This is a genomic window from Actinosynnema sp. NPDC023794, assembly GCF_040639675.1.
Lineage (GTDB): Bacteria > Actinomycetota > Actinomycetes > Mycobacteriales > Pseudonocardiaceae > Actinosynnema > Actinosynnema luteola.
In genome coordinates this window covers 1-94,999 of the sequence record NZ_JBFAFR010000033.1, presented here as the reverse complement: position 1 = coordinate 94,999, position 94,999 = coordinate 1, and the positions used below count along the sequence as shown (strand labels likewise).

89 protein-coding genes, 4 tRNA genes and 3 pseudogenes are annotated in these 94,999 nt (G+C 69.9%); 51 read left to right on the top strand and 45 right to left on the bottom strand.

Annotated elements, in window-relative coordinates; genetic code table 11:
* From AB0H12_RS38455 to AB0H12_RS38375, 17 genes and pseudogenes are all read left to right on the top strand, one after another.
* A partial coding sequence (locus tag AB0H12_RS38455; RefSeq protein WP_499629809.1) for an integrase core domain-containing protein occupies positions 1-652 on the top strand: 652 nt, incomplete at its 5' end.
* Positions 653-711: 59 nt separating this feature from the next.
* A complete protein-coding gene (locus AB0H12_RS38450; protein ID WP_499629807.1) occupies positions 712-1,605 on the top strand; it encodes a transposase in 894 nt (297 codons plus the stop codon).
* Positions 1,606-1,633: 28 nt separating this feature from the next.
* Positions 1,634-1,828: pseudogene (locus AB0H12_RS38445) on the top strand (IS3 family transposase); the annotation flags it as partial.
* Positions 1,829-1,977: 149 nt separating this feature from the next.
* Positions 1,978-2,367: a membrane protein insertion efficiency factor YidD gene (yidD, locus tag AB0H12_RS38440; RefSeq protein ID WP_499629805.1), complete on the top strand. Its 390-nt coding sequence runs from the start codon at positions 1,978-1,980 to the stop codon at positions 2,365-2,367.
* A 25-nt stretch (positions 2,368-2,392) separates the two neighbouring features.
* A complete protein-coding gene (locus tag AB0H12_RS38435) occupies positions 2,393-2,839 on the top strand; it encodes a hypothetical protein (RefSeq protein WP_499629803.1) in 447 nt (148 codons plus the stop codon).
* 1 nt (position 2,840) lies between these two features.
* On the top strand, positions 2,841-3,983 hold the full coding sequence (locus tag AB0H12_RS38430; RefSeq protein ID WP_499629801.1) for a phosphotransferase: 1,143 nt from the start codon (positions 2,841-2,843) through the stop codon (positions 3,981-3,983).
* A gap of 74 nt (positions 3,984-4,057) precedes the next feature.
* Positions 4,058-6,256: a lanthionine synthetase LanC family protein gene (locus tag AB0H12_RS38425; protein ID WP_499629799.1), complete on the top strand. Its 2,199-nt coding sequence runs from the start codon at positions 4,058-4,060 to the stop codon at positions 6,254-6,256.
* A gap of 11 nt (positions 6,257-6,267) precedes the next feature.
* A complete protein-coding gene (locus AB0H12_RS38420; protein WP_499629797.1) occupies positions 6,268-8,238 on the top strand; it encodes a hypothetical protein in 1,971 nt (656 codons plus the stop codon).
* Between the two features lie 20 nt (positions 8,239-8,258).
* The gene (locus AB0H12_RS38415; RefSeq protein WP_499629795.1) at positions 8,259-9,404 is read left to right on the top strand and encodes a hypothetical protein; all 1,146 of its coding nucleotides are present in this window, start codon (positions 8,259-8,261) and stop codon (positions 9,402-9,404) included.
* Positions 9,401-10,369, top strand: coding sequence for a polyprenyl synthetase family protein (locus tag AB0H12_RS38410; protein ID WP_499629793.1), 969 nt, complete (start codon positions 9,401-9,403; stop codon positions 10,367-10,369). The genes AB0H12_RS38415 and AB0H12_RS38410 overlap by 4 nt, the downstream gene beginning before the upstream one ends.
* On the top strand, positions 10,359-12,236 hold the full coding sequence (locus AB0H12_RS38405) for a geranylgeranyl reductase family protein (protein WP_499629791.1): 1,878 nt from the start codon (positions 10,359-10,361) through the stop codon (positions 12,234-12,236). The genes AB0H12_RS38410 and AB0H12_RS38405 overlap by 11 nt, the downstream gene beginning before the upstream one ends.
* 374 nt (positions 12,237-12,610) lie before the next feature.
* Positions 12,611-12,922 carry a hypothetical protein gene (locus tag AB0H12_RS38400; protein ID WP_499629789.1) on the top strand — a complete coding sequence of 104 codons (312 nt, stop codon included), beginning with the start codon at positions 12,611-12,613 and terminating at the stop codon, positions 12,920-12,922.
* 126 nt (positions 12,923-13,048) lie between these two features.
* The gene (locus AB0H12_RS38395) at positions 13,049-14,002 is read left to right on the top strand and encodes an integrase core domain-containing protein (protein WP_499629787.1); all 954 of its coding nucleotides are present in this window, start codon (positions 13,049-13,051) and stop codon (positions 14,000-14,002) included.
* Between the two features lie 258 nt (positions 14,003-14,260).
* Positions 14,261-14,731: a hypothetical protein gene (locus AB0H12_RS38390; protein WP_499629785.1), complete on the top strand. Its 471-nt coding sequence runs from the start codon at positions 14,261-14,263 to the stop codon at positions 14,729-14,731.
* Positions 14,728-15,936: a hypothetical protein gene (locus AB0H12_RS38385; RefSeq protein ID WP_499629783.1), complete on the top strand. Its 1,209-nt coding sequence runs from the start codon at positions 14,728-14,730 to the stop codon at positions 15,934-15,936. The genes AB0H12_RS38390 and AB0H12_RS38385 overlap by 4 nt, the downstream gene beginning before the upstream one ends.
* A 2-nt stretch (positions 15,937-15,938) precedes the next feature.
* Positions 15,939-16,361, top strand: coding sequence for a hypothetical protein (locus AB0H12_RS38380; protein ID WP_499629781.1), 423 nt, complete (start codon positions 15,939-15,941; stop codon positions 16,359-16,361).
* A 259-nt stretch (positions 16,362-16,620) separates the two neighbouring features.
* Positions 16,621-16,977: an integrase core domain-containing protein gene (locus AB0H12_RS38375; RefSeq protein ID WP_499629780.1), complete on the top strand. Its 357-nt coding sequence runs from the start codon at positions 16,621-16,623 to the stop codon at positions 16,975-16,977.
* Between the two features lie 31 nt (positions 16,978-17,008).
* Here the strand turns inward: AB0H12_RS38375 and AB0H12_RS38370 are convergent, their stop codons facing one another.
* From AB0H12_RS38370 to AB0H12_RS38345, 6 genes are all read right to left on the bottom strand, one after another.
* Entirely contained in the window at positions 17,009-17,527 is a 519-nt protein-coding gene (locus tag AB0H12_RS38370) for an IS3 family transposase (protein WP_499629778.1), read from the bottom strand.
* On the bottom strand, positions 17,524-17,823 hold the full coding sequence (locus tag AB0H12_RS38365; RefSeq protein WP_499629776.1) for a transposase: 300 nt from the start codon (positions 17,821-17,823) through the stop codon (positions 17,524-17,526). The genes AB0H12_RS38370 and AB0H12_RS38365 overlap by 4 nt, the downstream gene beginning before the upstream one ends.
* Positions 17,824-17,900: 77 nt before the next feature.
* Positions 17,901-20,504 (bottom strand): tetratricopeptide repeat protein, encoded by a 2,604-nt coding sequence (locus tag AB0H12_RS38360; protein ID WP_499629811.1) that lies wholly within the window; start codon positions 20,502-20,504, stop codon positions 17,901-17,903.
* A gap of 608 nt (positions 20,505-21,112) precedes the next feature.
* Entirely contained in the window at positions 21,113-21,931 is an 819-nt protein-coding gene (locus tag AB0H12_RS38355; protein WP_499629774.1) for a reverse transcriptase domain-containing protein, read from the bottom strand.
* A 486-nt stretch (positions 21,932-22,417) separates the two neighbouring features.
* Entirely contained in the window at positions 22,418-23,143 is a 726-nt protein-coding gene (locus AB0H12_RS38350; protein WP_499629772.1) for an IS3 family transposase, read from the bottom strand.
* On the bottom strand, positions 23,140-23,391 hold the full coding sequence (locus AB0H12_RS38345; protein ID WP_499629770.1) for a transposase: 252 nt from the start codon (positions 23,389-23,391) through the stop codon (positions 23,140-23,142). Before AB0H12_RS38345 ends, AB0H12_RS38350 begins: the two co-directional genes overlap by 4 nt.
* A gap of 754 nt (positions 23,392-24,145) precedes the next feature.
* On the opposite strand from AB0H12_RS38345, the gene AB0H12_RS38340 reads away from it, so the two are divergent.
* The 4 genes from AB0H12_RS38340 to AB0H12_RS38325 all read left to right on the top strand — a co-directional run bounded on the left by AB0H12_RS38340 (position 24,146) and on the right by AB0H12_RS38325 (position 33,001).
* On the top strand, positions 24,146-29,344 hold the full coding sequence (locus AB0H12_RS38340; RefSeq protein ID WP_499629768.1) for an ATP-binding protein: 5,199 nt from the start codon (positions 24,146-24,148) through the stop codon (positions 29,342-29,344).
* Positions 29,341-30,504 carry a hypothetical protein gene (locus AB0H12_RS38335; protein WP_499629766.1) on the top strand — a complete coding sequence of 388 codons (1,164 nt, stop codon included), beginning with the start codon at positions 29,341-29,343 and terminating at the stop codon, positions 30,502-30,504. The genes AB0H12_RS38340 and AB0H12_RS38335 overlap by 4 nt, the downstream gene beginning before the upstream one ends.
* A 924-nt stretch (positions 30,505-31,428) precedes the next feature.
* Positions 31,429-31,788 (top strand): helix-turn-helix domain-containing protein, encoded by a 360-nt coding sequence (locus tag AB0H12_RS38330; RefSeq protein WP_499629764.1) that lies wholly within the window; start codon positions 31,429-31,431, stop codon positions 31,786-31,788.
* A 97-nt stretch (positions 31,789-31,885) separates the two neighbouring features.
* Positions 31,886-33,001 (top strand): tyrosine-type recombinase/integrase, encoded by a 1,116-nt coding sequence (locus AB0H12_RS38325; RefSeq protein WP_499629762.1) that lies wholly within the window; start codon positions 31,886-31,888, stop codon positions 32,999-33,001.
* Positions 33,002-33,118: 117 nt separating this feature from the next.
* Here AB0H12_RS38325 and AB0H12_RS38320 read toward each other — a convergent pair.
* The 4 genes from AB0H12_RS38320 to AB0H12_RS38305 form a co-directional block, all read right to left on the bottom strand.
* A tRNA-Val gene (locus tag AB0H12_RS38320) sits at positions 33,119-33,190 on the bottom strand.
* Positions 33,191-33,239: 49 nt separating this feature from the next.
* A complete protein-coding gene (locus AB0H12_RS38315; RefSeq protein ID WP_499629760.1) occupies positions 33,240-33,668 on the bottom strand; it encodes a TIGR02611 family protein in 429 nt (142 codons plus the stop codon).
* A gap of 25 nt (positions 33,669-33,693) precedes the next feature.
* Positions 33,694-34,482 carry an anti-sigma factor gene (locus AB0H12_RS38310; protein ID WP_499629758.1) on the bottom strand — a complete coding sequence of 263 codons (789 nt, stop codon included), beginning with the start codon at positions 34,480-34,482 and terminating at the stop codon, positions 33,694-33,696.
* Complete coding sequence (locus AB0H12_RS38305; RefSeq protein ID WP_499629756.1) at positions 34,479-35,072, bottom strand: RNA polymerase sigma factor; 594 nt, start codon at positions 35,070-35,072, stop codon at positions 34,479-34,481. The genes AB0H12_RS38310 and AB0H12_RS38305 overlap by 4 nt, the downstream gene beginning before the upstream one ends.
* A gap of 295 nt (positions 35,073-35,367) precedes the next feature.
* On the opposite strand from AB0H12_RS38305, the gene AB0H12_RS38300 reads away from it, so the two are divergent.
* The 4 genes from AB0H12_RS38300 to AB0H12_RS38285 all read left to right on the top strand — a co-directional run bounded on the left by AB0H12_RS38300 (position 35,368) and on the right by AB0H12_RS38285 (position 36,217).
* Positions 35,368-35,793 (top strand): SsgA family sporulation/cell division regulator, encoded by a 426-nt coding sequence (locus tag AB0H12_RS38300; RefSeq protein WP_073893954.1) that lies wholly within the window; start codon positions 35,368-35,370, stop codon positions 35,791-35,793.
* A 145-nt stretch (positions 35,794-35,938) separates the two neighbouring features.
* Positions 35,939-36,011 (top strand) — tRNA-Gly (locus AB0H12_RS38295).
* A gap of 58 nt (positions 36,012-36,069) precedes the next feature.
* Positions 36,070-36,141 (top strand) — tRNA-Cys (locus AB0H12_RS38290).
* Position 36,142: 1 nt separating this feature from the next.
* Positions 36,143-36,217, top strand: a tRNA-Val gene (locus AB0H12_RS38285).
* A gap of 14 nt (positions 36,218-36,231) precedes the next feature.
* Here AB0H12_RS38285 and AB0H12_RS38280 read toward each other — a convergent pair.
* The 13 genes and pseudogenes from AB0H12_RS38280 to AB0H12_RS38220 form a co-directional block, all read right to left on the bottom strand.
* A complete protein-coding gene (locus AB0H12_RS38280; RefSeq protein ID WP_499629754.1) occupies positions 36,232-37,446 on the bottom strand; it encodes a tyrosine-type recombinase/integrase in 1,215 nt (404 codons plus the stop codon).
* Positions 37,447-38,134: 688 nt separating this feature from the next.
* On the bottom strand, positions 38,135-39,376 hold the full coding sequence (locus AB0H12_RS38275; protein WP_499629752.1) for an acetyl-CoA hydrolase/transferase family protein: 1,242 nt from the start codon (positions 39,374-39,376) through the stop codon (positions 38,135-38,137).
* Positions 39,377-39,751: 375 nt separating this feature from the next.
* Positions 39,752-40,762, bottom strand: a complete 1,011-nt coding sequence (locus AB0H12_RS38270; RefSeq protein ID WP_499629750.1) for a zinc-dependent alcohol dehydrogenase — start codon at positions 40,760-40,762, stop codon at positions 39,752-39,754.
* Positions 40,763-40,896: 134 nt separating this feature from the next.
* Positions 40,897-43,584 (bottom strand): pyruvate, phosphate dikinase, encoded by a 2,688-nt coding sequence (gene ppdK / locus AB0H12_RS38265; protein ID WP_499629748.1) that lies wholly within the window; start codon positions 43,582-43,584, stop codon positions 40,897-40,899.
* A 318-nt stretch (positions 43,585-43,902) separates the two neighbouring features.
* Positions 43,903-45,300, bottom strand: a complete 1,398-nt coding sequence (locus AB0H12_RS38260; protein ID WP_499629746.1) for an MBL fold metallo-hydrolase RNA specificity domain-containing protein — start codon at positions 45,298-45,300, stop codon at positions 43,903-43,905.
* Positions 45,301-45,398: 98 nt separating this feature from the next.
* Positions 45,399-45,617 carry a hypothetical protein gene (locus AB0H12_RS38255; RefSeq protein ID WP_499629744.1) on the bottom strand — a complete coding sequence of 73 codons (219 nt, stop codon included), beginning with the start codon at positions 45,615-45,617 and terminating at the stop codon, positions 45,399-45,401.
* A gap of 309 nt (positions 45,618-45,926) precedes the next feature.
* Positions 45,927-46,174 (bottom strand): annotated as a pseudogene (locus tag AB0H12_RS38250) (hypothetical protein); the annotation flags it as partial.
* Positions 46,175-46,252: 78 nt separating this feature from the next.
* Positions 46,253-47,104 carry a universal stress protein gene (locus tag AB0H12_RS38245; protein WP_499629742.1) on the bottom strand — a complete coding sequence of 284 codons (852 nt, stop codon included), beginning with the start codon at positions 47,102-47,104 and terminating at the stop codon, positions 46,253-46,255.
* Positions 47,101-49,641: a cation-translocating P-type ATPase gene (locus AB0H12_RS38240; protein ID WP_499629740.1), complete on the bottom strand. Its 2,541-nt coding sequence runs from the start codon at positions 49,639-49,641 to the stop codon at positions 47,101-47,103. Before AB0H12_RS38240 ends, AB0H12_RS38245 begins: the two co-directional genes overlap by 4 nt.
* Positions 49,638-50,318 (bottom strand): CBS domain-containing protein, encoded by a 681-nt coding sequence (locus tag AB0H12_RS38235; RefSeq protein WP_499629738.1) that lies wholly within the window; start codon positions 50,316-50,318, stop codon positions 49,638-49,640. Before AB0H12_RS38235 ends, AB0H12_RS38240 begins: the two co-directional genes overlap by 4 nt.
* Positions 50,311-51,684, bottom strand: a complete 1,374-nt coding sequence (locus AB0H12_RS38230) for a DUF4389 domain-containing protein (RefSeq protein WP_499629736.1) — start codon at positions 51,682-51,684, stop codon at positions 50,311-50,313. The genes AB0H12_RS38235 and AB0H12_RS38230 overlap by 8 nt, the downstream gene beginning before the upstream one ends.
* Entirely contained in the window at positions 51,681-52,127 is a 447-nt protein-coding gene (locus AB0H12_RS38225; RefSeq protein WP_499629734.1) for a hypothetical protein, read from the bottom strand. Before AB0H12_RS38225 ends, AB0H12_RS38230 begins: the two co-directional genes overlap by 4 nt.
* Before the next feature lie 457 nt (positions 52,128-52,584).
* Positions 52,585-53,169 (bottom strand): CBS domain-containing protein, encoded by a 585-nt coding sequence (locus AB0H12_RS38220; protein WP_499629732.1) that lies wholly within the window; start codon positions 53,167-53,169, stop codon positions 52,585-52,587.
* A 200-nt stretch (positions 53,170-53,369) separates the two neighbouring features.
* On the opposite strand from AB0H12_RS38220, the gene AB0H12_RS38215 reads away from it, so the two are divergent.
* The 3 genes from AB0H12_RS38215 to AB0H12_RS38205 all read left to right on the top strand — a co-directional run bounded on the left by AB0H12_RS38215 (position 53,370) and on the right by AB0H12_RS38205 (position 54,815).
* Positions 53,370-53,861: a Gmad2 immunoglobulin-like domain-containing protein gene (locus AB0H12_RS38215; RefSeq protein ID WP_499629730.1), complete on the top strand. Its 492-nt coding sequence runs from the start codon at positions 53,370-53,372 to the stop codon at positions 53,859-53,861.
* Between the two features lie 165 nt (positions 53,862-54,026).
* Entirely contained in the window at positions 54,027-54,197 is a 171-nt protein-coding gene (locus tag AB0H12_RS38210) for a hypothetical protein (RefSeq protein WP_499629729.1), read from the top strand.
* Positions 54,198-54,443: 246 nt separating this feature from the next.
* Complete coding sequence (locus tag AB0H12_RS38205) at positions 54,444-54,815, top strand: hypothetical protein (protein WP_499629728.1); 372 nt, start codon at positions 54,444-54,446, stop codon at positions 54,813-54,815.
* 64 nt (positions 54,816-54,879) lie between these two features.
* Here the strand turns inward: AB0H12_RS38205 and AB0H12_RS38200 are convergent, their stop codons facing one another.
* The 3 genes from AB0H12_RS38200 to AB0H12_RS38190 form a co-directional block, all read right to left on the bottom strand.
* Positions 54,880-55,452 (bottom strand): Rv1733c family protein, encoded by a 573-nt coding sequence (locus AB0H12_RS38200; RefSeq protein ID WP_499629726.1) that lies wholly within the window; start codon positions 55,450-55,452, stop codon positions 54,880-54,882.
* A gap of 214 nt (positions 55,453-55,666) precedes the next feature.
* Complete coding sequence (locus AB0H12_RS38195) at positions 55,667-57,427, bottom strand: hypothetical protein (RefSeq protein WP_499629724.1); 1,761 nt, start codon at positions 57,425-57,427, stop codon at positions 55,667-55,669.
* A gap of 150 nt (positions 57,428-57,577) precedes the next feature.
* Positions 57,578-58,159, bottom strand: a complete 582-nt coding sequence (locus AB0H12_RS38190) for a CBS domain-containing protein (protein WP_499629722.1) — start codon at positions 58,157-58,159, stop codon at positions 57,578-57,580.
* Between the two features lie 195 nt (positions 58,160-58,354).
* Between AB0H12_RS38190 and AB0H12_RS38185 the strand changes: the two genes are divergently transcribed.
* From AB0H12_RS38185 to AB0H12_RS38165, 5 genes and pseudogenes are all read left to right on the top strand, one after another.
* Positions 58,355-59,350, top strand: coding sequence for an Acg family FMN-binding oxidoreductase (locus AB0H12_RS38185; protein ID WP_499629720.1), 996 nt, complete (start codon positions 58,355-58,357; stop codon positions 59,348-59,350).
* Between the two features lie 359 nt (positions 59,351-59,709).
* Positions 59,710-59,865 (top strand): hypothetical protein, encoded by a 156-nt coding sequence (locus AB0H12_RS38180; RefSeq protein WP_499629718.1) that lies wholly within the window; start codon positions 59,710-59,712, stop codon positions 59,863-59,865.
* 179 nt (positions 59,866-60,044) lie between these two features.
* Positions 60,045-61,046 (top strand): type I glyceraldehyde-3-phosphate dehydrogenase, encoded by a 1,002-nt coding sequence (gap, locus tag AB0H12_RS38175; protein ID WP_499629716.1) that lies wholly within the window; start codon positions 60,045-60,047, stop codon positions 61,044-61,046.
* A 112-nt stretch (positions 61,047-61,158) separates the two neighbouring features.
* Entirely contained in the window at positions 61,159-61,650 is a 492-nt protein-coding gene (locus tag AB0H12_RS38170; RefSeq protein ID WP_499629714.1) for a universal stress protein, read from the top strand.
* Positions 61,598-61,774: pseudogene (locus AB0H12_RS38165) on the top strand (ATP-binding cassette domain-containing protein); the annotation flags it as partial. The gene AB0H12_RS38170 and the pseudogene AB0H12_RS38165, both read left to right, overlap by 53 nt.
* Positions 61,775-61,826: 52 nt before the next feature.
* On the opposite strand, the gene AB0H12_RS38160 reads toward AB0H12_RS38165, so the two are convergent.
* Positions 61,827-62,828: a hypothetical protein gene (locus tag AB0H12_RS38160; RefSeq protein WP_499629813.1), complete on the bottom strand. Its 1,002-nt coding sequence runs from the start codon at positions 62,826-62,828 to the stop codon at positions 61,827-61,829.
* An 87-nt stretch (positions 62,829-62,915) separates the two neighbouring features.
* Complete coding sequence (locus AB0H12_RS38155) at positions 62,916-63,287, bottom strand: PLD nuclease N-terminal domain-containing protein (protein ID WP_499629712.1); 372 nt, start codon at positions 63,285-63,287, stop codon at positions 62,916-62,918.
* 146 nt (positions 63,288-63,433) lie between these two features.
* Here AB0H12_RS38155 and AB0H12_RS38150 point away from each other — a divergent pair, with 146 nt between their 5' ends.
* From AB0H12_RS38150 to AB0H12_RS38130, 5 genes are read left to right on the top strand one after another with little or no spacing between them, the layout of a single operon-like run.
* Entirely contained in the window at positions 63,434-63,655 is a 222-nt protein-coding gene (locus AB0H12_RS38150) for an SHOCT domain-containing protein (protein ID WP_499629710.1), read from the top strand.
* 33 nt (positions 63,656-63,688) lie between these two features.
* Positions 63,689-64,279, top strand: coding sequence for a hypothetical protein (locus tag AB0H12_RS38145; RefSeq protein ID WP_499629708.1), 591 nt, complete (start codon positions 63,689-63,691; stop codon positions 64,277-64,279).
* The gene (locus tag AB0H12_RS38140) at positions 64,276-65,175 is read left to right on the top strand and encodes an ABC transporter ATP-binding protein (protein ID WP_499629706.1); all 900 of its coding nucleotides are present in this window, start codon (positions 64,276-64,278) and stop codon (positions 65,173-65,175) included. Before AB0H12_RS38145 ends, AB0H12_RS38140 begins: the two co-directional genes overlap by 4 nt.
* Positions 65,165-65,965, top strand: coding sequence for an ABC transporter permease subunit (locus tag AB0H12_RS38135; protein ID WP_499629704.1), 801 nt, complete (start codon positions 65,165-65,167; stop codon positions 65,963-65,965). Before AB0H12_RS38140 ends, AB0H12_RS38135 begins: the two co-directional genes overlap by 11 nt.
* A gap of 30 nt (positions 65,966-65,995) precedes the next feature.
* Positions 65,996-66,661 carry a LiaF transmembrane domain-containing protein gene (locus tag AB0H12_RS38130; protein ID WP_499629702.1) on the top strand — a complete coding sequence of 222 codons (666 nt, stop codon included), beginning with the start codon at positions 65,996-65,998 and terminating at the stop codon, positions 66,659-66,661.
* A 48-nt stretch (positions 66,662-66,709) separates the two neighbouring features.
* Here the strand turns inward: AB0H12_RS38130 and AB0H12_RS38125 are convergent, their stop codons facing one another.
* The 4 genes from AB0H12_RS38125 to AB0H12_RS38110 all read right to left on the bottom strand — a co-directional run bounded on the left by AB0H12_RS38125 (position 66,710) and on the right by AB0H12_RS38110 (position 70,314).
* Complete coding sequence (locus AB0H12_RS38125; protein ID WP_499629700.1) at positions 66,710-66,898, bottom strand: hypothetical protein; 189 nt, start codon at positions 66,896-66,898, stop codon at positions 66,710-66,712.
* Between the two features lie 133 nt (positions 66,899-67,031).
* Positions 67,032-67,385: a hypothetical protein gene (locus AB0H12_RS38120; protein ID WP_499629698.1), complete on the bottom strand. Its 354-nt coding sequence runs from the start codon at positions 67,383-67,385 to the stop codon at positions 67,032-67,034.
* Between the two features lie 51 nt (positions 67,386-67,436).
* Entirely contained in the window at positions 67,437-69,758 is a 2,322-nt protein-coding gene (locus tag AB0H12_RS38115) for a heavy metal translocating P-type ATPase (RefSeq protein WP_499629696.1), read from the bottom strand.
* A gap of 4 nt (positions 69,759-69,762) precedes the next feature.
* A complete protein-coding gene (locus AB0H12_RS38110) occupies positions 69,763-70,314 on the bottom strand; it encodes a DUF6069 family protein (protein ID WP_499629694.1) in 552 nt (183 codons plus the stop codon).
* A 250-nt stretch (positions 70,315-70,564) separates the two neighbouring features.
* On the opposite strand from AB0H12_RS38110, the gene AB0H12_RS38105 reads away from it, so the two are divergent.
* From AB0H12_RS38105 to AB0H12_RS38080, 6 genes are all read left to right on the top strand, one after another.
* Entirely contained in the window at positions 70,565-70,786 is a 222-nt protein-coding gene (locus AB0H12_RS38105; RefSeq protein WP_499629692.1) for a DUF7455 domain-containing protein, read from the top strand.
* Positions 70,787-70,797: 11 nt separating this feature from the next.
* Positions 70,798-71,067, top strand: a complete 270-nt coding sequence (locus tag AB0H12_RS38100; protein WP_499629690.1) for a DUF1876 domain-containing protein — start codon at positions 70,798-70,800, stop codon at positions 71,065-71,067.
* A gap of 19 nt (positions 71,068-71,086) precedes the next feature.
* Positions 71,087-71,350 carry a DUF4342 domain-containing protein gene (locus AB0H12_RS38095; protein ID WP_499629689.1) on the top strand — a complete coding sequence of 88 codons (264 nt, stop codon included), beginning with the start codon at positions 71,087-71,089 and terminating at the stop codon, positions 71,348-71,350.
* A 32-nt stretch (positions 71,351-71,382) separates the two neighbouring features.
* Positions 71,383-71,829, top strand: coding sequence for a hypothetical protein (locus AB0H12_RS38090; RefSeq protein ID WP_499629687.1), 447 nt, complete (start codon positions 71,383-71,385; stop codon positions 71,827-71,829).
* Positions 71,830-71,947: 118 nt separating this feature from the next.
* Positions 71,948-72,538 (top strand): hypothetical protein, encoded by a 591-nt coding sequence (locus tag AB0H12_RS38085; protein ID WP_499629685.1) that lies wholly within the window; start codon positions 71,948-71,950, stop codon positions 72,536-72,538.
* Positions 72,539-72,786: 248 nt separating this feature from the next.
* Entirely contained in the window at positions 72,787-73,551 is a 765-nt protein-coding gene (locus AB0H12_RS38080) for a DUF6544 family protein (RefSeq protein WP_499629683.1), read from the top strand.
* Here the strand turns inward: AB0H12_RS38080 and AB0H12_RS38075 are convergent.
* Together AB0H12_RS38075 and AB0H12_RS38070 are read right to left on the bottom strand one after the other, a co-directional pair.
* A complete protein-coding gene (locus AB0H12_RS38075) occupies positions 73,503-73,706 on the bottom strand; it encodes a CBS domain-containing protein (RefSeq protein WP_499629682.1) in 204 nt (67 codons plus the stop codon). The genes AB0H12_RS38080 and AB0H12_RS38075 overlap by 49 nt on opposite strands.
* 233 nt (positions 73,707-73,939) lie before the next feature.
* Complete coding sequence (locus tag AB0H12_RS38070) at positions 73,940-74,452, bottom strand: flavodoxin family protein (RefSeq protein WP_499629681.1); 513 nt, start codon at positions 74,450-74,452, stop codon at positions 73,940-73,942.
* 155 nt (positions 74,453-74,607) lie between these two features.
* Between AB0H12_RS38070 and AB0H12_RS38065 the strand changes: the two genes are divergently transcribed.
* Genes AB0H12_RS38065 through pflA form a run of 3 tightly spaced genes read left to right on the top strand, consistent with a single transcriptional unit; the run spans position 74,608 to position 78,613 of the window.
* Positions 74,608-75,645 (top strand): zinc-dependent alcohol dehydrogenase family protein, encoded by a 1,038-nt coding sequence (locus AB0H12_RS38065; protein ID WP_499629680.1) that lies wholly within the window; start codon positions 74,608-74,610, stop codon positions 75,643-75,645.
* Entirely contained in the window at positions 75,642-77,888 is a 2,247-nt protein-coding gene (gene pflB, locus AB0H12_RS38060; RefSeq protein WP_499629679.1) for a formate C-acetyltransferase, read from the top strand. Before AB0H12_RS38065 ends, pflB begins: the two co-directional genes overlap by 4 nt.
* The gene (gene pflA / locus AB0H12_RS38055) at positions 77,888-78,613 is read left to right on the top strand and encodes a pyruvate formate-lyase-activating protein (protein ID WP_499629678.1); all 726 of its coding nucleotides are present in this window, start codon (positions 77,888-77,890) and stop codon (positions 78,611-78,613) included. Before pflB ends, pflA begins: the two co-directional genes overlap by 1 nt.
* Before the next feature lie 10 nt (positions 78,614-78,623).
* Here the strand turns inward: pflA and AB0H12_RS38050 are convergent, their stop codons facing one another.
* The 3 genes from AB0H12_RS38050 to AB0H12_RS38040 are packed head-to-tail and all read right to left on the bottom strand — an operon-like array spanning position 78,624 to position 83,445.
* Positions 78,624-79,952 carry an AlbA family DNA-binding domain-containing protein gene (locus tag AB0H12_RS38050; protein ID WP_499629677.1) on the bottom strand — a complete coding sequence of 443 codons (1,329 nt, stop codon included), beginning with the start codon at positions 79,950-79,952 and terminating at the stop codon, positions 78,624-78,626.
* 50 nt (positions 79,953-80,002) lie between these two features.
* Positions 80,003-81,076, bottom strand: coding sequence for an acetate/propionate family kinase (locus tag AB0H12_RS38045; RefSeq protein WP_499629676.1), 1,074 nt, complete (start codon positions 81,074-81,076; stop codon positions 80,003-80,005).
* Positions 81,076-83,445, bottom strand: coding sequence for a phosphoketolase family protein (locus tag AB0H12_RS38040; RefSeq protein ID WP_499629675.1), 2,370 nt, complete (start codon positions 83,443-83,445; stop codon positions 81,076-81,078). The genes AB0H12_RS38045 and AB0H12_RS38040 overlap by 1 nt, the downstream gene beginning before the upstream one ends.
* Positions 83,446-83,582: 137 nt before the next feature.
* Here AB0H12_RS38040 and AB0H12_RS38035 point away from each other — a divergent pair, with 137 nt between their 5' ends.
* Entirely contained in the window at positions 83,583-83,879 is a 297-nt protein-coding gene (locus tag AB0H12_RS38035) for an HPF/RaiA family ribosome-associated protein (RefSeq protein ID WP_499629674.1), read from the top strand.
* 43 nt (positions 83,880-83,922) lie between these two features.
* On the opposite strand, the gene AB0H12_RS38030 is transcribed toward AB0H12_RS38035, so the two are convergent.
* Entirely contained in the window at positions 83,923-84,543 is a 621-nt protein-coding gene (locus tag AB0H12_RS38030; RefSeq protein WP_499629673.1) for a CGNR zinc finger domain-containing protein, read from the bottom strand.
* Between the two features lie 138 nt (positions 84,544-84,681).
* Here AB0H12_RS38030 and AB0H12_RS38025 point away from each other — a divergent pair, with 138 nt between their 5' ends.
* A complete protein-coding gene (locus AB0H12_RS38025; RefSeq protein WP_499629672.1) occupies positions 84,682-85,641 on the top strand; it encodes a pyridoxamine 5'-phosphate oxidase family protein in 960 nt (319 codons plus the stop codon).
* A complete protein-coding gene (locus AB0H12_RS38020; protein ID WP_499629671.1) occupies positions 85,638-86,075 on the top strand; it encodes a DUF1348 family protein in 438 nt (145 codons plus the stop codon). The genes AB0H12_RS38025 and AB0H12_RS38020 overlap by 4 nt, the downstream gene beginning before the upstream one ends.
* 14 nt (positions 86,076-86,089) lie before the next feature.
* On the opposite strand, the gene AB0H12_RS38015 is transcribed toward AB0H12_RS38020, so the two are convergent.
* From AB0H12_RS38015 to AB0H12_RS37990, 6 genes are read right to left on the bottom strand one after another with little or no spacing between them, the layout of a single operon-like run.
* On the bottom strand, positions 86,090-88,615 hold the full coding sequence (locus tag AB0H12_RS38015; RefSeq protein WP_499629670.1) for a cation-translocating P-type ATPase: 2,526 nt from the start codon (positions 88,613-88,615) through the stop codon (positions 86,090-86,092).
* On the bottom strand, positions 88,596-89,219 hold the full coding sequence (locus tag AB0H12_RS38010; RefSeq protein ID WP_499629669.1) for a CBS domain-containing protein: 624 nt from the start codon (positions 89,217-89,219) through the stop codon (positions 88,596-88,598). The genes AB0H12_RS38015 and AB0H12_RS38010 overlap by 20 nt, the downstream gene beginning before the upstream one ends.
* Positions 89,216-89,689, bottom strand: a complete 474-nt coding sequence (locus AB0H12_RS38005; protein ID WP_499629668.1) for a universal stress protein — start codon at positions 89,687-89,689, stop codon at positions 89,216-89,218. Before AB0H12_RS38005 ends, AB0H12_RS38010 begins: the two co-directional genes overlap by 4 nt.
* On the bottom strand, positions 89,686-90,108 hold the full coding sequence (locus AB0H12_RS38000) for an OsmC family protein (RefSeq protein ID WP_499629667.1): 423 nt from the start codon (positions 90,106-90,108) through the stop codon (positions 89,686-89,688). Before AB0H12_RS38000 ends, AB0H12_RS38005 begins: the two co-directional genes overlap by 4 nt.
* On the bottom strand, positions 90,105-92,732 hold the full coding sequence (locus AB0H12_RS37995) for a bifunctional acetate--CoA ligase family protein/GNAT family N-acetyltransferase (RefSeq protein ID WP_499629666.1): 2,628 nt from the start codon (positions 92,730-92,732) through the stop codon (positions 90,105-90,107). Before AB0H12_RS37995 ends, AB0H12_RS38000 begins: the two co-directional genes overlap by 4 nt.
* Positions 92,729-93,205: a universal stress protein gene (locus AB0H12_RS37990; RefSeq protein ID WP_499629665.1), complete on the bottom strand. Its 477-nt coding sequence runs from the start codon at positions 93,203-93,205 to the stop codon at positions 92,729-92,731. Before AB0H12_RS37990 ends, AB0H12_RS37995 begins: the two co-directional genes overlap by 4 nt.
* A 208-nt stretch (positions 93,206-93,413) precedes the next feature.
* Between AB0H12_RS37990 and AB0H12_RS37985 the strand changes: the two genes are divergently transcribed.
* On the top strand, positions 93,414-93,848 hold the full coding sequence (locus AB0H12_RS37985) for a universal stress protein (RefSeq protein ID WP_499629663.1): 435 nt from the start codon (positions 93,414-93,416) through the stop codon (positions 93,846-93,848).
* An 87-nt stretch (positions 93,849-93,935) separates the two neighbouring features.
* Here the strand turns inward: AB0H12_RS37985 and AB0H12_RS37980 are convergent, their stop codons facing one another.
* A complete protein-coding gene (locus AB0H12_RS37980; protein ID WP_499629661.1) occupies positions 93,936-94,811 on the bottom strand; it encodes a universal stress protein in 876 nt (291 codons plus the stop codon).
* Positions 94,812-94,999 lie beyond the last annotated feature (188 nt).

The following is a 94,999-nucleotide window of genomic DNA, read 5'->3' as shown; positions in this document are numbered from 1 at the left end:
GTGGCAGATCCTCCGGGACGCCGGGGTCGACCCGGCGCCCGAGCGCACCACGACGACCTGGTCGGCCTTCCTCCGCTCACAGGCCGAAGCGCTACTGGCCTGCGACTTCTTCGAGGCTTCCACCCTGAACGGTGCCCGCCTGTACGTGCTCGCGGTCATCGAACACGCCAACCGCCGGATCCGCGTCCTGGGCGCCACCGCGCACCCGACCGCCTCCTGGGTCACCCAAGCCGCCAGAAACCTCGTCATGGACCTCGAAGACGAAGGTCGACACGCGCGCTTCCTGATCCGCGACCATGACGGCAAGTTCCCCGCCCTGTTCGACTCCGTCCTCGCCGACGCGGGCGTCCGGGTCGTCCTCAGCGGAATCCGCATCCCGCGCATGAACGCCATCATGGAACGCTGGATCCACAGCTGCCGACGCGAACTCCTCGACCGCACCCTCATCTGGAACCAGCAGCACCTGCTCCACGCGCTACGCGAGTACGAGCACTTCTACAACACCCACCGACCCCACCAAGGCATCGCCAACGCCCGACCACTACAACCACTGCCACAGTCAGCCCTCGATCAGGCGACCCTCCCCCGCCTCGACATCCGCCGTCGGCAACGACTGGGCGGAATCCTCAACGAGTACCACCACGCCGCCTGACCTGCACGGACGACATTTTCGGCAGGCACAGGGCCGCCGGCCTCGGCGCCAAGCAGCTCGTGTTCGGCATCGAGGGCACCGGCTCCTACGGCGCCGGCCTGACCTCCGCCGTCCGACGCCGCGGCCTGGGCGCGGTCGAGGTCCTGCGCACCGACCGACGCGACCGGCGGCTGCGCGGCAAGAGCGACACCATCGACGCCGAGAACGCCGCCCGCGCCGTACTCAACAACACCGCCACCGCCGTGCCCAAGACCAACGACGGCACGGTCGAGATGATCCGCCAGATCAAGGTCGCCAAGGACGTTGCGGTCAAAGCCCGCACCTCGGCCATGATCACCCTCAAAGCCGTGCTCGTCACCGCCGACCCCGAACTGCGCGAGCAACTGCAACCCTTGACGAAGATAGCACTGATCCAGCGCTGCGCCGGCCTGCGCCCCGGCACGGTCGACACCGTCACCGCCGCGACCAAACACACCCTGCGCGCCATCGCCCGCCGATGGCAGCACCTCGACGCCGAAATCAAGGCACACGAGGCACTTCTCGCCCAGCTCACCGGGCAACTGGTGCCCCAGTTGGTCGACGCGTTCGGCATCGGAGCCGACACCGCCTCCGAGATGCTCATCGTCGCCGGCGACAACATCGACCGCGTCCGCTCCGAGCCGGCCTGGGCCCGGTTGTGCGGTGTCGCACCGATCCCGGCGTCTTCGGGCATGACCAACCGCCACCGACTCAACCGCGGCGGGCACCGGCAGGCCAACGCAGCCCTCTACCGCGCGGTCATCGTCCGCATGCGCTTCCACCAACCCACCATTGCCTACGTCGCCCGACGAACCACCGAAGGCAAGACCAAAGCCGAGATCATCCGCTGCCTCAAACGCCTGCTGGCCAGGGAAATCTGGGCGCTGCTACGACCGCTGCGCACCCTGGCCACCAGCACCGCACAGGCCGCTTGACAACTATAGGAGCGTCAACGCCGTATCCGAGTCGTTCTTCGCCACCATCAAGACCGAACTGCTCGACCGACAGCCCTGGCCCACCAGGACCAGAGCGCACAAAGCGATCTTCGAATACATCGAGGGCTGGCTCAACACCCGCCGCCTGCATTCGAGCTTCGGCTACCTCAGCCCCGCCGCCTACGAAGCAACCTGCCATCACCCGGCGGAACGGGTAGCCTGACCACACCTTATCGACCCTGTCCGTCAGAACGGGTCAACCCCACGTGTCACTCAGTCAGGTGGAATGCCTGGACAATCCGACGCCACCGTAAGAGCGTTGGTAGTGCTCACCCGCGCATTGATCACGAAGACCGAGGTCGCCTGGGGGTCATGATGAGCGCAGATCCGAAGACTGGACCGGTCGTGCAGCCGAAGTCGGGTCGTTTGTGGACCGCGCTTGCGAGCGTCGTGGCGTATGCCGCGATCCGGATAGTCATTAGGGTTGCGCCCAAGCCGAAATCCAGTCGGGCGCGTTCGAGCATGCACCCGCATCGAGCCGGCCGAGCTGTGATCACCTGGTTCGACTCGGCCTATCAGATGTCTCTTCTTCGTGACCGCCTGAAGAGCAAGGGAAATGTCTGTGTCTACCTGCCCACCTGCACGGAATACGCGAAACGGGCAGTGCTCAGATACGGCATCTTCCGGGGTCTGATGCTCACCGGCGATCGGTTCCGGCGCTGCGCCGAAGGCGGCAGCGGTAGCTACGTCGACTTCCCGTGAGGTCGATCTCCTCGAGGAGGTACAAATGTCCAGACCGGCAGACTTCGGTCCTGGTGAGTTCAGCCAGCGCGTGGCCCGCGCCGCGGCGGACACCGACGCGAGGATGCTGCGGGGCTTCGCGCTCGGCCGCAGTCCCGCCGAGGACAAGTGGCGGCTCTACCTCAACGCGGACCTCACGCACTTCGTAGAGTTCAGTCCCGAGGATGCGGTGCACGCCGAGGAGGCCAAGCCCGGCCGCACGCTGGTCTGGGTCCAGCGGCAGGCACGGATCACCGAAACCACCTCGCGCACACTCCCGATCGAGTTCCTGCAGGGCCAGGTGCGCAACGGCTTCTTGCGCGGGGTGGCGGGGCTGACTGGCGTGACCGCGCTCGCCGCGGAGGGCTGCCCGTGCTCCGGCTGCGCGCACTGCACCACGTCGTGCTCGTCGCTGCCCGGCGGCGATTCGGTCGGCCTGTCCTGCGGGTGCTGACGTGGCCACCGCTGTCGACGTCGCCGTCCAGGTCGGTGCCACGCGCACCTCGCCGGAACAGGCGCCGACCGGCACACTCGACCCGACCGGAGCGCTCGATCTGCTGCGTTCGCTGGGGCTCGTGACGGTCGCCGACGTCGTCGGCGGGCTTGTCGTGACCGACGTGTCTCGCCGCAACCACAACTACCGGGTCGTCACGACCGGCGGCCCGGCGTTCCTGATCAAGCAGGCGGGCGACGCGGACAAGGTGCGCACGCTCGCGAACGAGGCGCAGACCTACGCGGTGCTCGCGCAGCGCGGGCCCGCGGCGGTCCGCGCACGGCTGCCCCGTGTCGTCCGGTACCTGCCGGAGCCGTCCGTGCTGGTGTTGGGCATACACCCCAACACGGAGAGCCTGGCGACCTACCACCGCCGCGCTCGCCGGTTTCCGCCCGGCGTGGCGTCGACGCTCGGCCACAGCCTCGCGGCGCTGCACGCTGTCCGTGACGTCGAAGCGCATGCGCTGATGCCCGTCGTCGACGGACTGCCGCTGGTGTTCTCGTTCGACTGCCCGGATGTCACCGTCTACTACGGCGCGAGCGCGGCAACGCTGCAGCTGTTCACCGCAGTGCACGGCACCGGCGACTTCGCGGAGCTCCTCGGCCGGTTGCGTGCCGAGTGGCGGCCGGACTGCCTGGTGCACGCCGACGTGCGGCTGGACAACTGCGTTGTGCGCCCGGACATGCCCACCCGCGTGGGCAAGGAGCTGTGCCTCATCGACTGGGAGATGGCGATGTGGGGCGATCCCGCCTGGGACGTCGCCACGGTGCTCTCCGAGTACCTGTCGCTGTGGCTGGACCACGCGCCCGTGAGCGAGGCGACGCCGCCCGAGCGGTTCCTCGAGCACGGCCTGTTCACGCTCGAGCGGTGGCAACCGTTCGTTCGCCGGTTCTGGGCGGCGTACGCGTCCGGCGCTCCCGCGGCCGACGCGCTGTGGCGGCGCGCGGTCCGGTTCGCGGCGGCGCGCCTGGTGCAGACCGCGTACGAGAGCACGCAATACCTCCCTGACCTGCCAGGGCAGGTGGTGCTCAAACTGCAGCTGGCGCACAATATCCTCACCGATCCGGTCGCGGCGGGCCGCACGCTCTTCGGGATCGCGACATGAACGGGCGGGCGAGCGAGTCGAGGTCGGAGGACGCGCGGGAACACGTCACCGCCGCGGTCGCCGCCACCGCAATCGTGGGCGACCACGGGTTTGCCTGGTTCGGCAAGCGACCTCCTCGGCTGCCGAGGAAACTGGTGCGCTCGCTCGATCCCGACGTGCGGCGCGGCTACCTCACGCAGGCGCTCGCCGAGCACCTGTACGCGTACTTCTACATCAAGGGCCACGCCTCTCCGATGCACTGGGAGGCCCTGGCGGCCGGCGGCGGCTCGGCCGCGTTCGTCGCGGGGCTGCGCCGGTCCAACGCGGGCACGGGCAGCTGGGAGGCGGGCTGGCGGCGCCGCCCGGGGCCCGCGGCTGGGAGCGCGCTGGCGGAGCTGCGCCTGGAGCGCGCAGGTCTGCGCGTCAGCTTGCTCGACGAGCGGCTCGTGCAGCGGTACACGGAGGACGCGCACGCGCTCCGGATGCCCAAGGAGTTGCTCGGCCGTTCTCCCGGCCACTACCTCGCGTTGTCCGATGAGCCCGTCCCACCGGCGTCGCCCGTGGTGCGCGTCTACTGGAACTGCACACCCCGGGCAGCGCTCAGCCTCGTAGCAGAGTTGACCTCGAGCCTCAACGGCGACGGAATCCCCTACCAGCTCAAGGTGCTCGACGACCCCGCCGCGTTCGACCGCTGTGACGCGGTGGTGCTCTACCTCCCTGCGGACGCGTTCCTGGCGGCGCACCCGCTGTTGGACCGGGCGCACCGCCTGCTCGCGGATGACCGGCGCGCGCGGGTCCCGGTTTTCACCAAGCAACTCGGCGCGGGCGTTGGGCTCGCGGAGGACACCGACAACGGCCGCTCGTTCGGTATGCACCGCTGCCGGCTGCTCGCCGACGGGCTGGTCGAGGCGTCCGCCGAGGGCCGACGGACGCTGTTGGCGCGGCTGACGTTCGTCGACGAGTACCTGGCGGAACAGGGGGTCTTGCTCGACACGTCCTACCTGCGGCCGGGGTCGGTCGACGACTACCCCGGCTTCGACTGCGGGCCCTCGGCACGGCCAGCGCGAGCACCTGTCGCGGGCCCAGCCAATGACGACCTGCTCGACGTGGCCCGCCGCCTCGGCGATCGGCTCGTCGCCGACGCGTTCCGGGATGGAGAGGTCTGCACCTGGCTCGGTTCGGTCGTGCCCGCCGGCGACGGCCGGGTGCTCGCCACCCTCGGTCCGGCGCTCTACGAGGGCCTGGCCGGCGTCGCGCTCGTGCTCGCCCAACTGGCGGAACCCAACTGCGTAGACGCCGCGCGGGCCGCACTGCGCCAGGCGGCCCGCCACCGCGAGGACATCGCGCCGGAACGCCGCCTCGGACTGTTCGACGGCTGGACCGGGCTGGCTCTCGTACAGGGCTACGTCGCGTGCCAGCTCGACGAACCGGTTCTACGTGCGGAGGCGTGCACGACCGCACACGAGGCCCTCTCGCAGCCCTGTACCGAGCACGATCTGATCAGCGGCGCCGCGGGGGGCGTGCTGACGGCAGTCGCGCTCGTCAGACTCACGGGGGACCGGACACTGCTCGACGACGCGGTCCGTCTGGGGGACCTGCTCGTCGAGCACGCGACACCTGCGGGGGACGGGTTGTCCTGGAGCACGATCAACCGCAAGGGCGAGTACCACCTCACCGGGCTCTCGCACGGCACCGCGGGCATCGCGCTCGCCCTGCTCGAGCTGGCCGAGGCGACGGGCGACACCCGCTACCTCGTCACCGCCGAAGGCGGCTTTCGTCACGAACGTTCGTGGTTCGACCCGGCTGTCGGCAACTGGCCGGACCTGCGCGAGACCCGGGCGACCCGCGGCGCCGGCAGTGGCGCGCTGGCGTACTCCACCTATTGGTGCCACGGTGCGCCCGGGATCGCGATCTCGCGGGTGCGCGCCTGGCAGCTCACGAACGACGCGCTGTACCGCGACGAGGCGCTCACCGCGCTCGCGACGACGCGCGCGTTCGTGCGCGAGACGTCCACGCTTGCCGACCAGTCCCTGTGCCATGGCGTGCTCGGCAACGCGGTCGTGCTGTCTTTCGCCGGCCGGGCCCTGGGAGACCGGCCGAGCGAGTGGGCGGCGCGTGAGGCGGTCGCGCGGGCCGTCGCCGCCCACGGTGGCGGCCGGTGGCCGCTTGGCACCCCAGCCGAGAGCCCAGGGCTGATGCTCGGAACCGCCGGGATCGCCCACGCGCTCCTGTGGCTACGCGACCCCACCGAACCCATGGTGCTGCTGCCTGGGCTGTTGTCGACCTGTCTCTGAGGGGAGAAACCGTGCCCGGCATCGCCACCCACTTCACCGTGCTCGACCTCACACTGGAGCGGCTCACCGCGTCGGGCGACCCCCAGCTGACGGCAATCGCGGACGCGATCAATGCCGAGCCCGCGTACGCGAACCTGGGCGTGATCGGACCGGCGATCGCCGACTTCATGCCGAACGGCCGCGTCGAGGGGGACATCTCCGCCGACCCGAATCCGTACGCCTTCGTGTGGAAGCAGATCTTCGGCCTCCTCGGCGGCGATGAGTCCCGGTTCCCGGGCAGCGGTCTGGGACTGCATGCCGTGCTGGTGCGGATGCGGCGCATCCTCGACGAGCTCAGCGCGGTTGCCGAGGCTGAGGACTGCGACCGGCTGGAGGACATCCGGGACGGCAACGTCCCTGGCGTCAGCCTGGCCGACATCGAGACGACCGCGAAGGACTTCGCGAAGATCATCAACGTCCTCGACCCCACCAGCAGTCCGCTCATCGCGGAGATCGCCTCGACCATCACCGGCCGGCTCAAGCCCGCCGTCACCACCGCAGCACCTGCCGACCCGGTACCGCCTGCCGAGGCGTGGCACGCGCGCGACTTCCTGCACTGGCGCCGCACGGGCGCGTTCATCGACGCACTGCTGGACCAGGCGAACACCAGCGGCGACAACCGGCTGCTGGCCTACGCATACGGCTATCTCATCGGCTACTCGGCCAACGTGTGCGGGAGCCCCTTCGTCAACTCCTGCGTCGGCGGACCGCACCGGACGCAGTGGTGGCGGCGCCGGTTTACCAACAACTTCATCGACACGTGGGTGCACGGTCGCTACGCGCAGAGCCCGCGACCCGACCCCGACGACGCACCGACCCCGCCGTACCAGCAGTGGCCGTCGCTGTGCTCGGCCAACCTCCAGCAGCGCATCGAGTTGCAGCCCATGGATCCGGGCGCGCTCCTGGTCGACGTCAAGCAGAACCGCGACCTGCCATCCGGGGTACTGCCCGATGACTTCGCCCAGTCCTGGCTCGCTGCCTTCGAGGCCGCGCACCCCGCGCCCCGGCCACCCGGCCTGGCGGCCGAGCAACTCAATGGCGCGTACCAGATGACGTGGCTCATGCTGTGGTTCCAGACCAGTGGCGAGATTGTCGGTTGCAACTTCGCCGCCCCGATGGCACCGCCGGACGACTGCGGCGCGGCGCCGGGAGAGCTCGACCCATTCGTGCCGGCGCCCGGTGGCGGGCCGAGCCTGCCACCGGCCTTCGACGACGACCTCGAGGACACCGCCGCGGTGGTGTGCGGCATCATCCTCGCGATCATGGGCGGGCTGGCGCTCGCTGCCGGGTCGCTCGTCGCGGGCGGTGCCTCGATCGCCGGCGCGGCCGCGCTGCTCGACTGCTCCAACGTCGTCGAGTGGCAGAAGCTGCGCTGCCAGCTGTTCTGGTACAGGACCTACCTCTACAACGGGCTCAAGGGCATGAACGAGCTGCTCGCCCTAGTGGGGTTCGGGTATCCCTACCCGGAGATGCTGGCCGAGGACGAGATCGTCTCTGACACCCTCGCTGGGCTGCCGTTCGAGTCCGGGCGCAACCTGGTCAAGTCCCGCGGCCGGAAACAGCAGTTCCCGTCGAAGCCGTGGGACGGCGGCCTCCTGACGTTCAACCAGCGCCCGACGTCGGCCAACCCCGGCTTCGAGACGCCGGAGACCATTGCCTACCTGTCCCAGGTGTACCCGTCGTTCTTCATCGATGACGACATGAACAACCCGCTGTCGAACGGCGACGTGGCGACCGAGGGCGCCTTCCCCGCGCGCTTGAACGCCCAGGGCGACCCCACGCAGTTCGGCAACGCCGTCGCCAACGCGGTCGACCTGCTATCACGCCTCGGCGACGAGCGCCCAGGGTGGAACCTGGACGCCGACCGCAGCCTCGCGCACCTGACGTGGGAACTGACTGGCGGCTACGACCCCGACGCGGTCTCGATCCAGCCCACCCCCTGACGGCGTGCGAGGAGGACATCATGAGCATCGACCGACCGCTGCGCCAACGGGAGCCCGGCATCGGCCTCGATGGCGTTTGGGAGCTGGAGAACGAGCAGCACGAACGGATTCGCAAGGCGTGGGCGCGGCTCACCGAGGACCGGCGACGCACCTGGACGCCGTTCCTCGTCGTGCCGTACAAGTCAGTGGTCCCCGCGCTGCCCGGCCACACCCCCGACCTCGGGCGGATTCGCCCCGTCCCGTCCGGGGACGCCTTCTGGGCCTCGCCCTACATCGTTGTGGAGAACGGCGGCGGCATCGGCCTTACCGCGCGTGCCGGCGAGGACAACTTCGTCCACGCACGGGTGTTCAACTTCGGCAAGGCCACCTCCGCGCCGACTCAGGTGGACTTCTACTGGGCAGACCCGTCTCTCGGGCTCGGCCCTGGCAGCTTTCACCACATCGGCACGGAGCGGGTCGAGATCCGGCACGGCGCCTCGGTGGACGTGCGCTGCCGCACGGCATGGGTCCCGGTGTTCCTCAACGGCGGCCACGAGTGCCTCATGGTCAACACGAGTAGCCCGATGACGGCGGCCGCTCCCGGCAGTGTCTTCGGCCCCTTCGACCCCATCCAGGTTCCGTTCGCGCCGTGGCTCGACCGCCACGTCGGTCAGCGCAACCTCACCGTGGTACCCGCGCCGTCCAGCGCCATGAAGCTGTCGCTCACGTTGACCAACGTGTTGCCGTTCGGCACGTTGATGCAGGTCACGCTCGCGGCCGCCCTGTTCGAGGTCGACGCGGAGTTCCTCGCCAGGGCCGGCGAGGCCGAGGTGCTGACTGGGCTCGCGGCCCCTGCGGGCGACCCGAACGCGCCTCTCGAGGGTCCGGTGCGCATGCTCGACCGGCGCCCCGTGGTGCGGGTCGAGGTCGGCGAGGTCACTGGCACGATCTCCACCGACGGGGCCCGCGAGTATGCCGTGAGGCTCGTCGAGTACGTCGGGAAGGGCGGCCAGATCCGCGGAGATGTGGTCGCCGAGGTCGACATGAGGCCGGGTGAGCAGCGCCGCGTCGAGGTTGTCGCCGACACGCCCGGGGCCGAACCAGGCCAGTTCGCCGTGGTCACGCTCGGGCAGCGCTGGGAGGACCTGCCGCTGGGCGGCTACACGATCGTCGGGGCCGTCGAGTGACCGCGACGGCGTCGCCCGGTACGGGACTGGGGTTTGCGCCCGACGAGGTGCGCCGCCTCGTCCTCGACGTTGCGAATGCCGGGGTGCCGGGAGTCGACTCCGTCGTGCGGTACCTGCCGTCCCAGCCGGGTAAGGGTATACGTCCCCGGCTTACGCTCCTTGCCGCGGCGGCGATCGCCGTTGACGCGCCGGCCCCAGTCGCCGCGGCCGCTGGCATCGAGCTCATGCACCTCGGCACGCTGCACCACGACGACGTCGTCGACGAGTCACCCGAGCGGCGCGGGCACCCAACGGCCGCGGCGCTGTGGGGCAATCGCGCGGCCGTCTTCGCCGGGACGTTCCTGCTGGCGAGGGGCACGGAACTGATCTCGGGCACGGGTGAGCGGGCCGCGCGGGCCGCGGCCGCGTGCGCGGCGGAGCTGTGGCGCGGGCAGACGCGCGAACTCGTTTCCGCGTTCCGCACCGACCGCACCCAGGAGACGTACCTAAACGTGATCGAATGCAAGACTGGCGCGCTGTTCGGCCTCGCCGGCCTGGTCGGCGCCCTCGCGGCCGACGCTCCGGCCGAGGTCGCCGACGCACTGGGGCGGTTCGGCCGGACCTCGGGCACGGCGTTCCAGCTCGCCGACGACCTCGCGGATCTGACGAGCTCGCCATGCAGTCTCGGCAAGGCCGTCTCCGTGGACGTTCGGGTGGGGGTCTACACGTTGCCGGTGATCCTCGCCCTCGCTGCGGGCGGCAGCGCGGCCACCCGGCTGCGGGCCCTGCTCGGCGTACCGGGATTGGATGCGGCAGGCGCCGGCGAGGTCCGCCAGATCGTCGCCGCCGCCGGTGGCATCGACCGTTCGCTGGTGATGTTGCGCGGCCTGCAGGACCGCGCCCACGCCGAGCTGGATGTGATAGCGGACTCGTGGGCTCGGGACCAGCTGCACGACCTGGTCGAGGGGGTGGCGGATGTCGTCTGAGGTGGACGTCGTGGTGGTCGGCGCGGGGCCCGCCGGTTCCGCCGCTGCGGCGGGCCTCGCACGGCGCGGGCGTTCGGTCCTCCTGCTCGACCGGGCCGCGTTTCCCCGCGAGAAGGCCTGCGGCGACGGCCTGACGCGTGCCTCGATAGCGCTGCTGGCCAGCTTGGGCGTCGAGTCGGAGCTCGTGCGCTGCCAGCCCATCCTGGGCACGCGGTTGTCCTTCGCGTCAGGGGCGGAGTTCACCCGCGCGACCCCCGACCGGCCAGCGCGGGTGATGCCCCGCGCGACGCTCGACGCGCTGCTCGCCGACCGGGCCCACGCGCTGGGTGCGGTGCTCGCCCCCTCGTGCCGGGTCACAAGCCTGCTCCGCGACGAGGAGCGCACGGTGGGGGTGCGGTACCTCGCCGGTGCCACGACCCGAGAAGTGACCAGTCGGTTCGTTGTCGCGGCCGACGGCGCGACCTCCGTTCTCGCCCGCCAGGCCGGACTGTCCAGACCGACCGACCGGACGGGATTCGCCGTGCGAGCCTACGTGCGCGGCCTCGGCGATCTGGCCGACGAGTTCCGGGTGCTCGTCCCGCTGGTCGACCCCGACACCGACCGCACCCTGCCCGGCTACGGCTGGGTGTTCCCGGTATCGGCTGGCGTCGCGAACGTGGGAGTCGGCTTCCTGCGCACCCGGGAGCGAGACCACAACGTCAACCTCCGCACGGTGTTCCGGAGCTTCGTCGGGTCACTGCCAGCCCGTGGTCCGCTCCACATCGGACCTCTTCGCGGGGCCCCGCTGCCATGTGATTTCGACCCTGCCCGCTGTGCGGCTGAGGGTCTGGTCCTGGTCGGTGACGCCGCCAGGCTCGTCGACCCGCTGTCGGGCGAGGGAATCGACACGGCGCTGGCATCCGGTGCGCTCGCCGCCAACCTGATAGACCAGTCGCTCACCACCGGCGCGTGCAACGTTCCCACCTACGGCGCGGAGCTGCGGCACCGGTTCGGTCGCCGCATCGACACGGCATGGTCGCTGGTGGAGAACCACGAGTTCGTGTGGGGCGTCGTGAGCGGCACCGCAACGGTCGACCGCCCACTATACCGCGGCGCCCGCAGGACGGTGCGCACCTACGCCAACGACGAACCGCAGCCGCCGCCCACGCAGGACCCCCTGGAATCCTGGCTCGCCCGGCATCGCCTGCTCGACGACGTGCGGGTCGTGCAGCGGGCCGTGCTGACGGACGCTAGCACCGAGCTGCCCATGCTCCTGGGCGCGGTGGCAGAATTGCGCGACGAGGCGGCCGAGCGGGTGCGGACAGCATCCCTGCTCGTCTGCGCGGGGCGGTGGCGACGGGACGAGGCGATCCGGCTCGCCGTAGCCTCCGAGCTCGCCTGCCTCGCACTTACCGCGCACGAGGACGTCCTGGACACCCTGCCGGGCGACGGCCCGCGCGCCGCGAACCTCTTCGCCGTGTCCGCTGGCGACTACCTGCTGTTCCGGGCCTACGAGCGCGCCGCAGCGGTGGGATCGTGGGCAGTGCGGGTGATGTGCCGCGCGAGTGCGGACGTCTGCACCGGCACCCTGCTCGGACAGGTCGACGATCCTGGCCTCGACCCAGCTGGACGCGCAGCACAGGCCCGCGCACTGACGACCGGCACGGTGTTCTCGCTGCCCGTGCGCCTCGGCGCCCAGCTCGCCGGTGTCGACACTGCGGCACTGGCGCGTCTGGACGATGTCGGCCGCGCGCTCGGCGTCGCATGGCACACGGCACGTCGTGGAGGACCACACCGCCCGGGTGACCTCGACGAGGCGTGCGCCAGGCTTGGCCAGCAACCCGCAGAACGTACGCTGCGCGACCTCGCCGGTTTCGTGCCAGCCTGACCGCACGCGCCCGCCATCAGGCCCGTCGAGTTCGGCAAACCACGCCAGTCCTCCTTGACGCTAGCGTCGGTCGATCTCGACAGTTTCGGCGACGAAGAGGTCCTTCGATGTCGAACGAGCCGAGCGTCGCTCGTGGAGCGCCTCCGGCAACTGGATCAACAACAAGTGCACGCGGTTGGACTGGACCGATCGCGCGGTACTCGCCGCGTTGGTCCGACGCCTGCCCGGCTGGTACGGGAACACCGGTTGGTGACATCGGGCCCCCTCCTGCGATGGCACCGGCGCCTGGTCGCGAAGAAGTGGACCTTGTGCCGCTCGAAAAGTCATCGCCGCTGGTAGAGCGAGGGCACCGTCGTCTGCGGGAGCATGGCCGGGTGATCGTGTCCCTGCTGTACAAGGTGCCCCGGAAGCTGCTGTCCGTCCCGGCGGTGTTGCTGCGCAGTCAAGCGGCGAAGGACGCCGAACTGCTCGTCCTGCGCCACGAGAACGCCGTACTCCGACGGCAACTCGCCAGTCCAGTCCTCTACGAGCCCGCGGACCGGCTCTGGTTCGCCGCCCTGTCCGCGCTGGTGGATCGCCGCCGGTGGCGAGAGGTCTTCCCGGTCACGCCGGGCTGCGGGGTGCCAGAACTCTGCACTGGGGTGCTGAGCTGCGGCGATCGCGCACCATGTGCTGCAGGAGCATGATCGTGAGGCATGGCGCTACGACTGCTTTACCTGATCTTCGTCCGACTCAGTGACTGGCTGGTCCTGCTCGGCCGGTCCTCCGCGGCCAAGGACGTCGAGTTGCTGGTACTGCGGCACGAAGTCGCCGTGCTGCGCCGGACCAACCCTCGCCCGCGACTGGATTGGGCCGATCGTGCGGTGCTCGCCGCGTTGGTGCGACGCCTACCCGACTGGTTACGACACCACCGGCTGGTGACGCCGGGCACCGTCCTGCGATGGCACCGACGCCTCGTCGCGAAGAAGTGGACCTACCCGAACCGCACCGGCCGACCACCGATCGACGATGCCGCGGTGGCGTTGATCGAGCGGATGGCCCGGGAGAACGCCGGCTGGGGCTACCGCCGGATCCAGGGCGAACTGCTCAAACTCGGCTACCGGGTAGCCGCCTCGACCATCCGCCGCGTGCTCAAGCGCCTACGCATACCGCCCGCACCCGAGCGCGACACCGACACGTCGTGGCGGCGATTCCTGCGCGCCCAGGCCGCGAGCATGTTGGCCTGCGACTTCTTCCACGTCGACTGTGCCGTCACCCTCAAGCGGGTCTACGTGTTCTTCGTGATAGAGGTCGCCACCCGCTACGTCCACATCCTCGGCGCCACTACCAACCCAGACGGAGCATGGACCACCCAACAAGCCCGCAACCTGCTCATGGACATCAGAGACCGGGCAGACGACCTCCGGTTCCTCATTCGGGACCGGGCCGGCCAATTCACCGCCTCGTTCGACGCGGTCTTCTCCGGCGCAGGCATCCAGGTCGTGAAGATCCCACCACGGTGTCCACGAGCCAACGCCTACGCCGAGCGGTTCGTCGGCACCGTCAGACACGAAGTCACCGACCGCCTGCTCATCATCAACGAACACCACCTGCGCACGGTGCTGAACCGCTACACGACCCACTACAACCACCGACGACCCCACCGAGCACTGCAACTCGCACCACCACGACCAGACCCACCGACCGCAGAGCCGGGCTACACCTCGATACGCCGCCGACCAGTCCTCGGCGGCCTGATCAACGACTACGAACCCACAGCAGCATAAACCCAGGTCAGGTCCTGTGGCCGACTTTTGACACCCCACAGGGTAAGTCTACGCCGCAACCACGATCTCCACCGCCAGGCCGATGGGGTGATCAAGCTGTACGGCGCGAACAGGCTGCTACCTCGAACCCGCACGACTCTGCTGGTTGTACGCCGACCAGGCCCATCAATCGGCGTGTAACACCACCATGTCGACTTGCGACTAACTGGTACGACGTAAGTGGGTGATGCGATGCCTACCGTCCCAATAATCCTCACCGTGGTAGTGATCGTCTCGGCGTTGACGCTGGCCATGTGCGGCGAGCGTGCCGTGGCCAGCGATGCGACTGCAGCCATTCAACTGGCGAGGCAGATCTTCGGAGCGGCCATGGCTACCGCTAGTAGGCAGTCGCGCGATCATGGGGTAGTGACCGTGACTGTTGACCCACCTTGCGGCGCGCAGCAGTCCCAGCGGCAGTCCATTGTGGTTCTCGACGCACCTGGCGCGGTCTTGAAACACCGGATACAAGTGGTTGAAAGCAAGGCTGGTCAGCCCCTTGCGATCGATTTCGGACTCAAGACACGCACCGTTAACAAGATAAGCGTCGAAATATCGGTGTACGACGCTCGAACGTTGACAGCCCTAGCCCGACTCAACGTCATCGTGCCACCGGCGCATCCGGACCCGAGCCTTGCGCGAATCTTGAGGAACGCGCTGGAATCGACCAAAGTGCGGAGGTCGAGAAAATGACCGGCCCATCTGCCGGGCTGCGTTCGGCGCCTCGAGACCCAACCGATCCCGGCCACGACCTCATCGCCCTAGAGACGAAGAACACGACGCAGCCACGTGCGTGGGTCGTCAACTCCCGCGGATCTTACATAGCGGCGCCGTTCAGTATCAGCTCCGACGAACTGGACGAAATGGCGCTTGAACTACTGCAGGCTTGGCAAGGCGAGATCGGCGTAACGAACGCGGATACACCCATGCAGCGCTCGCTACACCAGGAAGAGTCGGAAGCCGGACGGCTCCGCACAGTATTGGCCGCTCATGGAAATCTCGTTCTATTGAGAATCCTCGAAGCGATCGGTCAGCCGATGCGGGATGTCGTCGAGAGCCTGATCGAGCGACATATCAATAAGATCGAATCTGATCGGCGTGCCCTCGTGTTCATGTCAGACACCCTGTTCCCGTGGCGTATGCTATACGCTGATCCAAAGGTTCCAGATCGAGAAGTCGCCTTTGACGATCAACCGGGAAGCGTCGCTCCGAATGGATTTCTTGGCATGGTCGGCGTTGTCGACCATCAACCACTTATCACCAGTCCTCCGAGACGGTCTCATGGTAGGATTGTACCAATTGCAATGCATCCTGGATTCAGCAAGCTTCCGGGCGGGCGCGCCGATGTCCAGCGGGCGCTCGAGTCAAGGTTGGGACTGGAATTGCAGTTCGCAGACGACGAGATCGATTTTGGTCGCGCAATAGCGACCGATGAGGCGGCACTCATCTATGCGTTCTGTCACGGAAGATTTCGTGATGCTACCGGCGGGCGGGCAGTGCAAGAATTGATCTTGCACCGTAAGCCGGTTCACGCTCAATTTTTTGAGGTCGTCCTACGTCGACTCAAGACACGCTTTTCCACTGCCCCGATAGCGTTCATCAACGCCTGTCAAGGCGGTGTTGTGAACGCTGCACATCCATCGACCGTGATAGATTTTCTTCGCGCCAAGGGTGCCGTCGGAACGGTCGGCCCGCTAGTAGACATGCCTACCTGCTTCGGAGGCGAGTTCGGTGCCGAGTTGATCGGCAAATTGGCTGGCGGATGCTCGCTGAGCGTTGCTCTTCTCGAAGCTACCCGAACCTTTATGCTTCGCGACCTTAATCCGCTCGGGCTTGCCTATGCGTCGATTGAGGGCAGAAATTCACACCTTCCGGTGGACCGTGTAGAACGGAGATAGTAATGATGACATCGAAGAAATTGAATATGTCTACCCAGGGCCTCGTGGCACCCATTATGGGAATTCTCATACTCGCCGGGTTCGGACTGTTCGTCCTGTACATGCTCGGCCGCCTAGACCTTGGCGAAACAGCCTGGGCACGAGCGATTTATCTTTTTTCCGGAGTGGAGGCGGTCGCTTTTTCTGCTGCGGGATACTTCTTTGGCACGCAGGTGCAGCGCGGTAAGGTGGAGGAGGCCAAAAAGGAGGCCCAGACCGCCGAGCAGGTGAAGGAGGCGGTTACCGCGGCGGCCAAGTCGGAGCGACGTGCTTCGCGAGTTCTTGCTGAAGGGATTGTTGATTCCGCAGGTTCCGGTGGCGGGCTCATGAACGATTCATCCAACTCTACGCTCGTCGCACAAGCTCGAGCACTCCTCGCTGACTGACGGAGCACCACGAGCGACCGTGTGGGTGAAGCCGGTTGGCGTGGCACCGACTTCATCGGGGTGATATCAGCAGTCCGGTTTTTTCATGATCCCTGCTGCCGTCGACGACTCGTTCAAGGAGCAGGATCCGAGACCGACGAGCGCCTTGAAGGGTTGATCAAGCGTGAACACGGCTAGGACCCGATCTACGTCCACATCCCTCGGCGCTACCACGAACCCCGACGGGGCATGGACCATCCAACCAGCCCGCAATCTATTGATGGACCTCGGTGACCGGGCAGACGACTTCCGGTTCCTCATCCGCGACCGAGCCGGCCAGTTCACCGCCTCGTTCGACACGGCCCTCTCCGGCGCAGGCGTCCAAGTCGTGAAGATCCCGCCACGGTGTCCACGAGCCAACGCCCACGCCGAACGGTTCATCGGCACCGTCAGACGAGAAGCCACCGACCGACTGCTCATCATCAACCAACACCACCTGCGAGCGGTCCTGAACCACTGCGCGACCCACTACAACCACCGCCGACCACACCAAGCCCTACAACACCACGGCCGGACCATCCGACCGCAGAGCCGGGCTGGACCTCGATACGTCGCCGACCAGTCCTCGGCGGCCTGATCAACGAGTACGAACCCAAAGCGACATAAGCTCAGGTCAGGCTATTTGGCTGGCTTTTGGCACCCCACAGGCGGCGCGAGCACAGGTCCATCACGGTGGCCAGGTAGAGGAACGTGCCGTCGGCGATCGGCAGATAGGTGATGTCGCCGACGTAGCGGGTGTTGGGCATCTCGGCGGTGAAGTCGCGTCCGAGCAGGTCGGAGGCCTTGACCGCCGTCGGGTCGGCGAGGGTGGTGCGGTGCCGGCGGCGCAGCCGCAGCCCGGCCAGGCCGATGCCGCGCATCACGCGGGCCACGCGCTTGTGGTTGACGCGGTCTCCGGTGTCGCGCAGTTCGGCGGTGATCCTCGGGACGCCGTAGGTGCCGGCGGACTCGCGATGGATCACCCGGATGCGGTCGGCCAGGCGCGCATCGTCCGCGACGCGGGCGGCCCGGTCGGGCGCGGTGGCCTTCCAGTGGTAGTAGCTGGACCGGGCGACCCCGATGACCTGGCACAACCGCTTCACGCCATATTGGCGTCGGTTTTCGGAGACGAACCCGAAGCGGTTCACCAGCGCGTCTCCCCTGCGAAATACCGGGCTGCCTTGCGCAGGATGTCGCGTTCCTCCTCCAGCTCGCGGATCCGCCTGCGCAGCGCGGCGTTCTCGTCCTCCGGCGAGGCTGGCGCCGAGGCGCTCGCAGTGGGTGCTCCGGTGCGTTGTGCGTCGTCGAGGCGGATCCAGTTGCGCAGCGTCTCGTGGTTGACCCCGAGGTCCTGGGCCACCGATTTGATCGTCGCGCCGGGGCGGGACCGGTACAGCGCGACCGCCTCGGCCCGGAACTCCGGCGGGTAGTGCTTCATCACCATCTGAACGGGACTCCTGTCCACCCGGATCGTCAGGATCCAAGTGTGTCTGGTGCCCAACATCCAGGGTCAAGTCCCGGTCAGGCGTGGCCGCTTGTTGTGTTCTCAATGTTCGAGCGGATCGTTCTGGTCACGCGGTGGTCGGGGCCCAGCACCCGCTCGGCATCGGCCAGGGTTTCCTTGAACAGCGGGATGGCGCGTCCCAGGTCACCCGCCGCATAGTAGGCGCCAGCCAGGTTGACGCGTGAGGTCAGTGTGTTGGGGTGGTCGGGGCCCAGCACTCGCTGCCGGTCGGTCAGCGTCGCCTCGAACAGCGGGATCGCACGCTCCAGATCACCTGCCGATTCGTAGGCGCGGGCCAGGTTGTTCCGCGAGATCAGCGTGTGCGGGTGGTCCGGGCCCAACACGCGCTCGTAGTCGGCCAGCGTTGCCTCGAACAGCGGGATCGCACGCTCCAGGTCACCTGCCGACCGGTAGGCGTAGGCCAGGTTGTTCAACGAGATCAGTGTGTTGGGGTGGTCGGGGCCCAGCACTCGCTGCCGGTCGGTCAGCGTTGCCTCGAACAGCGGGATCGCGCGCCCCAGATCACCCGCCGATTCGTAGGCGCGGGCCAGGTTGTCGCGTGAAGTCAGCGTGTGTGTGTGGTCGGGGCCAAGCACCCGTTCGAAATCGGCCAGCGTTGCCTCGAACAGCGGGATGGCACGCTCCAGGTCACCCGCCAACCGGTAGGAGCCGGCCAAGTTGTTGCGTGAGGTCAGTGTGTTGGGGTGGTCGGGGCCCAGCACCCGCTGCCGATCGGCCAGCGTCGCCTCGAACAGCGGGACCGCACGCTCCAGGTCACCCGCAGACCGGTAGGCGTAGGCCAGGTTGTTGAGCGAGGTCAGCGTGTCGGGGTGGTCCGGGCCCAGCACCCGCTGCCGATCAGCCAGCGTCGCCTCGAACAGCGGGACCGCACGCCCCAGATCACCCGCCGACTCATATGCACAGGCCAGGTTGTCGCGCGAGATCAGCGTGTGCGGGTGGTCCGGACCCAACACCCGCCCGAAATCGGCCAGCGTCGCCTCGAACAGCGGGACCGCACGCTCCAGGTCACCCGCAGACCGGTAGGCGTAGGCCAGGTTGTTGAGCGAGGTCAGCGTGTCGGGGTGGTCCGGGCCCAGCACCCGCTGCCGATCAGCCAGCGTCGCCTCGAACAGCGGGATCGCACGCCCCAGGTCACCCGCGGACCGGTAGCCGCAGGCCAGGTTGTTGAGCGAGGCCAGCGTGTCGGGGTGGTCGGGGCCGTGGAGGCGTTGGCGGCCGTGGACGGCGCGGGTGAACACAGCGACGGCTGTGGTGGTGTCGTCCTGGCCGTCCAGGTAGAGGCCGAGGCGGTCGGCGAGTTCGCAGAGCGATTCGGTGTCGGTGTCGGTGTCGGTGCGGCCGAGCAGTGCCCGCGCGTGGGGCAGCACCGCCCGGAAGACGGGCCAGTCGGCGGGCAGACGGTGGTCGGCTCCGGCGAGGGCTGCAGTGAGGGCAGCGGTGGTGGTCTCGCGGGCGTGGGCGATGTCCGTGGGTTGGCGGTGGGGGTCGGTCGGGTCGGGGGTGCGGGTGACGGCTTGGACCAGGCGGTGCACGCCGATGGTGTCGCCGGTGAGGGTGATCATGCTGTAGGCGGCCAACCGGCCCAGCGCCTCCGACAGGTCCGGCTCGTCGAACGCGCCCGCGACCAGCGCGCGGGGGATGGCGTCGGGGGCGTACCAGGCCAGGTGTCGCAGCAACTGGCTGGCCAGGGGCGTGTCGGCGAGGCGGTCGAGGGTGACGTGCCAGATCCGGGCCATGGAGCGCGGGGCGTCCCCGCCCTCTGCGGTCGCGGTGAACATCCGCGCCGGAATCCTCGCCAGCAGCTCCAGGTAGGCGACCGGGGTGATCCGAGTTTGGGCGATATAGGCGCCGGCCTGCTCGACCGCAAGAGGCAGCCACCCCAACTCCGCGCACAGCCGGTCAGCGCCCGTGAGGTCGGCCTCCGGCCACTCCGCGCGCACGATCCGGTTCAGCAGCTCCACGGCCTGCTCCGCGGGCAGCACGTCCAGCGGCACCGGCTCGGCCACCCCGCCCCAGCCGCCGCCCCGCCGGCTGGTGATCAGCACCGTGCCCGTACGCACCCGCGCCAACAACCCCGCCACATCGGCCGGGACGGTGAGGTTGTCCAGCACCAGCAACCAACCGTCCTGAGCGGCCAACCACCGCACCGCCGACTCGGTCCGCCGCTCCAACGGCACTCCCGCCAACTCGGGCACCAGCGCCACCGCCAGGTCGGCCAGACCGGTGTCGATCGCGGCCGGCGAGTCCGCCGTCACCCACCACACCGGCGCGAACCGGCGGGCGTGCCGCTCGGCGAAGCGCGCGGCCAGAGTGCTCTTGCCCACCCCTCCTAAACCATGCACCGCCACCACAACCGCACGTCCCGACCCGGCCAGCGCCGCGTCCAACCGCGCCAACTCCCCGTCCCGACCCACGAACACCCCCGAGGACACCGGCACCCGGCCCACCCCCGACGGCGGCGACACCGACTCCATCCCCTGCACACCGTGACCACCCACCACTACATCACCGTGGAACGTGACATCCCGACCGGCCTGCAACACCACCGACCGCCCCGACACCTCGGCGGACTGGATCACCCGCCCCGCCTCACCACCCATCCCCACCGCCCCGTCGACACCACGGCCAGCCGATCACCCACACCACAACCCAAACCCATCTCGACGACAACGCACTAATGCGGTCACCTCACCCACGCAAGACGCATTCACCGAACGTTCATGCCGCGATGCGGGAGACGCGCTCCGAGACATCTCGTCACAATGCGTGCGGTCTCCGAGGCGGGGCCACTTCAAGCTGCCCTGCTGGGGCCTCTTCAGACCGCCAGAGCCAAGCGGGACAACGAAACTCGAAAAGCCGGCCACGAAGCCGGCCACGACGGCCGACACGACGACAGCACGACCGAGCAGCGGCCCTCCCAGCACGGTGCCGTTCAGCGTCGCACCGGGCCGCACGCACTGTCTGCGAGCCTGCTCGGGATTGACCCGACCGCCGAGCGACTCCATACGACGGCGGTGTCGCCGAACCGCTCTGGAGCTATGCCGGAATCAAGGCCCGGGCCACCGCCGCGAATGAAGCCCATGCCGATTGCAGGTGCGGCGGCGGGGAGAACCCGGTGCGCCGGTGCCGTCTCAGCCAGGCCGAGACGGCACCGGCGCCGGTGCCGGTCACATGGCGGTGGACGAGGATAAAGCCCGCCAGGGAATTTCTACTGCTCCGGGGTTTGTCCAGCACCTACCGCTTCTCCGAAGGGAGCACACCCGTGTTCGTCTTCTGACCAGACCCGATCGAGCCGGTGCAGATAGACGTTGGCCAGCAACGGGGACACCACCCCGCCCTGCGGAGTACCGGTGACCGACCGCCGGACCTGGTCATCCTGCATGACACCGGCGCGCAGCATCGCACGCAGAAGCCGCAGCACACCCTGGTCACAGATGCGTTCCTCGACCGCTTGCATCAACTTCTCGTGCGGAATCGCCCCGAAACAGTCGGAGATATCCGTCTCCACCACCCATCGCCTACCCTGCCAGGACTCGTCGATCAAGACCTGGAGGGCGTCGTGCGCCGACTTCTTCGGACGGAACCCGAAGCTGCACGGCAGAAACCCGGCTTCGAAGATCGGCTCGAGCACGATCTTCAGCGCCGCTTGCACGATGCGGCCACGGACCGAAGGAATGGACAACGGACGTTGCTCACTCGTACCGGGCTTGGGAATCAACACCCGCCGGGCCGGCGACGGCCGCCACTGTCCGTTCCTCAACTCCTCGGCAACCTCGCCCAGGAGCCGATCGACGCCGTACTCCTCGATGTCGGCCAGGGTGGTTCCATCGATACCCGGCGCGCCATCGTTTCGGCGCACCGCCGCCCACGCCCGCCACAGGACGTCTCTGCGATAGACCTTGTCCCGCAGCGCATGAAACCGTCGTCCCGGATCAGTCTTGGCCGACCGGTAAAGCGCGTGCTGCAAGGCACGAACCGAGTCCATAGTGGACCCCGACGCGGTGGAACTAGCCTGACCGACACTCACCGGGCCCCTCCTCCCAGACACCGCACGTGTAGCCGAAGCTGCCGGTGCCCTCCACGCCGGCCTGTCGGAGTTCGCCGAAGCCCGCGGCCCAGCCCCACAATGCCCGGTGGTGGGCGTCGTCGGTGGGGAATTCGGCGATACCCAGTCGGCGCCCGAGCTGGTCCAGCGCGACGGCGACATGGAGATCCTTGTGGGTGTCGACGCCGAGGGTGACAACACAGGTTGCAGACACGCGATTCCTGTCCGTTGGAGACGACCGGAGGTGCGATCGGCGGTCCGCCCGCGGACAGGACACTCACCATGCAGGGCAACGCCCCTATCGGGTCACGCACGCGAGGCCGCGATCGCGGCGAGGGACACCGCTCCGAAGCCGACAGATCAACGCATCGGCACCCGAAGGGCCCGTCGTAACACGGGTCAGACTCCGAAGCGGCGTCCATACCCATCATCCACCGGCACCACCCACGAAGCCACTCATATGACGAGTCAAGCTCCCGAGCGGTGACCCTCACCTATGATCCTGGACTGAGTGTCATACGAGTCGCCGACAGACCCCATCGACGGCAGAATCCCGTTGTCTGCCAACCGTTGCGTGAATCGGAAGGCCGTGTAGGTCGACCCGCGGTCGCTGTGGTGGATCAGCTGCCCGTCGCGCACGTCGCGGGACCAGATGGCGTATTCCAGGGCGCCGAGCACGAGGTCGGTGTCGCAGCGGTCGCTGGTTTTCCAGCCGACGATCCGGTTGGAGAAGGCGTCGCGGACGGCCGCGAGCCAGAAGGTGCCCTCGCCGGTGCGGATCCGGGTGGCGTCGGCGACCCACAACCGGTCCGGCGCGGGCGCGGTGAAGTCCCGGTTCACCCGATCGGGCGCCGGTGCGGCTCGTGGATCCCGCCTGGTCGACGGTGTGCGCCACTGTTTACGCAGGAAGGCGCCCTGCAGTCCGGCCTGGCGCATCAGCCGCTCGACCCGCTTGCGCGACACGCGGACACCCCGACGCCGCAGCACCTGGTGCACCCGCGGGCTGCCATAGGTGCCGCCCGAGGCTGCGTGAATGTCGATGATCTCGGTGGTGACCGCCTCGTTCTCGCGCTCACGGCGGGACGGGTCGGCCTGCCGGGCCACCCAGCCGTGGTAGGTGGACGAGGCGACACCGAGGACCCGGAGGACGAACTCGACCCCGAAGCGGCCGCGAAGCTGCTCGACGAGCTTCACGACCGTCGCCGGGTCGGGTCGAGTTCCGCCGCGAAAAACGCGGACGCGGTCTTGAGGATTTCGTTGGCCCGCTTGAGTTCCGCGTTCTCTTTACGGAGGCGGCGCAGCTCCTCCGACTCGGTCGCGGTGGGCCGGTCGTCCCGCTCGCCGCGGTCGGCCTCGTCCTGCCGGATCCAGTTCCGCAGCGCCTCGTGGTGCACGCCCGGCTGCTCGGCCAGGCGCCGGATCACCGGCTTGGGGTCCGACACTCCCGGTACAGCCGGACCGCACGGGACCTCAGCTCCTCGGGGTACTTCTTCGGTGGTGCCACGGACGACTCCCTTCAGGCCCTATCGGACCATGTCTGGAAAGCCACCGGGCTACCGGGGGAACCTCACCTGCGTCGTGACTCCTGCAGCTCGGTCGCGTGACCAGCGAAAACGTTAACTACCCGGCCCCGGCTGCCTTCCCCGCTGGCTGATACAGCCCTGCGCTTGCCCGGCTTAAGAGGCAACGCCCCACGTGGGACGGGACAGGGCGGAGCCCCGCCCCGTCCCCCACGGGCGGCTACTCGGGTGCGGACAGCCCGAAACTTGACTCCACCACCAGACTGCCGGTGTAAAACCGCTGGTCAGCCCTGTTCCCATCCTTTGGTACTCCCGCCCGAGGTCCGGCCCCACGGCTCCCCTGGGCAGGCGGCATTCGTCGACGCCCTCACGGACCTCACAATGCTGCGACACACGCCAGGTTGCTGCTGATGGCGGATCTGGTTACGTGTCAACGACACACAGACCACGGCGTCGTCCGCTTCCAGAGCGCGGCGGTCCGCAGCGATCGCTCTAGCGACTCGCATCGGACCACTCTTCTGCCCAGTGCACGGTGTTGTGTCGGTTCCAGTAGTGCGGACTCAGCCCTGACAGCGCAACCTTGTCGGCCCCACGTGCCATCATCGAGCAGCCCGAGCTGACGAACCTCATCTTCGGTCGGGCCAGCACGTTGGCTCGAGGCAGACTAAGGAAGCACATGGACCTGAGGTCGACGCACTACGGCTACGCGTACCAGGACCTCATCACGGGTATCGCGCTCGTCGACCTCGTGCTAGGCACGACCGAAAGCTTCGCGGTCGACACCAAGGGTTTCAAAGGTGACCGTTTCGACGATCTGACCATCGGCTACCGGACCGGTGAGCGAGTCCGCATTCAGATCAAGCACACGACACAGGATCGTGAGCTGTCGAAAGACAGCTTCTCGGCAGATGGGAGAAGCCTCCGCATCGACCTGCTGTTCACGTCTTTGTTGTCCGACCTGGGCCGGCACCCCGGCACTGAGTACCGGGTCGTCCTCCGCGACGGCAGGCCGGACGCACAGCTCGCCGAGGTCCTTGAACCGACGAACGCGGCGAACGACCCCGGTGATCCGTTGCCCGGCCTCAGCACGGTCAGGTTCAAGTTCAACCCGACAGCCTTGCAGGCGAAATCCCTTTGGCAGAAAAAGCTGTCCACCTTCACAGCGCAGGAGATCCACGCGGCGTGCGAACGCCTCACGATCGACACCAGCGCTCCGGCCTCGACGATCGACTTCTCCGCACCCGGCCCCGCTGAGCGCGTGCTCCTCTGGCGCGTCACCGAAGAACTCGGCGCGGGCCGCACCCCCAACGCCCACGTCTCACCTGACTACGTGGCCCTCGCCCTGACCCACGCGGCTACCGGCTCACGAGCACTCGACGGTCACGTAGCACGAGAACACGTGTTGCCTCAGGTCGGACTTGCGACCGACTTCGGTGCTGTCGCCGAAGGACACCCCGTCGAAGCGGCCGTGGTCGTACCGAGGGCTGACGCAAGCGCCGAAGTACGTCAGCAGGTTGACGTCGTGGCCCCGAACGGTGGCCGCGTCGTCGTGACCGGCGAGCCTGGCGCCGGCAAGTCCTGGCTGTGCGAACAACTCGCGGACACGTATCGCGACGAAGGCTGGGTCGTCGCTCGACACCACTGCTGGCTCGGCGCAACCGACACCAGCCGTGAGCAACGCGTCCTCGCCGACGTCGTCATCGGTAGCCTTCTGCGACAGCTTGAGCAACACGTGCCCGAGGCCACCGCGGACCTGCGTCCCAGATTTGCCGCGACACCCGAGGCTCTTACCTCGGCACTCCGAAACTGCCGCAAGGCACGCCCCGGCCAGAGCGTGCTCCTCATCGTCGACGGGCTCGACCACGTCGACCGGGTCCTCGGCAGATCGGCCGGCTGGCGGACAGACCCGTCACTTCACCTGGTCGATCAGCTCACCGCGATCGACCTCCCGGCCGGCGTCTGCGTGCTCATCGCCAGCCAACCCGGTTCTCACCTGGCCAACGCAAGACCGTCTTCAGGCGTTCCAGTTCAGATGCCCCGCATGTCGTGGTCGGAGATGCGGGTTCTCGCCACCAAGCACGGCCTCTTCACCGACTCTGCGAGAGTCGGTCCGCTAGGGGAGAGCGAACAGGCAGTCGTCGATCTGCTCCACGAGCGATCAGGCGGCAACGCGCTGTACGCCACCTATCTGTGCCGGTATGCGAGCCGCACCTCACCGCTTGACGGCGGAGACCCGGGCACGGTTCAGGATCTCCTGCGCAGGCTGAAACGAGTTCCCGACACGGCTACCGACATCGACACGTACTACGAGTACCTGCTGAGCGCTGTGACCGGCGACCAGATGCTTGCGATCGGCACTCTCGCGCTGTGCGACTTCGCCTTGTCGGCAAGCGAGCTCGGCGAACTGCTGCCCCCGATCGTGAAGCCACTTCTAGAACCTGCTCTGAAGACCCTCGCGCCGGTGCTGACCTCACTACCGGGTCTCGGTGGCCTGCGCGTCCATCACGAGAGCTTCAGCCGTTACATCCTGCGCGACAAGGACATCGCATGGGTCACATCCGTTCGTGAACACGCAGCCGTGTGGCTTGCGGGGCGCGGGTTCTTCGCCGACGCACGGGCGTTTCGGCATCTCCCCGAGTTGCTCGCTCAGCTGGGCCGGTATGACGAACTGAAGGCACTCGTTCAGCCGGGGTTCGTCGCGGAGGGCATTCGTGCGTTCCAGCCACCAGAGGCGCTTAAGCGTGTCGTCGGCACCGTGTCTCGTGAAAGTGAAGCGAGGCTTGACTGGCCAACGCTGATCACCTGTGTCGAGACCCGCAAGGCGATCGACACCTACGAGCTTGACTCGCTGGCGAACTCGATTGCCGAGTACTCGGACGTCGTGGTCGCGATCGTAGGTGCCGATGTGGTAGCGGAACGACTCGTTTACGAGGGCCGACCCACGCTCTCCGAGGAGTGGGGACTTCGCCTTTGCGCTGCGGTCGACCGCGCCGGGGCGGCAGCTCCGTGGAAGGCATATCTCGACGCCCGCGAGTCAGATCCGAGTCGCCGACGCACCGCCGGCTCCGACCACGACGGTGCTGTCCACCTCGCCGTACAGCTTGGTGAACTTCGCCTCCGCAATCAGCGCGGTGACATCCCACCGGACCTGGCCGAGCAGGTGGCCGCGAACCTCGAACTCGACCACAAGGCCACGCTCGAGAACCTCGTCGAGGTCTTCACTGCAGGCCTCACGACGGGTGCGATGCCTGACGTCGCTGCAGCGATGACCAACACCGACAAAGCCGCCCAGGTTTACGTCACACTTGCCGACCTCGCTGCGGCTGGTACGCCGGGTCTTCCGGACCCCGCTCACCTCGCTCACCTCGCGTGGACGCTGGCACCTGCTCTCGATATCGTTGCATATCTGAAGTACGGCATTCCCCCGGCCGACGTTCTGGCAGGCCTGGGGACGACCGATCTCGAAGCAGACATCGAGGCCGCCACCAGCGCCGTCCTTGCAGGCCCAGGCGTCGATCACCGCACCGTCGAATGGTGGCTTTCGCTCCTCACTCTCGCGCACGTCCTGGATCGGGCAACGCCTATCAGGTACGTCGGCCAGCTTGGTGGCGTCGGCTTCTACCGCGCCTGGCTGCGGTACGCCGTCATGACACTCGGGATCGCGGATGACGTCGCCGCTGGCGTCACGACCGCGGAAACAGCCTCTACCGCTGTCCTAGTCGCGCTTGCAGACCTCGCTGCGGAAGCCCATCCGTTCACAGGTGATCCACGCGCCTGCGACCTGTACTCGATTCACCCGCTCGTGCACCAAGTCATCGAGAAGTCCCTCGTCGTCATTCGTCCCAAGGACCTCGACGCTGTGCTCGTCCACCTTGTCGAGATAGCTGACGGCACCACGACTACAACCAACTTCGGACTGCCGGAAAACGGGCCGCTCGCTACCAACGATCTCCTGGCGATCCTGGCTCGTGTCTCCGACCACATAGGCGCTGGCGCTGTGCACACGTTGTTGAACGTCGTCCGCGCCCGACGCCGGGACAGCCACACGCAGTACAGCGTCACAGCCAACTTCGAACTCGCGACTGCCCGAATCTACCTTGCAGCAGGCGCGATCGACGAAGTCGACGAGTGCTGGCGTCGCGCATCCCTGCTCCTCGCGAGCTACGGCGGGCACAAAGATCCCACTCTGGCCGAGATCATCGACAGTCTCGACGATCTCGCGGACGTGAACGTCCTCACCGCTCAGGCGTGCTTGGGAAAGCTGGTAGATCTTGTATACCTGGTTCGGCAGCACACCAACGGCCGCAGCACCTCACATTTCGTGAATCAGTGGTGGGAGAAGGCCGCGGCAATCGATCCGACAGCTGCCGCCATGGATGCCGCGGATGTCCTGCTCAGCGAGATCGGGTTCGACGACGTACGCGCGCACACCGCACACGCGGAACTGCTCACAAACCTGATCATGACCGCCGACCCGATGGTGCTCGCAGCTCTCCGCCTCACCCTCGGCACGGAGTGGCGCTTCCCCGAAACCGACCTCCACCTTCTCATCCGACTCCGAAGTGAACTCGGCAAGACGAACCAGTCCGACACGATGCTCACCATCGTCGCGAACAACATCACGGCAACTTATGACGATCAACCGATGCTGTACTCAAGCGACCAGTCCAAGTCCGTAGTCTCCTCGGAACTCGTCGACGCAGCAGTCCACCTCGGAGGCTCAGCTTTTGCACCTCGGATTCCACGTCGAGAACAGACACGGAACAGCTTGGAATGGAGCCCCAGTCCCAAAGCTGACCCGTTGCAGTTGCAGAAGCGCCTCGTGAATGCTCAACGTCCTTTTGTTCCAGAGGGGCGGACTGGGGCACTCCTCGCAGCGCGCGAACTGAAGTCCCAGCGTTATGGAGGCGACGCCGCCACCAGTTGGGATCTCGACACCGCAACGAACGTCATCGGGTGGCGTATCATCGAGTCGACCATGGTCCATGGGCAAAGATTTGGCATCGAGCTACTTGATGACGTCGCCCACGAACTTGGCTGGTACCGCGACAACAAGGTGTTTGCTGAGATCGGCGAGGGCATCGCCATGCGCTGTGGCGACAACGATGCTTTGCAGACGGTCGCCAGCTACTGCCTGACGCTCGCATACGTTCACATCCGTGGCGGCGGAGGCTGGCGCGCCTTTGCGGGACGAGAGCGCGCAGATCTGTGGCGCAGGGCGTACGAGCTGGACTCTGACACAGCACAGCGCACGCTCGCTGCGGCGGTTGTTCAAACCGTCCGGTCTGATGCCCAGAGCACATACGGAGTGACGCAAGCCGTGATTGCCGCGTTCGCTGCGACGCAAGACAGCACACGAGATGACACAGCAACCGCATGTTGGGAAGCTGCGTTCACCGTGCAGCAACATCGCCTTCCAGGCACGGCGGAACGCGGTGGTCACACATACCGGCCGACCGAGAATCCTCCTTCCCAGCAAGCGATGGACGTCGCGCTGACGACGCTTGCCCTGGCCACCATCGCCCGGCCCCAGCGACAGGAACTGCGGCGGACACTCATCGCCGTGACCCTCTTGGTGACGTGCCGCCCTCCGCTCGCGCAAGCCGCGCTCATCAACGTGCTGCGTTCTGACTTGGACGCCGGCCGCGCTACATGGCTGTTGGACATCGTCCACACCTACCTGCCGATCGGCGCGCTTACTGCCGAAATGGCGGCAGAGCTGACACTGCTGGCTCGCGACGAGCGTCTGTCGGTCCGCGCCCTCGCGAGCCAGGTCCTCGACGTGCAGGGACATCCAGTACCACGTCCACCAGCGACAGAACCCGAACCAAAGATTCGTGCCGTCCACCGCCACACACCGGGAGGGCGCGAATGACCTCGCCGACACCGTCAGAGCGAGCCGAAGGGCTCGTGTCGATGTTTCTCGACGTCCGCTTCGAGGAGGCCGGCGAGCCTCTCGGTTTGCGCGAGGCCGTTGTCGACCGCCTCGCCCAGCGGATCGCCGGTGTCAGCTCGCGTCTCGGGGAACAAATCGACCATCTGAGTTCGTCTTCGTCGGACCAAGTCCCGGACGCCTACCTTGCTGACGAAGAAGCCGTCGAGGACGACCTTCAGACCTGTGCTGCTGGCATCCGAGCCGCGACGGCGATGGAGCGCCTCGTTCCAGATCCTCGCCGCTTTGAGAGGGATCTCGCGCACGGCCTGGCGCCGGACGCACTGTGGGCGCTGCGCAGCGAAGCGTCCAGAGTTCCCCGACCTTCAACCCGGACAGGTCAGCTCGAGTGGTCCCTCTTGCCAATCCCTTGGGTGGAGAAGGATATTCACTGGCCGCCCGCCGGATCGATCGCGCTTGCCGGAGTCCGGCAACTCGCGCGCGACGAGAAGGTGGTGCGTGTCGGCGAACAGCCGTACGAAGGCTGGGTTCAGCTCGGGATGTTCGAACAGCAGAAGACGCTTGCCACCCGTCACCCCGACATCGCCGCCCGTCGTGTACTCGTCACGACCGGACTTGAGATCTGTGAGGAGCAACCTCCCACCGGAAGCATGCCGTTCTCTCAAGCCGCGCCAGATCTCTGGGTTGTCGATTGTGGTCGCCTGGTACCAGGGCTTCATCCCGAACGCGCGCGCAGAATCCTTAGCGCTGTTCAAGGTCCCTTGGTTGCGATCGTCGACTATGAAGGACAGCCCGGTGCTCCAGCGCACAACCGGGGGATCGGCCTCCAACGATTCACCCTCGTCCCCCGCGTCGAAGTGATCGCCCTGCTGGGGCTCCGTCCCGAGACGCCTGCACTGCGCCACGTCCTGGTCGATGACAACGGGCCCGCGATCGTCGGCAGGCAGTGGCGCGGGTTCCTCGTGCACGACGGCAACTTCAGCACGCTCGAGCCTGCTGTCCGTGGTGCTGATCTGATCATTCGGCCGGATCTCTACCACGTTCTGGCCGCTGCCTGCGGCGAGGAGAGGCTCGCGTTGGGGGTGACCGCTAGCCATCGAGAGGTTGCGCTGTCCCCTCATGAGATCGGAGACGGCGACTGAAGCGCGTATGCAGCATGAGGTTGCCGATTGTGCAGGACGACGACCAGTTGGGCACGAGCGGCGTGAAGGCGTTTCGCGGCTTGTCGATCGGGCCTGCCAACCTGGGGCGAGGCGGTCGTCCCGCCCCAGGTAGCCGTCACGGCTGCGAAGACAACTCGAACCGCGATTCAACTACTAGGCTTCCGGTGGGAATCCGCAGGTCAGCCCCGTTCCCATCCTTTGGTACTCCCGCCGGGGATTCGAACCTGCGCACCTACCGCCGAGCCTTTCGTAGCCACCGGCCAACACCACGACCTCGGAGCGCTACGACCGCTGCGGTGCGCCTGCGCGGCCTGCCCGTCCAAGCCCACACGACCCGGTCCCCGTAACCCGAACATGCTGTGCTCCTTGAACACCATCCAGACGACCGCCGCCCGAGGACCACCGCGTCAACCCCACACCAGCACCGTCCATCGGATCAGGTGCCAGCGCGCGATCCATGAGATCGACAGCTTGGACCGCCTGGACATCGCCACCGCAGGCGCCGACCGCGACCAGGAAGAACACCCGAACGGAGGACACGATTCGCTTTAGCCAACGCGACCCCATTTCGCCCTGCGCAAACCGATCCTCCCAGAATCCTCCCAAACGCGCGGTTACCGACCAGTACAGACCACTGTGGATAATCGCCCCAAGATCGAAACGGGCGCGCGAAAAAGCCCGCCGACCTGGGCTTTCATCCAGATCGAGCGGGCTTCTTCAGACCGTCGGGACGACAGGATTTGAACCTGCGACCCCTTGACCCCCAGTAGTGCGGTCGCGGTCGGTATCGGTCAAGGGCAAAAGTTGTCCTGCGCGTGTCCCTTCGGGCCCGTTTTTGCGGAGTTCAGGGGTGTACAGGGTGCGGCGTCGGAGTCCGCGCCCGTTGCACTCCCGGAGGTCCGCGTGGACTACCCCTACGGTGATCGCCTGTTCGCCGCTACCGCTTCCCCTTCGGTGCCCGGCGACGTGCCCGAGCCGGTGGCGCCGCAGTCGGAGCCCTCGTCCGAGGCCGCGGTCGTCGCGGTCCCGTTCAGGCTGTTGCACACGCCTGCCGAGGCGGCCCGGTTGTTGGCGGTGCGGGAGTCGTGGCTGCGTCGGATGGCGGGACGGCGTGAGATCGCGTGCACGTTGGTGGGCAAGCATCTGCGGTTCTCCGACGCGGACTTGCGCTCCGTCGTCCAACGGGGATCTCGACCCGCCCGAGGGGACCGCGCGACCGGGCATGAGAACCGCGGCCCACGCCTCCGGCGCGGGGTGGCCTGAACACATTTCGGTTGCTCTCCAACGGATATGGAGCGTCACTGTCCGTCCGCCGTCGTCCACGACGGCGGACGGACAGACCGACGAAGAGGAGTATGTGATGGGCTGGGTGGAGAAACGCGGTGACGGGTTCCGGGTGCGCTACCGGTTGCCGGACGGGTCGCTGTTCACCGAGAACGGGTTCGACACGCGCGAGGAGGCGGAGAACCGGATCCGGGACGTCGAGTCCGATCAGCGGCGCGGGAAGTTCGTCGACCCTCGGCTGGCGCAGACCCGGTTCGGCGACTGGGTGCGCGAGTGGGTCCAGGCCCACGACGTCAGTGCGGTCACCTGGGCCACCTATGACTCGCACCTGCGCAACCACATCCTGCCCCGCTTCGCCGACACCGAGCTGGGCGACATGACCCGGATGACGATCAAGGTCTGGGCCAAGCAGCTGCGCCGCAAGCTCGGCGAACGCAGCGTCGGCGACGTGGTCAACCTGCTGTCGCGGATCATGGGCGAAGCCGTCGACGAGGAACTGATCGGCGCCAATCCCTGCCGCAAACTGCGCCTCGCCACCGGCGACCAACCCGAACGACCCCACGCCACCGCCGCCCAGATCACCGACCTGGCCGCCCGCGTGTCCCCCGACAACGCCGCCCTGATCGTCACAGCCGCCTACACCGGCATGCGCTGGGGTGAACTGACCGGACTGCAATGGTCACGGGTCGACACGGTCAACGCAGAGATCCGCGTCGACGGCAAGGACGGCGCCCTGCACGAGGTCGGCGGCAAACTCACCCTCGGCCCGCCCAAGACCCCCGCCAGCGTCCGCACCGTCCATATACCCCGGTTCCTGGTCGACCTGCTCGACGACCACCACGACCGCCACCCCGCAGCCCGGTTCGTGTTCACCGGAGCCGACGGCGGCTTCCACCGACGCTCCAACTTCCGCCGCCGCGTCTGGCTACCCGCCCTGCGCGGCGACACCGCCACCGGCCGACCGCGGATCAACCCCGAGATGCACTTCCACGACCTACGCCACACCCACAAGACCTGGCTCATCGAACACGGCGTGCCCGAAGTCCTCCAGCACAAAAGGATCGGCCACAAGTTCCACGGCGTCATGGGCGTCTACTCCCACGTCACCCAACCCATGATCGACACCATGCTCGCCGGACTCCAACACCGCTGGGAGCAAACCCGGGAGCAAACGGGGAGCACGACACCATGACCACCTTCGTAAATACGGAGGTGGTCAAGATCATCCGCTCCCAATTTGCTCCCCGCAACGATCAACGGCCCGCAGACGAAGATCGTCTACGAGCCGTTGACCTGCAAAAACACACTGTGGGCGATACTGGGATCGAACCAGTGACCTCTTCGGTGTGAACGAAGCGCTCTCCCGCTGAGCTAAACGCCCGTATTCGGTTCTCACACCCGCTCTCGCGGTGCGGTCATAGCTTACAACATCATCCCCGCGAACCAAAAATCGGGCTCTCCAACCAGGTCCACTCGAGTCCGAACCAGCCACCTACCAGCGCGAACACACCGAGCAGCCAACACGTCACCACGACCACGAGGCCGGTGCCGGCCAGCACGAGCCCCTTCACCAAGAGGTTCTGCCGCCGCAACCACGCGACCCACGCGTCGTAGTAGCGCTTGACGAACCTCAGCACCCGGCCCGCCCACTCGAACTCGGTGGCCAGGATCGCCAGGCCGGCGAAGACGACCAGCCAACCCGGTCCGGGGTACGGGATCATCAGCACGCCCGCGACCAGCACCAAGCCGCCCACCACACCGACACCGATGCGGTAGGTCATGTTCAGCGCGGGGTTGCGGCGGAACCAGCGGACGTGCTGGGTGCCCTTGTCGGTGTCTTCGCGCTGTTCTGTGCTCATGCCCATATCATCGCTCATTCGCCCCTCACGCGGGGCCTACCTGGCCCGATGCCAATACGGTCGACGGCCGCGCGGGCGCCGCGCGGCCCTCTTCCAACGAGATCCCGAAGCCGTTGTGCCGGTGCGCGTCCGGCGACCACGCCAGAAGTCGCACGTCCGCATCACTCGCCGTGACATCGAATGTGGCTAACGCCACAGGCTCCGGAGTGCTGGTCCCCCACACCACGTAGACCTGCCGCGTCACGTCGTTGGACGGCAAATCCGTCGGCACGATCGCGGCGGCGTCGGCGGCGGACAGCAGCACGGCCACCGCGTCACCCGACTTGCCCTGCAGCACGGCCCGCGTCGCATCCGGGTCGGCCACGATCCGCAGCGCGCGCTCCATCTGCCCGGCCCGCACGTCCTGCTCCGCGACCCGGTCGTTCAGCTGACCGAACCGCACGCCCGTGACACCGATCCCGGCCACCACGACCAGCGCCGCCGCGGCCAGGAGCAGCTTGCGCCCCCATCCGCCGGGCCGGTCACGTCGCCGTGATGCCGGCGGAACCGGCTCCTCCGCCACCCGCACCTGGGGTGTGTGCTCGATCGCATCCATCAGACGCGTCCGCAGGCGTTCCGGCGGGTCGTACTGGCGGACCGACCCGCCCAACGCGGCCGTCACCTCCTGGGTGGCGCGGACCGACTCCTGGCACCGCGCACATCCCCGCACGTGGGCCCACATCAGCGCTTCCTCGCCGGGCTCGAGCGCGTGCATCGCGTACCCGACCGCGAGCTCTTCCTCAGGGCACCGGTCGTCGTTCCGCTCCCCAGTCACCGTTGTGCTCCCGTCGTCTTCCCCGGCGCGTCGCCGCCGGTCTCGCCCGCCCACACCGAGCGCAGTGCCGTGCGCAGCCCGCGGATGGCGGCGAACGTGCGCGATTTCACCGTGCCGAGGGGTATGCCGGTCAACGCCGCGACCTCGATCTGCGTGTAGCCGCCCAGGCAGGCCAGCGTGAGCACTTGCCTCTGGTCTTCGGGAAGCCGTTGCAGCGCCTCGCGCACTTCGGCGCCCACGACAGCGGTCAACGCGGCGTGATCCGCGCCTTCCGCCGGTGTGACGTTGCGCTCAGAGACCTCGTCGGCCAAGGGGACACTTCGTCTACGCTGGGTGTTCTCGCGACGGACCGCGTCAACCGCGCGGTGGTGCACCACGGTCATCAGCCAGGTGCCGAACCCGCCGCGTGAGCGGTCGTAGGCCGCGGGGTTGCGCCAGAGGGCCAGGAACGCCTCCTGGACGACGCCCTCGGCCAGGCCCGGGTCGACACAGATCCTCCGGGCGAGCGAATACGCCGGTTTCCCGTACCGGTCGTAGAGTTCACCGAACGCCGTGCGGTCACCGACCGTCACCCGTGCGGCGAGTTCCACGTCGGTGGGACGTCGCAGGTCCGGGTCGCGTCGCGGCGGGGTGAGTCAGCCACCAGAGAGGTCCTCACGTCCAACATTCGCGCAACAGCCGGTACCGGGTTCAGGTCAAACCCAGCAAGATGGAAGCAGCCTGGCCCAGTGGACACGGAACGCATCGAGGTGGTAGCCCAGTGGAGTTGCATGACCCCAATCGGGTGATAAACCATCAAGAGTCGAGCGTTCCTCGCCACATATACGTCACAAGTAGAGAACTCGGTCGTTCCATTGGCCGGGAAGGGAGAAGAGGGTAACGACGATGCGCAACGACCACGTGACACTCCGCTCAACAGCGGTCTTCGACCTGCTGGCGCCGAGGACACCGGCCGTCCCGGTGCAGGTGGAGCTCCGCTATGACACGAAAGACCCGTACGCGGTAGTCGCCGCGTTCCGAACCGGCCGTGCCGGATGGGTGGAGTGGGTCTTCGCCCGCGATCTGCTCGCCGACGGCCTGATCGCCGACGCGGGGGACGGCGACGTCCGAATCCGCCCGGCCGCCGACGACCCCGAGGTCGTGGTGATCGAACTGAGCTCGCCGTCCGGCCACGCCATGTTCGAGGCCTCGGCACAGGAACTCGCCGACTTCCTCGACCGGACCTACGACGTCGTCGTGCCCGGGAACGAGCACCTGTGGGTCGACGTCGACGAGGCCCTGACCCACCTGATCTCCAACGATCTGACGTAAAAGTGCAGGTAGCGGGCCCGCGAGGCGGTCACGGACCCCCCGATTTGATCCCGCTGCGGTGCATGTAATAAAGTTCCTCTCGCACCGAGGAAGACCGGAACGACAAGCCCCAAAAGGGAAAAGTTCCAAGTAATCCACGGGGCATGCGGATGTAGCGCAGTTGGTAGCGCATCACCTTGCCAAGGTGAGGGTCGCGAGTTCGAGTCTCGTCATCCGCTCGGCAGAGGGCCCCTTGGGCTCAGGCCTGACTCCTGGGTGCTAGCCTTCAGGAATCACGGCGGAGTGGCCGAGTGGCTTAGGCAAGGGCCTGCAAAGCCCTGTACACGGGTTCGATTCCCGTCTCCGCCTCGGACGATTAGCTCAGCGGGAGAGCACTACCTTGACACGGTAGGGGTCACTGGTTCAATCCCAGTATCGTCCACCATCTATAAACGCAGGTCAGACAGCCCGTCGGTGATCACCACCGGCGGGCTGTTCTGCTGTTGTGGGAGCAAATTGGGAGCAAACGATCTTGATGTGATCGTCGACACCGTATGTGGTCACCCCTGCCGGACCCGTGGGAGCAACCAGCGAACGCTGCCACCGACGCTGTAGCCCATCGAGCATCGCGTCCACCATGACCTGCGTCACATGCGAGTAGGTGCCCCGGACGCCTGCCATCCGGTGTCCGAGTCGCTTGCACTGGAGGATCTCCGGCACGCCGTCCTCGATGAGCCAGGTCTTGTGTGTGTGACGTAGGTCATGGAAGTGCAGACCGGGGTGGATGGGCGCCCATCCCTGGATCGGATCGCCGTTGACGAGGGGCAGCCAGACCCGCCGCCGGAAGTTCGACCGGCGCAGCAGACCCCCGTCCAGACCGGTGAAGACGTGGTCCTGCATCCGGCCGGCCCGGTGCTCGGTGAGCAGGTCCACCAGGAACGGCGGCAAGTGCACCGTGCGGACACCGGCCTTCGACTTCGGCGGCCCCAGCTCCAACCGGCCACCCACCTCGTGCAGCGCTCCCCTGTCCGGGTCGATCGTGATCACACCGCGGGCCATGTCCACCCGCCCCCACCGCAGTCCGGCCAGCTCACCCCACCGCAACCCCGTGTACGCCGCCGTGACCACCAACACGGCATCCGCGGGTGAACACCGCTGGGCCATCGCCCGCACCTGCCACGACGAAGCATGAGGCCGCTCCTCATGATCACCGGTGTTCACCCGCAACCGCCGACACGGGTTCGCCCCGATCAACCCCTCGTCGACCGCCTCACCCAACAACATCGACAACAGCGTTACGACATCACCGACGGTCCGCTCGGCCAACGACCGCCGCAGCGTCTTGACCCACCCCTTCACCGCGATCCGCGAAATCTCCTTCAACGGCACGTCACCGAACCGCGGCAGCACGTGGTTGCGCAGGTGCGAGTCGTACTTCGCCCACGTCGTCGCACTCACGTCATGGGCGTCCGCCCATGTAGGTACCCACTCCCCCAGCGGGATGCCGCCCACCGAGGGGTCCACGAACGTCCCCCGGCGCTGATCCGACTCGATGTCCCGCGCCCGACCGACCGCCACCGAACGATCGATGAACCCGGTCTCCGAACCCAACGTCCCGTCCGGCAACCGGTACCGCACCCGGAAACCCGAACCGTGCTTCTCCACCCACGCCATACCCATGACTCCTCGTCGACGACGAAACCGCGCCCCGGCGGACGCAGCAGGTATGGACGCTCCATAAAGGACAGGTGTCAACCCGTATGTGGTCACCACACCCACCCGAAGCCGAGTGCCCGTCGATCCCCGAACCCGACATCACCCCCACTACGGAACACAGCACGACGAACCTTCCGCAGCACAACCCGTCGGTCGCTACGGCTTTGACCGGAGCCGGCGATCACGAGCGGGACGCGACCCACTGGTGACGATCGCGTGCAGGTCCTCGACCGAGAACCGAAGATGCCTACCGACGAACGTGCACGGAACCTCACGGCGACCCGCCTTGCGACGAAGCCACGACTCCCGCACAACCAACAACTCCGCCGCACGCGCCGGCGTGAACAACAACCACTCGCCGCCACCGGCAACGGGCTTTACGCCCGTCTCCGTGTCGAGGCCACTCCCCGAAGCCACCATCGTTCCTCCATGGAAGCTCAGTGCACTCCCACCGATGAGCGCATCTACCTCTGAACTCCGCAAAAAGGCACCGCGAGGGACACTCGGCACCGCCCTCAGCGAACACTTCAACCGAACGGGCTACACATCACTGACGTGGTCTTCGTGGTGGAAGCGGCCGCTCACGACCTGATCAACGAGCACGAGCCCGCGGCCCTTCAACGCAGCTCAACGGCGGATGTCAGTTTCAGGCCGGTGGGCGGAGCGGGAAGCCCAGGTCGAGGCCAGCTTCGGTGAGTTCGTCGCGGACCTGGGGGTGGGCGACGTGGTCGATGATCTGCTGGGCCTGCTCGCCGGCGTCGTGGCCCCAGATGGTGGCGGCGCCCTGTTCGCTGACGAGGTAGCTGTGCTGGAAGGAGGTGACCGGGCCGGCCAGTCGGGGCACCACGGTGGACACGTCGGCCTTGGGGTGCCACGAGGGCAAGGCCACGATCGCCCGGCCACCCGGTGAATGCAGGGCCCCGACCACGAAGTCGGTCTGCCCGCCGAACCCGGAGTAGATGACCCCGCGCACCCGGCTCGCGTTGGCCTGGGCGTACAGGTCCACCTGCAGCGCGCTGTTGATCGACACCAGGCGCGGCCGGCGGGCGATCAGCCCGGGGTCGTTGGTCTTCTCGGTCCGCAGCAGCCGGACCCGCGGGTTGCGGTCCACCCAGCTGTACAGCTCCGCGCTGCCGAACACGAACGACGCGGTCACCGGGGTGTCCGGGTCGAGCGCCCCGGCCCGGTCGAGGCCGAGCACGCCGTCGCTGAACATCTCCGACCACACCGACAGGCCCTGTCGCTTGGTCAGCGCCGCGAGCACCGCGTCCGGAACGGCACCGATGCCCATCTGCAGCGTCGCGCCTTCCGGCACGAGCGCCGCCACCCGCTCGGCGATCACTCGAGACACCTCGCTGGTCGTACGAGGCGGGGGCGAGGTCAGCGGCACGTCGACCTCGACCGCGTAGTCCACCTCGTCGCAGGGCACCACCCCGTCGCCGTGGGTGTAGGGCATCTGGGGGTTGAGCTGGGCGATCACCAATCCGCCCCTGGACCGGACCGCCTCGATCGCCGCGGGGAGGATGTTCACCTCGGTGCCCAGCGACACGCAACCGTCCACCGGGGTGGACGTGTGGACCAGCACGATGTCGGGCGGCAACGCCTGCTGGAGCAGGTGCGGCACCAGTGACAGCCGGGAGGGGAAGTACCGCAGCGTCCGCTTGCCGCGCATGCCCGGACCGACGAACGGGGTCTCCAGCACCACACCGTCACGGTCGGGGATCCCCGACTGGGCGTTCAACGCGAACAGGCGGTACTCGTCCACCGCCTTGTCCAGCACGTCCAGCACGTGATGAGGGGTGGCGTGGTTCCCGCTGACCACCACCCGCGGACAGGTGGCGGCACCGGACAGCACAGCGGCCAGCTGCGACTCGGACAGAACACGCATGGAATCGATCACCCAACTGGGTCGGAGGTGCGGTGGGGCGTTGTCGAACGTGGTCGGCCTGACGAGCGTCGGCTGCGGCGCGCGCGGCCCGGTGGGTACCCGACGAGGCTGAGGACAATCCGGCGCCTGCCCGATCGTCACGCGCTCGGGTGATGGGTGGTCGGTGTGGTGCGTAGAGGTCGGAGACCCTGACGACGGGTCGATCGGGTCGAGCGCGACGACGTCGACCGGAACGGGATCAGGTAGCCGGAGGTGGAGGACTTCATGCGGATTCGCCGCCAACGCGTCGGGCGGGAGTGTTGCCCGGCCCCGCCCTCCCGCCCACCGCAGGCGCGTGCCGGCCGTGCGGTGATGACCGCCCTCGGGGAGGGATTGTCAGAATTCGATGACGAGCCTGGCCGGGACCGCGCCGGACAGCACCTCGGCGAAGGACTCGTTGACGTCGTCGAGCTTGCGGGTCTGGGCGATCACCGTGGTGCGGCCTGCGGCGTGCAGGGCGAACACCTCGGCGAGGTCCTGTCGGGTGCCGACGATGGACCCGACGACGCTGATGCCTTTGAGGACCAGGTCGAAGACGGGGATCGGCAGGACGCCGTCGGCGGGCAGGCCGACGCAGACCAGTCGTCCGCCGCGGCGCAGCGAGGCGAACGCCTGCTGGAAGCTGCGCGGCGAGGCGGCGGTGGCGATGGCGACGTCCGCGCCGCCCAGCTCGCCGATCGCGGTGACCGGATCGGTGGTGCGGGCGTTGACGGTGTGGTCCGCGCCCAGGTCGCGGGCCAGGGCGAGCTTGTCGCCCTCGACGTCCACGGCCACGGTGAAGCCGCCGGCGATACGGGCGTACTGCAGGGCCAGGTGGCCCAAACCGCCGATACCGAACACGGCGACCCGCTCGGCCGGCCGCACCCCGGCGACCTCCACCGCCTTGTAGGTCGTCACACCGGCGCACGTCAGCGGCGCGGCGTCCAGGCTGGACACGGCGTCGGGCACAGGCACGACGTAGCGGGCGTCGGCGAGGGCGTGCTCGGCGTAGCAGCCGTCCACGGAGTAGCCGGTGTTGCGCTGCTGCTCGCACAGCGTCTCCCAGCCCGACACGCAGTAGGAGCACTCACCGCAGGCGTGTCCCAGCCACGGGATCGCCACCCGCGTCCCGACCAGCGTGGCGGCGACTCCGTCGCCGACGGCCTCGACGATGCCCACACCCTCGTGACCGGGCACGAACGGCGGGGTCGGCTTGACCGGCCAGTCGCCGTTGGCGGCGTGGATGTCGGTGTGACAGATACCCGACGCCTCCAACCGCACCTGCACCTGACCCGCGGCCGGTGCGGGAACCGGCACCTCCCGGACCTCCAGCGGCGCACCCAGCTCCGTGACAACAGCAGCCCTCACGACGACTCCTCTACTCGTTGGTCTTGCATCAGTCTTTCCTGGTCGCCGTGCGAGGACCGCAGCCCGACGTCACGGCCGAGCAGGGCCTTTCGTCCCGAGCCACCGACTTCACAATCACCTGCTGCATCGGCCGTCTAACGGTTGTCGGTGGTCGCGTCGGCCTCGCCGACCGCGGCGCGGCCTGCTTCGAGGCGGGCGACGGGCACGCGGAACGGTGAGCAGGACACGTAGTGGAGGCCGACGTCGTGGAAGAACTGGATTGAGGCGGGGTCGCCGCCGTGCTCGCCGCACACGCCGACCGTGAGGTCCGGGCGGGCGGCGCGCCCTTCCCGCACCGCGATCTCGATCAGCCGGCCGACGCCTGCGCGGTCGATCGTCTCGAACGGGGACACGTCGAACACGCCCTCCGCCAGGTAGACCGGGAAGAACGAGCCTTCGACGTCGTCACGGGAGAAGCCCCACACCGTCTGAGTCAGGTCGTTGGTGCCGAAGGAGAAGAACGCGGCGGTCTCGGCGATGGCTCCCGCAGTGAGCGCGGCACGCGGCAGCTCGATCATCGTGCCGATCCGGTACCGGATGTCCACACCGGCTTCCCGGGTGACGTCAGCGATCGTCCTCCGGGCCCGTGCCGCGACGATCTCCAGCTCGCGTGCGTCGCCGACCAGCGGGATCATGATCTCCACGTGCGGATGCCCGGCCGCCAGGATCCGCGCCGTCGCGGCTTCGGCGATCGCGCGGACCTGAAGGTCGTACAGCTCCGGGATGAGCAGGCCGAGCCTCACGCCGCGCGTGCCGAGCATCGGGTTCTGCTCGTGCAGCCGGTCGACCGCGCGCAGCAGATCCTTCGGCGCTTCGGTCCGGCCCAGCGCCTTCGCGACCGCGACCTGGGCGGTGAGCTCGACGCGGTCGGGCAGAAACTCGTGCAGCGGCGGGTCGAGCAACCTGATGGTGACCGGCAGGCCGTCCATCTCCTCGAAGATGCGGGTGAAGTCCTCGCGCTGCAACGGGAGCAACGCGGCGAGCGCCTCGACACGGGTATTCTCGTCGCCGGCCAAAATCAGCCGTTCGACCAGCACGCGGCGGTCACCGAGGAACATGTGCTCGGTGCGGCACAGCCCGATGCCGGTGGCACCGAGGCGGCGGGCACGAGCGGCGTCTGCGGGGGTGTCGGCGTTGGCCCGCACCTCCAGCCTGTGCCGGCGGTCGGCGTGGGTGATGATCCGGTCCACCGCCCGCAGCAGGTCATCGCCCTCGGCAGGGCGGCGGCCCTCGAAGTAGTCGGCGACCGGCGATGGGGCCACGGGCAGTTCGCCGAGGTAGACCGTGCCGGCCGTGCCGTCGACCGAGATCACGTCACCTTCGGTGACCACCGTGCCGTCGGCGGTGGTGAAGCGGCGGGCCTCGGCGTCGATGGTGAGCGATTCCGCCCCGCACACGCAAGTCCGGCCGAGACCGCGGGCGACGACGGCGGCGTGCGAGGTCTTGCCGCCCCGACTGGTGAGCACCGCTTGGGCGTGGATCATCCCGTCGAGGTCGTCGGGGTTGGTCTCGCGGCGCACCAGGACCACCGCGGCGCCCTCCTCTGCCCGACGGACCGCCGTCGCGGAGTCGAGCACTACCTCGCCGACCGCCGCGCCGGGCGAGGCGGCGACACCGGTGGCCAGCGGTGCCCGGTCGGTGTCGCCGAAGCGCGGGAACATCAGCTGGGACAGTTGCGCGCCGGTCACCCGCCGCAGCGCCTCGTCGGCGTCGATCACGCCCTCCTCGCGCAGCGCGTCGGCGATGCGGAACGCGGCGGCGGCGGTGCGCTTGCCGACGCGGGTCTGCAGCATCCACAGCTTGCCGCGTTCGATGGTGAACTCGATGTCGCACAGGTCGTGGTAGTGCTGCTCCAACGTCGCCATGATCTCCATCAGCTGCTCGTGGGCCCGGGGTTGCAGGTCGGCGAGGCGGTGCAGCGGCAACGTGTTGCGGATGCCGGCGACGACGTCCTCGCCCTGGGCGTTGGGGAGGTAGTCGCCGTAGACGCCGGGTGCGCCCGTGGCCGGGTCGCGCGTGAACGCGACGCCTGTGCCCGAGTCCTCGCCCAGGTTGCCGAACACCATGGCGCACACGTTGACCGCCGTGCCCAGGTCTTCCGGGATGTGCTCGGCGTGCCGGTAGGTTCGGGCACGATCGGTGCGCCACGACGCGAACACCGATGCGATCGCCATGTCCAGCTGCTCACGCGGGTCCTGCGGGAACTCCCGGCCCGCCCGCTCGCGGACGATGTCCTTGAACGTCGCGGTCAGCGCACGCAGGTCGGCTGCGTCCAGGCCGAGGTCGCCGGCGACGCCCTTGGCCCGCTTGGCCTCCCGCAGGGCGGCGGCGAAGTGCTCTGCGTCGACACCGAGCACCGTCGTGCCGAACATCTGCACCAGCCGGCGGTAGGAGTCCCACGCGAGCCGCTCGTCCCCCGACCACGCGGCGAGCCCGGCCACCGAGTCGTCGGTCAACCCGATGTCCAGGACCGTGTCCATCATCCCGGGCATCGAGAACCGCGCGCCGGAGCGGACCGCGACCAGCAACGGCTCGTCGACCTGCCCGAGCTTGCGGCCCATCGCCCGCTCCAACGCGTGCAGGTGCTCGCCCACCTCCACTGCGAGTCCGTCCGGCACGGCGCCGGTGGTCAGGTAGGCGCGGCACGCTTCGGTGGTGATCGTGAACCCGGGCGGCACGGGCAATCCCATCACGGTCATCTCGGCGAGGTTGGCGCCCTTGCCGCCGAGCAGGTCCGCCATGAACCGGTTGCCCTCGGCGAAGTCGTACACGTACTTGGGCATCGTCGTCACTCCTCGATCAGTCGCTCGTGGACAGTCACGTGCCTCGTCCGCCGTTGTGGTCCCTCGGCACTGCGCCGCACCGGGTTGCCGCCGTGCCGAGGCGGAACAGGTAGGACGGCGCTCCCTCCGGTTCCATCCCGTCCTCCCACGATGCACCGGCTGCAACTGCCACGCCGCTGCCGAAGGTCCACGATCAACGCGCCCAACGTCCCTGGTCGCCTCGCCGTCCAAGCGCTGACGTGCCGGCAGGGCAGCTCCGTGCGTTCCGGTTCCCGGTCCTGGGAGCGGCTTGCCGCTCCGCGCCGTGCCACGGCGTGATCAGATCAGGACCCGCTCGCCGTCACGGGGCACGACCGCGTTCCAGCCGTGCTCGGTGGACAGTCGGTCAGCCAGGGCTGCCGACGCCTCGGGTTCGCCGTGCACGAGGTAGGTGCTGCCGGGTTCGGGCCCGCCGGTGGCCCAGGCGAGCAGTTCGTCGGCGTCGCCGTGGGCGCTGAACGCGTCGAGGACCTGGATCTCGGCCTTGACCGGCACGTACCGGCCGTGGATCTTGAGCTCGCGGGCGCCGGTGGCCAGTTGCCTGGCCCTGGTGCCGGCGGCGGCGTAGCCCACGACGAGGACGGTGTGGCGGGGGTTCGGCAGCATCTGCTTGAGGTGGTGCAGCACGCGTCCGCCGGTGGCCATGCCGGACGCGGAGATGATGATCGAGGGCTGCTCGGGGTTGTTGACGGTCATGGATTGCGTGGCGGTGTGCAGCTCGGCCAGCCGGCCGGGGTCGAACGGGTCTTCGTGGGTGTGCAGCAGCTCGGGTCGGACCTCCGGCCAGGCCTCGGCAACGGCTTGGCGGTAGACGCGCAGCGAGGCGAGCGCCATCGGGCTGTCCACGAACACGGGCAGGTCGGGAATCGCGCCGGCGCGCGTGAGCTTGGCCAACTCGACGAGGACGACCTCGGTGCGGTCGACGGCGAAGGCGGGGATGAGCACGCTGCCGCCGCGCGCGGCGGTGCGGCGGATGGTGTCGGCCAGCAACGCGGTGGCGCGCTCGTCGTCGTGCGTGCGGTCACCGTAAGTGGACTCGACCAGCAACGCGTCGCACTCGGGACGTGGCTGGGGCGGTCGCAGCACGCGGTGGTGCTGCCTGCCGAGGTCGCCGCTGACGACAGCGGTGCGGTCCCCGAAGCCGAGGTGCGCCCACGCCGAGCCGAGGATGTGCCCGCCGCGGCCGAACTCCAGGTCGACGCCGCGGGCGATGCGCCAGGGCACGTCGAAGTCCACCGTCTGGAACAGCCGGACGGCCGCGGCGGCGTCGTCGGTGTCGTAGAGCGGCAACGCCGGGTTGTGCCTGGTCCAGCCGCCCTCGTTGGCCTGCCGGGCGTCCTCGGCCATGAGGTGGGCGCTGTCGGCGAGCACGATCGCGGCGAGGGCGGCGGTGCCCTCCGTGGTGTAGACGGGTCCGCGCCAGCCGTTGCGCACGAGGACCGGCAGGTAGCCGCAGTGGTCGAGGTGGGCGTGCGTCAGGACGACCGCGTCGAGGCGGTCGAGGTCGAGTCGGGGTGGCTGCCAGTTGCGCCGGCGCAGCGGCGCGAGGCCCTGGAACAGGCCGCAGTCGACCAGCACGCGGGACGACCCGGTGTCGAACAGGAACTTGCTGCCGGTCACGGTGCCGGTCGCGCCGAGGAACGTCAGCGAGGTCGGCTCGGCGGAGCGCTTGCCCATCACAACTCCTGGCTGATCTGTCGCGGGACACCACGGTCCCGCGTCTTCGCGAACGGCCCACAGCGGCGGTCGGCCCGGTCACGCGGGGTCTTTGGTCCCTACCTCGCCAGCCGGTCGAGGACGGCCGCGCCCGTGGTGGTGAGCACCGCCGTCGAGCCCGCCGACCGGACGAGGCCACCGAGCACGAGGTCGTTGGTGGCGGTGAAGTCGCACCACAGCCCGTCGACCGCCAGGTTCGGCCGGCGACCTCCCACCAGTTGCCCCCTGCCTTCCGCGACCGCCTTCAACATCGCCTTGTGCCTCGATGTGTAATCCACGTCACTCATCTCCTCTCTGCTGTCCAGGTTCCGCGTTCGGCGGGAGCACTGGCAGGTTCGAAGGAGGTCGATCGGGCGGGACGATCGGCCGCGAGGGTGCGGGACTTGGTGCTCAGCGCAGCGATGCCGCGTGGTCTGGGACGCAGGTCTGCAGGCACAGGTCGGTGCGGTGGTAGCCAGTGGACGCGGGACGCACCGGGAGATGGAAGGCGGGCGGCTCCACCTCGTGGTGCGGCAGGGTCGACCACAGGTGTGGGCGATCATGTTGACGCGGGCGCGCCGCTTGTCGTCGCTCTCCACCCCGGGCCAGGGGCACTCGGCGGTGTCGGTGTGGACGAACATCTCGTCCTTGGCGCGGGAGCAGTCCTCCCACGCAGCAGGATCCGGTCGTCGACGAGCATCCGCTCGAACACCGGGCACTGCTGCAGGAACCTGCGGTGTTCCTCGGGCGTGCAGAACCCCATGACCCGTTCGACGCCGGCGCGGTTGTACCAGCTGCGGTCGAGCAGGACCGAGTCGTCATCGACTCCTGGTCGGTCGCACGATCCCGGAGAATACGTCGTGGTCTCGCGGTTCGACGTGGCAGAGGAGGTCGTCGAGCAGGCCGCTTGCCTCGGTGCGCACCGAGAACGGCATCACACGTCCTGCACGGTCGCGCGCACCACCAGCACCGGGCACGGCGCGTGGTGCAGCAGGGCGTGGCTGGTGGAGCCCAGCAGCAGGCCGGTGAGCGCGCCGCGGCCCCGGCAGCCCACGACCAGCAACGAGGCGTCCCGAGCGCGGTCGATCAGCGCTCGTGCCGGGTTGCCGCGGGCGACGACCAGCTCCAGCGGGACGTCGGGGTACTTCTCCCGCCACGGCGCCACCAGCGCGGCGAGGTCCCCGCCCTGCTCGGCGTCGTACTCGGCCAGGTCGATCCCCACCATGTCGGCCAGTGGCTCGGGCGGGGCGTGCCAGGCGTGCACCAGGACGAGAGCCGCACGGCGTGCCGACGCCTGGTCGAACGCCTGAGCGAGCACGGTCGGGCTGTCGCCTTCCACCCCGCACACGACCGGACCGGACCGCCGGTCTCCGCGGACGACGACCACCGGGCAGCCGCCGCGGCTGGTCACGGCGATGGCCGTGGACCCGAGCAGCATCGAGGTGAACCCGCCCAGCCCTCGCGAGGCCAGCACGACCAGTTCCGCGTCGACCGACTCGGCCACCAGCAACGGCGCCGGGTCGGCGACTTCCACGTGCACCTCGAGCCGCACCTCGGGGTCGACGTCACGGGCGACGTCCGCGGCCTCGTGCAACCACTGCCACGCCTGCTCGTGCAGCGCCTTACGGGTGCGTCCGTCGGCGTCGGGCACGTCGCCGGGGAGGCGCAGCTCGGCGTGCACCAGCCGCAGCGGCAGGTCGCGGGTCCGCGCCTCCTGGGTCGCCCACCGCACCGCGTCGAGCGCGGGTCCCGAACCATCGACGCCGACCACCACGGGCTTGCTCATGCGAGACGCCTCCTCATCCACTTGTGCCCGGCATCCACCAGCAGGACGGCCGGGATGGTCATCGCCGCGAGCGCCCAGCCCAGCGGGGTCGGCGCGCTGCCGCCCAGCAGGTCGGGCAACGGCGGCACGAACAGGAACACAGCCAGCACAGCCAGCTCGAAGATCACCGCGCCGATCAGCAGGCGGTTGCCCAGCAGGGTCCTCACCGGTGTGGTGGCGCTGCGGCACGCGAACGCGTTCGCCAATTGTCCCAGCACGATCGCGGTGAACGCGGTGCCCGACGCGGTGGCCAGCAGCACCGGGTCGCCCAGGTCCCAGCCGCCCGCGAGCAGCACGAGCGTGAACGCCGCCATCGCCGCCAACGCCTCGGCCGGTCCCAGCACGCCGAAGGCGCGGACCAGCACCGAGCGGTCGATCAGCGATCCGGCCCGTGCGGGGCCGATCATGGTGCGCGGGTTCGGCTTCTCCGCGCCCAGCGCGAGCGCGGGCAGCAGGTCCGTGCCGATGTCTAGCGCCAGGACTTGGAGGACGCTCAACGCGAGCGGGTACGAGCCGCCCGAGAGCGCCCAGAACACGAACGGCGTCAGCTCGGCGACGTTGTCGGTCAGGTGGTAGGTCAGGAACCGGCGGATGTTGGCGAACGTCGCCCGGCCCAGCTCGACGGCGCCGACGATGGTGCCGAAGTGGTCGTCGAGCAGGACGAGGTCAGCCGCTTCGCGGGCCACGTCGGTGCCGGAAGCGCCCATGGCCACGCCGATGTCGGCCGCGCGCAGGGCCGGTCCGTCGTTGACGCCGTCTCCGGTCATGGCGACGACGTGGCCGCGGTGTTGCAGTGCGTGGGCGATGCGGAGCTTGTCCTCGGGAGTGACGCGGGCGACGACGACACCGTCGTGGTCTAGCAGCTCACCCAACGTCGCGTCGTCGGCGGGCAGGTCCTTGCCCTCGACCACCAGCCGGTCGGGTCCGAGCAAGCCGACCTGGTCGGCGATGGCGCGGGCGGTGGCCGGGTGGTCACCGGTGACCATGGCGAGCTTGATGCCCGCCTTGCGGCACAGGGCGATCGAGTCGGTGACGTCGTCACGCGGCGGGTCCTGCAGCGCGACCAGGCCGAGCAGGACGAGGTCGCGTTCGGCGTCCTGCCAGCCGGTGGCGGTGCCGGGTCGCCGGGCCACCGCGAGCACGCGGAGCCCTTGCGCGCCGAGTGCGTCGATCGCCTCGTGCGCTCCCGGCGATGGGGCGCACAGCGGCAGCACGGCGTCGGGGGCGCCGGTCACGTGCACGCCGTCACCGTCCACGACGGACGAGCGACGGCGGCGCGGGTCGAACGGGAAGCGGGTCGCCGCCGGGGTCGCGGTGTCCGCGACGACGCGCGCGGCCAGGACGTGGAGCGCGACCTCCATCGGGTCGCCGACCGGCAGCCACCGGTCGTCCCGGTGGTCGACGTGCGCGGTGGGCGAGCAGCGGACGGCGCTGATCGCGAGCGTCCGCACGGCGGCGAGGGCGTCGGGTTCACCGGTCACTCGGGCGGTCGGGGCGTAACCCTGTCCTTGGACCGAGACCTCACCGTTCGGCGTCCACACCCGCACCGCGGACATCTCGTTGCGGGTCAGCGTCCCGGTCTTGTCGGTGCAGATGAACGTGGTCGCGCCCAGCGTCTCCACCGCGTCCAGCCGCCGCACGAGCGCGTTGCGGTGCGCCATGGTCTGGGCGGCCCGCGCCAGCGACAGCGTCACGGTCGGCAGCAGGCCTTCCGGGACCAGCGCGACGGTGACGCCGACCGCGAACAGGAAGCCCTCCGTCGGGTCGAGGCCCAACAGCGTCGCGACCCCGTAGAACGCCACGCCCACGGCGACCGCGATGAGGCCGACCACGGTCACCACGCGGTGCAGCCGCAGGGCGAGCGGGCTCTTGGGCCGGACCGCGTGGCGGGTGAGCGAGGCGATGCCGGCGAGTTGGGTGTGGGAGCCGGTGGCCGTCACGACGGCGGTCGCCTCGCCCTCCGTGACGTAGGTACCGGCCCGCACGACGTCACTCGCGGACGGGTGCACGGGCACGCTCTCGCCGCTGAGCATGGACTCGTCCACGGCCAGCGTGGCGACCTGCGCCACCCGGGCGTCGGCGCAGACGCGGTCGCCGCCCTGGAGCAGGACCTCGTCGCCGACGACCAGCTCGGCCGCGTCCACGACCAGGGGCTTGCCGTCGCGGCGGACGGTGGCGCGGGTGGGCATCAGGTCTCGCAGGCGTTGCGCCGCGCGGTCCGCCCGGTACTCCTGGGCGAACGCGAACCCGCCGTTCAGCACGACGACCAGTGCGATCGCGACCGACAGCGCCGGCATACCCGCGACGTAGGCCAGTGCGGCTGCCACCCACAGCAGGATCGCGAAGAAGTGCGCGAACTGCTTGAGCAGCAGCACGACCGGGTGCGCCCCGCCACCGGAGGGAAGCACGTTCGGGCCGTCCTCGCGCAGCCTCCGGGCGGCCTCGGCCGAGGTCAGGCCACCCGTGGTGCGCTCCGCCGCGTCCAGCACCGTCGTCACCCGATCCGGTGGCTGATGTCGGTGTCGTCCCAGCCGTAGGACAGGTGGTTGTGGACATCGACCACACCGGGCATGGCCAGGGTGAGGCGGTACGCGATGTCAGCTTCACTGCGGCGCTCGATGGTGCCGCGCAACGTGACCACGCCGTCGACCACCTCGACCTCGACCGCGGTGGGTTCCACCCACAGCGTCCGCTGCAGGACCTCGTGCACGACAGTGCGGCGCAGGTCCTCGTCGCTGCGCAGGAACACCTTCAGCAGATCCCGACGCGACAGGACACCGAGCAGCCTGCCGTCGGCGTCCACGACGAACAACCGGCGCACACCTTCCACCGCCAGCTCGTGCGCGGCGGCGCTCGCGGGCGCGTCCGGGCCGATGGTGACGACCGGGGTGGTCATCACGTCGCCCGCGGTGGTACCGCTCGCCTGCCGCCAGCGCTGCTTGATGTCGCGGCGGGCGAACACGGACGGGCCTGGTTCGGTGCCGCCCCGGTACTCCTCCTTGGGCAGCAGGTCGGCCTCCGACACCACGCCGATCGGCCGGCCGCCGGTGTCCACCACCGGCACGGCGCTGAACGCGCCGTCGGTCAGGATGGCGGCGACGTCCTTGAACGGGGCGCCGACGTCGACCTTCACCACCTCGCGGGTCATCAGCGAGGCAACCTCGGGTTCACGCATGGGTCTCTCCTTCGACGGTGGTCGGGACGGGTGGGGTCGTTCGGGTCGGGCGGGTCGCGGCGAAGAGCACCAGCCCACCGCCGAGGAGCAGCAGGAGCACGCCGGCGCCGAGCGCCGCCCACGCCGCCGGTGCGAGCGCGGGCAGGGTCGCGGTGGCCACGAGGGTCGTGTCGACCGTGCGCGAGCCGTCGGCGTTCATCACCACGGCGGTCCAGGTGCCGGGCTGGGCGGTCCAGGTCAGCGAGCCGTAGCCGGAGGACACCCAGAACGGCTGGGCGTGGGGTGGTGTGGTGGGCGCGGTGCCCGTGCTGTGCTGGTAGATGGCTTGGTCGCCGAAGCCGGTCACGCGGTCGCGGTCGACCCCGGCCAGGTAGCGGGTGACGTCGGCGCTGGGGCCGATGCCGACGAACGCGTCGGGGTCGACCCGCAGGCCGATCGCGCCGAGCCAGTCCTCGCCGACCGCCCAGCCCGCCTCGGTCCAGTTCATCTCGGCGGTGCCGAGCTCCACCGCGTACCCGGTGCCGCGCAGGATCTGGGTGGGCGCGGTGACCGCGCCGGTCGCGTCGCGCTGGGTCTGGTCGGCCCACAGCCCGAGCGCCCCGGCCGCCGAGAGCCCGGTGCCCGTCAGGAGCAGCAGGACGCCGATCACCGCTGGGACGACACGGCCCGCGGTGCCGCCCGACGGTGCGGGCGGCGGCACGTCCAGGGTGGCGGCGCCGGGTTCGTCGCCGCCGGTGTCGAACCGGAACGGCGGGTAGGCGTCGGTCATCAGGCCGACGTAGGCCGCGACGCGCAGTGCCCAGCGGTCCATGCCCAGGACGAAGTCGAACACGCCGCGCGGGTAGCGGCCGGTGAACAGCAGCACCACACCGGCGATCAGCACGAGCAGCCCGACCAGGCCGCCGGCCGGGCTGTACGCCCACTCCCCCGCCCGGAAGGCCAGGTAGCCGCCACCGCCGAGGAAGATTCCCACGATGACCAGGTGCGGGATGGCCAGCAGCCACTTGACCAGCACCAGGCCGCGCGAGAGACGCTCGGGGTAGGCGATGTCGAGCGTCGCCGGGTAGTCCGGCTCCTCAGCGAGGCTGAACGGCGGGTACCGGTCGGTCGCCAGCGCGCCGAACGAGTAGTAGGCGACCCGCCACGTCCAGCGCAGCACTCCGAGCGCGAAGTCGAACAGCGGGCGCGGGTAGCGGCCGGTCACCAGGATCGCGATGAACGCGACCAGCCCCACCACCGCGAACGCCATCCAGAGGAAGGTCAGCACCAGGTAGTGCGGGATCACGAGCAGCCACTTGACCAGCCACAACCAGCGGTTGAGGGCTGGGTCGAACCGGCCGTGCACACGAACGGGATAGGTGGTCATGCCAACGTCCTCCAATCGGGCCCGACAGCGGCCCACTCGGTCTTCCACAGGCTCCGGAGCCGGGTGTGCGCCGAGCGGACCAGCACGTACCCGAGCGCCACCGCGCCGCCGAGCGCGATCCACGAGCCCATCGCGACGGCCGCCCCCATGACGACCGCGCCTTCGACCACCTCAGAGGCGGTGATCGCGGTGCCACCGCCCGCCGAGCCGGGCGCGTCGATCGGCAGGACCGCCTCCGCCGAGTAGCGGGTGCGCAGGTGCTCCTCGCACCGCGATGCTTGCGCCGCGTACACCTCCGCCCCGACCGCCACGGCGATCGGCAGTTCGAGCAGCGTCACCGCGACCGAGGCGACCGCGACGGCCCCCTCGATCCGGTCGTCGAGCGGGTTGCGCCCGGCGAAGGCCCGGCGTGCCGGTCCTCCTGGGCTCGACCGCGTGTCCATGTCCCGCCCTCCTCGTCCGCTCCGGTGCCTCTCAGGCTCGTCCGGTACGAGGTCGGTCCACAGAGTCGTTGGTCGCCGTGAGGGTCCCTGATGGGTCGGGACCTCCGACCCCTGCGAACGCCGCCGCGGACGTCGGTGGACGACGCGCAGTCGAGGGTGCGGGCAAGCCGAATCTCACTCACTTCGGGCTCCCGCCCCGGTCGATGTGAACGGATCGGCTGCGAGCCGCAACGCACTGCGCTGGGCGTTGACCCAGTCGGCGCGGACCGGTGACACCGCGGAGGCGATCATGGCCACCCCGCGAAGGAGAGCCGGCTCCGCGCGTTCCACGAGCGGGCAGCCCGTGTCGACCGACCGCGTGCGGTACTCGGCGTGCCCGGTCGTGATCGTGCCCTCTGTGGACTCCTGAGCCGCCGCGGCCCGCTGTTCCGGCGTCTGCGGCTGTTCCGGCGCCTGCTCAACGCTCCGCGTCTGCGGCTGTCGTCTCGTGCACGTACGCGCTCAGGACCCCGGGCACCGCCTCGGCCAAGGCGACGACGACCCTCCAGGACCTCTCGTCGGGGAATGTCGTCCCGATGTCGGCATGACCGTCGCGCACGGTCACCGACCACCGACCGTTCGGGTCGTAGGCGTCCAGGCGTTCCCGCACCTCGCGCTCGACGGAGGCGTCGGTGCGGGCCAACGCCCGCACCAGGTCGTGCCTGGTCACCACGCCGACCAAACGCGGACCGTCCAGGATGGGGACGCAGCGGATCCCGTCGTCGACCATCACCCTGGCGAGCAGGCCGGCCGGTGCGGTGGGGTCCACCCCGCGCACCGGGGTGGTCAGCACGTCACCCACCGGCGCGTCGCCGGGCTCTCCGTCGGTGTAGCGGCCGCGCAGCAGGTCGGCCTCGGTGACGATGCCGACGAGTCGCCGGCCACCGTCGACCACGGGCAGCGCCGCGAAGCCGTGCGAGACCATCAGCGCCGCCGCCACGCGGATCGGCACGTCCGGTGTCACGGCGATGACCGGGCTGGTCATGATGTCTCGTGCCCGCACGGCGCACCTCCCTCGTCGCAGGTGACTTCGACGTTAGGCAGCCGTTGCCCTCTCGCCAGCGGTCGATGGTCCTCGGCGACCAGGGCCCAACGACGGCGCCGCACGCGCAGGTGTCCCCGAACGGGTGACGTGCCGGTGGTCGGGGGACATCCGCAGATCTCCGGCATACGCTGCCGACACCGACCACGGGAGGCGCGGACATGTCCATCGACGTGCAGCAGCCGAAGGCCTACGACCTGGTGGGCAACGACATCCTGATCGGCGGGACGGCCGGTGGGGCGTTCGAGGCCGGCTTCAACTACCGGATCCACGAGGGCCACGACGAGGTGACCGGCTTCTTCATGGCCGGTGACGGCGTCGGCGGGCACAGCCAGTTCCAGCTCAGCGTCGACGTGTCGGGCGCGAGCTTCACGCTCTCCCGGCTGTTCGTCGAGGTCTTCCACATCTCACCGAAGGACGGCGAGGAACTGGACAAGGTGGTCGTGCCCGTGGTGCTCGGCCCGAAGATCGTCCCCGGCTACCGGACCTACCTGGAGCACGTGGTCGTGGCGGGCGAGACGCTGTGGGCGCTGTCCACCCGCTACTACGGCGCGGGCAACCTCCACCACCGCCTCGTGGCGGCGAACCCGCAGACCATCACCGACCCGGATGTCATCAACCCGGGCGACGTCATCCGGGTGCCGCAGGAGTGACGCGCGACGGCACCGGACCGGTGCCTCCCGCCTGTGCGGCGCGGCGCCCGTCCGGTCCTCGTGACCCGGTGTGGAGACCTGCTCCTCCGGTGTCCCGACCGGGGTCTTGCGCGCACCCGCGACCCGGGTGACCGGGCAGTGCGACCGTGCGGTTAAGGAGCCGTCGTGGAACTCGGACCGGTGCTGTCCGCGCACCTCCTGTCCCGCTTCGCGGTGATGGTGGGCCGGTCGCCCGCGGTGCCGACCTCGATGTCGGACTCCGCGTCGAGGCCCGGCGGCTCCGCGCGCAGCACGGAGGCGCCGTCCTCGAAGAAGTCCTCGACCTGGACCGAGTGACGCGGGCCGAAGGGCCACGCGCCCTCGAACGGACCGCGCACCTCGGGGATCAGTCCGCCGACAGGACGCCTCTCGATCGTCGTCGCAGGCGCTCGTTCGTCAGGGACCTTGGTCCTCGCGGTGTCGGTGCCCATCCGCGCGAACGCGCTGCCCGAGGCCCTCCTGAGGTGGTGCCCTCGTGCCGTGTCCGGAGGTGTGGTGCCGGGCGGACGCTCGACATCTGGACCAAGACCTTCGGAGACGACGATGACCACGCTGCTGCAGACCACTCGACGCGACACCTACGCCGGTATCCGGGACCCGAGGCTCGCCGCTGTGCTCGCCGCCGAGGACGACGCCGAGGAGACCGGGTTCAACCCGCTCGAACGCATCAGCTGTCGCGTCCACCGCCGCTGGCTGCACCAGTGCGTGCACTCCCCGGCACACGTCATCTCCGTGACCGGCCACCGCTGGTGCAGGAACTGCGAGTGCCCCGCCTCCGTCAGCGTCGACGAGCTCACCGGAGCGGTCACCGTCCACTGCCTGCGCTGCCGGCGGACCCCCGACAGCCCCGCGACCCGCCAGATCGTGCGCTGCTGCCGCGCGAGCCTGGCCGCCGCCCAGGACGGCCGACGGTGAACCGTCCGGTCGCCGGGCTGTGCCTTCACCACCGGACCTCCAGCACAGCGACCGGGATGCGTTGTCACGCGAGCTTCCGCCAACCGGGCTCGACCGCCGCCCACTCCAGTTCCCACCGGTGCCGGCGGAGGCGGGTGTGGACGCATCGGACCGCCACGCAGAACACCACCAGCGCGCCGCCCAGAGCGAGCCACGAACCCGTCGCGACCGCCACTGCTGTGACCACCGCGCCCTCGGCGGTCAGCGGCGCGGCCACCCGCGCACCGCTGTCGTCGACCCAGATCCGGACCCCGCTGCCGGCGAGCACATCACTGGTGACTTGAACCTCGCCCCGCCGGGCCGTCCCGTCGGGCAGCGTCCACGTCGCGGGCACGTCGAACTTCGTCACCGACATGTTGTGCGCCGCTCCTCCGGCGGAGCCGGGCGTGCCTTCCAGCAGCACGGCGTCGACTTGGTGGCGCGTGCGCGACTGCTCCGAGGACAGCGCTGCCTGTTGCACGTAGACCTCGGACCCGAACGCCGCTGCGACGGGCAGCCCCAGCAACGCGACCGTCACCGAGCCGACCGCCACCGCGCTCTCCAACCGATCTCCGAGGCGGGCCAAGGGGTTTCGCCAGACGAACAGCTTCCGCGCCATCCTCGAAACGGCAGTCGCCGACCGTGCGTCCATGATCCGACCTCCTCGGTGTGGTGGGCCACTCCAGGCTGCTCCGAGCTGGGCTCGGCACCCAGAGTCGTTGGTCGTCGCGGCGGTCCCGGGTGCGCAGGGACTTCCGACCCTGCGCCCGGCCTGGCGCGAACACGCCGAGCACCGGGTCGTGGACCCGGTGCTCGACTCGTGCCGCACGCGGTCAGGTCCGCCCGCGACCGGTGCGGACGACCAGGCCGAGGCCGACGAGCAGCGTGAGCAGGCCGCCCAGCGCGAGCCAGGTGACGTTCACCCCCGTCGCGGCGAGTTCGGCGGTCGGTGGTTTGTGTGCAGGCCCGGCACCAGGGGGCGGCGTGGGCGCCGGTGGTCCACCCGGCTGCGGCGCGGGCTGGGGGTCGGGGTCGGGCTGATCCGGGCCCGGCACCACGATCACCCCATGCGACAGGCCGGCACCTGATCGAACGGTCAGGTACTTGCCGAAGATGATCGCCCACGGACCGACGACGCCTACGTCGTAGTAGCCGACAGGGACGTCGTGGAACTCGAAGCCGCCCCGAGCATTCGTGGTGGCGCGGGCCAGGACAGCACCGGTGTGCCACTCCTTCAAGTAAATCTTGAGGTTGGGCACCGGTGCGCCGGGATACGGACCGCCCAGCGTGCTGGGCCACGACACCGAGCGCTCCACCGCCACCCAGCCGACGACCTTCGGCGCCACGACACCGATGATCCGCGCGGCTACCTCGGTGGTGGCGACGCCCTGGTGCACGCCGATCGAGCACCCAACCCTCAGGTAGCCCTCCTCCGCCATGACGTCCACGATCGGGATCTGCACGTCGAAGGCCCGGGTCGCGTTCGGGGGGAGGGTGGCACCCGGGCCGGGGTCCGCGAGTTCCCCGAGGTCGATGCGAACGGCGCCAGTCACCCAGCAGCCTGCTTTCACACCGGGGATCGGCAGCGCACCAGCGTTGGTGAGGGTCAGCGTCATGTGGGCGGTGTCGCCCTTGCGGTAGGCATCCCGGTCGAGCGCCGCCGAAGCGGTGAGGACCGAGTCGACCGGGAGCGCGCCGCGGATCAGAAGATCCGGATCATCCTCGCCGTCCACCCGCACGGCCGTCCGCGGGAACGTCACCTCAGAGCTGCTGAACCAGGCCTCATAGTTCCCGCGCGGTAGGTCGCGGAACAGGAAGCGGCCCACCGAGTCCGTTTTCGTTGTGTAGGAGCCGGACGGCCGGCCGCCTCGGACCTCCACCCGGAGGTCGGCGAGGGCTTCACCCGCGTTCATGGTCGCGTCGCCGTTGCGGTCGGCGTAGACGGTTCCCGCGAAGGTGCCGCGGACAACGGTGACCGGGGCGCTGATCGCGACGACGTTGTCCGCCGGGTTCACGTCCGGTTCGTCGAGCGACCTGATCGTCACGACCATCGACGCCGAGTACTCCGTGGTCGTCACCCGTCCGACGAACGTGGCTTCCACGGTCTGCCCGGGTTCGACCCGCACGCCGTAGTACCCGATCTCCTCCCAGTAGCGCTCCTCCTCCACGTTCCCGGGCGAGTCGATGGTCACGCGGCTCGCCGGCGCGGTGCCGACGTTGGTCACCCTGGCCCGTGCGGTGACCGGCTCGTCCGCGACGAACTCCGGTTTGTCGAAGGCGACCGTGAGGGTCAGGTCCACGAACGCCGGTGAGGGCTCCGTGGTCGCCGGGCCGCCGGGCCGGGCCGACGGCGCGCTCGGGTCCGTCGTGGACGGCTCGGTCGTCGCGGTGGGTCCGGTCGTCGTGGTGGGTCCGCTCGGGACCGTCGTCGAGGTCTCGACCGGCGCGGTGGTGGTCGGCTCCGCTTCGGCCGGTGCGGTCGCGCTGGACCCGGCCGCCGCCGGGGTGTCGCCGAACGCCGGTCCCGCCGACGCTCCCGCGCAGACGAGGACCGTCAACAACAAAGCGCCGATGGATCGGCGTAACCGTGACATCGTGTGCTTCCCCTCTGCCCGTCCTCCCTGTGAACTACTCCGATCTCAGCGTCTCGCCGCACCAGAAGACGGTGCAGAGGCGTCGGCACTCGCTCGCATGCAGCCGTTCCCGAGTGGCACAGGGCCTTGCTGCTCTGGTGCCCGATGCGGTCAGGCGATACCGGTGGACGCGGGAACCGGACGCAGCTCGATGCCGGCCACGCCGGGAACCGTGCGCACCAGGGCGGTCACGACGCGGCGCTCGGCCTCGTCGTCGAACTGCCCGGTCACCACGATCCGGCCGCCGGTCACGTCGACGTCCCAGCGGCGGGTGCGGCTGTAGGCGGTGAGGAGCCGGTCGACGCGGGCGGCGAGGACGTCGTCGTCCGTGGTGAGCACGCGCAGCAGGTCGCCGCGGCTCACCACGCCGACCACCGCTCCCCTGGCGTCCGCCACGGGCAGGCAGCGCAGCCGGTTGCCCAGCATCGCGCTCGCCAGCTCGCCCGGTGTGGCGGTGAGCGGCGCGCTGGTCACCTCGGTCGTCATCACCTGCCCGACGGTGGTCGCGACGCCCCGTTCGAGGTTGGCCGGCAACAGGTCCGAGCCGGACACGATGCCGACCAGCAGTCCTCCCGGCCCCACCACGGGGAGCGCGGAGAAGCCGTGGTCGACCAGGACGGCGCTCGCGGCGCGCACGGTGGTCGACGGTTCGACCGAGTAGACGGGCCGGGTCATCACATCTGCGGCGTTCATACCCCGCAACGGTCCGCTCACCCACCGGCCGTCGGCAGGGCGCATCGGCCCTTCCGGCCGGTGCCTTTGGTCCTCCGGCGCGGACGCGGCACGTCGGTCCCTGGTGGATCGGGACTTCCGCCCCTGCGAGAGCACCCACCGCGGATGCCACGGTCGGAAGCGATCCGCAGAACGAACAGCGTGGAGGTGAGTCGGATGGACCGCAGCCGGCCGGACGAGGAAACGATCGCAGCGGCGGTGGCCCTGGCCTGCCGCGCGCCTTCGGTGCACAACACGCAACCGTGGCGGTGGCGCTTGGGCGACCGGAGCGTGCACCTGTACACGGATCCGTCCCGTCAGTTGCCCGCCACCGACCCGCGCGGCGCGGACCTGCTGCTCAGCTGCGGCGCCGCGCTGCACCACCTGCGCGTCGCGCTGGCCGCGCTCGGGTGGCGCGCGATCGTCCACCGGTTGCCCAACCCGGCCGACCCCGACCACCTCGCGGCGGTCGAGTTCGCGCGACGGGAACCCACGGACGCCGACCTGGCGATGGCCGCCGCGATCCCCCGCCGCCGCACCGACCGCCGCCGTTTCTCGTCCTGGGAAGTGCCCCGCCCGGTGCTGGACCTGCTGGCGAAGCGGGCCGCCGAGGAAGACGCCATCGCCCACGAGGTGGTCGGCACCCGTGACCGCTTCGAACTGGCCACCGCGATCGGCAAGGCCGCGGCCGTCCAGGACGCGGACCCCGCCTACCGGTCCGAGACCCGCCGGTGGAGCGGCGGCCACGCGAACGTCGACGGTGTACCCGCGGCCAACGCGCCGTCCGGCGCGCCGCAGCACGGTGACGTGCGGCTGCGCGAGTTCCCCGGCGGTGAACTGATCGACAAGCGGATGGACGAGTGGGACGACGACGGCGGGTCGCTGCTGGTGCTCGCCACGTCCTCGGACGACCGGCTGTCGCTGTTGCGCGCCGGCGAGGCCATGAGCGCGGTCCTGCTGGAAGCCACCGCGGCAGGCCTGGCGACGTGCCCGCTGAGCCAGCCGCTGGAGGTCGCCGAGACCAGGGACCGGGTGCGCACCGATGTCCTGGACGGCACATCATGCCCGCAGATCCTCCTGCTCGTCGGCTGGGCCGCGTTCAACGCCGACCCGCTGCCGCCGACCCCCCGGCGGCCCGTCACCGAGCTCATCGACCAGTGGGAGCCGAGATGAGCGGTTCCACCAGGCCGGGATGACGACATACCCGTGGCCACCCGGTCGTCCGCCACGACCGAGGACACCGCCGGTAGGTCGTTCACGGGCACGACAGCACTTCACCGACACCATCGGCGACCACGACCCAGGGCACCACACCACTGGACGTCGAGTGGGTGATCGCGGACAGCCGCACCCGGTTCGTCCGATTCGGACCGATCACCACTCTGCCAGGCGACGCGGAGCAGCTTCCCCTCACCGCTCCGACCGTCGCCGGCTTGGGCGCGACACCCGGCCCGGACTCCGGCCGGGTGCGCGTCCTCCCCCACCCCCTGCGAGACCACCACCTTCGCGAGGGTGAGGTTCCGGTCGCGGAGGTGCCCGCCCCCAGCTCGGGCGGGCTGGCGCCCGCGCCCGGGGCCACCGTGGGGATCGTGGAGGCCGACGAGGGCTGCCTGGTGGTGCTCGTTGCACCGGCGTCCGCGCCGCCGGCCATGCACGCCCTGCAGGAGGGCGTCGGGACGGCCGGGTGATCGACGGGGGCACGGGCCCTGGTCGGCTCGTCGCGGATCGTGGACGTCCTCGTCGGCGAGCAGCTACCCAGGATCTGCTGCCCCCACCAGGGACCCACGGACCGGCAGGCGAGGACCTTCGCCACTCCCCGCGCCGACCGGACGGGACGAGCATCGAAGGACAACCGGAGGAGGACGCGATGACGGTTCGGGTTGGCATCAACGGGTTCGGGCGGATCGGGCGGGACGTCATGCGGGCGGTGTTCGACCGCGGCGACACGGGCATCGAGATCGTCGCGGTGAACGACCTCACCACGCCGGAGGCGCTCGCGCACCTGCTGGCGTTCGACTCCACCTACGGGCCGTGGGCGCACGCGGTGAGCGCCGAGGCGGACGCGCTGGTGGTCGACGGCCACCGGGTGCGCGTCACCTCGGAGGCCGACCCGGCGAACCTCGACTGGAACGCCGACGTCGTGATCGAGGCCACCGGCCGGTTCCGCACCCGCGAGACCGCCGGCGCGCATCTCGCCTGCGGTGTCCGCAAGGTGCTGATCACCGCGCCGGGCAAGGACGTGGACGCCACCATCGTGATGGGCGTCAACGAGGACACCTACGACCCGCGCCTGCACCACGTGGTGTCCAACGCGTCGTGCACGACGAACTGCGTCGCGCCGATGGCGATGGTGCTGCACGACGCGTTCGGCATCCGCGAAGGCCTGATGACCACGATCCACAGCTACACCAACGACCAGTCGCTGCTGGACGGTCCGCACAAGGACCTCCGGCGGGCGCGGTCGGCGGCGGTCAACATGATCCCCACCTCCACCGGCGCGGCCAAGGCGGTCGGTCTTGTCATCCCCGAACTGGCGGGCAGGCTCGACGGTCTCGCGGTGCGCGTGCCGGTCGAGGACGGCTCGCTCACCGACCTCACCGTGCTGCTGGACAAGCCGGCCACGGTGGACGAGGTCAACCGGGCGTTCGCCGAGGCCGCCGACGGCAGGCTCAAGGGCATCCTCCGCTACACCACCGCGCCGGTCGTGTCCCGCGACATCATCGGCGAGCAGGCGTCGTGCGTGTTCGACGCCGGTCTGACGAAGGCCACCGGCTCGATCGTGAAGGTCTTCGGCTGGTACGACAACGAGTGGGGCTACGCCAACCGCACCATCGACCTGGTCCGCCACATCGCCGGGACGCTGCCGTGAGTGCCGTGCTCGACATGGCCGGCCTCGGGGCACTGATCACGGAACTGCGCCTCCACGGCTACGCCTGGCCGCGGTGACACCCCCGAGTTCGCAGAGGAGAGGAGACCGAGCCATGGACGGCGTCAAAAGGATCTTGGTCGGCGTGGACGGGTCGCCGGCGAGCAGGGCGGCGCTCGCGTGGGCGGTGCGGCACGCCGAGGAGCGCGGCGCACGGGTGACCGCGGTATCGGTGTGCCAGGTGCACCCGGTGCCGCCCACAGGTGGGACGCCGCCTCTCGGGATCGGACCGGACGCGTTCCGCGGCCTGCACGAGCGCTTCCTGCGCGAGGCGGTGGCGGAAGTCGGTCCCGAGGCCGAAGGCGTAAAGCAGCTCGTGCCGACCGGCGGTCCCGGACCGGTGCTGGTGGAGCTGTCGAAGGACGCCGACATCCTGGTCCTGGGTGGCCACGGCTACCGCAGGACGGGACTGGAGGTCGTCGGGTCGGTGGCCGCGCACTGCCTGCGGCGTGCCCACTGCCCGGTCGTGATCGTCCCGGTGGAAGGGAAGGACGATGACAACGCGGACGGTGCTCGCCTGTCGCGGACTGCGCAGGAGTTTCGGTGACCTGGTCGCGGTCGACGACCTGAGCTTCGAGCTGGCCGCCGGTGAGACCTACGGGCTGCTCGGCCCGAACGGGGCGGGCAAGGCGACCGCCATCTCGATGGTCGTCGGCATCCTCGAACCGGACGCGGGCGAGGTCCTGGTGGACGGCGGGCGGCTGTCCACCAGGACCGCCGACGTCAAGCGCCGTGGTCTGCCCGCGCAAGCCCGACCGTTGAACCACTCGCCGAGACGACGCCCCACGTCCCGGACGGCTCAATCCCCGCGATCGCCGCCGGAGTCGCCGTGGGCACCGCCGGAGGAACCACCACCGCCCCCTGATCAGCCCGCTCCAGCACACCGTCGGAATCGGGCGGGTCGAACTCCGGCGCGTCCGGGTCGTCCGCCGTCGACTCCCGCCGGAGTTCGGGGTCTCGCGCGTCCGCCGGCGCCGCGAACGGCAGGCGGGAGCCGGTGAGCCGATGGCGGCGCAGATCCCGGCGCATGCGCAACCCGGTGATCAGGAACATCACGCCGAACCCGGTGCCGGCGAACAGGTAGGTCATCGTGCGCATCGCGGGAGACATCCCCGGGCCCTCCGTCGGCAGCCGGCCCCGCGGATCGACCAGGACCTCCAGCCGGTCGCCGACCCGCAGGTCCCGGTCGGCGTGGTAGGCAAGCTCGCCGAGGTCCGCGCCGGTGCCGGCGTCCGCGACCCGAATCTTCTGATCGGTGTCCGGAGCGGAGTCGCCGTAGACGTCGTCGACGACCACGACGGCCACCCGATCCGCAGCCGTGTGCAGGTAGGCGAGCGACAGACCGATCGGGGCGTAGAAGAACAGACAGACCGAGGCGATCGCCACCGGCACGATCCACTTCGGTTCGACATCCAGCGAATGCTCGCCGATGAACCACACCATCCCGCCGGCGAACACGCCGGCCAGCAGGGGCAACGAGATCAGGACAGTGAGCCAGGTGAAGCCGAAGCTGAAGCTGAAAGCCACTCCGCCGCTGGTCACCACGATGGCGAGCAGGAATCCGAGGGTCAGCAGAACCTGTCGTACGCAGATCCATGTCCGAGGCACACCACCATCGTGCCCGCCGCGGGCAACCGGCCGGGAACACCGGGGCGCCGACCCGCTCGACAGCGTGAGCCCAAGACCACCTGGTGCGGCGGCCGCACTCACCGTCCTGGCGACCACGGCCCAGCAGACCGTGAACGAGCTGGCCGTCACCGAGATCCGTCGGCTCGTGAACGCGTCCTTGACCTCAGCCACCCGTTGTACTGGTCAGGACGGTGACGACAGCACCAACTCCGCGCCGAAGCGAGCCCCCGGCGCCCTCCGACACAACCGCGAACTCCAGCTGGAAACTCGAACGACGGCTGCCGTACCAGGCTCGTGGCGCCTCCACCGCTCCTTGTCCCGGTGAGGTCGGGCCGCGTGCCCATTGCGGCCCCAGCGGAAGTACGCCAGTGGGCCGACGAAGTTCACCGCGATCGCCACGGCCCACCAGCGCTTGCGACCGTTGACGGCCTCGGCGGGACGGCGGGCGAGGTCCGCCCACGCCGCCCCCGCGAGCAGGACCTCCACCGCGCTCAGCGCCAGGATGCCGCGCCGCTGGGCCGAGGTCATCTCCAGCCAGGTCTTGTGCCTCTTCATACCGCCCAGCGTCCTCCGGCGGCACGCCTGGCCACAGAGTCCTTGTGCTCCAGTCGACGGACCTGGTGCCCTGCTCGTCGAGGGCCTTCGACCGCATTCACCGAGGGGTGCGGGGTGAGCTACTGGTGTCGAGGAAAGGAGTGGTCATGCACTGGTACAACGGGTACGGCGTCGGCTACGGCGGCGTGATGACGGTCCTGATCGGACTGCTACTGCTCGGCGTGGCGGTCGCGATCACCGTGTTGGCGATGCGCCGCACGCCGGACGACTCGGGTTCCGCCCAGCGCATCCTGGAGACGAGGTTGGCCAGGGGCGAGATCGACGTGGAGGAGTTCCAACGGGTACGCGACCTCCTGCGGACCCGATAGCGAAGACCGACCTTCCACCCGAGGTGATCCGCCGTGACTTCCACCCTCCCCCGACCGCTGCTGATCGACCGGCTCTCGCCGCGGCCCGACTTCACCCGCACCGCGCACGTGGTGGTCGACGCCGACCCGTCCACCACCTACCGCGCCCTGCGCGGACTCGACTTCAGCGATCTCCACGGGCCCGTGCTGGACATCGTGACGTGGGCGCGCAGGTTGCCCGACCTGCTCAGGGGCCGTCCCACCTGGCACAGCCGGATGACCCTGGACGACATCCCCGCCGGCTCCGGTTGGGTCCGGCTCGGCGAACTCCCGGACACCGAGATCGTGTTCGGCGCCATCGGCACGTTCTGGCGGCCGTTCGTGCACGTCCGCGACCTCGAAGCACGCGACTTCCCCGACTTCGCCCGGCCGGGCTACGGCAAGGTCGCCTGCTCGCTGTCCGTCTTCCCCTACGGACAACGCCGCACCGTGCTGACCTACGAGACGCGGACCACCGCGACCGACCCGCGGGCGTGGACGCGCCTGCGCCGTTACTGGCGCCTGGCCGGCCCGTTCATCACGATGCTGGAACACGCGGTCCTGCGGTCGATCAAGGAGCACGCCGAGCGGGGTGGTTCCCGGTGACCGTCGTCGTCCACACCAGGCAGCTGACCAAGAACTACGGCCGCCGGCCGGCGCTGCACCGGCTGGACCTGGACCTGTACGCCGGCGAGGTCTACGGGCTGCTCGGTCCGAACGGCGCGGGCAAGACCACCGCGATCCGCCTGCTGATGGACCTGATCCGCCCCACGCGGGGCCGGATCGTGCTCTTCGGCGAAGACCTCGCGACCGGGTCGGTCCAGGCGCGGCAGCGTATCGGGTACGTGCCAGGCGACCTGGTGCTTTACGACCGGCTCACCGGTGAGGAACACCTGCGGCTGTTCGCGGGCCTGCGCGATCACCCGAACCTGACCGACGCCCGCGTGCTGGCCAAGCGGCTCGACCTGGACCTGGCGCGCCGCGTGGGCGAGCTGTCCAAGGGCAACCGGCAGAAGCTGGGCATCACACAGGCGTTCCTGCACCGCCCGGAGCTGGTGGTCCTGGACGAGCCCACCAGCGGGCTGGACCCGGTGGCGCAGCGGGAGTTCCACGCGCACTTGCGCGAGTTCACCGCCGGCGGCGGGACCGTCCTGTTCTCCTCGCACGTGCTGTCGGAGGTCGAGCAGGTGGCCGACCGCGTCGGCATCCTGCTCTCGGGCAGCCTGGTGGTGGACGCGAAGGTCGCCGCGCTGAAGGCAAAGGCGTTGCGGGCGCTCACGTTCGACTTCGCCGAGCCCGTCCCGGCCGACGCTTTCGAGAACGTCGCCGACGTGCGCGACGTGCGCGCCGACGGCGCCTCGGTGCACTGCAGGGTCGTCGGACCCGTGGGCGAGCTGGTGCGCGTCGCGTCGCGGTTCCCGCTGGTCAACGTGACCAGCCACGAACCCGACCTGCAGGAGATCTTCCTCGACTACGTGGAGGGTGAGGACCGTGACCGCTGAGCTGATCACGAAGTCGTTGCGGGACAACCGGAGCAGCGCGCTGGGCTGGGGCGCCGTCCTCGTGGCGAGCGTCGGCCTGCAGCTGGCCGTCTACCCGGCGGTCCGGAATGCCCGCGGCGACCTCGACCAGCTGCTCGACGCCTACCCGGAGGCGTTCAAGGCGCTCTTCGGCGTGCAGGGCTCGTTCACCAGCGGGGTCGGGTACGTGCAGGCCGAGGTGTTCGGCTTCCTGGCCCCGCTGGTGCTGCTCGGGGTGGTGATCGGCCAGGCCGCCCGCGCCACCGCGACCGAAGAGCGGGCCGGGACGCTGGACCTGCTGCTGGCCAACCCCATCTCCCGCACCAGGGTGCTTGCGGACAAAGCGCTCGCGATCCTGGCGAACCTGCTGGCCGTCACGTCGGCCTTGGCGGTGACGCTCGTCGTCGGTGGCCGGGCGGTCGGCTTGGACGTGCCGATCCCCGACCTGCTGGTCGCGTGCGCCGCCGCGGCGGTGGTCGCCCTGCCGTTCGGGGCGCTCGCCCTGCTGGTCGGCGCGGGCACCGGACGTCCGGGGTTCGCGGTGGCGGTGCCGGTGGGTGTCGCGATGCCCGCCTTCCTGCTCGACGCCCTGTCCGCGCTGAGCGAGGACGTGCAACCTTGGCGCGTGCTCTCGCCGTTCCACCACGCCGGTATCGACGACGCCCTGGCAGGCCACCCCGCTTGGGGCGGGTTCGCGGTGCTGCTGCTGGTCACCGCCATCCTGCTGGCCGCGGCCGTCGTCACGTTCCAGCGCCACGACGTCCGACGGTGAACGACGCCAGGACGAGAGAGGAAAGCCGTCATGAAACCCGTTCGGATCTGGATCGGCACGGTGCTGGTCACGCTCGGCGTGCTCGGTGTCCTCGACGCCACGGGCACCCTGGACTTCGGCGCCGCGCTGGGTGACTGGTGGCCGGTCGGCGTCATCGGTGTCGGCGTCACGGCCATGATCGCCCAGAAGCACGTCTCCCTCGGCCCGGGCGTGGTCGCCGCGATCGGGCTCGTGCTGCTGGCCGACCGCCAGGAGTGGACCACCGGCAGCCTCTTGTGGCCGGTCGTGCTCCTGTTGGTCGGGTCCGCCGTCCTGTTCGGACTGCGGACCCGCCACACGGCCGACCACCGCGACGACACCGGTGCGCCCGTGGCGCTGTTCGGCGGCACGAAGGTGCGCAGCCGTGCCGAACACCTGACCCACGCGGCCGTGTCCGCGGTGTTCGGCGGCGCGACGCTCGACCTCCGCGACGCCCACATCGACGACGAAGCCTACGTCGACGCCTTCGCCCTGTTCGGCGGCGTGGAAGTGCTGGTCCCGCGGGCGTGGCGGGTGTCGCTGGGCGGACTGCCGTTCTTCGGCGGTTACGACGACAACACCGAGCGCGACACCGCGATGGATCCCGACGCGCCGTTGCTCAAGGTCAACGCCACGGCCATCTTCGGCGGCATCGACGTCCGCAACGACCCGAAGTAGTCCGCTCGAACCCGTGCGCGACTGTCGCGCTCGTTCGGTCGGGTGGCCTCAGGGCTGCGGAGTCCGGCGCGGCTCGGCGGTGTCGCGGGCGCTCAGGAGGACGACGGCGAACACCGCGGTCCACAGCAGGTAACCGCCGATGTTGATGCGTTCGCACACCCCGAGCCAGGGGCGGCTCGTTCGCGGCAATCCAACCACCCGCATCCCGGCCGACGCGCCGAACACAAGAAGTGACATCCTGCCCTCGTTGGCGCGCGGAGGATTGACGGCGCGCCCGTTCTCGAGCGGACCAGGGCTCAGCCGGTGCGCTGCGCGGAGCGGACGATGGCGCGCACGGTCGCCCGCATGATGTGGCCGACGAACGGCCGGATCAGCCACCAGTACCGGGCGAACCGCGGACGCGAGGCGTCGTCGGTCCTCGCCACTCGGCCGGCACATCGCGCCACTCGATGTCAGGCTGCCAGTACTTGCCCACCGCGCCCACGGCGATCTCACGGCCCTCCCGCTCACCGAGGCCGACCCAGCCGGCCATTCCGTGGATGTCGCCGAAGGACAGCGCTGTCAGCCCGACCGCGGGCTTGGGGCTGAACCTCGCCGGAAGGCCGCGAACCCACGCGGCCGCGTCCAGCAGCGAGGTGCGCACGCCCAGCAGGTCGAGATCACGCACGGCCCGCCAGGTGGCCTCCGCTGGAGCCAAGACCACTACCTGCGCGGTGAACTCCACCTCCCAGGTCGGCAGGCGGTCATCGATGATCAGTCTCTCTCGGCCACGGGCTCACCGTCCGTTGTCCGCGGCAAGTCGGGTGCGAGTCCGCCCTTCGGTCGAGGCGAGGGTGAAGTAGGCCTCGTCTTCCTGGGCGAAGTGCAGCGTCAGCACGGCGTCCAGGCCGTAGAGGGTGGCTCGCACGTCGTCCACCTGGTCCGGTTCGATGCCGTCGGGCGATTCGCGCAGGTGCCGGTCCAGCCTGCGGCTCAAGCGCTCGATCTCGGTATGGCCGCGGCTCATCGTGACCGTGCTCTCCGGACCGCCGAGGATCCGGGCCAGCGCTGGGTACAGCTCGGTCTCCTCCGCTCGTTCGTGCGGCAGGATCCGCTCGGCGAGCAGGTGGTGGGCGCGGCGGATGGCGGCGTCGGCCTCCGGGCACGCTCCTGCGGACAGCGCGTCGGCGGCCTGCCGGACGGCGCTGCGCGCGGCGAGCAGCTCCCCGTGCTCGTGCGCGAACCGGTGCAGCAGCCGGTCGGCGTCACGGGGGACGTGGTGCCGGGCCCGGCCGCGCAGGGCCCTCAACGCGTTGAGGATCACCGCCACGTCAATGGCCTCCTGCACCAGTGCGCCGGCGATCGGGACCAGCAGGCCGAACGCGGCGGCGAACATCGCGAGCAGGGACAGTGCGGTGCCGAGGCCGGCGCTCTGCAGCGCCAGCCGGCGCGATCGGCGGGCGATCTCGACCGCGTCGACCAACCGGTCGATCCGGTCGTCCAAGATGACCGCGTCCGCCGCCTGCACCGCCGCAGTGGACCCTCTCGACCCCAAGGCGACCCCGACGTCCGCGGCGGCCAGGGCCGGCGCGTCGTTGATCCCGTCGCCCACCATGACCGTGACCCCGACTGCCCGTGACGCCTCCACCCGCTCGATCTTGTCCGCCGGGCTCGCCTCGGCCTGGATCTCGCCCACGCCGAGCATCGCGGCGACCTCGGTGGCGTTGTCGACCCGATCGCCGGTGAGCAGCACGACGTGGCGCAGGCCGATGGCGCGCAGCCTCCGCATCGTGCGGGCGGCGTCCGGCCGGATCCGGTCACGGACCAGCAGCACCGCCACCGGTTCACCGTCGCGCTCGACCCACACCGTGCCGGCCAGGTCGAGCCGTCCCCGGCGCTGCGCGCCGCGTGCCCACTCGGGCAGCGGCGTGCTCGCCGACAGGCGCCCGACCAGCACCCGCCGCCCTCCGACCAGCCCCGAAGCACCGCGCCCGGGTTCCTCGACCACCGATGTGGCGGGCGTCGGATCGGCGCCGGCCCGCTCGGCCGCGCGCACGACGGCGCTCGCGAGCACGTGCGGCGAGTACTGCTCGACCCCAGCGGCCAGCGCCAAAGCGTCCTCGGCGTCCACGCCGGGGGCGCAGACCACGTCGATCACTTCCGGTCTGCCCTCGGTCACCGTGCCGGTCTTGTCCATGGCGAGCGCACTCGCCCGGCCCAGGAGCTCGAGTGCCGCGCCGTCCTTGACCACCACACCGGCCCGCGACGCCCGCGACATACCGCCCGTGACCGCGATCGGCACCGCCAGCAGCAGCGGGCACGGCGTGGCCGTGACCAGCACCGCCACCGCGCGTTCCGGATCCCCTGTCACGGCCCAGGCGACCGCGGCGAGCAGCAGCGCCGCGGGCAGGAACCACACCGCGATCCGGTCCGCCAGCCGAGCCACCGGCGCGCTGCCCGCCGCCGCCTGACGAGCCAACCGCACCACACCGGCATACGTGCTGGCCTCGGCCGTGGCCGACGCGGTCAGGTCCACGGCGGCACCGGCGTTGACGACACCGCTGCGCACGGAGTCCGCGGGCCCGCGCGTCACGGGTGCGGCCTCCCCGGTCAGCGCCGACTCGTCGAACACGCCGCGGTCGAGGATCACACCGTCGACCGGCACGACCTCGCCGGGCAGCACGACGAGCCGGTCGCCCGGCCGGACGTCGCCGATCGCCACCGTGTCGACCCGGCCGCCCAGCCGCACGTGCGCCTGGCTGGGCGCCCGTTCCAGCAGGGCAGAGAGGTCACGGCCGGCCCGGTGCCGTGCCGCGGTCTCCAGCAGCCGTCCCGTGGCCACCATCACGGCGATGATCGCCCCGGCGAGGAACTCGCCCACCGCGACCGTGCCACCCAGGGCGAGCACGGCGAGCAGGTCGGCACCCCAGCGACCGGCACGCAGGTCCGCCACCACCCAGACGACCGCGGGAACCAGGGCCACACCGTCCGCGATGGCCCACAGCACGGTCGCCGGGACCGTGCCGGACAGCCGGGCTACCCCGCCTCCGGCGAGCAACGCGGTCACCACGATCAGCAGCAGCAGCTCGCGGGAAGGTCGAGGTCGATCGGGTGACATCGGATCAAGCGCTCCACCGTCGGCGGGCGCTGCCCGCGACACCGCACAACAACGCGGTGATCATGATGCCGATCACGGCGTTGAGCACGGCGGTGAAGACGCGGCTCTCAGTGCCGACGTCGAGGCTCAGCGGCAGCACCACGGCTATCGCCGTGAGCAACAGCATGATCCAAGTGAAGAATCGGACCGCCCGCGGGGTGGTCGTCAACAGCAGTTGCATCAGCCCGGTGGCCGCGAACGCGCACAGCGCGGAAACCAGGGCGTAGGTCAGGGTGTTGGCGTTGCCCCAAGTGCCCTCACCCTTCGGCGCGAGCACGGCGACGTCGAGCAGCCCGCGGGCGGCCAGGATGCCGACGACCGCGAGCAGTCCGGCGACCAGCGCGGTCGCCGCTCCCCCGGCCCACAACCGCCCGGCGTGGAACCCCTGCGCCGAAGTGGACCGTCCGGCCGGGAGGACCGCGGTCTCCGAACGGTCGTTCTCCGGGGGCCACGTGACGAGGAAGTCCTTCCTCTGGCCCGGGTGTCGGGTGCGGTAGTCGTCCATGCGATCGGTCATGACGCCCTCCTCAGGGCAGGCGTGACACCCGTGACACACCGACACGGGCATGTCCTCGCGCGCCGTCCTGCCAGCACTCGGCCGAGGACTTCCGCACGAGCACCTTCAGCTTCGGCCCCCGCCACAGCCGTCCCCAGTGCCCGAGGTCCCGGCCGATCGCGGTCGGATCCCGACCGAGGCGAGCCGAAGGTCCCTGTGCCGCCGCACCGTCCGCGAGAACTCTGGAAGACACAGAAGAGAGAAGGACGCCATGACCACCGCGCTCGACACCATCACGACCGCTCTGAACCCCGTCGTAGACCGGTGTGACCGGTGCGGCGCACGTGCCCGGGTGCGCGTTGTGCTGCCGGACGGTCAGTTGACGTTCTGCGACCACCACGAACGCCGCCACCGAGCCGCGCTGGAGCGCGTCGCCGTGCGGATCGAGCACCACGTCGAACACCGCAACGCCCGGCCCCGGACACCGGCGTGAAGGAGGACCCGATGCGAGAGACCAAGCAGTGGCGCGTCGACATCACCATCGACGAGCACGACGACAAGACCAGGGCGAAGGCGCGTCTGCACACGCGGGACGACACGCACCTGGTCGGTGTCGGCACGGCGAGGCTGAACCCCGCCGACACCGACATCCCGGAGATCGGTGACGAACTCGCCACGGCGAGGGCGCTGTCCGACCTCGCGCACCAACTCCTCGACGCCGCGACGTCCGACATCGAGGGCGTCACCCACGAGCCGGCGCACCTGACCAGGTGACCGGGAACGGAGGTTCGACATGACCGAGCAGCTGGAAACACGCGACACCACGCGCCTGCGCGGGCAAGCGCTCGTCGAGAAGGTCAAGGAACTGCTCCACGAGGGCAACGTCCGGCGGCTGGTCATCAAGGACGGCAAGGGCCACACCGTGATGGAGATCCCCGTGACGGCCGGCGTCGTCGCGGCGGTCGTGGCCCCCGTCGTGACTGCCGTCGCGGCGATCGCGGCCCTGGCGAGCGAGTGGTCGATCGACGTCGAGCGCCACGAGCCACCGCAGACCTGACCGATCGACCGGGTGCGAGGTGGGAGGAGACGATGACGAGCACATCGATCCGCACGTCCGCGACGGCGGGACCACGTGTCGGCTACCTGGTCGGCGCGGCGGTCGACGTCGTCCTGCTGGTCCTGATCAACGTGTCCCCCGGGTGGCGCGCCGTTGCATTCCTCACCGAGGACGCGGTCGACGTGGTCCTGTGGGTCAACGTCGGGCTTGCACTGGGCGTCGTCGTCACCACGCTCTGCGCGCTGTTCCCCCGACGGCGGCTGGTGCTGCTGGGTGACGTGCTGACGACGACCGCGACGCTGGCCGCGCTGACGTCGATGTCGGCGGTGTGGCCCTTCCGGTTCGACGACGCGGAAATCCCGTGGACGACGATCACGCGCACGACGTTGACGATCGTGCTCATCGCCGTGTCGATCGCGCTCGTGGTGCAGCTCGTCAAGCTTTTGCACGCCTTGGTCGCGCCGGACGTCGACCCGTGACGGCCGACTCCCGATCGTGGTGCCGGACGTCCTCGTCGATCAGGGACCTTCGCCCGCGTCGCACAACCGCCGCCGGCGCGAAGCTCATGCCGACAACCAGAGCAAGAGGAGAGAAGCCATGACAGCGTTCAGCCACTCCACTGCTGCGACAGGAACCGCGGCCCGTGCGACCGCCACGACGGCGGTCCGCGCCGACGCCGGGGCCATCGCGCTCGCGGTCCTGCGGATCACGACCGGGTTCGTGTTCCTGTGGGCGTTCCTCGACAAGGTCTTCGGCCTGGGTTACGCCACCAAGGCGGCCAACGCGTGGATCAACGGAGGCTCGCCCACCAAGGGGTTCCTCAGCCGGGTCGCGGTCGGCCCGTTCGAGTCGACCTTCCACGCCATGGCCGGCGCCTGGTGGGCCGACTGGCTGTTCATGCTCGGCCTGCTGGCCATCGGCGTCGCCGTCGTCGCGGGAGTCGGCCTCCGCCCCGCTGCGATCGCCGGCACGCTCATGATGCTGCTCATGTGGGCCGCCGAGTGGCCGCTGGCCCAGTTCACCTCGGCCGGCGAGCCCAGCATGTCGACCAACCCGATCATCGACTACCACGTCGTCTACGCCGTCTCGCTGATCGCCGTCGCCCTCACCGGCGCGGGCGCCACCTGGGGCCTCGGCCGCTGGTGGGCAACCCTGCCGGTGGTCCGCGACCACGCCTGGTTGCGGTGACCGACACAGGAGCGGGCGGACCTCGTCGGTCCGCCCGCTCCGACGCGCCGCGCGGGTAGTGGTCACGACAGGAGGCGATGCCGAGCCGGGGTGTTCCCGCCGACCACGTCCATCTCGAGGTGCTCGGCCGTGCGTGGTCGACAGCGCGAGCGGCTCACCGGCATGACGGAAGTCCTTTCCCGACGGTTGCCTTCGGCACTGCCTCCCACCCAACGGGGTGAGCAGGCTCGAAGGCGGAGGTGCCACCAATGACGAGCACGATGCACACCGGTCCTGTCACCGCGGACGACATCGCACACCTGCCCGAGCCGGCGCAGCGCTACCTGAGGTTCACTCGCGTTCTGGGCCGTCCGGCCGACGTGTCGTTCCACGCCACCGCGCACGGCTTCTTCCGGACGCGCCCAAACCGGAGTTGGATCGCCTGCACCAGCGAACAGCACAACGACGCCACCGATCTGACCCGCGAATTCCGGATGCGCCTCAAGCTCGCCCACATCGTCCCGGTGCGGGCGGAGGACGTCTACGAGCACGGGCACGGCCGGATGCACGCCACCGCCCTGGGCCTGTTCCCGGTGGCCGACGGCCAGGGCCGCGAGTTCGACCTCGGCGAGCTCGTGACGTTCCTGAACGACGCCGTGCTACTGGCACCGTCGATGCTGCTCCGCCTGCCCGTCGAGTGGACCGCGATCGACGACCACACCTTCGGCCTCGCCCTGACCGACCACGACAACACCGTCACCGCGCAGGTCACCGTCGACGACCGCGGCGCACCACGCGAGTTCACCACCGAAGACCGCTGGGCGGACCTGCCCGAAGGCCTGGTCAGGACCCGCTGGTCGACCCCGGTCGACGGCTGGTCCCTGGTCGCCGGCCGCATGCGCCCCCGGCGCGGCACCGCGGTCTGGCACCTGCCCGACGGGCCGTTCGCCTACGCCCAGTTCGACTACACCACCGCCGACATCACCTACAGCACGGTGCCCGACTGCCCCACCCGCCCGAACGCCTCCGGGTGAGCGTCCGCCTCAAGCGGTGCCGGGAGTGCTCGGCAACCTCCACGCCGACCGCTCCCGGCCATCACCGGCAGCATGGTGAAACTGTGCTTCACCAGCAGTCGCGCGGCGTCCTCGGCGACCATGTCCGGCCGCACGCCCACCACAGGGCGGGTCATCAAGTCCTGGGCTTTCATCAAGATCGTCTTCCGATCCGGTGATCTCCGTTCCCGGTGCGGCCCGGCACGCGGTAGGCGGCAATTCCTCGTCGCCCATGTCCGAGGTGCCGTACCGGCACACCAGAGGGAAAACCGCGCGCGGCGACCACCAGCTGTTCACCGTCTGTAGCGGTGCCGCCGGTGATTGCCGCGATGCCGGTCGTCGGGGCCGTATGACCCCGACAACCAGGGGGTCACGTGCGGCTGGTGGCGCGGATGGTCCGGGCCCAGGCCGTCGCACGGTCGACCTCGCCGTCCAGCAGCGGGCCCGGGGTGCCTCCGACATAGAACGACACCGGCGCGCCCGCGACGGTGAAGCGCAGCCGGCGCAGGCGCTTCGTGATCGCCTTGGCCGCCGAGCCCGGCAGCCACCCCACCTTGACCTTGGTGTCGAACGCGATGGCGCTCACCGTGCGGTCGGCGGGTGCGAGCGCGTCGAGCCACTCGCGCACGCCGCGTCCCCGCGACACGATCTCCCCGGTCGCCTGGTCGGACGCGGACTTGCGGGTGGAGGCCCGGCTCAGGCTCAACGCGTGCGTCGGCGCGCCGACCACGAGCAGGTCGACGTCATCGGGCAGCACGTCCGGCGCCGCGGCGACCTCCACGACGTCGACCTGCCTGCCTCCCGCCAAGCCCGCGCCCACCGCCTCGGCGACCGCCCTGGTGTTGCCGAACATGGATTCGAAGACCACGAGTGCCCGTGCCATCACCGGTACCGCCTTTCCTCGTCGCTTCACCACGCTGCCCCTCCCGCGGACCTGTCGACAGCGGCCAACAGCCCTGACCACCCGGGACCTCGGACCCTGCCCCGCGGACCGGCCCGGGTGGACGCTCGAAGTGGACGGAATTCGAGGAGGAGACGATGAAGGCGCTCGTTTATCACGGTCCCGGCCGACGGGCGTGGGAGGACGTGCCCGACCCGGAACTGGTCGACCCGACCGATGTGATCGTGCGGATCACCGCGGCCACGATCTGCGGCACGGACCTGCACATCCTCAAGGGGGACGTGCCCGAGGTCGAGCCCGGCCGGATCCTGGGCCACGAAGGTGTGGGAGTGGTCGAGCGGGTCGGTGCGGCGGTCACCGGGATCAAGCCCGGTGACCGGGTGCTGGTGTCGTGCATCAGCGCGTGCGGTCGGTGCGAATACTGCCGGACCGGTGCGTACGGGCAGTGCCTGGGCGGTGGCGGCTGGGTGCTGGGCCACACCGTGGACGGCACGCACGCGGAGTACGTGCGGGTGCCGTTCGCGGACACCTCGACCTATCCGCTGCCCGACGGTGTCACCGACGCCGCCGCGGTCATGCTGTCGGACATCCTGCCCACCGCGTTCGAGGTCGGCGTGCTCAACGGGAAGGTGCAGCCCGGTCAGACGGTGGTCGTCGTGGGAGCCGGGCCGATCGGCCTCGCCGCGATCGAGACCGCGCGCCTCTACAGCCCCGGTCACGTCGTGGCGGTGGACCTGGCCGAGTCGCGGCTGGAGGCGGCCAAGCAGTTCGGCGCGGACGTGACCGTGAACGCGGCCGACGACGTCGAGCGCGTGGTGTTCGAGCTGACCGGCGGGATGGGCGCGGACCTCGCGGTCGAGGCGGTAGGCGTGCCGGAGACCTTCGAGCTGTGCACGCGGCTGATCCGCCCCGGCGGCCGGGTCGCGAACGTCGGCGTGCACGGCAAGCCGGCCACGCTGCACCTGGAGCAGCTGTGGATCCGCAACGTCACCATCACCACCGGCCTGGTCGACACGGTGACCACGCCGACGCTGTTGAAGATGCTGGCGGGCGGGCGTCTGGACGCCGATCGGTTCACCACGCACCGGTTCGCGCTGGACGAGATGGAAACCGCCTACGACGTGTTCGAGCGGGCCGGCGAGACCGGCGCGCTCAAGGTGGTGTTGACGCGATGACCGCGGTGGACGAACGGCTGGACGCATGGGCCGGGTTCCGCGGCGTGGACTGGCGGCACGACATCGACGTGCGCGGGTTCATCCAGGCCAACTACACCCCTTACGAGGGCGACGACACATTCCTGGTCGGGCCGACTGAGCGGACCGCGTCGCTGTGGCGCGATCTGTCCGGGCTGTTCGCCGAGGAACGGCGGCGCGGCATCCTCGACGTGGACGTGCACACGCCGTCCACCATCACCTCCCACCGGCCGGGCTACCTCGACCGGGCACAGGAGCTGATCGTCGGGTTGCAGACCGACGCGCCGCTCAAGCGGGCCATCATGCCCAACGGCGGCCTGCGCATGGTGGAGGCCGGTCTGCAGGCCTACGGCTACGAGCTCGACCCCGCCGTCAAAGAGGTCTTCACCAAGTACCGCAAGACGCACAACGACGGAGTGTTCGACGCCTACACCGACGAGATCAAGCGCGCCCGCCGCGCCGGCGTCGTCACCGGCCTGCCCGACTCCTACGGGCGCGGGCGGATCATCGGCGACTACCGGCGGGTCGCGCTGTACGGCGTGGACCGGCTGATCGACGCCAAGCGCGCCGAACGCGCCGAGATCGACGACGTGCCGTCCACCGAGGAGGTGATCCGCGACCGCGAGGAGTTGGCCGAGCAGATCCGGGCGCTGGGCGAGCTGAAGCAGATGGCGGCGTCCTACGGCGACGACATCTCGCGCCCGGCGATTACCGCCCGTGAAGCCGTCCAGTGGCTGTACTACGCCTACCTGGCGGCGGTGAAGGAGCAGAACGGGGCGGCGATGTCGTTGGGCCGCACCTCGACGTTCCTGGACGTCTACCTCCAGCGCGACCTGGAGGCCGGGCGGCTGACCGAGTCGCGGGCGCAGGAGCTGGTCGACGACCTGGTGATCAAGCTGCGGATCGTGCGGTTCCTGCGCACCCCCGCCTACGACGAGCTGTTCTCCGGCGACCCCACCTGGGTGACCGAGAGCATCGGCGGCATCGGCGAGGACGGTCGGCCCCTGGTGACCAGGACCAGCTTCCGGTTCCTGCAGACCCTCTACAACCTGGGCCCCGCGCCGGAGCCGAACCTGACCGTGCTCTGGTCGCCCGCGCTACCGAAGGGTTTCAAGCGGTTCTGCGCGAGAGTGTCGGTGGACACCAGCTCCATCCAGTACGAGAACGACGAGCTGATCCGGCCCCGCTTCGGCGACGACACCGCGATCGCCTGCTGCGTGTCGGCCATGAAGGTCGGCAAGCAGATGCAGTTCTTCGGCGCACGGGTCAACCTGGCCAAGGCGCTGCTGTACGCGATCAACGGTGGCCGCGACGAGATGACCGGCGAGCAGGTCGCACCGCACCGCCCTCCGATCGGGGGCGAGTACCTCGACTACGACGAGGTGCGTGCGGCGTTCGACCGGATGCTCGACTGGCTGGCCCGCACGTACGTGGACGCGCTCAACATCATCCACTACATGCACGACAAGTACGCCTACGAACGCATCGAGATGGCCCTGCACGACCACCCCGCCCAACGGCTGCTCGGCTGCGGCATCGCCGGGCTGTCGGTCGTCGCCGACAGCCTCTCGGCCATCAAGCACGCGAAGGTCCGGGTCGTCCGCGACGACACCGGTCTGGCCGTCGACTTCGCGGTGGAGGGCGACTTCCCCCGCTACGGCAACAACGACGACCGTGCCGACTCCATCGCCGTGGGACTCGTGGAGGACTTCATGGCGCTCGTTCGCGGCTACCCGACCTACCGGCACGCCGTGCACACCCAGTCGGTCCTCACCATCACGTCCAACGTCGTCTACGGCCGCCACACCGGCAACACCCCGGACGGCAGGCGCGCGGGGGAGCCCTTCGCGCCCGGCGCCAACCCGATGAACGGCCAAGACCGCCACGGCCTGGTCGCCGCGGCCCTGTCGGTCGCCAAGCTGCCCTACGACGAAGCGCTGGACGGCATCTCGCTGACCGCCAGCATCACGCCGAACGGGCTGGGCCGCGACACCGAGGAGCGGGTGACCAACCTCGTCGGCGTGCTCGACGCCTACACCGACGCCGGCGGGTTCCACCTCAACGCCAACGTGCTCAACCGGGAGGTGCTGCTCGACGCCGTGGAACACCCGGAGAGGTACCCGCAGCTGACCATCCGCGTGTCCGGCTACGCCGTGAACTTCGTGCGCCTGACGGTCGAACAACAACGCGACGTGATCAACCGCACCTTCCACGGGGCACTGTGATGACCACCGGGACCGTACACTCCTGGGACCTCGCCACGGCGGTGGACGGCCCCGGCACCCGGTTCGTCGTGTTCACCGCCGGGTGCCCGCTGCGCTGCCTGTACTGCCACAACCCCGAGACCCGGTTCGCGCGGTACGGGCAGCGCGTCAGCGTCGACTCGGTCGTCGTCGAGATCGAGAAGTACCGCCGGTTCATCCAGGTCGCAGGGGGCGGGGTGACCATCGGCGGCGGCGAACCGCTGCTGCAACCGGCGTTCACCGCCGAACTGCTGCACGCCGTGAAGGGCATGGGCCTGCACACCGCCCTGGACACCTCCGGCTTCCTCGGCGACCGGGCCACCGACCAACTGCTGGCCGACACCGACCTGGTGCTGCTCGACATCAAGTCGTGGGACCCGGCGACCTACCGCCACGTCACCGGCGGCGAGGTCGCGCCGACCCTGGAGTTCGCCCGCCGACTGTCGGACCGGGGCAAGCCGATGTGGATCAGGTTCGTCCTGGTCCCGGGCCTGACCGACGCGATCGACAACGTCGAGGGCATCGCGTCATTCGTGTCCACCTTGGACAGTGTGGAACGAGTCGACGTGCTGCCCTTTCACAAGATGGGCGCACCGAAGTACAGGGCCATCGGCCTGCCGTTCCTGCTGGCCGACACCCCGACGCCGGACGCGGAGCTGGTCGACCGAGTGCGAGAGCAGTTCCTGGCGCACGGTCTGGCGGCATGAGCAGGGTTGGTCACGGCTCGAAGGTGAGCCGGTTCCTCGCGGCGAACTCGTCCGGATCTCCGACGCTGTAACGGCTCCAGTAATCACGTCGCAGCTCTCCGGCACTGGTTACCTGCAGGGGTTCCGGGAAGCCGAACCCCTGCATCAGGCCGGCGCACAGACCGTGGGTCGCGGAGAGCAGGCTTGCCCCGTCGTCGACGAGGTCACCGACGTCCGCCAGCACGGTCGCAGCTGCCAGGTCGCCGACCCTCTGGGATCCCAACCGCTGCGATCGACCGTACGGACGCCTGTGCGTCAGCACTGCCCGGCTCTGCGTGCTGATCGGCACCACCGTCGCCCGAAGCGATGCGGTCCCCGCCGCCGCGGCGCGATCACGGGCGTGCCCGGCCAGGAAACGAATCCCACTCGCGATCGTCACGACCAACCACTCGTCGTCGATCTCGGCGTCATCTCCGGGCTGTTCACGCCTGCTCACCTCAATGGCGATGGATCCGGCACCCGTCTTGTGCAACGCACAGGCGAGGGCGTGGAAGAGCACATCGCCCGCGTCGTCGGGGTCGCGGTAACCGATGTCGGCGATGAACCTGTCCGGGCCGACGGAGGCACGGCCCCACGAGTCGCCGTGCACCAACAGCGGTGTGCGCCCCGCGGTCTCGAGCTGGAACGCCTCGAAACCCGCACGGTCGATCTCGACGTGTCCGTCGAGATCGGGTACGAGTGTCACCACCGCGTAGACCGAGGTACTCGTGTTCATGCGATCGACCAGGTACTTCTCGTGCTGGACCGCGACGTCGAAGCGGCTCTGCAGACCGGTGAACCGGTCGCGGTAGGCCTGCGCGACGTCGGACTCGGACAGGTAGGTCGTCGTCCGACCGTGCCGCCGCGGATAGCGCAGCGAGTCGTTGACCACCACGGCGTGCGGGCCGAGCGGGCTTCGCGGCACGGCGATCAGGATGAAGCCGGTGCCCGGTCGATCCGTGTTCTGCACAGCTCGCACGTCGAGACGCGGAAGCGGCGCCACCTGTACCGCCAGCACCTGATGCATGCGATTGATCTCCGCGTCGGTGACCTCGACGTAGGTGGGAGTCGAGGCATGCCCCTGATCGTCCTCATCCATGCCGAGGATGATCAGACCACCAGCGGTGTTGGCCATCGCCGCCACGTCCACCGCCAACGAGCGCTTCGCGCTGTCCGACGTGCCGTAGAGCTCGCTCTTGAAATCGAGGTCGTAATCCTCGGCCACCCGACCTTGAGCGAGTGCGACGACCTGGCTGTGGGTGACGGAGCTGATCGTAGCTCCGAGCAGGGTTTCGAGCCGGCGTGAGCGGAGTGCCACCATGGCGGAGAAGTATCTGCTGTTCGACGTGTCGTAGCCAGGTGTAAACGGAGTCAGGACCTCGGGCGGACGCTCAAGGCAGTCCGGGTGCCGGCGGCGATCTCGGCGTCCTCGCGCGCTGCGACCACCCAGGCTGACACCACCGACACATCGGTGGTGATGCGGCTGTCGACGTGGGCGGTGGCGTTGCGGTGCCGGTCGAGGCGCAGACCCAGGAACTCCAGTCCTTCGAGGGCACGGGCACGGACGACCGCATCGTGCTCACCGATGCCGCCGGTGAACACCAGCAGGTCCAAGCCGCCCATCGACGCGGCCATGGCGGCGATGCCCTGGCGCAGGCGGTGGGTGAACACGTCCAGGGCCAGCACGGCGTCGGAGTCACCGGAGGCGATCGCGGCGTGGACGTCGCGCAGGTCGGCGCATCCGGACAGGCCGAGCAGACCGGAGCGGTGGGCCAGGCCGTCTGCCACCTCGTCGACGCCGAGGCGGTCGGACAGCCACAGCAGCAGGCCGGGGTCGACGTCGCCGCTGCGGGTGGCCATGGGCAGGCCGGCCAGCGGGGTGAACCCCATGGTCGTGTCGACCGAGTGGCCGTCGTGGACGGCTGCCAGTGAGCAGCCCGCGCCGAGGTGGCAGGTCACCACGCGCGAGCCGCTGCCCGCCAGCTCGACCGCTCGTCTGGCCGCGTAGGCGTGGGAGAGGCCGTGGAAGCCGTAGCGGCGCAGGTCCCAGCGTGCACGCCACTCGGCGGGCAGCGGGTAGGTGGCCGCGGCGGCGGGCAGGGTGCGGTGGAACGCGGTGTCGAAGCACGCCACGTGCGGCACGTCGGGGAGCAGCGCCCTGGCCGCGTCGATGCCCGCCAACGCCCCAGGCTGGTGCAGCGGCGCGAGTTCGGTCAGGCCTGCGATCTCCCGGCGCACGTCGCGGGTGATGACGGTCGGGGCGGTGAACCGGGTGCCGCCGTGGACGACGCGGTGGCCCACGGCGTCCACGAGCGGCAAGGAGAGGTCGAAATCGGGGGTGCCGTCCCACCGTTCGACGTGGTGCTGGGCGAGGACGGTGTCGTCCTCTCCCAGCACCGACAACTTCAGGCTCGACGAGCCCGCGTTGACCACGAGCACGTTCATCAGTAGGACCAGGTCCAGTCGCGGATTTCGGGCAGGTCCTCGCCGTGCTCCCGGATGTAGGCGTGGTGGCGCGTGCGCTGGTCCTGCATCCGCTGGCGCAGTCCGGCAGTCTTGGCACCGAGGCCCGGCACCCGGTCGATGACGTCGATGACCAGTCGGTAGCGGTCCATGTCGTTGAGGACCAGCATGTCGAACGGTGTGGTGGTGGTGCCTTCCTCCTTGTAACCGCGGACGTGGATGTTGTGGTGGTTCGTGCGGCGGTAGGTCAGCCGGTGGATCAGCCACGGGTAGCCGTGGTAGGCGAACAGGACCGGCTTGTCCGGGGTGAACAGGGCGTCGAACTCGCGGTCGGGCATGCCGTGCGGGTGCTCGGTCTCGGGCTGCAGGCGCATCAGGTCCACCACGTTGACCACCCGCACCTTCAACTCCGGCAGGTGTTCGCGCAGCAGGGCCACCGCGGCCATGACCTCCAACGTCGGCGCGTCCCCCGCGCAGGCCAGCACCACGTCCGGCTCGGTCAGGCCGTCATCGGTCCCCGCCCACTCCCAGATCCCGGCCCCGCGGGCGCAGTGCAGCGCCGCCTCCTCGGGCGACAGCCAGTCGGGGGTGTAGTTCTTGCCCGAGACGATGACGTTGACGTAGTCGCGGCTGCGCAGGCAGTGGTCGGCCACCGACAGCAGGGTGTTGGTGTCGGCGGGCAGGTAGACGCGGACCACCTCGGCCTTCTTGTTCATCACGTGGTCGATGAAGCCCGGGTCCTGGTGGGAGAAGCCGTTGTGGTCCTGCCGCCACACGTGCGACGAGAGCAGGTAGTTCAGCGACGCGACCGGGCGCCGCCAGTCGATCTCGCGGTGCGTCTTGAGCCACTTGGCGTGCTGGTTGAACATCGAGTCCACGATGTGGGTGAACGCCTCGTAGCAGTTGAACAGCCCGTGCCGCCCGCTCAGCAGGTAGCCCTCCAGGAATCCCTGGCACAGGTGCTCCGACAGCACCTCCACCACCCGGCCGTTGGTCTCCAGGTGCTCGTCGGTGGGCAGCTTCTCCGCCAGCCACTGCTTCGCGGTCACCTCGAACACCGCGTCGAGCCGGTTGGACGCGGTCTCGTCCGGGCCGAACACGCGGAAGTTCTTCTCGTCCGCGTTGAGGGTCATGATGTCGCGCAGCATGCGGCCCAGCGCGCGGGTCGGCTCGGAGGTGGTGGTGCCGTGCTTGGTCACCTCGACCGAGTACGGCGTGGTGCCGGGCATCCGCAGTTCCCGCAGCAGCAGGCCGCCATTGGCATGGGGGGTGGAACCCATGCGCAGCTCCCCGCGCGGGGCGAGGGCCAGCAGCTCGGGCTTGGGACTGCCGTCGGCGTCGAACAGCTCCTCCGGCCGGTAGGACTTCAACCATGCCTCCAGCTGCCGCAGGTGGTCGGGGTTGTCGCGGACACCGGCGAGGGGTACTTGGTGTGAGCGCCACGTGCCCTCCACCGGCACACCATCCACTTCGGATGGCCCGGTCCAACCCTTGGGTGTGCGCAGCACGATCATCGGCCACCGCGGGCGCTCGACGTCGCCGCCGGCGCGGGCGGTCAGCTGGATGCGCCTGATCTCGTCCATGACCTCGTCCAGCACCTGCGCCATGCGCGGGTGCAGCACGGCCGGGTCGTCGCCCTCCACGTAGAACGGGGCGTAGCCGTAGCCGCGCAGCAGCGAGTCCAGCTCGTCGTGCGGGATGCGCGCCAGCAGGCTCGGATTGGCGATCTTGTAGCCGTTGAGGTGCAGGATCGGCAGCACCGCGCCGTCACCCACCGGGTCGAGGAACTTGTTGCCGTGCCAACTGGCGGCCAGCGGCCCGGTCTCGGCCTCACCGTCGCCGATGACGCACGCCACGACCAGGTCGGGGTTGTCGAACGCCGCGCCGAACGCGTGCGCCAGCGAGTAGCCCAGCTCGCCACCCTCGTGGATCGAGCCTGGAACCTCGGGCGCCACGTGGCTCGGCACGCCACCCGGGAACGAGAACTGGCGGAACAGCTTGCGCATCCCCTCGCCGTCGCGCTGCACGTTCGGGTGGGTGTCGGTGTAGGAACCCTCCAACCAGGTGTTGGCCAACAGCGCGGGGCCGCCGTGACCCGGACCGGTCACGAACAGCACGTCCTGGGAACGGTCGTTGATCACCCGGTTCAGGTGGGCGTAGACGAAGTTCAGGCCGGGCGTGGTGCCCCAGTGGCCGAGCAGGCGGGGCTTGATGTGCCCCGGGGTGAGCGGCTCGGCGAGCAGGGGGTTGTCCAGCAGGTAGATCTGCCCTGCCGAGAGGTAGTTCGCGGCCCGCCAGTAGGCGTCGACCAACGACAAGTCCGGCGCGCTGTTCTCCGGCTGCTGCGACATCTCGCTCTCCTGACCAAGTCTCGGGGTGATGGTTCCCAGCCTGGTTCCGTCATCGATCCAGACCCAGTTCCGAGAGTCCCTGCCGGCCGGGACCTTGGTCACTGCCGGCCGGTGCGGCGGAGGAGGAGGGTGGAGGCATGAGCCACGTGCACGAGATCGCCAACATCCGGGTCGACCTGGCCGCCGGTGTCCCGGGGGACGCCGCCGACTACGCCCGCGGCAAGGTCGCCGCCATCGCCAAGTACGCCCCCGCCGACATCGCCTACGCCAAGGTGCGGCTGAGCACCGACGGACCGCGGCTGCTGGTGGCGCACGCGTCGTTGGACGTCAACGGCACTCTCGTGAACGCCGACGCGAGCGCGGGGACCTACCACGAGGCGGTGGACCTGCTGCACGACAAGTTGCAGCACCAGCTGGCCGGCATGGGTCGCTGAAGCCGGTCAGCGAAGCCGTGGTGGAGCGACCGCGGCGCGACGGTCAGGCCGTCGTGCCGCGGTGTCGCTGGTAGTGGCGGGCGGAGCGGGCGCGGTTGCCGCAGCCCGCCGAGCACCACTCCCGGCGCGGGTGGTCCTTGAGGAAGTACAGGGCGCAGCCCGGACCGAAACAGGCCCGCAGCCGGTGGCGGTCGTCCTGGCCGAAGAGCGCGACGGCATCCTCGGCAATGGCGGAGACGGCGGCGGAGACGGCCTGCCCGTTGGTGCGGGTGTGACGTGAGGGCGCCTGCCCGGGCGTCCAGGACAACGCCGACCAGCGGGGCGTGTCGCCGGCGGCCTGGTTGAGCACGGTCACGGCCGCTTCGAGTCCGCGGATGTCGGAGGCGGCTGCCGGGCGCGGGTCCTCGGTGACCTCGGTCGCCAGCCGGCGCAGCGCGTCGCGCAGGTCGATCAGTCGGTGGCCGAGGCGGTCGAGGTCGGACGCGGTGAGCGCGTGGAGGTCGTCCGGGGTCATCAGGTCCGTCCTGGCGGAGACGGCACGCAGCCAGGCCCTGGTGCCGTCGCGATCGCGCAGCGAGTCGTGCACGCCGTCGCGGTCGGCCCAGACGGTGTTCATCAACTCCACCGGGAGCGGCTCGCCCAGCAGCGGCGCGTCCGTGTCCATGCCGTCGAGGCTAGCGCACATCTAACGGTTGACCAGGCCTCCATCCGTTTGACAACCGGCACGGTCACGTGTCATGGTCGTTCTAATGGTTACCGACGCACGCAAGCGTCAGAACGGTGATCGAAGGAGCGTTGCCGCATGACCGGTTCCGCCGCCGAGAGCACGAGCACCGCGGGCTTCCACGAGGGCGAACTGGCCGTGCAGCGCCGCGCGGGCGTCTCCACGGATGCCGCGCGGCTCTCCGGCATGGTGGCTCCCGCCCGACTGAGCACCGGGGTGACGCGGTTCCTGGCGGACCGGACCTTCGCCGCGATCACCGCACGCGACACCGACGGCACGCTGTGGCTGTCCCCGCTCACCGGCCCGCCGGGCTTCCTCCACGTCCACTCCCCCACCGCCCTCACCGTGCGGACGTCGCCGGTCGAGGGTGATCCGCTCCGCGGCCTGCCGACGGGCCAGCCGGTGGGGTTGATCGTGGTCGAGTTCGCCACCCGCCGGCGGCTGCGGGTCAACGGCGCCTTGTCCGCCGCCGGGGACGACGGCCTGCGCATCGACGTCGAGCAGGCGTTCGGCAACTGCCCCCAGTACATCCAGGTCCGACACCTTCGCCCCGCGCCCTGCACGGCCCGGAGCACCGAGCCGGTCCGCCGCGGGACCGACCTAGCACCGGACGACGTCGACCTGATCCGCCGGTCCGACACCGTCCTGCTCGGCACCGCCCACCCCACCCGCGGCAACGACGCCTCCCACCGCGGCGGCGCCCCGGGGTTCGTCCGCGTCGAGGACGGGAGGCTGTGGTTCCCCGACTACTCGGGCAACAACATGTTCAACACCCTCGGCAACCTCCACGCCGACCCCGACGCCGCGCTGCTCTTCTGCGACTTCGCCACCGGCCGCACCCTGCACCTGTCCGGCCGGGCCGAGGTGGAGTGGACCAGCCCGGGAGTCCCCGGCGACGACGACCGCACCGGCCGCCGCGTCCGCTTCACCCCACGCCACGTGCGGGCCGGACACCTGCTGCCGCTGCGGGCCGATTCCGTGGCCCCAGCCCCCGACAACCCACCGCTCGCCGCACCGCGGAGGACGACCCGACCATGACCGACGCCCGCCCGCCGTTCCCGCCGTTCGACCTCGACAGCGCCCTGGCCAAGGTCCAAGCCGCCGAAGACGCCTGGAACACCCGTGACCCGCACCGCGTGGCCCTCTCGTACACCGAGGACTCCGCCTGGCGCAACCGCGACGTGTTCCTCACCGCCAAGTGGGGGCGCGAGCTCGACTACGGCCTGCGCAAGAGCCTGTGGAGCTTCCGCGAGAACCGCATCGCCGTCCGCTTCCAGTACGAGTGGCACGACGAGGAAGGCCGGTGGTTCCGCTCCTACGGCAACGAACTGTGGGAATTCGCCGACAACGGCTTGATGAGCCGCCGCGAGGCCGGCATCAACGACCTGCGGATCGACGAAGCCGACCGCCGCTACCTCGGCCCCCGTCCCGAGGACGAGCGGGGCCACGGCCACGACATCCCGCTCGCCTGACACCGCCGCGGCCGTCAGCTGGACGACCTCCGGCGCCCCCACTTCTCTGCTTCGACCACCCCGTAGGCGACCACGGCCAGCGCGACCACGACGGCCCAGTCGCGCCAGCCGATCGGCGCGGTGTGGAACAGGGTGTTCATCGCCGGGAGGTAGGTGAACAGCAGTTGGAGGACCACGGTGACGGCGATGCCGGCCGGCAGCCAAGGGTTGCGGCCGAAGCCGACGTGCGGCCGGAGGTGCCGCAGCGACCGGCAGTTGAACAGGTAGGCGATCTGGGCGGCCACGAAGACGTTCACCGCTACTGTGCGCGCCTGGTCCAGTGTGCCGCCGTGCAGGTGGAACGCGGCGAACGAGCCGGCCAGGAGCACGGCGGAGACGAGCAGGATGCGTTGCAGCAGCGCGGCGGTCAGCAGGGGCAGTGTCGGCGGCAGCGGTGGGCGGTGCATGACGTTCGGCTCGCGGGGTTCGAAGGCCAGGGTCAGGCCGAGCGCGACGGCGGTGGTCATGTTGATCCACAGGATCTGCACGGGCAGGATCGGCAGGGCGGTGCCCAGCAGGATCGCGGTGAGGATGACCAGGCCCTCGGCCATGTTGGTCGGCAGCGTCCAGATGATGAACTTGCGCAGGTTGTCGAACACCGCGCGCCCTTCCTCGACGGCGGCGCGGATGGACGAGAAGTTGTCGTCGGTGAGCACCATGTCCGCGGCCTGCTTGGCGACCTCGGTGCCGCCGCTGCCCATGGCGACGCCGATGTCGGCCCGCCGCAGCGCCGGGGCGTCGTTCACGCCGTCGCCGGTCATCGCGACCACGTGTCCGTCGGACTGGAACCGCTTGACCAGCCTCAGCTTCTCCTCCGGTGACACGCGGGCGTGCACGGCGTCGTCGGCGAGCGAGAAGTGGGCGGCGATGGCGCGGGCGGTGCCGAGGTGGTCGCCGGTGATCATGCGGACCTCGATGCCCGCCTCCTGGCAGGCGCGGACCGCCTCGATCGCCTCGGGCCGGGGCGGGTCGTGCATGGCCTGGAGCCCGAGCAGCACGGCGCCCCGCAGGGCATCCTCGGTCAACGGGGTGCCGTCGGGCACGTGTGCCCGGGCGAACGCGAGCACTCGTAGTCCGCGACCGGCCAGTTCTTCGGCATTGGTGTGGTCGGTGGAACCGGTGAACTCGAAAATCCGCTCCACCGCGCCCTTGAGGTAGACGACACCGTCGGTGTGGCGGGTGGCCATGAACCGGCGCTGCGAGGTGAACGGCAGCTCGTCCACGCGTTCGGGCACGTCGTCGGACGTCAGCCCGCCCTTGCGGGCGGACACGACCAGCGCTGCCTCGGTGGGGTCGCCGACGGCGGTCCACCTGTCGTCCTGCAGGACCACGTGGGCGTCGTTGCACGCCAGGCCGGCCAGCAGGACCTCGCGCACGGCTTCCGGTGGCGGCGAGTGCTCGCCCAACGGCGAGTAGCCGATCCCGTCGACCTCCCACCGCTGCCCGTCGGCGACGACCTCGCGCACGGTCATGGCGTTGGCGGTGAGGGTGCCGGTCTTGTCCGTGCAGATGATCGTGGTGCTGCCGAGGGTCTCCACCGTGGGCAGGCGGCGGATCACGGCGTTGCGCCGCGCCATGCGGGCCACACCGATGGCCAGCGTCACCGTCACCGCGGCGGGCAGCCCTTCGGGGATCGCGCCGACCGCGAGGGCTACGGCGGCGGTCACCATCTCGGCGAACGGCTCGCCCCGCAGCACCCCGATCACGACGGTCACCACCGCCAGGCCGAGGATGACGACCGTCAGCAACTTGCTGAACCGGGCCAGCTTGCGGGTCAGCGGCGTCTGCACGGTCGTGGTGCTGCCGACGAGCCGGTGCACGTGCCCGATCTCGGTGTCGGCACCGGTCGCGACGACGACGCCGCACCCGCCACCGGTGGTGACGAGCGTGCCGGAGTACGCCATGTTCGCGCGGTCGGCCAGCGCGGTGTCGTGCGGCACGGGCAGCGGGTCCTTGGCGGACGGCTGCGACTCGCCGGTCAGCGCGGACTCGTCGACCCGCAGCTCGCGCGTGCGCACCAGCCGCAGGTCGGCGGGCACCTGGTCCCCCTCCTCCAGCACCACCAGGTCGCCGGGCACCAGTTCCTCGGACGTGATCCGCGCGGCGGTGCCGTCCCGGATCACGGTCGCCTCGGTGCGGACCATCGCCTCCAGGGCGTCGAGCGCCCGTTCGGCCCGCACTTCCTGGAGGTAGCCGACGATCGCGTTGACCATGACCACACCCAGCACGACGGAGGCGTCCACGGTCTCGCCCAGGGCGGCGGTCAGCGCCGCCGCACCGAGCAGCACGTAGATCAGCGGGTTGTGGAACTGGCCGAGCATCCGTCGCAGACGTCCGGGGCCGCGCCGCTCGGGCAGCCTGTTCGGTCCGAGCGAGGCGAGCCGCTCGCCGGCCACGGCACCGGACAGGCCGGCGTGCGCGTCGGTCTCGGCGAGCAGCACGACCTCGTGGACCGGCATGCCGTGCGGCGTGGCCTCGCGTTCAACCGTGGTCGACGGCATGACGGGCCTCCGGGAAACGGACACCCACCACGCCGGGCACGGCACCCGCGAGCACCGCGGCCACGTGCCGGTCGCACTTGTCGTCCAACGAGTCCACGATCGACACGTGACCGTCCACCACGGATACCGTCCAGCGGTGCGGGTCGGCGTACAAGCCAAGGCGGTGCCGGACCTCGGCGGCCAGCGTGCGGTCGTCGCGGCTGACCGCGCGCAGCATGTCGCGGCGGGTGACGATGCCGATCAGCCGCTTGCCGTCCACCACGCAGGCGCTGCGCACGCCGTGCTCCACCATCCGCCGGGCCAGGTCCGCGACGTCCGTGCCGGGCGTCGACGCGACCGCCGGTTCGCTCATCACGTCGGCGACCTTCCGCCTCGGCGTGGCACGTGCCCGTGACGGCTCCCCGTGCACGAGCGACCGGGGGTCGACCGGCAACCGGTCGCGCAGGGCGTCGGTCTCGGTGACCACGCCGACCAGCGTCCCCGCCCCGTCGACCACCGGCAACGCGGTGAACCCCTTCGCCGCGAGCAGCGCCGCCGCGTCACGCGCGGACGTTTCGGGCGACACGGTCACCACGTCGCGCGTCATGAGGTCACGGACCCTCATCGCCCGGCCTCCTGTCCCGCGCCGACAGCGGCCCCATCGTGCTGAGCGTCGGTCGGCGGGAGGACCACCACCGGCACGGTCGCGTGCCGCACGCAATGCGCGCTCGTGCTGCCCAGCAGCACCTGCCGCAGCCGGCTGCCGCTGTGCGAGGCGACCACGAGCATCGACGCACCGCGCGCCTGCGCCTCCAGCGCTTCAGCGGCCGGTCCCCGCACGCAGTGCCGGATGATCTGCGGAAACTCGAGCCTGCCCACGGCCGCCGCGCGGAGCGCGTCCTCGACCACCGCCTCCGAGCGGGCGTGTGCGTCCTGTTCGGAGGTCATAGTCCAGTCGGCCAGCGGCTCGTAGGCGTAGGCGTTGAGCACGTGCAGCGGGACCTTGCGCTGGATCGCCTCGTCCATGGCCCAGCGCAGCGCGCGTTCACCCGCCGGCGTGCCGTCGACACCGACCACGATCGGACCTGCGTTCATGATTCCACCTCGTTCAGCTCGATGACGATCTCCGGCGCTCGCCGGAGCGTGTTGTGCACGGTGCAGTGCTGGACGACGGCCAGCAGGGCGGTCTTGTGCCGCTCGGACAGCCCGGCCGGCACCCGCACGGTCAGGCACACCTCGGCGACGCGCGCGAGCGGGTCGGAGGCCGTCCGGTACCGGGCGGTCACCGCCAGGCCGCGGCGCGACTGGCCGTGGTGGTCGAGGAACCGGCCCGCGTAGAAGGCGGTGCAGGCGGCCATCGACGCGACCAGCAGCTCGACCGGGCTCGGGCCCTCGTCGTGGCCGCCGGACTCCTGCGGCTGGTCGGTGCGCACGCGGTGGTCCCGCATCCGCACCACGTACTCCTCCCCTGCCTCGTAGGTCACTTCGACCGGGACGGTGGCGGTGACGGTCATGACGTCCTCCTCGGATCGCGGAGCTTGCGCAGGAACGGGTCGACCGGTTCGGCGGGCGCGACGCGCACCCTGGCATCGACCGCCACCACGCGCTGTCCGGTCAGGACCAGCGGGTTGAGGTCGAGTTCGGCGATCCCGGGGACGAGTTCGGCCAGTCGGCCGACCCGCAGCAGCACGTCCCGCACGGCCGCCTCGTCGTACTCGGCGAACACCCGCGGCGCGGCCCGGAAACCGTGCAGCAGGTCGGCAACGTCCGCCTCCGACAACGGTGCGAGCGCGGCGGCACGGTCGTCGACCAGGTCGGTGTCCACACCGCCCAGGCCGGTCACCACGAGCGGCCCGAACTGGGGATCGGTGACCACACCGACGAGCAGTTCGCGTCCCCGCTCGGCCATCGGCTGCACGAACACCCCGCTCAACCGCTCGCCGAACCGGTCGCGCAGCGACTCGAAGGCGCAGGTCACGGCGTCCTCGCCGGCCAGGTCGAGCAGCACGCCGCCGCCCTTGCTCTTGTGCAGCAGTCCTCGTGCCACGGCCTTCAGCGCGACGGGTCCGCCGAAGGACCGCTGCGCGGCCACCGCGGACTCCGCGTCCACCACCAGCACACCGCCGAGAACCGGCAGCCCGAACGCGCCCAGCAGCCGAACCACCTGATCGGGGTCGAGCCAGCCGCCTTCCGGTTCGGTGGCCAGGTGGGCGGCGACAACCGCACGGGCGGTCGTCAGATCCACGCCCGACAGGTCGGCAGGCTCAGGCGGCGGGCGGCGCAACCACGACGCGCGCTCGACCAACGCGGCGAGCACCGCGGCGGCACCGGCAGGCTCGGCGTAACGGGCGATGGAGTCCTCTCGAAGCGACACCGGACCGTCCTGGTCGGCGGTCACCGCGAGCACCGGCTTGACCGTCGGGTGGATGCCACCGGCAGGGTCGCCCAACGCCGTCGGCACGGTCACCGCGATGACCGCGTCCACCGCCGGATCGGAGATCAGCAGGTCCAGGCAGCGACCGAACGTCACGTCGTCCACGACGGCCGTCGTGTCGACCGGGTTGTGCGGGCTCGCCGTGCCCGGCAACAACGCCGCCAACGCCTCGACCGTGCCCGGCCCCAGGTCGGCGATGGTCAGGCCGTGCCGGACGCAGGCGTCTGCGGCCAGCACACCCAGCCCACCCGCGTTGCCCAGCACGGCCACACCACGGCCGGAAGGCAGCGGGGTGGCGTGCAACGCGGCCAGGACGTCGACCATCTCGCCGACGCCGTCCACCGCGATCACGCCCGCCTGCCGGAACAACGCGTCCCGCGTCACCGCCGGAGTGGCGGTCGAGGCGGTGTGCGACGCGGCGGCACGCTGACCGGCCTCGCTGCTCGCGGCCCGGATGGCCAGCACCGGCTTGCGGCGCGCCACCCGGCGCGCCAGGCGGGCGAACTTGCGCGGGTTGCCGAACGACTCCAGGTACAGCGCCACCGCCCGGGTCCGCTCGTCGTGCTCCCACCACAGCAGCAGGTCATTGCCGGACACGTCGTACTTGTCACCGGTCGAGACCAATTCTGAGGTGCCCAGCCCCGACCGCCGCAACTGCTCGGCCACCGCGATGGCCACTCCACCGGACTGGGTGGCCAGGCCGATCCCGCCCGGTTCGGTCCGGTCACGGGTGAAGGTGGCGTCCAACCGCACGTCCGGGTCCGTGTTGGACACACCGACGCAGTTCGGGCCGACCATGCGCATGCCGTACCTACGCACCACCTCCAGCAGCCCGTCGGGGTCGACGCCGGACGTGATCACGACCAACGCCTTCACCCCGCGTCGACCGCAGTCCTCGGCGACCGGCGCGACCGCCTCGGCCGGCACGCACACCACCGCCAAGTCGGGGATCTCTGGCAGGTCGGTGACAGTCGGGTGGCACTGCACGCCCAGGATCTGCCGGGCGTGGGGGTTCACCGCGTACAACGCACCGGTGAACCCGCCGTCGACCAGGTTGGCCAGCACCGCGTTGCCCACCGAGGACGGCTTGCGGCTCGCACCGACCACCACGACCGACGTCGGCTTGAGCACCGCGCGCAGGCTGGCCACGTCGGCAGCCTGCTCCCGGTCGGCGACGGCCTCCAGGTAGCGCTCACCGGGATCGAGGCCCAGGTCGATGCGCACCTCGCCGTTGTCCGCGGTGGAGGTCCACACCAGACCGAGGTCGGCGAAGACCCGCAACATCTTCGAGTTCACCGCGAGTACGTCGGCGCGGAACCGCCGCACACCCCTCCGGCGCGCCAACGAGACCAAGTGCTCCAACAACAGCGTGCCAACACCGTGGGACTGCCGGTCGTGCGCCACGACCAACGCCACCTCGGCGGTGTCGTCGTCCAACAGCACGTAACTCGCGGCGCCGACCAGGGAGTCCGAGGCGAACGCCCCGATCACCACGTGCAACGGCTCCTCGGGCGAGGTCAGCCGGACGACGAACTCGTCCAGGTGACGCGGCGAGGCGCTGAAGAACCGCAGGTAGCGGTCGTCCACTGGCAGGTCTCGGTGCAGCGCGAGCAGCGCGTCCGCGTCGGCCGGGCCCAGCTCGCGCAGCGCCACCAAGGACCCGTCGGCCAACAACGCCCGGTCGACGTTCAGCGAGGCGGTCACAGCAGCGGCCCAGGGGTGATGACGGGCTTCGGCTCGACGTGCGCGGGCTTGGGCGCACGCACCACGACGACCGGGCACGACGCGTGGTGCGCGCAGTAGGAGCTGACCGAACCCAGCAACACCTCGCGGATCGCACCCGCGCCCCGGCTGCCGACCACCAGCAGTGCCGCGTGCTCCGACGCCGTGACCAGCACATCGCGGGCGTCGCCATCGGCGAGCACGGCCCGAACCTCCGCACCGGCCTCGGCCACCAGCTCGTCCAGAACGCGCCGGTGCTCCTCGCGCAACTTGTCGCGGTCCATCCCGGCGGCGACCGTGGCCGACATGGGGCCGATCACCATGCCGTAGTCCACGTGCCAAGCCAGGACCGCCTCCACCGCGCAGCCGCGCAGCTTCGCCTCTTCGACCGCCCACCGCAACGCCATCCGGCTGACCGGCGAGCCGTCCACGCCCACCACGATCGTCTCGTCCATGACCCCTCCTCGGGTGCTCGGCTCAAGCCTCTCGGCACCTGTTCGGGGAGGTCAGTGGCTGCGGTCCTCTCGACGACGGGACCTTCGACCCTGAAGGCGCCGTCGGTCGCGCACGGGTGCGCATCGACCCTCGAGGTTGGGGACCTAGGACCCTGCCGGGCTCGCCGTCGCAGGGCGAACGCTCCAGGTGGATGGAGAGGAGAAGGCCATGATGCTTGTTGGTGTGGACGGCTCGCCGGCCAGCCGCGAGGCGCTGCGCTGGGCGTTGGCGCAAGCGGTGAAGACCGGTGACACCGTCGAGGCGACGATGGCGTGGCTGCGCGAACCGGAGTTCGTGGCAGCCACGTCGATGGGCGTGCACCCGCACGCCGACAACCCGGGTCACCGACACCCGGCGCGCGAGCTCCACGTAATCGTGGAAGAGGTCCGCGCGTCCCTGCCGGGTGCGCCGCCGGTCACCGAGGTGACCATCACCGGTGACGCGGGCACCGCGCTGGCCCAGGCGTCCCGGCAGGCGGACCTGCTCGTGGTCGGCACCCACGGGCACGGCAGGCTGGCCGAGCTGGTCCTGGGCAGCGTGGCGGCGGACTGCCTGCGCCACGCGACGTGCACGGTGGTGGTCGTGCCGCCCACCCGGACCTGACTCCCGCAACGGGACGCCATCACGGCCCGGTGGGACGTGACGAAGGGGGCCGGTCCGGTGACCGGTCCCCTTTGTCGATCCCTGCTCTCACCCCACCGCGGTGGTCGGTCGGACGACGGCGAGGGGGCAGGGCGCGTGGTAGACGAGCGCTTGGCTGGTCGAGCCGAGCAGCATGCCGGTGAACCCGCCTTGGCCGTGGCTGCCCACGACGAGCAGCCGGGCATCCTTCGCCGCGTTGAGCAGGGCCCGGACGGGGCGGTCGTGGACGACGACGCGGTCCACGGCGACGTCGGGGTACTTCTCCTGCCAGCCGGCGAGGCGTTCGGCCAGCAGCCGCAACTGCTCGTCCTCGACCTGCGACCAGTCGACGGTGAAGCGGGAGTGGTAGGCGCTGTCGACCAGGAAGTCGGTCCAGGCGATGACCGCCGTGAGCGGTGCGCCGAGCACGGACGCCTCGGCGAACGCGAAGCCGATCGCCTCCTCGCTCGCGGGCGAGCCGTCCACGCCCACCACGACCGGACCGTCGTACCGCAACTCGTCGCGGACGACGACCACAGGGCTCTTTCCGTGTGCGGAGACCGCGACGGCCACCGAGCCGACCAGCAGGCCGGAGAAGCCGCCCAACCCCTGGGAGCCGAGCGCGACCAGCCGTGCACCGTGGGATGCGGCGATCAGCGCGGCGGCGGGCCGGTCGATCACGATCGCCGTCTCGACCTCCACCTCGGGGGCGGCCGCACGGGCGGCGGCCGCGGCCTGTTCGACCCACTGCCGTCCCTGCTGCTCGAACGCCTCCCGCACCTCGTGGCCGGTCAGCACGATCTCCGGGTAACCACGGGTCGGCAGCAGGTAGGCGTGCACGAGCCGGAGCGCCACGCGGTGCCGCGCGGCTTCCTCCGCCGCCCACCTGGCGGCGGTCAACGCCGACGCCGAACCGTCCACGCCGACCACGATCGGGGCACTCATCACAGGTTCCTCCGAATCCGATATCGGGATCGCGGTGGACCCCGTCTGTCTCCGGTTTCGACGCTAAGCAGCCGGCGCGACGCGGGCAGTGGTCCTAGTGTCCTGCGCCTGAAGTTCGTTAATGAATTGTAGAGTTGTCGGGTGGCTCGTAGGGGTCGGCCGGTGGCCGTGGTGACGTTGACAGACGA

Coding starts and splice junctions, on each gene's coding strand:
- AB0H12_RS38045 (WP_499629676.1), bottom strand. CDS start 81,076: ATGAACGTGCTCGTGGTCAACGCGGGCTCGTCGAGCCTGAAGTTGTCG.
- pflB (WP_499629679.1), top strand. CDS start 75,642: ATGACCGCGGTGGACGAACGGCTGGACGCATGGGCCGGGTTCCGCGGC.
- AB0H12_RS38225 (WP_499629734.1), bottom strand. CDS start 52,127: ATGGACACGCGGTCGAGCCCAGGAGGACCGGCACGCCGGGCCTTCGCC.
- AB0H12_RS38125 (WP_499629700.1), bottom strand. CDS start 66,898: ATGTCACTTCTTGTGTTCGGCGCGTCGGCCGGGATGCGGGTGGTTGGA.
- AB0H12_RS38010 (WP_499629669.1), bottom strand. CDS start 89,219: ATGAGGGTCCGTGACCTCATGACGCGCGACGTGGTGACCGTGTCGCCC.
- AB0H12_RS38340 (WP_499629768.1), top strand. CDS start 24,146: ATGGACCTGAGGTCGACGCACTACGGCTACGCGTACCAGGACCTCATC.
- AB0H12_RS38105 (WP_499629692.1), top strand. CDS start 70,565: ATGACCACCGCGCTCGACACCATCACGACCGCTCTGAACCCCGTCGTA.
- pflA (WP_499629678.1), top strand. CDS start 77,888: ATGACCACCGGGACCGTACACTCCTGGGACCTCGCCACGGCGGTGGAC.
- AB0H12_RS38000 (WP_499629667.1), bottom strand. CDS start 90,108: ATGACCGTCACCGCCACCGTCCCGGTCGAAGTGACCTACGAGGCAGGG.
- AB0H12_RS38095 (WP_499629689.1), top strand. CDS start 71,087: ATGACCGAGCAGCTGGAAACACGCGACACCACGCGCCTGCGCGGGCAA.
- AB0H12_RS38170 (WP_499629714.1), top strand. CDS start 61,159: ATGGACGGCGTCAAAAGGATCTTGGTCGGCGTGGACGGGTCGCCGGCG.
- AB0H12_RS38245 (WP_499629742.1), bottom strand. CDS start 47,104: ATGAGCAAGCCCGTGGTGGTCGGCGTCGATGGTTCGGGACCCGCGCTC.
- gap (WP_499629716.1), top strand. CDS start 60,045: ATGACGGTTCGGGTTGGCATCAACGGGTTCGGGCGGATCGGGCGGGAC.
- AB0H12_RS38085 (WP_499629685.1), top strand. CDS start 71,948: ATGACAGCGTTCAGCCACTCCACTGCTGCGACAGGAACCGCGGCCCGT.
- AB0H12_RS38015 (WP_499629670.1), bottom strand. CDS start 88,615: ATGCCGTCGACCACGGTTGAACGCGAGGCCACGCCGCACGGCATGCCG.
- AB0H12_RS38130 (WP_499629702.1), top strand. CDS start 65,996: ATGAAACCCGTTCGGATCTGGATCGGCACGGTGCTGGTCACGCTCGGC.
- yidD (WP_499629805.1), top strand. CDS start 1,978: ATGATGAGCGCAGATCCGAAGACTGGACCGGTCGTGCAGCCGAAGTCG.
- ppdK (WP_499629748.1), bottom strand. CDS start 43,584: ATGCCCAAGTACGTGTACGACTTCGCCGAGGGCAACCGGTTCATGGCG.
- AB0H12_RS38050 (WP_499629677.1), bottom strand. CDS start 79,952: ATGGTGGCACTCCGCTCACGCCGGCTCGAAACCCTGCTCGGAGCTACG.
- AB0H12_RS38185 (WP_499629720.1), top strand. CDS start 58,355: ATGGACCGCAGCCGGCCGGACGAGGAAACGATCGCAGCGGCGGTGGCC.
- AB0H12_RS38435 (WP_499629803.1), top strand. CDS start 2,393: ATGTCCAGACCGGCAGACTTCGGTCCTGGTGAGTTCAGCCAGCGCGTG.
- AB0H12_RS38215 (WP_499629730.1), top strand. CDS start 53,370: ATGTCCATCGACGTGCAGCAGCCGAAGGCCTACGACCTGGTGGGCAAC.
- AB0H12_RS38090 (WP_499629687.1), top strand. CDS start 71,383: ATGACGAGCACATCGATCCGCACGTCCGCGACGGCGGGACCACGTGTC.
- AB0H12_RS38280 (WP_499629754.1), bottom strand. CDS start 37,446: ATGGCGTGGGTGGAGAAGCACGGTTCGGGTTTCCGGGTGCGGTACCGG.
- AB0H12_RS38155 (WP_499629712.1), bottom strand. CDS start 63,287: ATGAAGAGGCACAAGACCTGGCTGGAGATGACCTCGGCCCAGCGGCGC.
- AB0H12_RS38005 (WP_499629668.1), bottom strand. CDS start 89,689: ATGAACGCAGGTCCGATCGTGGTCGGTGTCGACGGCACGCCGGCGGGT.
- AB0H12_RS37990 (WP_499629665.1), bottom strand. CDS start 93,205: ATGGACGAGACGATCGTGGTGGGCGTGGACGGCTCGCCGGTCAGCCGG.
- AB0H12_RS38100 (WP_499629690.1), top strand. CDS start 70,798: ATGCGAGAGACCAAGCAGTGGCGCGTCGACATCACCATCGACGAGCAC.
- AB0H12_RS38360 (WP_499629811.1), bottom strand. CDS start 20,504: ATGGGTGGTGAGGCGGGGCGGGTGATCCAGTCCGCCGAGGTGTCGGGG.
- AB0H12_RS38260 (WP_499629746.1), bottom strand. CDS start 45,300: ATGGGCAAGCGCTCCGCCGAGCCGACCTCGCTGACGTTCCTCGGCGCG.
- AB0H12_RS37980 (WP_499629661.1), bottom strand. CDS start 94,811: ATGAGTGCCCCGATCGTGGTCGGCGTGGACGGTTCGGCGTCGGCGTTG.
- AB0H12_RS38415 (WP_499629795.1), top strand. CDS start 8,259: ATGAGCATCGACCGACCGCTGCGCCAACGGGAGCCCGGCATCGGCCTC.
- AB0H12_RS38230 (WP_499629736.1), bottom strand. CDS start 51,684: ATGACCACCTATCCCGTTCGTGTGCACGGCCGGTTCGACCCAGCCCTC.
- AB0H12_RS38080 (WP_499629683.1), top strand. CDS start 72,787: ATGACGAGCACGATGCACACCGGTCCTGTCACCGCGGACGACATCGCA.
- AB0H12_RS37985 (WP_499629663.1), top strand. CDS start 93,414: ATGATGCTTGTTGGTGTGGACGGCTCGCCGGCCAGCCGCGAGGCGCTG.
- AB0H12_RS38075 (WP_499629682.1), bottom strand. CDS start 73,706: ATGACCCGCCCTGTGGTGGGCGTGCGGCCGGACATGGTCGCCGAGGAC.
- AB0H12_RS38385 (WP_499629783.1), top strand. CDS start 14,728: ATGACCGGCCCATCTGCCGGGCTGCGTTCGGCGCCTCGAGACCCAACC.
- AB0H12_RS38335 (WP_499629766.1), top strand. CDS start 29,341: ATGACCTCGCCGACACCGTCAGAGCGAGCCGAAGGGCTCGTGTCGATG.
- AB0H12_RS38110 (WP_499629694.1), bottom strand. CDS start 70,314: ATGACCGATCGCATGGACGACTACCGCACCCGACACCCGGGCCAGAGG.
- AB0H12_RS38205 (WP_499629728.1), top strand. CDS start 54,444: ATGACCACGCTGCTGCAGACCACTCGACGCGACACCTACGCCGGTATC.
- AB0H12_RS38315 (WP_499629760.1), bottom strand. CDS start 33,668: ATGAGCACAGAACAGCGCGAAGACACCGACAAGGGCACCCAGCACGTC.
- AB0H12_RS38190 (WP_499629722.1), bottom strand. CDS start 58,159: ATGAACGCCGCAGATGTGATGACCCGGCCCGTCTACTCGGTCGAACCG.
- AB0H12_RS38115 (WP_499629696.1), bottom strand. CDS start 69,758: ATGTCACCCGATCGACCTCGACCTTCCCGCGAGCTGCTGCTGCTGATC.
- AB0H12_RS38275 (WP_499629752.1), bottom strand. CDS start 39,376: ATGCGTGTTCTGTCCGAGTCGCAGCTGGCCGCTGTGCTGTCCGGTGCC.
- AB0H12_RS38405 (WP_499629791.1), top strand. CDS start 10,359: ATGTCGTCTGAGGTGGACGTCGTGGTGGTCGGCGCGGGGCCCGCCGGT.
- AB0H12_RS38365 (WP_499629776.1), bottom strand. CDS start 17,823: ATGGTGATGAAGCACTACCCGCCGGAGTTCCGGGCCGAGGCGGTCGCG.
- AB0H12_RS38065 (WP_499629680.1), top strand. CDS start 74,608: ATGAAGGCGCTCGTTTATCACGGTCCCGGCCGACGGGCGTGGGAGGAC.
- AB0H12_RS38195 (WP_499629724.1), bottom strand. CDS start 57,427: ATGTCACGGTTACGCCGATCCATCGGCGCTTTGTTGTTGACGGTCCTC.
- AB0H12_RS38380 (WP_499629781.1), top strand. CDS start 15,939: ATGATGACATCGAAGAAATTGAATATGTCTACCCAGGGCCTCGTGGCA.
- AB0H12_RS38030 (WP_499629673.1), bottom strand. CDS start 84,543: ATGGACACGGACGCGCCGCTGCTGGGCGAGCCGCTCCCGGTGGAGTTG.
- AB0H12_RS38025 (WP_499629672.1), top strand. CDS start 84,682: ATGACCGGTTCCGCCGCCGAGAGCACGAGCACCGCGGGCTTCCACGAG.
- AB0H12_RS38035 (WP_499629674.1), top strand. CDS start 83,583: ATGAGCCACGTGCACGAGATCGCCAACATCCGGGTCGACCTGGCCGCC.
- AB0H12_RS38325 (WP_499629762.1), top strand. CDS start 31,886: ATGGGCTGGGTGGAGAAACGCGGTGACGGGTTCCGGGTGCGCTACCGG.
- AB0H12_RS38375 (WP_499629780.1), top strand. CDS start 16,621: ATGGACCTCGGTGACCGGGCAGACGACTTCCGGTTCCTCATCCGCGAC.
- AB0H12_RS38150 (WP_499629710.1), top strand. CDS start 63,434: ATGCACTGGTACAACGGGTACGGCGTCGGCTACGGCGGCGTGATGACG.
- AB0H12_RS38235 (WP_499629738.1), bottom strand. CDS start 50,318: ATGCGTGAACCCGAGGTTGCCTCGCTGATGACCCGCGAGGTGGTGAAG.
- AB0H12_RS38300 (WP_073893954.1), top strand. CDS start 35,368: ATGCGCAACGACCACGTGACACTCCGCTCAACAGCGGTCTTCGACCTG.
- AB0H12_RS38020 (WP_499629671.1), top strand. CDS start 85,638: ATGACCGACGCCCGCCCGCCGTTCCCGCCGTTCGACCTCGACAGCGCC.
- AB0H12_RS38070 (WP_499629681.1), bottom strand. CDS start 74,452: ATGGCACGGGCACTCGTGGTCTTCGAATCCATGTTCGGCAACACCAGG.
- AB0H12_RS38040 (WP_499629675.1), bottom strand. CDS start 83,445: ATGTCGCAGCAGCCGGAGAACAGCGCGCCGGACTTGTCGTTGGTCGAC.
- AB0H12_RS38200 (WP_499629726.1), bottom strand. CDS start 55,452: ATGGCGCGGAAGCTGTTCGTCTGGCGAAACCCCTTGGCCCGCCTCGGA.